Annotated in this window: 91 protein-coding genes and 1 tRNA gene (2 of these 92 running past the window's edge); 37 read left to right on the forward strand and 55 right to left on the reverse strand. The window is 46.3% G+C overall.

The window, feature by feature from the left end:
- Both ACU37H_RS06595 and ACU37H_RS06600 read left to right on the forward strand, forming a co-directional pair.
- A protein-coding gene (locus ACU37H_RS06595) for a slipin family protein (RefSeq protein WP_472702328.1) crosses the window boundary here: on the forward strand, positions 1-654 show its 3' portion. The gene continues 447 nt to the left of window position 1, outside the view; only the last 654 of its 1101 coding nucleotides appear in the window; its start codon lies beyond the left edge, outside the window; it ends in the stop codon at positions 652-654.
- A gap of 128 nt (positions 655-782) precedes the next feature.
- Positions 783-2234 (forward strand): RtcB family protein, encoded by a 1452-nt coding sequence (locus tag ACU37H_RS06600; RefSeq protein ID WP_472702327.1) that lies wholly within the window; start codon positions 783-785, stop codon positions 2232-2234.
- Positions 2235-2464: 230 nt separating this feature from the next.
- Here ACU37H_RS06600 and ACU37H_RS06605 read toward each other — a convergent pair whose 3' ends face one another.
- The 4 genes from ACU37H_RS06605 to ACU37H_RS06620 all read right to left on the reverse strand — a co-directional run bounded on the left by ACU37H_RS06605 (position 2465) and on the right by ACU37H_RS06620 (position 8770).
- A complete protein-coding gene (locus ACU37H_RS06605; protein WP_472702326.1) occupies positions 2465-3901 on the reverse strand; it encodes a TolC family protein in 1437 nt (478 codons plus the stop codon).
- On the reverse strand, positions 3891-7148 hold the full coding sequence (locus ACU37H_RS06610; RefSeq protein WP_472702325.1) for an efflux RND transporter permease subunit: 3258 nt from the start codon (positions 7146-7148) through the stop codon (positions 3891-3893). The genes ACU37H_RS06605 and ACU37H_RS06610 overlap by 11 nt, the downstream gene beginning before the upstream one ends.
- 17 nt (positions 7149-7165) lie before the next feature.
- A complete protein-coding gene (locus tag ACU37H_RS06615; protein WP_472702324.1) occupies positions 7166-8245 on the reverse strand; it encodes an efflux RND transporter periplasmic adaptor subunit in 1080 nt (359 codons plus the stop codon).
- A gap of 195 nt (positions 8246-8440) precedes the next feature.
- Positions 8441-8770 carry a hypothetical protein gene (locus ACU37H_RS06620; protein WP_472702323.1) on the reverse strand — a complete coding sequence of 110 codons (330 nt, stop codon included), beginning with the start codon at positions 8768-8770 and terminating at the stop codon, positions 8441-8443.
- Between the two features lie 390 nt (positions 8771-9160).
- Here ACU37H_RS06620 and ACU37H_RS06625 point away from each other — a divergent pair, with 390 nt between their 5' ends.
- Positions 9161-9382, forward strand: a complete 222-nt coding sequence (locus ACU37H_RS06625) for a hypothetical protein (RefSeq protein WP_472702322.1) — start codon at positions 9161-9163, stop codon at positions 9380-9382.
- 312 nt (positions 9383-9694) lie between these two features.
- Here ACU37H_RS06625 and ACU37H_RS06630 read toward each other — a convergent pair whose 3' ends face one another.
- The 8 genes from ACU37H_RS06630 to ACU37H_RS06665 all read right to left on the reverse strand — a co-directional run bounded on the left by ACU37H_RS06630 (position 9695) and on the right by ACU37H_RS06665 (position 17041).
- Complete coding sequence (locus ACU37H_RS06630) at positions 9695-9892, reverse strand: hypothetical protein (protein ID WP_494407591.1); 198 nt, start codon at positions 9890-9892, stop codon at positions 9695-9697.
- A gap of 421 nt (positions 9893-10313) precedes the next feature.
- Positions 10314-10763 carry a SufE family protein gene (locus ACU37H_RS06635; protein WP_472702320.1) on the reverse strand — a complete coding sequence of 150 codons (450 nt, stop codon included), beginning with the start codon at positions 10761-10763 and terminating at the stop codon, positions 10314-10316.
- 39 nt (positions 10764-10802) lie between these two features.
- Positions 10803-13082: a cation:proton antiporter gene (locus ACU37H_RS06640; protein ID WP_472702319.1), complete on the reverse strand. Its 2280-nt coding sequence runs from the start codon at positions 13080-13082 to the stop codon at positions 10803-10805.
- 131 nt (positions 13083-13213) lie between these two features.
- Positions 13214-13933 carry a LytR/AlgR family response regulator transcription factor gene (locus ACU37H_RS06645; protein ID WP_472702318.1) on the reverse strand — a complete coding sequence of 240 codons (720 nt, stop codon included), beginning with the start codon at positions 13931-13933 and terminating at the stop codon, positions 13214-13216.
- Complete coding sequence (locus tag ACU37H_RS06650) at positions 13896-14636, reverse strand: sensor histidine kinase (protein ID WP_472702317.1); 741 nt, start codon at positions 14634-14636, stop codon at positions 13896-13898. The genes ACU37H_RS06645 and ACU37H_RS06650 overlap by 38 nt, the downstream gene beginning before the upstream one ends.
- Before the next feature lie 672 nt (positions 14637-15308).
- Positions 15309-15379: transfer RNA gene (locus tag ACU37H_RS06655), tRNA-Cys, on the reverse strand.
- 36 nt (positions 15380-15415) lie between these two features.
- Complete coding sequence (locus ACU37H_RS06660; RefSeq protein WP_472702316.1) at positions 15416-16693, reverse strand: TSUP family transporter; 1278 nt, start codon at positions 16691-16693, stop codon at positions 15416-15418.
- A gap of 105 nt (positions 16694-16798) precedes the next feature.
- Positions 16799-17041 carry a hypothetical protein gene (locus tag ACU37H_RS06665; RefSeq protein ID WP_472702315.1) on the reverse strand — a complete coding sequence of 81 codons (243 nt, stop codon included), beginning with the start codon at positions 17039-17041 and terminating at the stop codon, positions 16799-16801.
- A 147-nt stretch (positions 17042-17188) separates the two neighbouring features.
- On the opposite strand from ACU37H_RS06665, the gene ACU37H_RS06670 reads away from it, so the two are divergent.
- The 4 genes from ACU37H_RS06670 (at position 17189) to ACU37H_RS06685 (ending at position 21287) form a co-directional block, all read left to right on the forward strand.
- The gene (locus ACU37H_RS06670) at positions 17189-17533 is read left to right on the forward strand and encodes a hypothetical protein (RefSeq protein WP_472702314.1); all 345 of its coding nucleotides are present in this window, start codon (positions 17189-17191) and stop codon (positions 17531-17533) included.
- A gap of 163 nt (positions 17534-17696) precedes the next feature.
- Positions 17697-20027 carry a TonB-dependent receptor gene (locus ACU37H_RS06675; protein ID WP_472702313.1) on the forward strand — a complete coding sequence of 777 codons (2331 nt, stop codon included), beginning with the start codon at positions 17697-17699 and terminating at the stop codon, positions 20025-20027.
- Positions 20028-20054: 27 nt separating this feature from the next.
- The gene (locus ACU37H_RS06680; protein WP_472702312.1) at positions 20055-20540 is read left to right on the forward strand and encodes a DUF4625 domain-containing protein; all 486 of its coding nucleotides are present in this window, start codon (positions 20055-20057) and stop codon (positions 20538-20540) included.
- A gap of 33 nt (positions 20541-20573) precedes the next feature.
- Complete coding sequence (locus tag ACU37H_RS06685; RefSeq protein WP_472702311.1) at positions 20574-21287, forward strand: DUF4625 domain-containing protein; 714 nt, start codon at positions 20574-20576, stop codon at positions 21285-21287.
- Positions 21288-21426: 139 nt separating this feature from the next.
- Here the strand turns inward: ACU37H_RS06685 and ACU37H_RS06690 are convergent, their stop codons facing one another.
- The gene (locus ACU37H_RS06690; protein WP_472702310.1) at positions 21427-22140 is read right to left on the reverse strand and encodes a DUF421 domain-containing protein; all 714 of its coding nucleotides are present in this window, start codon (positions 22138-22140) and stop codon (positions 21427-21429) included.
- A gap of 39 nt (positions 22141-22179) precedes the next feature.
- Positions 22180-23853, reverse strand: a complete 1674-nt coding sequence (locus ACU37H_RS06695; protein ID WP_472702309.1) for a glutamine--tRNA ligase/YqeY domain fusion protein — start codon at positions 23851-23853, stop codon at positions 22180-22182.
- 211 nt (positions 23854-24064) lie between these two features.
- Here ACU37H_RS06695 and ACU37H_RS06700 point away from each other — a divergent pair, with 211 nt between their 5' ends.
- Genes ACU37H_RS06700 through ACU37H_RS06715 form a run of 4 tightly spaced genes read left to right on the forward strand, consistent with a single transcriptional unit; the run spans position 24065 to position 25295 of the window.
- Entirely contained in the window at positions 24065-24481 is a 417-nt protein-coding gene (locus ACU37H_RS06700) for a hypothetical protein (RefSeq protein WP_472702308.1), read from the forward strand.
- 18 nt (positions 24482-24499) lie between these two features.
- A complete protein-coding gene (locus ACU37H_RS06705; RefSeq protein WP_472702307.1) occupies positions 24500-24715 on the forward strand; it encodes a hypothetical protein in 216 nt (71 codons plus the stop codon).
- On the forward strand, positions 24700-25083 hold the full coding sequence (locus ACU37H_RS06710; RefSeq protein WP_472702306.1) for a type II toxin-antitoxin system VapC family toxin: 384 nt from the start codon (positions 24700-24702) through the stop codon (positions 25081-25083). The genes ACU37H_RS06705 and ACU37H_RS06710 overlap by 16 nt, the downstream gene beginning before the upstream one ends.
- Before the next feature lie 56 nt (positions 25084-25139).
- A complete protein-coding gene (locus ACU37H_RS06715) occupies positions 25140-25295 on the forward strand; it encodes a hypothetical protein (protein WP_472702305.1) in 156 nt (51 codons plus the stop codon).
- An 11-nt stretch (positions 25296-25306) separates the two neighbouring features.
- Here the strand turns inward: ACU37H_RS06715 and ACU37H_RS06720 are convergent, their stop codons facing one another.
- Positions 25307-26344, reverse strand: a complete 1038-nt coding sequence (locus ACU37H_RS06720) for a hypothetical protein (RefSeq protein ID WP_472702304.1) — start codon at positions 26342-26344, stop codon at positions 25307-25309.
- Positions 26345-26449: 105 nt separating this feature from the next.
- Between ACU37H_RS06720 and ACU37H_RS06725 the strand changes: the two genes are divergently transcribed.
- Together ACU37H_RS06725 and ACU37H_RS06730 are read left to right on the forward strand one after the other, a co-directional pair.
- Positions 26450-27244 carry a (Fe-S)-binding protein gene (locus tag ACU37H_RS06725; protein ID WP_472702303.1) on the forward strand — a complete coding sequence of 265 codons (795 nt, stop codon included), beginning with the start codon at positions 26450-26452 and terminating at the stop codon, positions 27242-27244.
- Positions 27245-27346: 102 nt separating this feature from the next.
- Complete coding sequence (locus ACU37H_RS06730) at positions 27347-27856, forward strand: hypothetical protein (RefSeq protein ID WP_472702302.1); 510 nt, start codon at positions 27347-27349, stop codon at positions 27854-27856.
- A gap of 20 nt (positions 27857-27876) precedes the next feature.
- Here the strand turns inward: ACU37H_RS06730 and ACU37H_RS06735 are convergent, their stop codons facing one another.
- The 5 genes from ACU37H_RS06735 to ACU37H_RS06755 form a co-directional block, all read right to left on the reverse strand.
- On the reverse strand, positions 27877-30711 hold the full coding sequence (locus ACU37H_RS06735) for an NPCBM/NEW2 domain-containing protein (protein WP_472702301.1): 2835 nt from the start codon (positions 30709-30711) through the stop codon (positions 27877-27879).
- A gap of 217 nt (positions 30712-30928) precedes the next feature.
- On the reverse strand, positions 30929-32689 hold the full coding sequence (locus ACU37H_RS06740) for a RagB/SusD family nutrient uptake outer membrane protein (protein WP_472702300.1): 1761 nt from the start codon (positions 32687-32689) through the stop codon (positions 30929-30931).
- 18 nt (positions 32690-32707) lie between these two features.
- Positions 32708-36190, reverse strand: coding sequence for a SusC/RagA family TonB-linked outer membrane protein (locus tag ACU37H_RS06745; RefSeq protein ID WP_472702299.1), 3483 nt, complete (start codon positions 36188-36190; stop codon positions 32708-32710).
- Between the two features lie 156 nt (positions 36191-36346).
- Positions 36347-37420 (reverse strand): FecR family protein, encoded by a 1074-nt coding sequence (locus tag ACU37H_RS06750; RefSeq protein WP_472702298.1) that lies wholly within the window; start codon positions 37418-37420, stop codon positions 36347-36349.
- A gap of 16 nt (positions 37421-37436) precedes the next feature.
- Entirely contained in the window at positions 37437-37952 is a 516-nt protein-coding gene (locus tag ACU37H_RS06755) for an RNA polymerase sigma-70 factor (RefSeq protein WP_494407592.1), read from the reverse strand.
- Positions 37953-38271: 319 nt separating this feature from the next.
- Between ACU37H_RS06755 and ACU37H_RS06760 the strand changes: the two genes are divergently transcribed.
- From ACU37H_RS06760 to ACU37H_RS06770, 3 genes are all read left to right on the forward strand, one after another.
- Positions 38272-39471 (forward strand): bifunctional 3,4-dihydroxy-2-butanone-4-phosphate synthase/GTP cyclohydrolase II, encoded by a 1200-nt coding sequence (locus tag ACU37H_RS06760; protein ID WP_472702296.1) that lies wholly within the window; start codon positions 38272-38274, stop codon positions 39469-39471.
- An 81-nt stretch (positions 39472-39552) separates the two neighbouring features.
- Positions 39553-39924, forward strand: coding sequence for an iron chaperone (locus ACU37H_RS06765; RefSeq protein WP_472702295.1), 372 nt, complete (start codon positions 39553-39555; stop codon positions 39922-39924).
- A 221-nt stretch (positions 39925-40145) separates the two neighbouring features.
- On the forward strand, positions 40146-41003 hold the full coding sequence (locus tag ACU37H_RS06770) for an endonuclease/exonuclease/phosphatase family protein (protein ID WP_472702294.1): 858 nt from the start codon (positions 40146-40148) through the stop codon (positions 41001-41003).
- A 6-nt stretch (positions 41004-41009) separates the two neighbouring features.
- On the opposite strand, the gene ACU37H_RS06775 is transcribed toward ACU37H_RS06770, so the two are convergent.
- Positions 41010-45884: a translocation/assembly module TamB domain-containing protein gene (locus ACU37H_RS06775; RefSeq protein ID WP_472702293.1), complete on the reverse strand. Its 4875-nt coding sequence runs from the start codon at positions 45882-45884 to the stop codon at positions 41010-41012.
- A 278-nt stretch (positions 45885-46162) separates the two neighbouring features.
- Here ACU37H_RS06775 and ACU37H_RS06780 point away from each other — a divergent pair, with 278 nt between their 5' ends.
- Positions 46163-48970, forward strand: coding sequence for a TolB family protein (locus ACU37H_RS06780; protein WP_472702292.1), 2808 nt, complete (start codon positions 46163-46165; stop codon positions 48968-48970).
- A 43-nt stretch (positions 48971-49013) separates the two neighbouring features.
- On the opposite strand, the gene ACU37H_RS06785 is transcribed toward ACU37H_RS06780, so the two are convergent.
- Positions 49014-52295, reverse strand: a complete 3282-nt coding sequence (locus ACU37H_RS06785) for a valine--tRNA ligase (RefSeq protein ID WP_472702291.1) — start codon at positions 52293-52295, stop codon at positions 49014-49016.
- A gap of 504 nt (positions 52296-52799) precedes the next feature.
- Between ACU37H_RS06785 and ACU37H_RS06790 the strand changes: the two genes are divergently transcribed.
- Positions 52800-55013 (forward strand): hybrid sensor histidine kinase/response regulator, encoded by a 2214-nt coding sequence (locus tag ACU37H_RS06790; RefSeq protein WP_472702289.1) that lies wholly within the window; start codon positions 52800-52802, stop codon positions 55011-55013.
- 82 nt (positions 55014-55095) lie between these two features.
- On the opposite strand, the gene ACU37H_RS06795 is transcribed toward ACU37H_RS06790, so the two are convergent.
- The 4 genes from ACU37H_RS06795 to ACU37H_RS06810 form a co-directional block, all read right to left on the reverse strand.
- Positions 55096-55866 carry a succinate dehydrogenase/fumarate reductase iron-sulfur subunit gene (locus ACU37H_RS06795; RefSeq protein ID WP_472702288.1) on the reverse strand — a complete coding sequence of 257 codons (771 nt, stop codon included), beginning with the start codon at positions 55864-55866 and terminating at the stop codon, positions 55096-55098.
- Positions 55867-55872: 6 nt separating this feature from the next.
- On the reverse strand, positions 55873-56742 hold the full coding sequence (locus ACU37H_RS06800; RefSeq protein ID WP_472702287.1) for a glycosyltransferase family protein: 870 nt from the start codon (positions 56740-56742) through the stop codon (positions 55873-55875).
- 6 nt (positions 56743-56748) lie between these two features.
- Complete coding sequence (locus ACU37H_RS06805; protein ID WP_472702286.1) at positions 56749-58725, reverse strand: fumarate reductase/succinate dehydrogenase flavoprotein subunit; 1977 nt, start codon at positions 58723-58725, stop codon at positions 56749-56751.
- Between the two features lie 113 nt (positions 58726-58838).
- Entirely contained in the window at positions 58839-59486 is a 648-nt protein-coding gene (locus tag ACU37H_RS06810) for a succinate dehydrogenase cytochrome b subunit (RefSeq protein WP_494407593.1), read from the reverse strand.
- A gap of 418 nt (positions 59487-59904) precedes the next feature.
- Between ACU37H_RS06810 and ACU37H_RS06815 the strand changes: the two genes are divergently transcribed.
- From ACU37H_RS06815 to ACU37H_RS06830, 4 genes are all read left to right on the forward strand, one after another.
- A complete protein-coding gene (locus ACU37H_RS06815; RefSeq protein ID WP_472702284.1) occupies positions 59905-60414 on the forward strand; it encodes a hypothetical protein in 510 nt (169 codons plus the stop codon).
- Between the two features lie 74 nt (positions 60415-60488).
- Positions 60489-61112 carry an NRDE family protein gene (locus ACU37H_RS06820; RefSeq protein WP_494407594.1) on the forward strand — a complete coding sequence of 208 codons (624 nt, stop codon included), beginning with the start codon at positions 60489-60491 and terminating at the stop codon, positions 61110-61112.
- 34 nt (positions 61113-61146) lie between these two features.
- Entirely contained in the window at positions 61147-62199 is a 1053-nt protein-coding gene (locus ACU37H_RS06825; RefSeq protein ID WP_472702282.1) for an ATP-grasp domain-containing protein, read from the forward strand.
- 250 nt (positions 62200-62449) lie between these two features.
- A complete protein-coding gene (locus tag ACU37H_RS06830; RefSeq protein WP_472702281.1) occupies positions 62450-62845 on the forward strand; it encodes a DoxX family protein in 396 nt (131 codons plus the stop codon).
- Here the strand turns inward: ACU37H_RS06830 and ACU37H_RS06835 are convergent.
- The 8 genes from ACU37H_RS06835 to rhaT form a co-directional block, all read right to left on the reverse strand.
- Positions 62813-63388: a hypothetical protein gene (locus ACU37H_RS06835; RefSeq protein WP_472702280.1), complete on the reverse strand. Its 576-nt coding sequence runs from the start codon at positions 63386-63388 to the stop codon at positions 62813-62815. The genes ACU37H_RS06830 and ACU37H_RS06835 overlap by 33 nt on opposite strands.
- Positions 63389-63494: 106 nt before the next feature.
- Positions 63495-64799, reverse strand: coding sequence for a threonine synthase (thrC, locus tag ACU37H_RS06840; protein ID WP_472702279.1), 1305 nt, complete (start codon positions 64797-64799; stop codon positions 63495-63497).
- Positions 64800-64877: 78 nt separating this feature from the next.
- Positions 64878-65804 (reverse strand): homoserine kinase, encoded by a 927-nt coding sequence (locus ACU37H_RS06845; protein WP_472702278.1) that lies wholly within the window; start codon positions 65802-65804, stop codon positions 64878-64880.
- Positions 65805-65856: 52 nt separating this feature from the next.
- Positions 65857-68310, reverse strand: a complete 2454-nt coding sequence (gene thrA, locus ACU37H_RS06850) for a bifunctional aspartate kinase/homoserine dehydrogenase I (protein WP_472702277.1) — start codon at positions 68308-68310, stop codon at positions 65857-65859.
- Between the two features lie 314 nt (positions 68311-68624).
- Positions 68625-69935 (reverse strand): FGGY-family carbohydrate kinase, encoded by a 1311-nt coding sequence (locus ACU37H_RS06855; protein WP_472702276.1) that lies wholly within the window; start codon positions 69933-69935, stop codon positions 68625-68627.
- Positions 69936-70140: 205 nt separating this feature from the next.
- On the reverse strand, positions 70141-71415 hold the full coding sequence (locus tag ACU37H_RS06860) for a sugar isomerase (protein ID WP_472702275.1): 1275 nt from the start codon (positions 71413-71415) through the stop codon (positions 70141-70143).
- Positions 71416-71818: 403 nt separating this feature from the next.
- Entirely contained in the window at positions 71819-73939 is a 2121-nt protein-coding gene (locus ACU37H_RS06865) for a bifunctional aldolase/short-chain dehydrogenase (protein ID WP_472702274.1), read from the reverse strand.
- Between the two features lie 103 nt (positions 73940-74042).
- A complete protein-coding gene (gene rhaT / locus ACU37H_RS06870; RefSeq protein WP_472702273.1) occupies positions 74043-75167 on the reverse strand; it encodes an L-rhamnose/proton symporter RhaT in 1125 nt (374 codons plus the stop codon).
- Between the two features lie 195 nt (positions 75168-75362).
- Between rhaT and ACU37H_RS06875 the strand changes: the two genes are divergently transcribed.
- Positions 75363-76319 (forward strand): 1-acyl-sn-glycerol-3-phosphate acyltransferase, encoded by a 957-nt coding sequence (locus tag ACU37H_RS06875; RefSeq protein WP_472702272.1) that lies wholly within the window; start codon positions 75363-75365, stop codon positions 76317-76319.
- Positions 76320-76376: 57 nt separating this feature from the next.
- On the opposite strand, the gene ACU37H_RS06880 is transcribed toward ACU37H_RS06875, so the two are convergent.
- The 4 genes from ACU37H_RS06880 to ACU37H_RS06895 all read right to left on the reverse strand — a co-directional run bounded on the left by ACU37H_RS06880 (position 76377) and on the right by ACU37H_RS06895 (position 83810).
- Entirely contained in the window at positions 76377-78734 is a 2358-nt protein-coding gene (locus ACU37H_RS06880; protein ID WP_472702271.1) for a TonB-dependent receptor, read from the reverse strand.
- Positions 78735-78916: 182 nt separating this feature from the next.
- Positions 78917-81067, reverse strand: a complete 2151-nt coding sequence (gene fusA, locus ACU37H_RS06885; protein WP_472702270.1) for an elongation factor G — start codon at positions 81065-81067, stop codon at positions 78917-78919.
- A 357-nt stretch (positions 81068-81424) separates the two neighbouring features.
- On the reverse strand, positions 81425-82747 hold the full coding sequence (locus tag ACU37H_RS06890; RefSeq protein ID WP_472702269.1) for a mechanosensitive ion channel: 1323 nt from the start codon (positions 82745-82747) through the stop codon (positions 81425-81427).
- 301 nt (positions 82748-83048) lie between these two features.
- Positions 83049-83810 (reverse strand): META domain-containing protein, encoded by a 762-nt coding sequence (locus ACU37H_RS06895; RefSeq protein WP_472702268.1) that lies wholly within the window; start codon positions 83808-83810, stop codon positions 83049-83051.
- A 126-nt stretch (positions 83811-83936) separates the two neighbouring features.
- Here ACU37H_RS06895 and ACU37H_RS06900 point away from each other — a divergent pair, with 126 nt between their 5' ends.
- A complete protein-coding gene (locus ACU37H_RS06900; RefSeq protein ID WP_472702267.1) occupies positions 83937-84362 on the forward strand; it encodes a hypothetical protein in 426 nt (141 codons plus the stop codon).
- A gap of 58 nt (positions 84363-84420) precedes the next feature.
- On the opposite strand, the gene ACU37H_RS06905 is transcribed toward ACU37H_RS06900, so the two are convergent.
- The 7 genes from ACU37H_RS06905 to ACU37H_RS06935 form a co-directional block, all read right to left on the reverse strand.
- Positions 84421-85902: a type III PLP-dependent enzyme domain-containing protein gene (locus ACU37H_RS06905; RefSeq protein ID WP_472702266.1), complete on the reverse strand. Its 1482-nt coding sequence runs from the start codon at positions 85900-85902 to the stop codon at positions 84421-84423.
- Positions 85903-86232: 330 nt separating this feature from the next.
- Positions 86233-86973: a phage tail-like protein gene (locus ACU37H_RS06910; protein WP_472702265.1), complete on the reverse strand. Its 741-nt coding sequence runs from the start codon at positions 86971-86973 to the stop codon at positions 86233-86235.
- A 127-nt stretch (positions 86974-87100) separates the two neighbouring features.
- Positions 87101-88258 carry a hypothetical protein gene (locus tag ACU37H_RS06915; RefSeq protein WP_472702264.1) on the reverse strand — a complete coding sequence of 386 codons (1158 nt, stop codon included), beginning with the start codon at positions 88256-88258 and terminating at the stop codon, positions 87101-87103.
- 172 nt (positions 88259-88430) lie between these two features.
- Positions 88431-89180: a phage tail-like protein gene (locus ACU37H_RS06920; protein ID WP_472702263.1), complete on the reverse strand. Its 750-nt coding sequence runs from the start codon at positions 89178-89180 to the stop codon at positions 88431-88433.
- 312 nt (positions 89181-89492) lie between these two features.
- Positions 89493-89837, reverse strand: coding sequence for a 50S ribosomal protein L20 (gene rplT / locus ACU37H_RS06925; RefSeq protein WP_114792010.1), 345 nt, complete (start codon positions 89835-89837; stop codon positions 89493-89495).
- A 58-nt stretch (positions 89838-89895) separates the two neighbouring features.
- Entirely contained in the window at positions 89896-90093 is a 198-nt protein-coding gene (gene rpmI / locus ACU37H_RS06930) for a 50S ribosomal protein L35 (protein WP_472702262.1), read from the reverse strand.
- A gap of 154 nt (positions 90094-90247) precedes the next feature.
- Entirely contained in the window at positions 90248-91321 is a 1074-nt protein-coding gene (locus tag ACU37H_RS06935; RefSeq protein ID WP_472702261.1) for an acyltransferase family protein, read from the reverse strand.
- A gap of 259 nt (positions 91322-91580) precedes the next feature.
- Here ACU37H_RS06935 and ACU37H_RS06940 point away from each other — a divergent pair, with 259 nt between their 5' ends.
- From ACU37H_RS06940 to ACU37H_RS06950, 3 genes are all read left to right on the forward strand, one after another.
- Complete coding sequence (locus ACU37H_RS06940) at positions 91581-92726, forward strand: alginate lyase family protein (protein ID WP_472702260.1); 1146 nt, start codon at positions 91581-91583, stop codon at positions 92724-92726.
- A 155-nt stretch (positions 92727-92881) separates the two neighbouring features.
- Complete coding sequence (locus ACU37H_RS06945) at positions 92882-94009, forward strand: glycoside hydrolase family 88/105 protein (protein ID WP_472702259.1); 1128 nt, start codon at positions 92882-92884, stop codon at positions 94007-94009.
- A 252-nt stretch (positions 94010-94261) separates the two neighbouring features.
- Entirely contained in the window at positions 94262-96514 is a 2253-nt protein-coding gene (locus ACU37H_RS06950; RefSeq protein ID WP_472702258.1) for a cation:proton antiporter domain-containing protein, read from the forward strand.
- 53 nt (positions 96515-96567) lie between these two features.
- Here ACU37H_RS06950 and ACU37H_RS06955 read toward each other — a convergent pair whose 3' ends face one another.
- Positions 96568-97215 (reverse strand): hypothetical protein, encoded by a 648-nt coding sequence (locus ACU37H_RS06955; protein ID WP_472702257.1) that lies wholly within the window; start codon positions 97213-97215, stop codon positions 96568-96570.
- Between the two features lie 450 nt (positions 97216-97665).
- On the opposite strand from ACU37H_RS06955, the gene ACU37H_RS06960 reads away from it, so the two are divergent.
- The 4 genes from ACU37H_RS06960 (at position 97666) to ACU37H_RS06975 (ending at position 99925) form a co-directional block, all read left to right on the forward strand.
- The gene (locus ACU37H_RS06960) at positions 97666-98076 is read left to right on the forward strand and encodes a DoxX family protein (protein ID WP_472702256.1); all 411 of its coding nucleotides are present in this window, start codon (positions 97666-97668) and stop codon (positions 98074-98076) included.
- A gap of 3 nt (positions 98077-98079) precedes the next feature.
- Complete coding sequence (locus ACU37H_RS06965) at positions 98080-98505, forward strand: acyl-CoA thioesterase (RefSeq protein WP_472702255.1); 426 nt, start codon at positions 98080-98082, stop codon at positions 98503-98505.
- Complete coding sequence (locus tag ACU37H_RS06970; RefSeq protein WP_472702254.1) at positions 98486-99481, forward strand: site-2 protease family protein; 996 nt, start codon at positions 98486-98488, stop codon at positions 99479-99481. Before ACU37H_RS06965 ends, ACU37H_RS06970 begins: the two co-directional genes overlap by 20 nt.
- 66 nt (positions 99482-99547) lie before the next feature.
- On the forward strand, positions 99548-99925 hold the full coding sequence (locus tag ACU37H_RS06975; protein WP_472702253.1) for a VOC family protein: 378 nt from the start codon (positions 99548-99550) through the stop codon (positions 99923-99925).
- Between the two features lie 68 nt (positions 99926-99993).
- Here ACU37H_RS06975 and ACU37H_RS06980 read toward each other — a convergent pair whose 3' ends face one another.
- From ACU37H_RS06980 to ACU37H_RS07000, 5 genes are all read right to left on the reverse strand, one after another.
- Positions 99994-100620: an FMN-dependent NADH-azoreductase gene (locus ACU37H_RS06980; RefSeq protein ID WP_472702252.1), complete on the reverse strand. Its 627-nt coding sequence runs from the start codon at positions 100618-100620 to the stop codon at positions 99994-99996.
- Between the two features lie 63 nt (positions 100621-100683).
- Positions 100684-101271 carry a Crp/Fnr family transcriptional regulator gene (locus ACU37H_RS06985; RefSeq protein ID WP_472702251.1) on the reverse strand — a complete coding sequence of 196 codons (588 nt, stop codon included), beginning with the start codon at positions 101269-101271 and terminating at the stop codon, positions 100684-100686.
- A 60-nt stretch (positions 101272-101331) separates the two neighbouring features.
- On the reverse strand, positions 101332-101733 hold the full coding sequence (locus tag ACU37H_RS06990; protein WP_472702250.1) for a thiol-disulfide oxidoreductase DCC family protein: 402 nt from the start codon (positions 101731-101733) through the stop codon (positions 101332-101334).
- Position 101734: 1 nt separating this feature from the next.
- Positions 101735-102151: a hypothetical protein gene (locus tag ACU37H_RS06995; protein ID WP_472702249.1), complete on the reverse strand. Its 417-nt coding sequence runs from the start codon at positions 102149-102151 to the stop codon at positions 101735-101737.
- 146 nt (positions 102152-102297) lie between these two features.
- Positions 102298-103599, reverse strand: coding sequence for a Gfo/Idh/MocA family protein (locus ACU37H_RS07000; RefSeq protein WP_472702248.1), 1302 nt, complete (start codon positions 103597-103599; stop codon positions 102298-102300).
- A 270-nt stretch (positions 103600-103869) separates the two neighbouring features.
- On the opposite strand from ACU37H_RS07000, the gene ACU37H_RS07005 reads away from it, so the two are divergent.
- Together ACU37H_RS07005 and ACU37H_RS07010 are read left to right on the forward strand one after the other, a co-directional pair.
- Positions 103870-105213: a 3-keto-disaccharide hydrolase gene (locus ACU37H_RS07005; protein ID WP_472702247.1), complete on the forward strand. Its 1344-nt coding sequence runs from the start codon at positions 103870-103872 to the stop codon at positions 105211-105213.
- A 56-nt stretch (positions 105214-105269) separates the two neighbouring features.
- Positions 105270-105836, forward strand: a complete 567-nt coding sequence (locus ACU37H_RS07010; protein WP_472702246.1) for a Crp/Fnr family transcriptional regulator — start codon at positions 105270-105272, stop codon at positions 105834-105836.
- A 3-nt stretch (positions 105837-105839) separates the two neighbouring features.
- Here ACU37H_RS07010 and ACU37H_RS07015 read toward each other — a convergent pair whose 3' ends face one another.
- Positions 105840-107330, reverse strand: a complete 1491-nt coding sequence (locus tag ACU37H_RS07015; RefSeq protein ID WP_472702245.1) for a hypothetical protein — start codon at positions 107328-107330, stop codon at positions 105840-105842.
- 108 nt (positions 107331-107438) lie between these two features.
- Between ACU37H_RS07015 and ACU37H_RS07020 the strand changes: the two genes are divergently transcribed.
- The 4 genes from ACU37H_RS07020 to ACU37H_RS07035 all read left to right on the forward strand — a co-directional run bounded on the left by ACU37H_RS07020 (position 107439) and on the right by ACU37H_RS07035 (position 112744).
- Entirely contained in the window at positions 107439-108782 is a 1344-nt protein-coding gene (locus tag ACU37H_RS07020; protein WP_494407595.1) for a hypothetical protein, read from the forward strand.
- 1011 nt (positions 108783-109793) lie between these two features.
- On the forward strand, positions 109794-110123 hold the full coding sequence (locus ACU37H_RS07025) for a hypothetical protein (protein ID WP_472702243.1): 330 nt from the start codon (positions 109794-109796) through the stop codon (positions 110121-110123).
- A gap of 318 nt (positions 110124-110441) precedes the next feature.
- Positions 110442-110960 carry a hypothetical protein gene (locus ACU37H_RS07030; RefSeq protein ID WP_472702242.1) on the forward strand — a complete coding sequence of 173 codons (519 nt, stop codon included), beginning with the start codon at positions 110442-110444 and terminating at the stop codon, positions 110958-110960.
- A gap of 11 nt (positions 110961-110971) precedes the next feature.
- Positions 110972-112744: an O-antigen ligase family protein gene (locus tag ACU37H_RS07035; protein WP_472702241.1), complete on the forward strand. Its 1773-nt coding sequence runs from the start codon at positions 110972-110974 to the stop codon at positions 112742-112744.
- Positions 112745-112946: 202 nt separating this feature from the next.
- On the opposite strand, the gene ACU37H_RS07040 is transcribed toward ACU37H_RS07035, so the two are convergent.
- The 3 genes from ACU37H_RS07040 to dacB all read right to left on the reverse strand — a co-directional run.
- Positions 112947-113594: a hypothetical protein gene (locus ACU37H_RS07040; protein ID WP_472702240.1), complete on the reverse strand. Its 648-nt coding sequence runs from the start codon at positions 113592-113594 to the stop codon at positions 112947-112949.
- Positions 113595-113701: 107 nt separating this feature from the next.
- Complete coding sequence (gene mgrA / locus ACU37H_RS07045) at positions 113702-114688, reverse strand: L-glyceraldehyde 3-phosphate reductase (protein WP_472702239.1); 987 nt, start codon at positions 114686-114688, stop codon at positions 113702-113704.
- A 19-nt stretch (positions 114689-114707) separates the two neighbouring features.
- A protein-coding gene (gene dacB / locus ACU37H_RS07050) for a D-alanyl-D-alanine carboxypeptidase/D-alanyl-D-alanine endopeptidase (RefSeq protein WP_472702238.1) crosses the window boundary here: on the reverse strand, positions 114708-115343 show its 3' portion. It continues 753 nt past the right edge of the window; 636 of the gene's 1389 nt are visible here — the last part of the coding sequence; its start codon lies beyond the right edge, outside the window; the stop codon is at positions 114708-114710.

The following is a 115343-nucleotide window of genomic DNA, read 5'->3' on the forward strand; positions in this document are numbered from 1 at the left end:
AAATATCAGGGCTTGCTCAGCCCCGGTATATATCGCTGGTGGAAAAATGCGACTCCCGTTTTTATAGAAAGAGTGGATACCCGTCAACAACAGATAGAGGTCAACGGACAGGAGATCCTCACGAAGGATAAAGCAGCCTTAAGAATCAATGCCTGGGCGCAATACATGGTGACAGATATTGAAAAGGCAGTCTTGCAAAACAAAGACTATGATCAGCAATTATACACTATCATTCAGCTGGCGCTGCGCGGATATGTATCTACCTATGGCTTTGACGAGCTGCTGGAAAAAAGGGATACATTGGTGCCGCTGGTATTGACCACACTGCAGGAGCAGGCGCAGCAACTGGGCGTGAAGGTACTGCACTTTGGGATCCGGGACATTATTTTGCCGGGCGATGTGAAGGAGATCATGAACCAGGTGTTGGTAGCTGAAAAGAAAGCGCAGGCCCATACGATCACCCGCAGAGAAGAAACTGCGAGCACCCGCAGTTTGCTGAACACTGCTAAACTGATGGAGGAAAACGCCATGCTGTGGAAACTGAAGGAAATGGAATACGTTGAAAAAATTGCTGACAAGATCAACAATATCAGCGTTAACGGCAATGGCGTGTTAATTGATCAGCTGAAGCAGATCTTTATCCCGCGCCAATAGCAGGCACATCCGATGCCATCGGTGTCGGATGTTTTTTAAATCTACTGTGCAAATAAACTGCACAGTTATAACGCAATTTTGTATTTATAACGCTACAAGGACAATAACCCTTGTATCAATAAAATTTTATGAGCAAACTTACTTTAACTGGCAAAGAGCTGAGAGCGATCGGGTATCCTGAAGGGCCTGTAATCTCTGTGGCCATGAATATTGTACAAAAGGCCTGGAAACATCAGGCCAAGGAAAAAGCGCTGGATCTGTTAGAATCAATCCTGGCAGCGCCGGGAGATTATGCGGCTGATGAGACATTCGGCCCTATCGCACAGCACCTGTTGCCAAAACCAACAAATGTAGAGGGAGCTGAGATCTCGCTGAATCAACAGGGCATTCATTTCAATGTATTCGGACAAGACCATATTGAAGAGGGCGCCATGCACCAAATGTACCAGGCCGCTAAATTGCCGGTGGCAGTGGCCGGCGCTTTGATGCCGGATGCGCATAGCGGCTATGGCTTGCCGATCGGAGGCGTACTCGCCACAGATAACGCAGTGATCCCATATGGCGTGGGTGTCGATATCGGATGCCGGATGTGCCTGAGCATCTTCGACATTCAACCAAAAGAACTGACCAGCCGCGAATCTTTCTTTACGCGGGAACTGGGCGAAGCTACCTTGTTTGGAAGTGGGGCACAGTTTCACCAGGCGGCCGATCATGCCGTGATGGATCACGAATTATTTTATCAGCTTCCTTTACTGAAAGCGCTTCATGGCCGCGCCTGGAAACAATTAGGCACTTCCGGATCGGGCAATCACTTTGCAGAATTCGGGCGGGTATCCATTCCCGGGAAAGACGAAACCCTGGGTATTGAAGCCGGAGATTATATCGGTTTCCTTACGCATTCGGGATCGCGGGCACTGGGAGCGAACATTGCCAATCATTTTACCAAACTGGCCATCAGCAAACGTCGCCTCCCCCAGGAGGCCAAAAACCTGGCCTGGCTGGGGCTGGATGAAGAAGAAGGCATGGAATATTGGCTGGCAATGAACCTGGCAGGAGATTACGCCTCTGCATGCCACCATATCATTCATAAAAAAATCGCCAGGCAGCTGGGACGACAACCAGTGAAGATGGTAGAGAATCACCACAACTTTGCCTGGAAAGAAACACTGGATGGCAAAGAAGTGATCGTTCACCGGAAGGGAGCTACTCCCGCGGGCAAGAATGTGTTAGGGATCATTCCCGGCAGCATGACCGCCGATGGCTTTATCGTGAAAGGTAAAGGCGAAACCGCTGCCGTTAATTCAGCATCACATGGCGCCGGGCGGAAAATGAGCCGTACCCGTGCGATCCAGTCTGTTACTGACAAACAATTCAGGGACGAATTAAATAAATTCGGCGTAAAGCTTTTGGGTGGCGGCCTGGATGAATCGCCCTTCGCGTATAAAGACATTCACACGGTGATGCAATCTCAAACGGCCCTGGTAGACGTTGTCGGCAGCTTCACACCGAAAATCGTGAAGATGGATGGCGCCGCGCACAGGAGCTGGAAGAGAAAGAAAGATCCGTTATCGGGTGAATAATTGGTTTTTTCCCGCAAAAAACCCGCGCCTCTGTAAAAAGCAAAAACCTCACAGGTACTGAAAACCTGTGAGGTTTATTTAATAGAAACCACTTTTACAAACGTAACGCGACCTATGTAACGCGTGTTTCGAACCTTTGTATCGGGCACTCGCTGTAACCGTCGTGCCGACCTCGGCCGGGGTTTCTCTTACACTTCAAAAAGATTTACCCTGATCCTCCCCGACCCGCGTCATCTCCAACCACCTCCGAGCGCATGATAGAGATGCACAAGACTCAACATTTGCCTTTTCTTTATTTCCACTAATTCAAACTTAGACTCGAGCGCATCCCGCTGGGTCATGAGCACTTCCATATAATCAGCACGGGCGGATTTAAACAAATCATTGGAGATATCAATCGATCGCGTTAAAGCCGCCACCTGTTGACTTCTCAGGTCATAGCTCTTTTGAAGATTACTGATGCCTGACAACTGGTTCACCACTTCGGTGTAGCCATTGAGAATACTTCTTTCATAATTATACACGGCCTGCAATTGCCTGGCATTGGCGTTTCGATATTCCGCTTTGATCGCATTCCGGTTGACCAGCGGCGCCACAAGATCTCCAGCCAGAGAGTATAATAAAGATTCAGGCGTCCGGATCAGGTAAGTAGGGTCAAACGCTTCATATCCCAACGATGCAGACAACCTGACCGATGGATAGAACTGCGCCTTAGCCACTTTCACATCCAGCCTGGCCGCGGCCAATTCCTGTTCTGCCCGGCGTATATCAGGACGGTTCCCCAATAACTGCGCAGGAAGTCCGGCTGATAATTCTTTCACCACAGCACTGTTGAAAGCACCGGCCTTACGCGCAACCCGCTGCGGATAGCGGGCCAGCAGAAAATTGATCCTGTTCTCTGTTTCCGTAATCTCTTGCCGGATCTCGTATTGCAGACTTTTGGTCTTGAGCACCTCAGCCTCAAACTTCTGAACGGCCAGCTCTGTAGCACGCGTTGCTTCTTTCTGCAGCTTTACGATCTCAAGCGCATTGGTTTGAATGGATATGTTTTGCTGTACGATATCCAGTTCATTGTCCAACGCCAAAAGCTCATAATAAGCATCCGAGATTTCAGCGATCAGGTTTGTGATCACAAAGTTCTTTCCTTCTACACTGGCGAGATACCGGCTGACTGCAGCTTTCTTAGCGTTGTGCAGCTTATGCCATATATCCGCTTCCCAATCCGCATAGACACCGAGATTAAAATCCGGCACCGGATCGGGCATTTCATGTCCCGGCCTGATGTCAGTGGTCGCTTCCATCGCGCCGATATTGGTGTACCGGCCAACTTTATCAACACCTAAACCGCCTTTAACGCCAACGAAAGGCAGATACTCTCCCCTCCGTACCTGGATATCATTGCGGCTCATTTCAATTTCCTGCAATACGATATTCACCTCCTGGTTGTTCACGAGCGCTGTATCAATAAGCGCCGCGAGATAGGGATCATCAAAAAAATCACGCCAGGATATGCTGGCTACATTGGTGGTATCAGAACTACCGTTATAGGCAGCAGGAACATCCTTATGTTCCGGCCGGCCCGCCAGTTCCGGAATCTTACATCTGGTGTAAACCAGCGACAGACAAGCTATCGCCAGTATCAGTAGCATGTTATTCTTACGCATCATGTTCATTGTTTTTGTTGGTTAAGTCCTCATTGTTATCCGTATCCTGCGCTTTTTTCTTAAAAAGCTTGAACTTGCGCTTCTTTTTCTTTTGCATGAATTGCTCTGTCAGCGGCACTTCATCCTCATTCCTGATCAAATGACGGCCATCGGCCCAGGAGCCGAAAACATAGTAAAGGCCGGGTACTACGATCACTCCCAGCAAAGTACCCAGCAACATTCCGCCCGCTGAAGAAGAACCGATCGTACGGTTACCAATCGCACCCGGACCCGTCGCTACCAGCAATGGCAGCAAGCCTGCAATAAAGGCGAAGGAGGTCATCAGGATCGGCCTGAAACGCACGCGGGCACCTTCGATGGCGGCATCAAGAATAGAAGCACCTTCCTGCCGTTTTTGCACGGCAAACTCTACGATCAATACGGCATTCTTGCCCAACAACCCTACCAGCATCACCAATCCCACCTGGGCGTAGATATCATTAGCAAGGCCCATCATTTTGATTAGTAATAACCCCCCGAGTACACCAACAGGCAATGAGAGTATCACCGCCAGCGGGAGGATAAAGCTTTCATATTGCGCCGCCAGCACCATGTACACAAACACCAATACAATCAGGAAGATGTATAAAGACTCATTGCCACGACCTACTTCATCTTTAGACAGTCCCAGCCAGTCGATACCATACCCCCGCGGCAGCGTCTGATCCGCCACCTCCTGTATCGCTTTGATCGCTTCACCACTGCTGAATCCGGATGAGGGCGCACCATTGATCGCGGATGATGTATACATATTATAGCGCGTGATCTCATTAAGCCCCTGCGTTTTCCGGATCTTCATGAAAGCGGAATAGGGCACCATTTCATCGCGGTTGTTCTTGATGTATAATTTCAGCACATCCTCAGGGAGTTGCCGGTAGGCGGGGTCAGACTGCACATACACTTTGAAGAAATTTCCAAACCGGATAAAACCCTGTTCATAAGTACTTCCGATGAGGATCGACAGGTTGTCCATTGCCTTTCCGATCGACACGCCTTTTTGCATCGCGGCCTGGTTATCGATCTGAAGTTCATACTGCGGATAGTTTGCTGCAAAGAAAGTAAACAGCCCGGTCAGCTCTTTCCGTTTCTTCAACGCTGCCATGAACTCATCGTTTACTTTACCGAAGGCCTTATAATCACCGGAGTTCGTCTTGTCCAGCAGGCGCAACGAGAATCCACCGGCAGCACCATAACCGGGCACCGCAGGTGGCTGAAAGAATTCCACTACGGCACCAGGTATGTCTTTACTTTTTTCCTCCAGCTCTTCGATGATCTCTTGCGCAGAATGCTTGCGGTCAGACCATCCCTTGAGATTGATCAGGCAGGTGCCCGCGTTAGATCCACGGCCTTCCGTCAACACCTCGTAACCGGCCAGGGAGGATACAGACTGCACCCCTTCCACACGCTTTGCCAGCTTTTGCAGTTCGCGCGCGACGTCATTGGTACGCTCCAGTGTAGAGCCTGGCGGAGTTTGTATGATCGCATATACCATTCCCTGGTCTTCCGCCGGGATAAAGCCCGAAGGCAACGAGGCAGAAGTGAGCCAGATGCCCACGCAGAAAGCAATCAACAAGCCGAAGGTGATCGTGCGGCGCCCCGCGATGCGGCGTAATAAACGGGCGTAGCGCCCGGTAAGCCTTTCAAACCAATTATTGAAGCCGTCGAGCAGCCTGTCGACCGGCGTCTTTTTACGAGGCTGACCATGCGTATTTTTTAAGATCATCGCGCAAAGCACCGGTGTTAATGTCAGCGCCACGACACCGGATATAACAATGGATGTGGCCATCGTGATTGAAAACTGCCTGTAGAAAATCCCTACCGGCCCGGTCATGAACGACACGGGTATGAACACTGCGGTCATCAACAAGGTAATTGCGATGATGGCACCGCTGATTTCCTGCAACACTTTCTTGACTGCCTTGTAGGGCGACAGATGCTCTTCGGCCATTTTGGTATGAACCGCCTCCACCACAACAATCGCATTATCCACCACAATACCAATCGCAAGCACCAGGGCGAAAAGCGTGATCAGGTTGATGGTGAGTCCAAACATCTGCATGAAGATGAACGCGCCTATCAATGATACAGGAACCGCCAAAGTCGGGATCAGCGTCGATCTCCAGTCGCCCAGGAAGATGAATACGACGATCGCTACCAGGATAAAGGCTTCTGCCAGCGTATGGATCACTTTCTCGATAGAGGCATCAAGAAAGCTGGAAACGTCATAGCTGATCTGGTAATCCATACCGGCAGGAAACGAGCTTACTTTCAGTTCCTCGAGTTTTTCTTTCACCTCTTTTATTACATCACTGGCATTACTGCCGTAGGTCTGCTTCAGCGTGATGGCCGCCGATGGATGACCGTCCATATTGGAGTAGATGTCATAGAACTCACTGCCGAGCTCAATATCGGCGATATCTTTCAGGTGCAGTATCTCTCCGTCTGCACTGGCCCTGACGATCACATTTTCATATTGCTCCGGCTTGCTGAAGCGGCCTTCATAAGTGAGCACGTATTCCAGCGACTGAGAACGCTTTCCCGAACTCTGCCCAATCCGCCCCGGCGACCCGATCACACTTTGCTCAGCCAGCGCTTCCATCACTTCATCAGTAGAGACGTTATAAGCACGCATGCGGTCGGGTTTCAGCCATACGCGCATAGCGTATTGACGGCTACCGAGGATCTTCGCGCTACCGACACCTTTCAGCCTGCTGACCTCGGGTATAATATTCACACTGGCAAAATTGTAGAGGAACTTTTCGTCGGCCTTCGGGTCTTTGCTGTACAGGTTGACATACATCAGCATGTTGGGAGATGTATAGCTGATGACCAGCCCTTCGCGCTGCACCAGCTCCGGAAGCCTGCTGGTCACCTGCTCCACGCGGTTCTTAACGTTCACTACCGCCTGGTTGGGGTCGGTGCCCAGGTCAAACACCACTTGGATGGTGGCCTCACCAGCGCTCGTGGCGTCGGAGGTCATATATTTCATGCCGGGTGTTCCGTTGATCGATTTTTCAAGCGGGATCAGTACAGAGTTGACCAACACATCGGCGCTGGCACCGGGATATGCGATATTTACCACCACCATGGGCGGCGCAATGGACGGGAACTGCGAGACCGGCAAGGTCTTTACGGCCAGTGCGCCCATAAAGATGATGACCAGCGATAGCACAATGGCTAACACCGGCCTTTGAATAAATTTATTGAACATGATATTTTGTTTGGATTTTATTCAGTCGGTAATTTCAAAGAGGACAGTACAGAAAGCGGGTCTTTGTAATCGTAAGCGATCTTGTCATTTTCTTTCACTTTGCGGATCCCTTCGAGCAGGATCTTGTCCGCTTCGGACAACCCGGCCGTAACGACGAAGAGATCTTCCATTTCTGCGCCTACCGTGATCTCTTTTGAATGGATGCGGTTGTCTTTATCCAGCACGTACACGTACTTTTTATCCAGGACTTCAAAGGATGCTTTTTGCGGAATGATGATACCATTCTTTACCGGCTCACTCATCCGGATATTACCGGTCTCACCATGTCTTAATAATCGATCGGGGTTAGGAAAAGTGGCCCTGAAAGGGATGTTCCCGGTCTCGTTGTCAAAGTCAGCTTCCACCGTTTCCACCACGCCGGGGTGAGGGAAAAGCTGGTTGTTGGCCATCACCAGCCGGACCACCGCTTTATCTGATTTCTTATTGGCGCTGAAGTCGAGGTATTCTGCTTCGGGCACGTTGAAGTAGACCCACATTTTGCTGTTGTCTGACAACGTGGTCAGCAGCTCACCTTCATCCACGAGGCTGCCGGGCCTCACATGAAAACGGTCAATGATACCATCGAAGGGCGCACGGATATCGGTAAAGCCAAGATGGGTCTGGGCCAGCGACAGCTCTGCTTTGGCCTTCTCCAGCTTCGCACCAGCCAGGGCCAGCTCATTCGCAGATACTACATTTTTTTCCGCCAGCGACCTGGTATTATCGTATTCGATTTCGGTCGCTTTCACTTCGGCCTGCGCTTTTTTCACTTCCGCTTCGTAGATCCTTGGCATGATGCGGAATAGTAACTGACCTTTCCGCACATGTTGTCCTTCATCGACAAATGAGTGTTGCAGGTATCCTTTCTCCAGGGCCCTGACTTCGATATGATTGATAGAATGGATCTGGCAGACGTATTCCCGCGCCAGGGAAGTATCCGCTTTTAACGGACTGGTCACCACAAATTTGGTTTCGGCTTCTTTTTCTTCTTTATGAGCACTGCAGGCGGCAACGCACAGCAGGGCAGAAAAGCTCAGGAACGTGAGCAAATTTTTCATTCGAATATGTTTTGTTGTTACATTTTACTGCATGAAACGCCGCTAACATCATATAAAATGATGGCGTCGTTTCAGGAAAACAGGTAATAAATCGGGTGAATCGGGCTGTGGGACCGGAGCGGGCCGGTCATGCATGCAGGATAACAGCCTTAAAAGAGTTGGGTTAGGGGCACAGGAATCCCATCAAGACGGGTATCAGACCCGGAAGACATTGTGAAGAATATAGGTTTTGGAGGCATCGGGAAGATAAATCGCAAAAGGTGAGGGACGGCCGATGCTCTTTACAGGTCTTGCCAGAGAGGCAAAGAACAAAGCTGTGAAGCCGGCCGAACGCCATTGTTTTTGTACAACAGCCAGGCGATAATCGTATTCTTCTACCTCGACTGCCTTCAATTGCAGTGGATGATCATCCGGCTTTTGCGATGAAACGGTCGGACTCGCTTGTCCTTCACCGGAAGGACAGGCCAGTAACACGCCATCACCGATCAGGAGGGCGAAACAAAGCAGTGTCAAGAATCTGAACAACAGTCTCATTTGAAGTCCGCAAATCTATAAAAGTTGAATAAAACAGCTTTGTTAAATTGAAAAAATTAATTTTTCTCTAATCTGCAGTCGTCTGGGGTCCTTTCTTTTAAATGTTTTCAAGCACGGGTTTTCTTATGCTGAATGTTTTTGCTCAGTTCAAAAATGTGTTTATCGAATAAAAAAGCCCATTCATCGAAAAAAAATGGGCATTCATCGAAAATAACTTTAATATGTTCATTTATCGGCTTATCTTCATGTCGGTTTAGAGGGCTTAGAGTGGGCTACGGGACTTTTCCAAGTCATCGTTCGCCCCTCTTTCTTTTTGTAACCGATTGCTTTATCAAACCAACCTGGCAGTTGCCAAGCAGCCGCCGGGATTTATATGACTACATGAGAAAACAATTTACCTATGAGGAGGTCATTCGTCTTTTGACCCGATCGGACAATGATATTTTCATTCAACAGGTATTGACCCTGCTGACCTTTGTGCACGAAACCATTCAGGGCACTTCCTTATCTAAAAGAGATTTTGTGTTTACACAGTTTGATGAAGGGCATATCCTGATTACGGCCGTGGGTACAAGCGGGGGTGTGAAGCTGCCGGATCACTGACCTGCGACTGAACGAATACGATCTCGTTTTTGGGCTGGTGGCACTCATCACTGATGACATGGAATGTTGCCCCACGCTACTTGCCTTGGCTTTTGATAAGGTCCATTGTCTACGACAGCACTTTGTGCATGATACTACATCTTGTCTGCATTCATCACCGATGAACAACCAGGCTAATCGTTGTTACCCGGGCTGCAACGCTGGTTTGCCTACTGAATACCCATCCAATCCGGATCTGAAATACCCAATAATTTGATCGGAGAGACGGGACATAAAAAGGAAAGCCCCGTGGAAACTGGGGCTTTGCTGTTTTTAACCTGTACATGCAAAATTAAAAATATCGTGTTCCTTTATTTCGAATAAGTTGAGTCGCTGCACAATATACCTGACGCCCTCTTTAAAGCTCGCCTGCATGATGCCGTTGTGAAACGAATGAGAGATAATTGCGTCAGTTAGCTCCTCATAAGAGATCTCCGGCTTTGGCAAAATCACTTCGACGTACTTAAGCATTTTCTCCATGCTTATAGTATGTAAACACTGTGCCGAAGTCGCTAAAATTTGTTAAAAAACACTTATAAAAAGCATGGTACTTGTTAATTGAGAATGGCGTTGTTTAAACCTTTTTCATGCTGCGAAAGGGATGGAGCCGGATCATGTGTGCCAATAAGATATTTCATGCCGGTCTTTATAGCTTCAGCGGCCCCGCACTCATTGCTGGCGCTGGTTAGCGCTTTCTGATCCGATGATTGATTGGTGCTTGCGGACGGAAACGGTCAGACGGAGACCGTCAGACCGGGTTAGCTGGGATTTCTTCGGTTCGCTTTGAATGAGGATATTATTTTAAAATGTGCTGAATAATATTCAAAAGGTTAAACAACTTCAATGGCCTACCCATAGCCTTCAAGATAATACTTTTGGTATCCGGGCGATGTTATTCCGGGTCGTTGCTCAGGCTTTGAACTTTAAAGTTGACCGCTACTGATCTTATCTTCTGCACCACCGATGCGATCTCGTGACGCCTGTCCAACGAAAGATATTTATGCAGATCGATCTCATCCGTAAAGTAGATATCAGAGTTAACAATCTCGTGCGGCGTTCGGCCTGAAAAGACGCGGATGTAGAGCAACAATATACCACGCATGATGGTACTGTCGCTATCACCTGAGTAATATACTTTACCATCCCGGTATTCGGCGTCTAACCAGATCTTCGAATTAGTGAGTTGTATCAGTTTTTCATTGGTCCGCTGTATAGCAGACAGATCCGGCAGCAGGGAACCGAGCCGGGCGAAATGTCTGAAGTACCTGAATTTACTTTTAAGCTGATCCACTATCACTTCAAATTCATCAATGATCTTATCTTGTACTTTGTTTAGATGCATAATAAACAGGTTTAAGAAATAAAAGATAATTATCCGTTTTTATATAGAGCTATCGGAAATTACCAGCGTAGATGGCATATCCGATAACCAGTCGCTTTTCGACGCTACCAGTTTTTTCCAGCTATTGAGACCCGTTACCACCAGGTCGAACGCACCGGGCGTTCCGAGGTTAATGCTGACCTGCTCACTCACAGCGATGTGATTGGCCGCAGTTTGTTCGATAGCTCTTACCCGCTCCCTGATCAACTGGTTGCCGCGTATCACGCCTGCGGTATCTGACAATTCAATCTGCGCGCCTGCATGGTAGATCAGTTTCTGAATGTAATCCAGGAGAAATCCGTCTGCCTCATCCAATAAGGGCACAAACACGCGGTTGATTTCCCTGAGTTCCCTTCCGATCAATATTCCCACCGGTAGCTGCGCGCGGGAAATAATGGACCTTGTATATTCATCGAAGATGTCCACACTAAAAAAGCGCTCTTTCCCCGTCATACTTTGTATCAGCTTTTCAGGATTGATGATCTTCGTGGTGTAGCCCAGCAACCTCCCCAATAAGCTGCCTTCGAAAATAGATTCTTTCAGGCTGACCAACAGCAGGTCATAATCACCCTTTCCGGCCGCGGCCAATACTTCTTCGTCTATCTCACCTGATGCTTTGTACACGGTAGCTACTTTTCTGTTGACCCGCGCTGCTTCTTCGGTCACCGGTCTGAAGTTTTCTCTTTCTACATCTTCGGCATTGTAGTAATGAAGCTCACTGACCGGTGAGATCAGCATAGCGGTGAGCGCTGCATTACCATTCAATTTACCGGTCAGCGCATGCGCAATACGAAAAAGATTCCTGCCGCTGGCAGCCTTATCGAACGCAAAAAGTATCTTATACCTTCCCCGCTCCTTTAATGCAAAACCGGGGCACTTTCGCGACATGGACCGGAAGATCCAGTTGATAAAGCTCAGCGCCGGACTGGTCATAAAGGTCGTTGCCAAAGCCATCAGCACCATCATCGAAAATATCTGCGGCGTCAACACACCAATATCATACCCGATATTCAGCACGACCAATTCCATAAGTCCGCGCGTGTTCATCAAAGCGCCAATCGACAGGCTGTCCTTCCAGCCCTGCCCAACAAAGCGCGCGGCTAACGCACTGCCGAAGAATTTCCCGGCGATAGCGATCAATACGATCACCCCGGTGAGCTTCCATAACTCAGGATCATTCAACAATCCTATCTGCGTCCTCAACCCTGTGATCACGAAAAACAAGGGCAGCAAAATAATGAGTGCCACATCTTCAATCTTCTCGATGAACAGCTTTCTGAAGCTGAGATTGTCGGGCATGATGGCTCCGGCCATGAATGCTCCGAAAAGGGCATGTATTCCTATCACTTCGGCTATATAGGCAGCCGCTATTAAGGTAAGAAAAAAAATCGCAACAATGGGTTTTGTTAGTATTTCGCGTGAAGTGTGGATATTACCAATACGCGCGAGGAAAGGTCGAACGAGCTTGATCATGACCAGCACATAGATCAGCGCCAGCCCGATCGTATAGAGCGCACTTACAAAGGAACCGGCTTTGACAATGGCGATGACCACGCCGAGCAGGCACCAGGCGGTGATATCATCGGCGGCAGCACAAGTGATGACCAGCGCGCCTAAACGGGTTTTTGCAATCCCCCGCTCCTGCACAATACGTGCTAATACCGGAAAGGCCGTAATACTCATCGCGATGCCCATAAACAATCCGAAGGAAAGGAACTGTACTCCTGATGGCGCAAAGCTTTCGTAAATGAAATAGGCGAGGCCCATGCCCATACTGAATGGCACGATGATGCTGGCGTGGCTGATGACAATGGCGTCGTGCGTTTGATTTTTTAACACCTTCAGATCCAGCTCCATCCCTACAATGAACATGAAGAGGATCAAACCGATCTGGCTGAGGAACTGCAGGTTGCCCAGGGAAGACGCCGGGAATACGGCGGCGGAAAATTCAGGAAGATAAAGCCCGAACAATGAAGGCCCGAGGATGATACCTGCGATCATCTCTCCTACCACGGTAGGCTGGCCTATCTTATTACAGATCCATCCAAATAATTTTGCCGCCAAAATAATGAGAATGATCTGGGCCAGCAACAGGGCCAACGGATGATGTAGCTGCGCTGACAATCCGTCAACAAACTCTTTCCACTGATCTCGCATAGACGGGTGTATTACCTTTCTCCCGTCTTCGAGCTTTCGCCCCTGCACCGCAATCAGGTAAATCAGCCAGGAGAACCCTCCTATCGTCAACACATAAAATATAGTATTTCTTCTCTTCGACATGAGTGTGTATTGAAGCAAGTCTTCCTATCACCTGCCTGGTGCGAAATTGCCTTTTCCGGCGATACCAGGGAAGTTTTTAAAAAATAAAAAGGGAAAAAATGTAACGAAACCGGTAAAACCTGTAACCAAAATCAGATCGATATCTTTTGAATGAACTCTTTCCGGTAGGCTTCACTAAGCGTGAGCCGGACTGGCTGACCGTCTGTCCAAACCATTGAAGTAGTGATCTCATTTAAAGAGAAGGTCTGAACGGCTTTCAAATTGATGATCTCTTTTTTACTGATGCGCACAAAGCGGTCTGCGGGCAACAGTTCCTGCAGACGTTCGAAAGAAATATTTTTGAGTACCAGTTCGCTTTGGTCAAAAAAGTGTACTGATTTATCCCTGCTATCTGTTTCGGAAGTTCTGATATAACCTACCTGGTCAAAATACAGCAATGTCTTGCCTTTGCTGGTATTAAGCACTGTGAAGGGCTGCCCGCCCTGGCCTGTGCTCAGCCGGGATCTCACTTTATTAATAGCCTGTACCAACCGCTCTTTTTTGACAGGCTTTCTTACGTAATCCACGGCGTTAAGGTCGAAGGCTTCCGCGGCGTATTCTTTATAAGCTGTTGTAAAGATCACTGGTTTTTCCTTGAGCATACCTGCTACTTCAAGGCCGTTCATATAAGGCATCTCGATATCGAGAATACAAAAATCGAAATCAATAGTATTAATTTCCTGTATAAAAACAAGAGGATCGTTGAAAGCTCTCGCTACTTCCAGTCCCGGGATCTGCTCGCAGAGCATTTTCAGATACGTCAGTCCCGGCAACTCATCGTCTAGCAGCAAGCAAGTCAGCTTTGTGTTCAAGAAGATTAATTTTTAAATGAGCAATATGAACGTCTCCTTCTACAAACTTTTCGAGTTTGAAATGGTCTTTATAAATGATCCGCAATCGTTGCTCCAGCGTCATCAACCCAATCCCGCTTTTTTCCTTTACCAATGGTTTGCGCGACGAGATTTTGTTGCAAACGGTCAGCAAAAAGTTGTCGCCGTAACATTCAAAGGTGATCGAAATAAAAGCGTCGGGACTTTGCAGGTCGGCATGTTTGAATGCGTTCTCGATCAGATCGATGGTGATTAAAGGCGCTAAAAGATATTGTTTGTAAAGCGGCTCGTCTTCGTTGATCTTCGCTTTTACCTTCAGCTGGAAAAGCGGGCTGATCTTTATTTTATTGATCTCTATCAGGCTTTGGGCAAACGCCACTTCCTCCTTGGGCGTTACGAACTTCTTCCTGCTTTCATACAGGATATAGTCCAATACATGCCCTAATTTATCCAGCGCAAAGTACGTTTGATACGCATGGGATTGGATCGAGTTGAGAATATTCTTAAATAAGTGGGGATTCAGGCGGGACTCCAGGGTTTGCAATTCAAGCGTGTCAAATCGTTCTTCTATTTGCTGAAGCCGCTCCTGGATATCCTTTTTTCCTGCTTCGGATTTTTTCAGGCGCAGGATCACGTATACCAACGATCCTGCTAACAGCACTATTATGGCTGATAAGAATAACAAAAGGTTTAGAGAAAGGATCAAAAGCATAAAATAGCCGCTGCTCAAAGATACCTGTTTCGACGTAATTCGAAATAGGAGGGAGATCAGCATCAGACCGAGCGCCAACAGGTATTAATTTTCGTTCATCCCAAAAATACACACCCCCGGTACAAAGCGCATAGTCGGGCATGCTGTGTTGACCACGTCAACCCAAAGCGGCACTGAGACTTTCATTGAAATTATCTGAAGCGACAGGGTGGGCGCCAAGAGGGCCGATGCACTCTTCCTATATACATGTTTAAACAACATTTTTTTAAGATCCTATCATTTAGTCGCCCCTGTAACGGATTAGGGCATGAAAATTGAGCGTATTCGTTAAAAACTACCTCCCGTAGAAACAGGAGGTATTAGCCCTCCCCCAGCAATGGCTGGGGTTTTTTGTGTTAACCCTCTAACACGAGTTTAAAATATTTCAAAAAAAATAACGTTGGATTACAAATTACACTTCGAGCAGTTCATGAGCTTTTTCCGGTTTGAGGCTCTAGCTTGCCAGTTGTGATGTGCTAGACGTTGTGTAATATTTAATAATAAAATATCGCGCCATGATTGACGTAATTTGTTAATATATTATAAAATAGCACAACAAAAAGAGGTCTGAAGACCTCGGATCTGAATGGAAATGATGACTTTGAGACGCCACGGAAGGATTCGAACCTTCGTATCAGGTTTTGCAGACCATAGCCTCTCCACTCGGCCACGCGGCTATACACTTTTTTCGCAGCAGTATTTTTTGGTAACGATTATAACAGCTTTACCAGCAGGCGTACGCTCCATACGATCACCAATACACCCACCAGCACAAACGATGTTTTACGGGGCAAACGTCCCGCCAGCTTCGCGGCTAAAGGCGCAGCAGCCAATCCTCCAACGATAAGCCCCAGGATCGTTTGCCAATGACTTACCCCGAGCAGGATAAAAAAAGTGAACGCGCTGGAGAGCGTTACAAAAAACTCAGTGAGACTTACCGAGCCAATGACATAGCGCGGGCTGCGGCCTTTGGTGATCAACGTTGTGGTGACAATAGGTCCCCAGCCACCACCGCCAAAAGAATCGAAGAAACCACCGGCGCCGGCAAGCACGCGATAATGCCTGAACTTTTTTTTCTGAATCTGCTTCTGAAAAGCATTATAAATAATCTTCAAACCCAGGAATAGCGTATAGAAGGCGAGTATAGGACGCACCATGTCGCTGTATTTTTCTCCCAGGTACACCAACAAAATCGCCCCGGCAATGGCGCCGGCAACTCCGGGGATCAGGAGTCTTTTAAAAAGTTTTTTATTGACATTCCCGAACTTGTAATGACTGTACCCTGAAGCACCGCTGGCGAACATTTCAGCTGTATGGATACTACCGCTGATGGCGGCTGGGTTGACGCCGGCGGATAACAGGATCGTAGCGCTGGTCACTCCGTAACCCATACCCAAAGCACCATCTACCAGCTGCGCCACAAAACCCGCTGCCAGCATGATGAGGAAAGACTGATCCAGCGACTGAAACAGGTTTCCTGCCTGCTCCCTGATCGTCTCGAAAGGCCAGTACGAAAATATCAGGTGGCCGATCAACATGAAAGCAAAGGCCGCAAGCGCATAAGTAGCCATCCGCCTGCTCGAAATTCCGGCACCGATACGGGCTTTACCGTTGGTTTCGCCGGGCTTGCTGAACACCTGCATGTCCGGATCTCCGGAAATGCCCGTCAGGCCTGCATCCCGCGCATCTGTAGCGATGCGGCTTATGGCGTCACCGTCCCGAACAGCGATAAACACTACGTCAGCAGCTTTCAGATCCTCTGGTGTATAAGACCGTTCTTCCACAACCAGGTGTTTTGAAGAAGCGGACCAATGGCGGATCTCCGGTTGTAACTTTTCAGTTACAAATGTGATCCTGGCGGCGGGTGCGGCGTCCCGGATATCCTGTAAATATTTTAATGAAGCGGCTGCACCAATGATCAGAATCCTTTGGTGGGATAAGGGTAAAAAAGGCCTCTGCGTCGCTTTCCCGTCGTCAACTACATTACTCATAACTTATCAAAACCCGGTTTATATTAGTCTACTATTTTAGTAGACAAAAGTAAGGTAAATTTCTTTAACGGAAAAAGCTGTTCTTGTTAAATGTGACTGCTGTTTTTACTGACTGTCGTCAGACTTGAAATACACAACTGCTTTCAGACAGTTAGCCTCCAGGGCTTCGCTTTCTTCAAACCTGATATCCTGTATTGAAAGATGGGGATCTTCAACCAAACGCTGTTCTACAGCCGTCCTCAGCGGCGCAAAAACCGGAAGATCTATCAGCTTCTGATCTTTGCCCAATTCTGTAATGCTCTTCTGAAGATCGGATCGATCCAGGTGAATAGAAACAGCGTTTAACATAGCAATTATTTAAAACAGTTTAAAAGGCAGTGGCGAAACAACTGATCAAATTTAACATTAATAAACATGTGGTCCAAACCAACTTTGCAGGCCGTTTTCACATTTTCTTTGGAAAATCAAATAAATATATGCAACTTTGTTGCAAGTTTGAGACAACCTCCTTTCAATATAACGAATGGGCTCAGGAAAGCTGCTGCGGTGGTTTTCCTGCTGCTGTTTACCTTCTTGTTATATGCTCAGGCTTTTCATCATCATCACCAGGTAGATCCCGGAGCAAAGGCAGGCTGGAACAAGTCGGCGATTGCGGATAGCAGTTGCCCGGTGTGTGACCACCTTGCTCAGCAAAGCACGGGTGACACACCGCAGGTCATCTCCTGCGAGCTCACACCGCCCGCTTTTGTACCTGCAAGCCATCACTCAGCAGGTGCGTTTGCCATGTGCAGCATGCCTCTGGACGCTTTTAGTAATAAGGGCCCGCCCCACCATAGCTAATCTCGCCTCTTTACCCGGCAATCTCTGCCATTCTCATCATTTCAATCTGTGTTATCTCCGTTTGTTTATCACGAGGTAGCCAGCGTACATTTTTATGAAACTTTTCCCTGTGCTCTGTTGCATATTATTATGCAGTAGTGTCCAAGCTCAATCTCATGATATCATGGTGACAGTTTCGGACGATCATCATATCCCGGTCAGCGGCGTTAACGTCAGCATTCAGCACCATCCGCACGGTGTCACCGACACGCAGGGGCGTTATATCTTCCGCGATGTTGAACGTGGAAAATATGTAGTTACGATATCCTCTGCAGGCTATAAGACCGTAACAAAGCCGGTGGAGGTTAAGGATCACGACCTCTCGCTTATCGTGAGATTGCACCCTGAAAGTCACATGCTGAAAGAAGTGTATGTACAAAACCGTTCGTTGGCGACCAGGAAACAGGAAGCCGCTCTGAACCTGGAAATTGTCAAAAGCTCTTTCATTCAGAAGAACCTGGGCGGAAGCCTCATGCAGAGCCTGCAAAGACTTCCGGGCGTAAAAACAATCGGCATCGGATCGGGACAATCGAAACCCCTCATCCGCGGTCTAGGTTTTAACCGGGTAGTGGTTGTAGATAAAGGTATCAAGCATGAGGGGCAACAATGGGGAGCAGATCACGGATTGGAGATCGATCAATTTTCTGTGGAAGAGGTGGAAATACTCAAAGGTCCTGCTTCTTTTACGCTCGGATCGGATGCCATTGCAGGCGCCATCAACATCAAGAGGCCTCTACCCCCTGCCCCGCGCAGCTTTGGCGGCGAGCTGGATCTGGTCGGAAAAAGCAACAACGCACAAGCCGGCACTTCACTTCACCTGTACGGAAGAACAGATAAATGGTTTGCCACCGGCCGCTTTACCTACCAGGATTACGGAGATTACAAAGTGCCGACGGACCGACTGTATGTTTATGATTTCGCCGTGGACCTTCACAACAGGCAGCTCCGCAATACCGCCGGCAAAGAAATGGGATTGCATCTTCATACCGGATACATCGGAGACCGTCTGAAGTCTGTCTTCTACCTGAGCAATATTCATTCGAAAAGCGGCTTCTTTGCTAATGCTCACGGGCTGGAGCCGCGACGCGTAGACGCAGCCATGCACGACAGAAGCAGCCGGGATATCCTGAAACCTTACCAGGATGTCAATCACTTTAAAATACTGAATCATAGTGAGCTCTACCTATCGAATCACCGGCTCGAGCTGGAAGCGGGATTTCAGCACAATACACGCCGGGAGTATAACGACTACGTTAACCATGGTTACATGCCAGCGATATACCCTGACTCGTTATCCATCCCGAGGGACCTGGAGCGATCCTTTGACAAAAAAGTATACGCTCTTAACCTGAAAGATGAGGTGCAGCTAAACAGGCATACGCTGCAACTGGGTGTAAACAGTGAGATCCAAAACAACACGATCACCGGCTGGAGCTTCCTGGTACCCGCCTTTGATCAGCGAAGCTGGGGCGCCTATGCTTATGACCAGATGCGGCTCAACGACCGCTTGTTGCTTCATGGTGCGCTGCGATGGGACAGGGTCAACCTGGACATTTACAGCTACACTGATTGGTTCCCTTCGCAGGACAATGGCGTGGACCAGTATGCAGTGAGGTCTGCCAATATCGGCCGCAACTTCAATAGCCTTACCGGTTCTGTCGGTTTGAACTATAACCTTGCTCCATGGGAGCTGAAAGTGAATGTAGGCAAGAGTTTCAGAGCACCTATTGCAAAGGAGCTAAGTGCCAACGGTGTTAACTATCATTATTTCAGTTATGAAAAAGGGAATCCGAATCTGAGCCCGGAGGAATCGTACCAGGCCGATCTGGGCGTCGTGCTTAACAGCAAGCCCTGGCGCATTCAGCTCAACCCGTTTTTTAATTACTTCCCTAATTATATCTACCTCAACCCTACGGCTCAGCATGATTACTTCTACGGTGCGGGCAACCAGGTGTTTGAATATGCACAATCGCGCGTGGTGCGATATGGCGGAGAGGTGCAGGTAAAATTTCAACCCCGGGAAAATTTCAGCACTGAGTTGCTGGGCGAATACCTGTACGCAAAGCAGCTATCGGGCGCCAAAGCGGGATACACGTTGCCTTTCTCGCCCCCGGCCTCGGCCTTGTTCAATGCGACTTACTCACCCGTACATACCGGCCCGCTACACGGCACTTATTTCTCGATAGACTATCGGCTTACAGCGGCCCAGAATAATATCGTTCCACCCGAAAAAAAGACGGCAGGCTATTCCCTCGTGAATCTGCAGGCCGGGACCAGGATCCCGTTTGCAAACAAAGAGATCGCGGTAAGCGTGCAGGTACAGAACCTGTTCGACACCCGCTACCTGAACCATACCAGTTTTTACCGGCTTATCGGGCTTCCGGAACAGGGAAGAAATGTAGTGCTGTTTATCAAAATACCTTTTGGTTTTTCCAGAAGCCTTGACAGCAAATGAACCTGTTTATAAATAAAACAAATATACATGACACAACAACAAAGAATCCGGAGTGCAATATGGATCGCATGTTTACTGGCAGGCATCGTTTCCTGTTCGAAAAAAGACAAAGAAATCGCTGACACCGATTATCCTACGATCGACGTCACTACCGCTATGGCATTTCCCAAGCAGTGCAGCGAACTGCAGCGTGGACAAAAGTTCACCGCTGTCATCCCTATTGCTGACAACAAGGAACTGGGATCGTTGAGCGTGGACGTTCATCACAACTTTGACCATCACTCGCACAGCACAGAGGTGCAGGACTGCGGACTTGATCCAAAGAAAACCCCGGTGAACGCATGGACACTCATCAGGAACATCCCCATCCCGCCGGGACAAACAGGGTATACCGCGCGGCAGGAGATTGAAGTTCCCGCTAATATCGAAGCGGGCGATTATCATTTCCTTATACGGGTGACGGATCAATCCGGCTGGCAGACCATTAAAGGACTAAGCATAAAAATCAAGTAACCATTTAACCTCATCATTATTAAAAAAACAAGTATGATTACAAAACAAACATTGAACAAATTTTTACTTGCTGCCGCGCTTTTTGCGGGAGTGACTTCCTGTAACAAAAAAGACGCTATCGTGGTAAAGCCATCTGTTACTGATCTGGAGATCGGAACAAACAACAGCAAAACTGCTTATGCGGGTGCTGACCTGCATATTGAAGGAGCCATTATAGCGCCCGGAACCATTGCTTCTGTCAAACTGGAAATTCATCCGGAGTCAGGCTCGGGATGGAAATTTGAAAAGACCTACACGGACAAGTATGCGGGAAGTAAGAACGCCGAGTTTCATGAACATATCGACATTCCTGCAGATGCGGCTACAGGTGATTATCACCTGCACCTGAGCATCGTTGATCAGGCCGGTAACACCACCGATGTAGAATCGGAATTAAAGATTACCGCAGATCCCACTCTACCTTCTATCACTAATTATGAAGTAGCTTTTGACAGCCAGGACGCTGATTTACACGTCGAGGGTGATATTGCAGCGCCGAATAAGATCGCTACGATATCCCTGGAAATCCATGGCGGTAGTGTAGAAAAAGAATATGCCGTTACCGGTGACTATACAGGCAAAACAAGCTTTCACCTTCACCAGCATTTTTCTCTGAGCGATCTGCCTGCAGGACATTACCATGTTCATTTGTTGGTTAAAGACCAGGCAGGAAAAGAAAGAGAATTTGAAGAGCACTTTGATAAATAAGGTGCGGCGCCTGAAACGCTGATCCCATCAGTCATTCAGGCTTTCTATCTGACATCACAAGAGGTAATCAATAGCGTTGATGTATCCGGCGGTTTTCATAATGCCCGCCGGATTTTTTTTATCCGGCAAGCGAACAACATTATACCCACTCCGCGTCGCTGCCTTCTGACCATTTGATCTTTCCGCAGTTGGCACAGCTTACTACATCACCCTTCTGCATGGGTGCGGTATAACCACAGCAGACACAGGCATATAAACCGTCTTTGGGAAAAAATTGCGTGTAAAAGGTTTTGATCTTATCAGGCAATATGTGCAGCCCGGGCTTTATCAGCTCTTTGGGATTTTTGAATACGCTGACATCTCCGTTCACTTCCAGTATAGCCAGCCTTACCTGTCCTAAATGCTCAACGCCGGACAGGCGCAGCTCCATAAAGAACTCGTCGAACGAGATGTTTTCATTTTTCACCATCGCTTCGGTGTACCGGCCATTTTCGATGATGGTGACCGGCTCGCCCTCTACCAGCTTTTCAAACTTTTCGGATTTGATCAACAAATAGGTCACCAACCGGTAAAAAATAATGATACTGACAATGGTGAGCACCGCCGGAAGTATGCCTACATCTTTATAAAAACCCATATCGCCGGCGGCGGAACCCAATGTTAAAATGATAACAAGCTCAAAAACGGTTAATTGGCGAACACCCTTTTTGCCGGTAAGCCGCAAGGCCATTAAAACAACGAGAAATGATATCAGGCAACGAACCACCACCTCCAGCAGGAACAACCACCCATCTTTGCCCAGGAAAAATTCCTGCACATCGATAAAATTGAGGTGGTTTAAAGTGATGGCCATTTTTCTTAACCAGCTAATGAATCAAATCTTTGACCGAAATTATTTTCCCTGTTTTGCCCAGCTATCTTTCAAAGTCACGGTGCGATTAAACACCAGTTTATCTTTCGGGCTTTCTTTGTCTAACACAAAATAACCCTTGCGCAAAAACTGAAACCGCTCATTCAGCGTCGCATCTGCCAACGCCGGTTCTGCGAAAGCTTCTGAAACAACCGTCAGCGACTGAGGGTTGATATATGACTGGAAGGCACCTTCTTCATTAGCCGGGTCTTCCGTGGTAAACAACCGGTCGTACTCATTGACCTGGATTGTGATATGATCTTTTGCGTTGACCCAGTGAAGCGTGCCTTTGACGTTGATACCCGACGTGTCCGCGCCACTCTTGCTTTCAGGGAAATACGTACAGCGAAGTTCAGTCACATGACCTGCCTCATCTTTTATTACCTCATCACATTGGATAATATAGGCATGTTTCAGGCGCACTTTCTGGCCGGGAGCCAGCCTGAAATATTTCTTTGGCGGGTTTTCCATGAAATCATCGCGCTCAATAAGCACCTCATTGCTAAAGGAGATCTGATGACTTCCTGACGTACTATCTTCCGGGTTATTTTCGGCGATCAGTGTCTCGCTGTCCTTATCATAATTGGTGATGACCACTTTCACCGGATCGAACACGACCATCCTGCGGGACGCGATTTTATTGAGATGTTCCCGCGCGCAAAATTCCAGCAATCCTACATCAACCATATTGTCCCGCTTCCCCACGCCGATCCGCTCACAAAAATCACGGATGCTTTCGGGCGTGTACCCGCGACGCCGGTAACCGGCGATGGTCGGCATACGGGGATCGTCCCAGCCGGTCACATATTTCTCATTGACCAGTTGCAGCAATTTACGTTTACTGGTAACCGTATGGCTGAGATTTCTCCTGGCAAACTCATACTGCCTGGAGGGGAATATTTCCAGTTGATTGATAAGCCAGTCATACACCTCGCGGTGAGGTACAAACTCCATGGTACAAATGGAATGCGTAATGCCTTCCAGTGAATCGCTTTGTCCATGCGCAAAATCGTACATCGGATAGATACACCAGGCATCGCCGGTGCGATGATGATGGGCATGTTTGATCCGGTATAACAGCGGATCGCGCATCAGCATATTGGGCGAAGCCATGTCTATTTTCGCACGGAGCACCTTCTCTCCGTCCTTATATTTTCCCGCTCGCATATCTGCAAACAGTTGCAGGTTCTCCGCTACGCTGCGCTCTGCATACTGGTTTCGGCGGCCGGCTTGTGTAGGTGTTCCCTTTTGTTCGGCAATTTCTTCGCTGCTGCTGTCATCTACATAAGCGAGGCCCTTTTCGATCAGTTTTACGGCAAATTCGTATAAGGTCTCGAAATAGTCTGATGCGTACAGCTCATTGGCCCACTCGAAACCCAGCCATTTAATATCTTCTTTGATACTGTCCACGTATTCCGTGTCTTCCGTCACCGGGTTGGTATCATCGAAGCGGAGGTTGGTACCGCCGCCATATTTCTGGGTGAGGCCAAAATTGAGGCATATGCTACTGGCGTGGCCGATATGTAAATATCCGTTGGGTTCAGGCGGAAAACGCGTCATAATTGACTGGTATTTCCCGGCTGAAAGATCATTTTCCACTATTTCTTCTAAAAAATTGAGGCTTTTTTCTTCCTCCACATGCTTATCTGCGCTCATATGATATTTTCTTGGGTAACAGCAAACTTACATCAATTTTTTCATCCCGTGATACCGTGAAACGGAGAATTAAGGTCAGCTCTGTGAACCCGGTATCTTCCGGAAAATTGGGTTCCGGACGAAACCACAGCGACTTCCGGGTCAGATTTCGCCGCTTTCGTGCAGACAGCCTTAGATTTGCAAGATGGTGCTTTTCAAACCCCTGCATAATATGTTGCTTTTGCTCTCAGCGATCTTTTTTATCGCCGCCTTTTTGACGCTCCGCAAGACGTTGGATATTCATCTCAATAACACGACCCTGGTGATCGGCTTTGCGCGTATTTTTATGTTTGCGGCTATTTATCTGTCGGTAGTATGGCTGCTTTATACGTTTACATTAAAACGGATGTGGTCTGAAAAGCTGTATAAAGTGCATATTATCATGACGGCGACCCTCGTGGTCATTGTCATGGTGGCAGCGCTCTGGAGCAACCAGCTGTTAGACGCTTATACCAGCAACCCGCTTAATAAGGCCGTCCTTTCGGGAGAAGTCGGAAATGCCATAGTGGGTGTTCTGGCAACATTAACAACCATTCAATTGCTTTATCCGTTAAATTTGATCATCGGATTGTTTAAAAAGAATGTGTAGGCACTTAAAATAGTCGTCATGGATCATACAATGTTAATACAGGTAACGAATCAAAAAGCCATCGGGCTTTTGCATGAGTTGGAGACGTTGAATCTGATCAAAGTTTTGAAAGAACATTCCGTTCCCGAGAACACCAAACTTTCTGATAAATACAGAGGAGTTATTAGCAAAGAAAAAGGTGAAGACCTTAACGAACACATTAAACAAATGAGGAGTGAATGGAACAATACCTGATTGACACCAATGCTGCGTCTGATTACTTATCCGCATCTTTTCCCTTAGGTGGAATGGCGTTTATGGATACGATCATAAATAATGTCCCTAATATCTCTGTAATTACTCAAATAGAATTGCTGTGCTGGTCTACTGACGAAGGAACAGCCAGAAACATAAAGGAATTTGTCAAGGACAGCTCTGTTTTAAACATCTCGACAGACATCATTGCACATTGTGTTTTTATACGGAAAGCTAAAAAGGTAAAGACACCTGATGCCATTATTGCCTCAACCGCATTAGCCTATGGTTATACGCTGGTCACGAACAATGAAAAGGACTTTAACGGCATCCAAGGACTTAAGCTATTGAACCCGCATCGAGCTTAAATTAACTTTTGTTAAATTTGATCATCGGATTGTTTAAAAAGAAAAAATTGTAAGTCATGTCATTATTGAATCAGAACAATAAAAAAGGAAAGAAGGACGCTAAAGCAAAAACCGGTAACAAACAGGGTGGAAATTCCAAATTCATTCAAAAGCCTCAATCGGCATCGTTTGTAAGCAAGCAGCAAAACACCGGCTCCCAGCGGGGCAGCTAACTATCGTCTTTTTATTCAAATTTTCCTAACGTATTAAAGTGCCTCCGGGCTGCCTTCAAATATGCCCGGCCCTTTTTATAAGGCCAGCGGGCGGTTTGGGGGGCATTATATTTACTGATCTTATACAGCGCGTGCCAATGTTCCAGGATAGTTCTGTATGCCTGCAGCATGGGCATATTACAATCATAGATATGATTGGGTTCCGCACCTGCGCCGTTGTACTCCAGGATCATAAAATGCCTGCCCGCCTTGAGCTCTTTGATGGACGCGGCTTTGATGTCGTACCGTCCATAATAAAACCCAGCCTGCTGGCTAATACGGTCAAAGACGCGAACCAGGTCGGCATCAATCTCATTTTGTAAGTTGGTAAACTTAGCGCCGCGGTTATGATTTCCTGCAAAGGACAGGTAAAACGTTTCCCCGGCCGGTATCACCCGGTCAAACCGGTGACTGTGCATGGCCTCCATTTCTGCCAGGCGATGGCGGGCGCGGGGATGCCCCATGATCAGCTCTTGCAGCGTGCTGTGGCCATCCCCTTTTACCTGCAACAACTCTTTATGGATGAAGCCGGATACCCGGCCCTGCTGTTCCCAGGGATACCGGTAATAGAAGACACTTAATTCAAGGGGCAGATCGATCTTTTCCTGGACGATATACTCCACAGGCATACGCTCGTGGTAGCGCTTCAGTTGTGCTTCGTCCTCGATGATCCTGAACAGGATGCCTTTCATGCCGATCTCCGGTTTTACCACAAATGGATAAGCAAAACGGGACGAGACAATGTTTTGCCGTACTTCTTCAAAGGGAGTGCCCGGATTGATATAAATAGTTCGGGGAACGATATCGGGCGGTAAGAGCGCATACATTTCTTTTTTCCCTTCTCCTTCAAAGCCGCCAAAAGTAATGGTCGGATTAGAAGCGGTAAAAAACCACGCTGAGCGGCCCCTGAGGCAATACCATAACCAAACCGGCACAATCGGGGCGTAAAACACATAAAAATTCCATAACTCCCAATTGAAAAGCCTCTCAAAAATTTTCCTGATGCGCATGAATTATCGGCAAATATACCAGCCGGTGCGTTAAAATAGATTAATTTTATCCGGTATAAACGGGCATCATTCTAATTAATTGTATGCCAGAAAAATAAAGATCGTATGCATGTACCTACAATGGCCGAAATGTCTGCCAGTGGCGAAGCTCCCGAGATATTATTCTGGGTGGGATGTGCGGGCAGTTTTGACCAGCGCGCACAAAAAATAACCCGTTCCTTTGCGAGCATCCTGGACGCTGTGAACGTAAAGTATGCTATCCTGGGAAAAGAAGAAGCTTGCACCGGCGACCCCGCACGGCGCGCAGGCAACGAGTTTATGTTTCAGATGATGGCCTACCAGAATATCCAGGTATTGAATAACTACAACATCAGGAAAATCGTGACAGCCTGTCCTCATTGTTTTAATACCTTAAAAAATGAGTATCCTGAGCTGGGCGGCCATTATGAGGTGATCCACCATACGACCTTCCTTCAGCAGCTGATCGACGAAGGGAAAATTCGACTTAAGGAGGGCGGCAGCTTTAAAGGAAAGAAGATTACGTATCACGACAGTTGCTATCTCGGACGCGCAAATGATATTTACGAAGCACCCCGCAAAGTATTGGAAGCGCTGGACATGGAGCTGGTGGAAATGAAACGCTGCCGCAGCAAGGGCTTGTGTTGTGGCGCCGGTGGCGCGCAGATGTTTAAGGAAGAAGAGAAAGGTGATAAGCGCGTGAATATCGAAAGGTCAGAAGAGGCGCTGGCCACCCAGGCTTCCTATATTGCTTCGGCCTGCCCGTTTTGCAATACCATGATCACTGATGGCGTCAAGAATGCAGAACAGGAGGGCGATGTAAAAGTCCTCGATATCGCTGAAATCATTGCAGAAAGCCTGGAACGCCCTTCTGAGCGTTAATTACCAGGTTTACAAGCGGATAAGTGTTGCGAAGATGATCCCTGGTTAACTTTTCAACCTGTCAACTTTTCAACTACCCCCATCATTGCCTAATTTTGTATCATGAATCTGGAGTATAAAGAATTGTTACCCGCCGATTTTAGCCCGGCTTCGCGCGTTTGGGTATACCAGGCGAGCCGGTTACTGACGATGGGCGAGGCGCTGGATGCAGAAGGTAGGATCAATGATTTCACAGAGCAGTGGCAAAGCCACGGTGCAGATGTGAAGGCGGCGGGATTCCTGTTTTTCGGGCAGTTTGTGATATTATTAGCGGACGAAACCTACGCAGGCGTGAGCGGTTGCAGCACCGACAGTTCCGTACGGTTTATCAAATCGCTTGAGCAGGCATATGGAGTAAGCTTCTTTGACCGCACCAACCTGGCTTTTGTTATCAAAGACCGGGTCCAGCTGTTGCCTTATGCGCAACTGCAATATGCGCTGGATAACGGCTTCATCACACGAGACACGCTCTATTTTAATAACCTTGTGGCTAATAAGTCCGAGCTCGAAGCGCAGTGGCTGGTACCTTTAAAAGATAGCTGGTTGAAGGATCGGGTAACGATGCCTGTTTGATGCCCTTCAGAACCCATTCATTATTTCGCCTGTTCCAAAATCAACCAGGTGTTTCCCTGTGCCGGTATGGTTACTGAGATCGTGATCTTTTGCTCCCGATCGATCCGGTACGTTTTCGGCGGAGCCCCATCCACACTGACTTTTGCCGCTCCTTTGATGCCTGTGTAATACACCGGCAACTGAATGGTGGTAGTGACATCTTCATTCAGCGGATTATACAGCATCGCAAAACCTTTTTGTTCCAGCTCCGGATCGGCATGTAAAATACCATCCCAATCGCGCCCGGTGGGGCGGCGGAGGTGAATGATATCTGCGTTCAGGATATCCCGGTATTTTTTGTAGTGCGCTATTTCATGCTGCACCAGCTTTTTCGTTGCTTCCGTATCGTAGAGCCTGCTGCCTCTGTAACAGGCTTGTACTCCGCTACCGTAGTTTTGCTGCATATGGGCAGCATATTCTTTCAGGTGTTCGGACAATGGCTCCAATGTTGCCGCAGCGCCGCCGCCCTGGTATTCTACCAGTGGCACAAAGGTCCAGCCCATCGAAGGGGTGCGCGCCCAGGTTCCATCATAAATATTTTGACGGCCCAAAATAATTTGCTCCGCTCGGGGCAACGACCAGTTCCATTCCCGGTAACCAATGCCGGTTTTATTAGAACCGCTTAGCATATAAAAATCAGGCGTGTTCATATAAACACCCTTGGCCCGCAACCATTGATATAAGTCGACCGATTGTTTCCACTGCTTCCACTGGGAATCGTAGTAATTTTTATGACCAGGATGGGCTGTTGACGCACAAAAATCACCGGGATAAGGACCATCGTGCTCCAGCAAATCAAACCCTGTATATTCGAAGAAGTGTTTAATTTTTTTGAGATAACTGATGCCCCATTCACTGCCCAGGCAGGGGGCGTTGATAAAAGTAGCTCCTCCCGGTTGACCGGTTTTTATATCGATCACGTCTGTTTCGGGTCCGATCTTGCGACTGGAAAAAAGAGAATAACCGCCGATTTCTATGCCTTTGCTATGCGCATAGTCGGCCATTGCTTTAAATTTCTTCAGATTACTTTCAGACTGATCTTCCATATTTAACCCGCTTCCGAAGCTCAGGATGATCATCTCATAACCGGTAGCAACGCATTGCGCGACGGCTGTTTTTACTACGTCGACGTCAGTAGACCTCAGATGCATGAAGATCGGGTTTTCGGTAACCCAGGGTGCGACCGTCCGATACATTTTTCGCTGCGACAAGGTGTTTCTTTCGCGATCTGTTCCGTCCAACGCCAGGACATAAGTGGTGAAGCTACTCCAGGCCTGCCCATTGGCCACGGTTTGTGCGGGACCTATCGCAGGCTGGCTTTTTACAATGCATGGTGTCTGTAAGGCATAATTTACCTGGGAAGTATAAGCCGGATCGGTTTCCCAGCTGAGCGCCTGATTACTTTCTTCATAGCTCATGCCTTTAAACGCATAATCGTTTTCTATATAAAAGTTGGGCCTGCTCCAGATGGCAGACGGGCTGGTGCCCACATAATTTTCTTTTTCGGGATAAGCAATAATTTCTCCTGTAAAATGACTAACAACGAGCGCTTTTCCGCTGTTGTTTTCAACGGATATACTTTTCGATAGTAACGGCAAATTGTCATAGATCGCGTAATGTATTTTTACAACGACCCCTTCTTTTGCAGGATGCGTAAAGGACAGGATCAATTCTTTTCCGGATCGTTTCCATTGGGTTGCCGGTCTCCATCTTCTGGTGTCCCAGCGTATCGAAGGCTGCAATTCTTTGACCTCAAAATGGCTTAAGCTGAAAGAACCGGGCACACTATACATTTGCCTGATCCAATTGTCTAATAAATATCCCCTGTTGATCTGGCCAGCCAGTCCGCCCACATTATAAGATTCCTGATCTATTTTGATAATCGCCTCGGGCTCGACGGCGCGGATATACTCCTCTCCCGTTACCAGGTTTTTCAAGCTGGTAGTGGCGGCATTGGGAATCACAGTAATGGTACGGCTTACGAGTCCGTTGCTTAAAACGAGTTGATCATGAGCCGTTCTGCTCACCGACGCTTTGATTTGCGGTTTTTGGAGCAACCAGTCATGGGTTGCCTTTTCATTTTTATACAAGGGGTACTTACGGACTGCCTGGATCATGGCTTTTGCGGCACGGGCATCAGGCTGGCTCAAAGCTGCCCGATCTGCTTCACCGATAAATTGCACGACCGAGGGATCGGACGTTGTGATTCGAAGTGATCCGAGATCGGCTACGTCGCCGCTGATATCGTCACCTCCGTCGGTTACTTTTAGCTGCAACAGGTTAACACCGGAAATATCAACGGAAAACGGCTTCGCCTGATCAGTTCCTCTTATCAACCCGCTGCTCCACAATGGCTTTCCGTCGCCATAAATTCTTAGTTCAATACTGCCGGCACTGATGTGCCTTAACCCTAAACCCACGCCCAGCAAGCTTTTCGCCCCGGTGGCATTATCGGTGACAAAGAAAATCTTATGTCCATCTGTTCGCGTTACAGAGTCAGGCGCTCCCTGTTCCGATAATAGCTTCGGGCCATCATCCACACCTACCATACCAGTGAATTTCGTCGCCTTTTTACCAACATACACCGTCGCAGAAAAAGGCGCGTGCACACTGATACCCTCGTCAAAGGTCCGGTTGGCCACAAGCATTCTACCCCCGGTCATTGCGCGGTTTACGACAGGGTTGAATATTTCCTGCGTATGCCCTTTCAGAGGCAGATCGGCGAGGTTAACAGTCTTTTCCTGCGCATGAGCCACCCATCCGATAGCAAGGACCAGACCCAATGAACAACCTAATTTTTTAAGAATTTCGAACATGACGAAGCGTTTAGTTGATTTTGGCTTTAAATATAATCGTTTCTGCGTTGTTACCTATCATGGCACCGTCTTGCAAGCACCACCTGACTTCCTCTCAGACCTGTTGTCACTATTGGGCGGACATCGAATACCCCCAAACACGCATTGTCCGGATAGCTTGATTCGGGCGTTATGCGCGTTTGAGGTATTGTTGATTTGATACGTTCTGACAGCACGCTTACTCTAAAGTAGGATTGAACTTGCCTCCCCAGTCTACGCTCTGCTCGAGTTTCGGATTTTTCTGAATCTGCGCCAGGGATATGGGCGCGAAATAAAATTTTTCAGGAATGCTGAACGTAACCGCGTCTACAGTGGCTTTCAGGATCGGATCAAAGGCGTAGCTGAAGTCCTCCGGGAGATAGCCGTAGGCGTCTTTCTTTGCTCCGACTACAGGGAGATTGGCTGCTTTTAAGGTTGCAGCTACCCCTCTTTCTATTTTCGCATCCAGTGTAGTGAGCGTTCGGGAACGAACCAGATCCCAATAGCGCTGACCTTCGAATACAAATTCTATGAGCCGCTCCTGGTAAACCAGCGCTCTCACATCGGCCCGGCTGGTGGCGGCGATCCCGTAATTTCCTGACCCCGCTTCTATGCCGGCTCTTTTTCTGATCGTTTTAACCAGCTCGATAGCTTCAGCGGTTTTGCCGGTTTCGTTCGCTGCTTCAGCCAGGTTGAGCAACACTTCTGCATAACGGATTTCAATCCAGTCAACCTCACTTTGCGTAGCTTCTGTACGCGGCAAATCCAACTGGCTGCCTTTCCTGGTGTATAAGCCTGTTCTTCCACCGGCTAACGGATCTACACTGTATTCATCGTCCTTGGCAGCGAGCTTATCGTCGGTATATTGACGGCGGCCGGCAAGGCCTCCCACTTCGTAAATGACACCATTGTACACGATCGTTGCATCAAAACGGGGATCACGATTCTTCCAGAAAGTCTGCTCATTGTAGGTATAGTTTGGGCTGCTTCCCGGTGCATATCCGTCCTTCATGGTATAAGCCTGTACCAATGACCACACCGGATTATCGGCCCCTGTGGCGCCGGTCACCTGAGACAGCGGCCGGATACCCCTTTCGTTCCTGCCATCGGTCTTTGTGGGTGCAGTGAACTTCACAGTCAACAGGGCTTCGCGATTGCCTTCATTATTGATTGACCATATACCGGAATAAGTGTTGTTTAGCCCGAAGCCAGCTGCATCTAAGTAGTTTTTAGCGGCAAGATTCGCGTCATACGCCGCGGTCCAGTAATTGTTCCCATAAGGATTGGACGGATTAAAAAGCGGGCTGGCCTTATACAGCGCTACACGCCCCTTGAATGCGGCAATAGCAGCGGCGCCTATCCGGCCTTTATCATTACCCGCGAAGGCCTTCCCGCTTAACAACGTAGCGGCTTTATCTAAGTCAGAATTAATCGCGTCGAACACTTCAGCGGTGGAATTGCGAAGCACCTGCAAGTCATCCGTTAAGTCCTGAGGCTTTAAAATAATAGGCACACCGCCATAGACCCGCACCAGCAAAAAATAACTGTAGGCTCTTAAAAACAAAGCCTGTCCTACAATTTCATTTTTGGTACTCGTCTCCAGTGTTCCTGTTTCAATTTCCTGAAGCAGGATATTGATCTGCCGGATATCTACATACTGATCTTCAAAGCTTGAAGCCCACGGGTGGCTGGAGATCTGTATCGTGTTGCTATTGATCACACCGCGCGACTCATCTGTCGCCAGCCCTCCAAAAACGGCACCGCTAACGGTTGGCCAACCCGCAGGCATTACGCGTTTGTATAAATTCGCCAGGTAAGCATTGGCCAATGCGGGGTCCGTCCATGTCAGCTTTGGCTCAACAGCATTCAGGTTTTCTACATTCAGCACGTTTTTATTACAGGAAAAGGTCAGTAAAGACAGTAGCAGTATTCCTGTAATTCTGTATATTTTTATTTGCATTGACATAAGATTTTGGTATTACAATGATAGATTAAGCCCAAAAGAATAGGTTCTGAACAGTGGGTAAGAATCCAGTGATGACTGTTCCGGATCATGCTCTTTAAAGCCACTTAGCGTGAAAAGGTTCGTTGCGTTAAAATTGAATTGCAATCCTTTCAGGCCGGCCTTATTAATAATCCTGGCCGGAACGGAATAAGAAAGATTGACATTTTTGACTCTCACATAAGCACCGTTCCTGATCCAGAAGGTGGTGGCCACTCCATTGCGATCGGGATCCATCCAGGCTCCATTGGCGCTGGGGTATTTTCCGCCGGGATTCAACTCAGGGTCGTAAGCGTCCGTCCACAACTCGAAATAAGGTCGCGCAGTCAATTGGAAGACGCCACCTGAACCACGGCCATCTTCAATGCTGGTATTGAGCGTTTGTACAAACTTGTCGTACTTTCCAACCCCCTGTAAAAAAATATTCAATCCCAGGTTCTTCCAGCGCAGGTCGATGGGGGCGCCGAAATTCAGACGGGGTACGGCGTTTTCAGAAATAACAGTACGGTCATTTTCATCCACTTTGCCATCCGCACCTGGCTTAAAGGCGTCGCCGTTAATGTCTTCGATCAGCACATATCCTAACTGGACTTTCCTGTTGAACTGGGTGTATCCGGCAGGAAGCGCATCAATGACAGATTGATCTTTGACTATTCCTTTAGATATATAGCCGTAGACAACGCCAGAGGTGGGGCGGCCAATGACGTTTTGATAAGCGGGAAGATTGGCGGCCTGCGGCCAGCTTACGTATTCGTCGATAGAGTATCCCATATTAAAGCCTACAGCATAACTGAAATCACCTTTTGATTTAGCATAGCTGGCAGTCAATTCAAATCCCCTGGCTTTTTGCTCTCCTATATTTAAAGCAGGCAGCGCCGTTCCGAATGTGCCGGGAATCGCCTCTGTTGTGGGAACCAATATCCGGGAGCGCCTGGTGGTGAAGTAATCAAAAGAAAAACTTAAGGCGTCCTGGAAGAAGCCCATATCAATACCGGCATTAATTGTTTTATTAAGCGCCCAGGTGATGTCAGGGTTGGGCACTACGTTTTGAGGAGCGAGCCCCGTGAGATTGGAGTTGGCAAATACATAGCCGCCATTCCCGTTTCCAACAAAATTGTTTTGGATATTATAGTTGTTTTGAAACTGAAACGGAGCGATCGCCGTGGTGAGCCCATTCACGCCATCAAACCCTGTTGTTCCGTAAGAACCCCTTATTTTGAGCGTACTTACAGGTTTAAGATTGAAGAAATTTTCTTTGCTCACTACCCAGGCGGCAGATGCAGAGGGAAAGAAGCCAAATTGCTTGCCCTGGGCAAAAATGTAAGATCCGTCCTGTCGGAAAGAGAACTCTGCGATATACTTATTGTTATAAGTGTATTTTGCCCGTCCAAAATAGGAAAGACGCGCCTGGTTCAGTTCGGATCCGCTAAAGTCCCTCCTCTCTCTCGCCGGGTTGGCCGCCAGTATTTGGTCTATGTTAGGCGTAAGCAGATCTTCCGCCGTGCCGGTCATTGCTTTCCTCATAAACTGGTATTGCTCCACCCCAACAAAGGAGGTGATATCGTGATGACCGAAAGAACGGGAATAGTCTATAAACCCATTGGTTTGATAACGTTCGTCCAGGTAAGTACTTTGGTCAATGGAAGTGTAAGACTCCCGAAGATTATTGGTTACTGTGTTATTGGCATCAAATTTTAATGGCGCCAGCTTTAGCAGATCCACGCCGGAAGTGCCTACGGTTTGCACCCTGTAACTTTTATTAAACTCTCCGATGAAATTTTTTATAAGGAAAGCGTCCTGCCTGTAATCGCCCAATACCCTGATGGAAAGCCCTTTTACCTGCGGTATTTTCAGCTCTGCTGTTACAATGGCATTAAAGGTGTTGTAAAGGATGTGCCTGTAATTGACAGAATTCACAATTTGAGCCGGATTAAATCCCCATCCGGGTTGAATGGTGGGAAAACCATCAGGATCATCGGCCGTGGTGGGCGTTCCATCCGCTTTTGCGTAGAAGGGATACAACCTTGACAGATTGAATGTAGGCCGGTAAAAGTCAGCCACCGTGAAGCCTTCACCGTTGTCACCGTCGTAAGGCCAGTAGAAACGGTCGGTGTAGCGCCTGTTGTAACTCAGATTGGAGCCGATCGTTAGATTTTCGGAGATCTTTGCGTCTACCTTCGACCTTAAAGTATATTTATCAAAGCTGGTATTTTCATAGCTTCCTTTGTTCTTGCTGTAATTGCCGGAGAAAAAGTAGGTTACATTGTCGCTGCCGCCGGATACATCGAGGCTGTGTTGTTGTGCAAAAGGATTTCTCCAAAGAATATCGTTGACACTTTGTGGCTGGATCGTTTTGGCATAATCCAACGCTTCCTGATTGAAGGGTACCTGGAAGTTGGGATCAGGCGTCGCACTGGCAATATTGTTGTTTTTGGCCACGGCATTCCTGAATATCAGCTCCTCTACAGGTGTCCAGTCCTGTAGCGGCTTTGTCGTGCGGCTGGTGGATAAAATGCCCCGGTAATTTACCAGAACTTTTCCTTTTTTACCAGACCGTGTTTTTACTACCACTACCCCACCGGCAGCCCGGGCTCCGTAAATGGCCGCTGCCGCCGCATCTTTTAGTATACTTACCGACTCCACCTCGCCCGGATCCAGTACATCGAACTGGGACTTGTCGGTGACTATATTATCAATTACATAAAGCGGGGGCGTTTTTGAGCCGCGAATAGATATGGAGGCTCCCCCTCCTACAAACCCGGAGTTCTGAACGATCTGCGCACCGGGCAGCCGTCCAGCCAGACTGGTTGACAGCTGCGCTGTAGGGATGTTCGCTATTTCAGATGCTTTAATGCTGGATACGGCAGAAGTTTGTGTCTGCCTTGATTCGGATCCGTAGGCTACAACGACAACTTCATCCATTGGTGTTTCCTGGACTTCCAGCAAAATGTCAAAAGCGTTATCATTGCCAACCGCTATTTCTTTGGCGATGTATCCGACTGCCGAGACGATCAGGACAGACCCGTCGGGCACATCCAGTGCGAACTGACCTTTAGCGTCCGTTATCGTCCCTAGTTTGCTGTTTTTCACTTGCACGGACACTCCGGCCAAAGGCTCCCCTTTTGCATTCGTGACCTGTCCTGTAATAGGCCTTGCTTTCGGTGCAGCTTCTGTAATACCCACCAGCCTGTCATTTAATAAGGAATAAGCATAGCCTGAATTTCGAAACACCATTTCTAAAACGGAATGCACTGAAGCATTGGAAACCTTCAGATTGATACCGCCTTTTTTCAGCTTCACTTTGTCATGATACACAAACCGGTAATCGGTTTGTTTCCGGATGAGGTCTAATACATCGATGATGCTTGCGTCTCTCACCGAAACCGTGACCGTTTCCTGCGAGTGGCCGGTTGCAGCAGCCTGCATACAAATAACTAACAATACAGTTACCAGCTTCATAACTAATAAAAATTTTCGGACAGGCCGCAGCCATAAACAGTCCGTTTCAGGTTTGATTTTTTGCATAACTTGCACTGGTTTTTAAAGTGAGTAATAGTAGATATCTGATCTGCCTGTTACCGCAATCGGAGGTGTTCCCGCACCTCCTTTTTGTGGCTATTTACTGATAACAAAGCTGTTCTTCCTGGTCTCTTCAAAGTGAAATGGAAAGGTGAATTGCAAAGCAGTTAAAGCTTCCGTGACTGTTTCGTTTTCAAACACACCACTGAATTTTTCATTGGCCAGATCGCCGTCTTTAACGGTGATAGTGACATCATACCACTTCTCCATCCTTTCGGCGACGAGCCTGAGAGGTTCACTATTGAACACTAACTTATTTTCGATCCACGCTGTTTCGGGGATAATGCCACTCCTGGCTTCTGCCTGAAGCGTTTCCATCTTATAGGGAAAGTCTATCGCCAGGCCTGATGCTTCCTCGTCATCAGCTGATTGTACAGGAATGGATATTTTCTCATTAGGCTTCAGCAATAACTTTACCTCCTGTTGATTTTTATCGGTCACCTCAAGCCGACCTTTGATCAAAGAAGTCTGAACTTCCTGCTCATCTGCATAAGCCCTGATGTTGAACGTGGTACCTAGTACTTTGATTCTTACTGATCTTGCCTGTACTGTAAAAGGCAGGGTGGCATCATGCGCCACATCGAAGAACGCTTCTCCGTCCAAAACAACGGCCCTGTTATCGATGCCAAAACCTTTGCTCAAGGAGATATGGCTGTTTTCATTTAAGATCACTTTGGATCCGTCCGGCAACAGGACGTCGCGCCTGGCAGTCGCGCTTGTTTCAGAAGCCCTGTCAGCAAACTTTTGCTCCGCTTTGTGTGGTGGCCGGAGAAAAAGATATCCTATCAATGAAAGACATACGAGCACACTGGCAGCAAGCGTGATTTTTTTCCAGGGCCGATTGGCTGATGTGTTTGTGAGGAAAGCGGTTGAAATAAACTCTTCCGGAAAATGGCGTTGTAATTTTTCAAGCTGACGCTGCCACGCCGCTTCTGTCTCAGCATCTTTAAGATCCGCCGGCCGGTTCATAAAAAACTGGTGATGCAATTCCAACTGAGATGTCAATTCCGGATATTGCCTTAACAATTGCTCATATTCCTCCAATTCTTCCAGGGTAATATCCTGCGTCAATCTCCTCGAGGCCAATTGCCATAATCTTGATTGGGACATGATTTCTATTTGATAGTTAAAGAGCCTTGTATTTATAGCGTACAGACTGCGTTATCCTTTTTACCGCTATAGCGAGCTGCGCGTCAATCGTTTTAATAGATATGTTGAGGATAGCCGCTATTTCCTTATACCGGAGCCCTTCCTGCTTCGCCAGCCGGTAGATGGTGCGGCATCTGGCCGGAAGACTTTGTATCGCATCTTCATACCGGCTGGCCAGCTCTTTATTAAGGAGGATCTGCTCCGGCGTGTGGCTGTACTCCTGCGGGGCGATTTCGATCTCCTCGATCGGGTGTTTCGGCGCTTTTTGCAGGACGGTGCTATAGCGGACCGCAATATTCCTGGTGGAAACGTAGAGATAACTATTCAGGTTTTCTATCTCAATCAAACGCGTTCTGTTGCTCCACAGGTTGATAAAAACATCGGACACGACCTCTTCCGACGCCTGTTCGTCCTTTACTATTGACCGTGCAAACCTCATCAGCTTTTTATAATATAGATGGAACAGGGTTTCGAATGAACCTTTGTCATTCAATACAGCTATTTGTTCTACAAGTATTTGTATTTTAATCTCGTGTTGTAGCAAGTCGTACCCGGTTAAATCAGACGAAAGAAGTCCTTATATATTAGTGGATACACGCGGATGGAAAATCCCCTAAAAATACATATATCATTTTTTTCATCAATCCGCCCCTGAAGAATGGCAGTCTGAACAGTTTTCAAAAGCGGCGGAGAACAAAAATATCGGCTGCTTGTTATTACTACCAGTATTTATACAACAAGCATAAGCCGGACCGGCTGCATGGTGTCGGCCGCTTAGCTTTCAATTGTTTAACTTTGCGAAAATTAATTACATGCTTGATTCGATAGAAAGTGCGATTGAAGCGATTCGCCAGGGGAAAATGGTGATTGCGGTAGATGATGAAGACAGGGAAAATGAAGGAGACTTCATTGCGGCTGCCGGAGCTATTACACCGGAAATGGTGAATTTCATGGCCACCCATGGCCGCGGCCTCATTTGCGCTCCCCTGCCGGAAGACCGTTGTGATGAGTTGGGGCTGGAGCTGATGGTGACCAATAACACCGCGCTGCATGAAACAGCCTTTACCGTTTCTGTCGACCTGCTGGGTCATGGCTGTACCACCGGTATTTCGGCTCACGACCGGGCCAAAACGATCGAAGCACTGAACAATCCTTTTACCAACCCCGCAGACCTCGGTCGCCCGGGACACGTTTTTCCGCTACGCTCTAAAAAAGGCGGTGTATTGCGCCGTGTAGGCCATACCGAAGCCGCTACAGACCTGGCGCGGCTTGCCGGGTTTCCTTATCCTTATGGAAGTGTATTGGTAGAAGTGATGAACGAAGATGGCAGCATGGCGCGGCTTCCGGACCTGCTGAAAGTGGCTAAAAAATTTGACCTTAAGATCATATCCATACAGGAGCTGATCGAATACCGCCTGAAACGAGACTCATTGATAGAGGAAGTGGTGCGCGTGCAAATGCCCACTAATTATGGCGACTTTACCTTAGTGGCTTTTAGAGATAAGAACAGCAATAACGAACACCTGGCCCTGATCAAAGGCGAATGGAGCAAGGATGAACCGGTATTGACCAGGGTGCATTCGTCCTGCTTTACGGGGGATATCTTAGGCAGCCTGCGCTGCGATTGCGGCGATCAACTGCATACCGCAATGAGAATGGTGCAGCAGGAAGGCAAAGGCATCATCTTATACATGAACCAGGAAGGCCGCGGCATCGGGCTGATGAATAAATTGAAGGCCTACAAGCTGCAGGAAGAAGGAATGGATACCGTGGAAGCCAACCTCCACCTGGGCTTTCAGATGGATGAACGGGATTACGGCGTTGGCGCACAGATCCTGCGCCACCTGAACGCGACGAAGCTAAGACTGATGAGCAATAACCCCAGGAAACGCGTCGGCCTGGTGGGTTACGGGTTGGAGATAGTAGAAAACGTTCCGATTGTCATCTCTCCGAATGAACATAATGCCAGGTACCTGAGTACGAAAAGGGAAAAGCTGGGGCATGAGTTTTAGTTGACAGATGACAGTGAGGTTGATGACAGCCGGCCCTAAGCTCCCGCATTATCATTTGCGCACTCAAAAACTCAACCGCCAATGGCAACTACCACACTCAACGACTACCTGGCTTCCATCCCGGAAGAGGCGCGCGACGCCGTGAATCAAATTCGTTCTGCCATCAGGAAAGCGGCTCCGCAAGCTGAAGAAGGCATCAGCTATGGTATCGGCGGATTTAAGCAAAATGGGAAATTTTTTATTTATTATTCGGGATATAAGAAACACACCAGCCTCTATCCTGCGCCCCGCGGGCACAAAGACTTTGAAGAAGAATTAAAGCAGTATAAGGGTGGCAAAGGCACTGTCCAGTTTCCTTTACATCAACCCTTACCCATCCGCCTGATTCAACGGATCGTCACTTTCCGCCTGAAAGAAAACGAGGAAAAAGCAGCTGCAAAGAAAAAATCCTGACCAGCAGCTATGTAGTCGTGCGCGTTCCGGCAGTCTTTACTACACCTTTTCAGATCCCTACCTTCCCCCCCCCAACTTCCCGACCTCCAACTTCGAACTTCGACTTCTGACCTCCGACCTCCGTCTTTCCTCCTCATTAAGTATAAGTTATTATCTTCGGTCCCATTTCCGGGAGACCCGCCCTTTTACCTGTAGTCACCCGCTATCTTAAAATTTTTTCTATGCATTTAAAAAGAGGATTTCTGATCACATTAGTTGGCAGCTTTGTTTTTCTAGCGGCCCTGAGCACGAGCGCACAAACCTACACGGTGGCGTCGTACAATCTGCGATTCGATAATAAGAATGATATCGGCAATTTGTGGCAGGACCGCAAGGCGGTGGTTGCCAACCTGATCCGCTTTCATGATTTTGATTTGTTTGGCACACAGGAAGCGCTGCCGCATCAATTGGAAGATCTTGTTAAAGCCTTACCTGGCTATGCGCGTTATGGAAAGGGACGGGACGATGGCAGCGATAAAGGAGAACATTCAGCTGTTTTCTATAAAAAAGACCGCTTTCAATTACTCGCTTCCGGTGACTTCTGGTTGTCTGAAACGCCTGACAAACCTGGACTGGGCTGGGACGCTACCTGCTGTAACCGCATTTGTTCCTGGGTATATCTCCAGGATAAAAAGTCCAAAGCCAAATTCTACTTTTTCAATGTGCACTTCGATCACCAGGGAAAAGTGGCGCGGCAAGAGAGCAGTAAACTAATGCTGCAAAAGATCAGTGAGATCTCGAAAGGCGCTCCGGCAATCCTGACCGGCGATTTTAATGCCGATAGAAAATCGGAGCCTTATCAATTACTGGCCAGGTCTTCGATTATCAGGGATAGCTATCACGATGTGAAATATCCTTACGAAAACAACAGCTCTTTCAACGGTTATAAAAAGGAATTTACGACCACTGAAGTGATCGATCATATCTTCTTAACCAAACAATGGAAAGCTTCAAAGTGGGGCATCCTGACGGATACTTATTTTGGAAAATTCCCGTCCGATCATTTTCCGGTGGTAGCGGCGGTCACGCTGAAAAAATAACCGCAGTTAATTTTCTATATCGGGGATAGTCTTAGGAATAAGGCTATCCTCTTTTTTTTCGGTGGTTACCGGTGCAACAGAATGAGTCGAGTCCACCGGCGCCGGCAGGTTTCTTTGAGATTCTCTTTCGGCACGTTTTCTAACATTGGAAAACAATTCACGCAATGTGTTGAACTCGCGCTTAAATGAAATACCGCCCCCGGTTCGCTTTAGCTTGGCAGCCCCGGTGCTGGACGTGGTAAGGTAATCAAGGTTTTCTCTGTAAAACAGATTCAACCGGATCGTACCGCTGGCATTCAGCAGCCATTCTGCCGTCACATCCGGCAGGAACTGTACCGTTTGTTGCAGCGTAGACTGAAGTGGTACTTCGAGCGAGCTACCTAACGAGATCACAAACCGATCCTGGAACAACGGTACCAGCAAAGCGCCGCTGACATTGGCCTGGTTGATATTGAAATTATTGGAAGCCGCGCCGAATATATTCCGGTTATATACCGACCCACTAAAGCTTAACCGGACATCATGCCCTAACAGGGATGCCAGTGCAGAATTCAGCTTTTTATTCACCTCATTGAAAAGCAGTCCCGACAAACTGGAAATCGTATTGTAGGTCAACTCGTTTACCGCAGCCCCGATACCGATATTGGACACACCGGTTTGCGGAGGTGCGAAGCTGTTGAATACGATCAGGTAAGTCACCTGCCGCGTCACTTCGGTCTGGCTTCGTTCGATTTGCTGCAACGCATTGGTCACGTTGAAGTCATTGTTGTAGCGGCTGTTCGGATCTAACTGCAGCTCAAACTTAAATTCCGGCTGAAACAGTTGTCCCGTCAACGTTGCATACACATACACATTCTCCCGCGTATTAGCATAACTCTGATCGATATTTACACCTGCCAGCGGTGCGAAGCTCACCCGTTCGGCCTTATACCTTGCCTGGATATTGATATTGGCTTTCAGCGGATCGCCTGTCCAGGAAATATAATTTTCAGTGCCTTTGATGATCTCGAATGGTTTAGGGAAGAACGATTTAAAAGTGTAGTTATATGTTCCTTCTTCAATATCAAACCTTCCTTTGATGGCCAATGGTTCGGTAGTACCCGACCGGATATTGAGGGTGCCTGAGCCGCGGCCAAAGATCTGGTCACCTGTGAGATCGTCCATCACGAATTTCATCAACACTTTCGGATTGGCGGTCACGTCGAGCTCATAGGTCATGTTCGATTGGCCTGCATTGGCATTCACCAGGCTGTCGGTCACTTCTTCGCCATATTTTCTTTCGACCAGCCATTCAGGCATTTTGCCGGCATAGCTGTCGGCAGAGGCGATTGTAAAAGAACTCTCCTCATCGTCTGAAGCAATGGCATCGATCTTCATATAACTGTTATTCTCCGGACCTACCAATACAAAGGAACCGGTTGCTTTTACATTACCATAAAAAACCTTGTTATCCCCGAAAGTGGTGTTAAGCACCTGTACAGGAAGGTTGTTGCGCGCGTCGCGGGTGCCTGGTTTCCGGGTGGATACCGTAATATCGAAGAACATATCCTTGAACGCGTTGTGCAGAATACCGCCCCGCAAATACACTGGATTACCGGTGATCGTGTCTTTCAGCACGATACCATTCAAATTAATTTCGTTCTCCGTTAATTCAATGTCCCTGTCTTCTACCTTATAATAACATTGCGTAAACTTCACCATCAACCCTGCATTGTGTAGTCGCCCTTTCCCGACGACGGTCAGCGCATCTAATGGCCCCTTTACCTGGAAGTCGCCCGTAATGTCCCCGCTCAGGTTGGAAAACAGGGAGTTCAGGAAGCGATCTACATATTTGAGGTCAAAGTGATTGGGCTTCAGAGAAATAACGTTATTAGCCTGCGTTTCCTGGTCCTGCAGGAACAGATGCACGTCATAAGCCAGGCTCTTATCTTCAGATCCTAAAGTCTTTCCATTCACCATCAATTCCCGGGTGAGCATATCAAAAATAATGGTGGCACCCAGATCGCCAATGGAATCATTATCCAGCCGGATGCCGCGTCCTACAAAATCGCGCGAGCTGATCTTCATGGTCTTGCCGGGATTCTCGATCAATACATGTGCATCTACCAGGCCTTCCAGGCGATTGCGCGGCATCAGGTAGGGACCGATATCGCCCAGGTTGATGTTCTTCAACGTGATCGCCGCGTCGTTCCAGCTGCCAACATCAGAAGGCATCGTTTCGATCCGTATCTCCTGTGTGCTTTCGCGCAATACGAGCAAACCATGCGTCGGCGCATTCTTCCTGAATTCCAGCACGCCCTTGTCATCAATGCTCCAGGTTTTACCATTGATCATAAAGCTGGAAGGATTGAACTGGATGCCGACGCCATTACTGTAGGTTGTAACAATAGCATTTAACCGGGCCTGATCGACGGTCTGGCTGCTGCCGGTACCGGTGAAAATGCTTACTTCAGACACGTCGTTATGCGCACGGATATTAAAGGTTGCGAGAGGTATCTGCAAACTATCCGTTATACCTATGTTGGATACGCTGCCGTAAAGGGTAAGACTATCGTAAGTGCCTGCCGCGTCAATATCAGTATTCGAGAAGCTGAATTGCTTGTATTGAAAAAACGGCACATTGACATCCAGCGATAAAGTATTGAGATTGGAGTTGATGCTGCCTGAAATGCGGCTGTTGTCGAATCCTTGCAAACTACTGTCTATAATCGTTGCAAACTCATTGAAGCTGTTCGTCCGGATGTCGAACGTGAATGACTGCTTGGGAACGTTTTGCTGCGGCGTCTTGATATAGGCAGGATAATAGCGGCTGAGAAAAGCTGTTACTGAGTTAGGCAGGTCCCTTATATTGAACAGACCGTCTATGTCTACGCTGAATTCATTGGAGGCGATGTTCAAATGCTTGTTGCCCGTACTGTCAGACAAGGTAGAGCTGATGGCCAGCGAATCGAAAGACAAGGGATACCCGTTACGCGTCAGCGAGGCTTGCATAATATTGGCGGAACCCAGGAAGTCATCGATCGTATTGCCCGCAAACTCGGCATTGACCCTGCCGCTGAACCCGATATCCTCCCTGAAAAGTTTGGTATTAAACAGATTGAGCGTGTCAATATTCGCCAAAAAGTTGAATTCAGGGATCTTCTGGCCAAAGTTGACCATCCCATTGAGGTTTAACCTAGCGTTCGGATCATTGATAATCGCAGATCCGTCAAAGATCCTTTTGTTCAACTCGCCGTCCAGCGTAATGTTCTGGTACCGGTACTTTTTGTAGTCGATATACCGGATCCTCGCATCCAGCGCAATGGTCCCACTGTTCGGTCTGAATCCGGCACCTTTGAGCGTAGCATTCATACTGACATAGCCCAGGTCTTGGTTTCTCAACAACGGCCCGAGATTAAGTCCCTGCGTCGACACCGTTCCGGAATAGACCGGATAGGCGGCGTTTTGAAGTTTCAGATTGATATCTGCCTTTACCGTGCCCAGGCCGGTTTGAATGGTACCATAAGTCACAAAGTCTTTGATAAATCCTGCGAAGTTGCCGGTAAATACTACATAGCCCAGCTTGCTGAGATCCGGCGTTGTAATCCGCTTCAGCGGCGGGATAAAGGCAATGGCATCCGCATACACGGTTTTGAATTCGTTGGCCTTGATATCAAGATAGGTACTGTTGATCTCTGGCAGGCCGGTAATGTTGGCATCGCCCAGGAAATAAGTATTGGCTCCTGCCCTGATGTCCAGGTTCTTGCCGATCAGCGAGGCCACCGGGCCTTTGACCAGTCCACTGATCCTGATCCGCTTCTTCCAGGTTTTCAGGTCGGGTGCGAAATAAGCTATATCGTCGCTGTTGATTTCGGTGTTATCAAAATGCCCTTCCATCCTCACTTTTTCTTCAAAATCGCTCATGTCGCTAAACCGGTCAAAGCGCATACTGAAGTAATTGGACAGATGGCTGTCATTGGTCCGGATGTCGAGGTTATCGAAGGTCATCTCCTGTGGCGTAAACTTCGCATCCGCGATGAGGTGCTTCACTTCAAAACCACTTCGCTCTTTTGTGCTCAATTTTATAGAGGCAGACACGGTGTCCATCTCCCACTTAACATTCCTGAAGTCGCCATAAATACTTGAAAACTCGATATGCTTTCCATCAAACGCCGAGGTGTCTAACGGACGGGAATCATTGTCATTCTTGAATGTGCCGTTTCTAAGCTTCAGGTGGGTGACCATGATTTTCCACTTGTTATCGTTCACATCAATATTGCTCGTATCAGTCACGATCGGCTTCGGAACAGCCGTGTCTACCCGGGGTGGCCGCCGTCCATCGTAATTGCGCAATGCAAAGTAGGGCTGATTGACATTGAGTGAATTGACTTCTATCACCCGTTTCTTAAAATCGACATTCCTTGAAACCGTGTTCAGCGATGCCAGCGAAATGGTCATATCCTGCCCGATCCAGCCGTCCTGCTGTTTGACGAAAACATTTTTCAGATCGATCTCGCGCAAGGCCAGGTTGATGGTACTCTTTTTCTTTTTAGGACTGGCCGGGGTAGAAAAGTAATCGAGTATAAACTGGTGGCGCCACACAGAATCGCTTCGCTGCAAATGCACATACGCATCGCGGAGACCAATATATTTGAGTTCGATATCTTTCTTGAAAAAGAACCAGTCTGTTACATTCACGGTGATCTCTCCGGCGCTCAGGATGGTGTCTTGCCGCTGGTCCTGGACGAGCACCCCTTGCAGGTTCATCTTGTCAAACAGGGAAAAATCCACATGCCTGATGTCTATTTTTGCGCGGAGATCTTTAGACAGGCGGGAGGTCACTTTGTCGATCAGCCAGTTTTGCACCGGCGGCATTTGAATAAGCAGCCAAAGGGTCGTCACCAACAGGATGATTGACGCTACGACAATGAGTGATATTTTTCGAAATTTCTTCAGGAAAAGGCTGTTCTAAAATATTTGTAAAAGTAATTTATTAGCGTTCGATGGGCAAATTTCGGACATATCTAACTGTTAATTTTATATTTTTATCCGGTGCTCAGAGAAATTAATGTGCAGGGCCGGACCTTTTAATCGTATTCCTGGCCAATGCAGGGAGTGGCTTTCAGCAGAAAGAACATCTTCCTACCACTTGCTTATCAATTTATAATCAGAACCCTTTCATGAATAGGCTGCGCTTTTTAATCGCTATCATCATCTTTCTCAACCTGTTCGAAAAAGCAGAGGCGCAACAGTTTGGAGGGAACCGCTTTTCAACGCGCTGGCGGCAGATCGATTCCGACACAGCCAGGGTGATCTTCCCGGAAGGGTTGGATTCCGTGGCCGGACAGGTAGCCGGCATCGTAAAAAATCTTTCGCTCCACAACAGGCTCAGCCTCGGCAACAAAATCAATAAGATCAACATCGTTTTACAAAATCAGCCCGTCACGACCAACGGTTATGTATCGCTCGGTCCATTCCGAAGCGAATTCTACATCACGCCCTCTGCTGATAATTTTGACCCAAGCAGCCTGTCCTGGCCTTCTCAATTGACGGTGCATGAATACCGGCATGTGCAGCAATTCAATAACCTGGATCACGGCCTGAGCGCTGTCATGAAAAGACTGTTTGGCCAGGAAGGTTATGCGCTGGCCATCAATTCGGCCGTACCCAACTGGTTTTTTGAGGGTGATGCGGTGTACAGCGAAACCTTATTTTCTCCGCACGGCCGTGGCACTTTACCCTTTTTCCTGAAGGCTTACCCTTCGCTATGGAGCGCCGGAAAAAATTACCGGTGGATGAAGCTGCGCAACGGATCATTGCGTGATTATGTACCGAACCATTATGACCTCGGCTACCTGATGGTCCATTATGGAAGTGAAAAATATGGTTATGATTTTTGGCGGAAAGTAACGAGAGACGCCAGTGCGTACAAAGGCCTTTTTTATCCCTGGCAACGGGCCATCAAAAGACATGCGGGCATTACGTACCCTGCGTTTCGCGACAATGCCTTTAACTACTACAAGGATCTGTTCGGAATCGAAAACAAGAAAGCTCCGGCGGACAGTAACAGCGTGTATCCCCTGAACACCCAAACAGTAACGAATTATTATTTTCCTTACCAGGTGTCGCCTGACGAACTCGTTTACCAAAAGTCTTCTTATAAAAAGCGACCTGCCTTTTACATAAAAAAAGGCAATGAGGAACAATTGATCAGAATCCGGGACATCAGCATTGACGAGCAATATGGCTATCGCAACGGAAAAATTGTATATGCCGCCTATGAATCGCATCCGCGATGGAGATGGAAAAGCTACAGCGTGATCAAAGTGCTGGATGTCGCCACCGGCGCGCAACGCAGGTTGACTTCCCGCACACGTATGTTTTCGCCTGATATTTCGGCAGACGGCAAATGGGTAGTGGCCAATAAAGTGGCTGAAGACGGGACTTCCAGTCTTGTTGTATTGGACGCTCAGAATAGCCAAACGGTCAAAGAGATAGGGGACAAGCAGGTAACTTATTTTTCAAACCCGAAAATGATCGGGCCGCATGAGGTAATCTGTGTGCTCAGGAATAAAAATGCAACCACTTCCATTGCACGTATTGATCTGAACAGCGGGCAGATCGTCAATATCACACCTCCCTCTCCGATGATCATCGGCACCATTGATCCCACGGAGGACGCCATTTATTTCACCGCATCGCGCGGGTTAAAAGATGAACTTTTTTATTATAACCGTAACACCGGGCAACTTTTTACTACGCCCACACCCGGCGTGGGCAGCTACCAGGCAAACAGCGGATTTGGAAAGCTTTCCTGGAGCGAGTTTACAGCCGATGGCTATCAGCTGAAACAAGCGGATACCGCAAACATCCGATGGCAGCCGGTCTCAGAAGATCTTTTCACAGCTTCAGGATCAGGAATGATGTCTGATACGTTTCAAGTTGCACCGGTGACAGGCACCGCGGAAGAGCTGCCGCCATCGAAGCGCTACCCGAAATTGACGCGGCCTGTCAATTTCCACAGCTGGCGACCCAACTATAACGATCCTGAATTCAGCTTCACGGTTTACGGCAACAACATTTTGAACACGACACAAACCGAGCTTTATTATCTATACAACGAAAGTGATAAGACGCATACGGCCGGAGGCTCGTTTACCTATTCAGGGTTGTTTCCCTATCTTACGATCGGGTCGGCCTACACCTTTGACCGTCGGGGCACCGTATCGGGCAAGCTGAGGAGATGGAACGAGTGGAACAATTATGTAGGCGTCAATATCCCGCTGAGCTGGGCGGGCAACCGGACCTACAAAGCTTTTAATATCGGGAGCAATTATTATTATCGCAGTGACTTTAACCGGGGCAACGATCCGCAAGCGTTTCGTGAGTTGAAGTTCAGCTACCTGGCCCATGGCATCAGTTGGTCTCAACAGGTGCAAGCAACGGTGCAGGACATTTTTCCGCGATGGGGATACAGCACGAACTGGCAATTCAGGCACGCGTTAAACCTTTATAATAGCTGGCAGGGTTACGCTGGCATGAACGTTTATTTGCCAGGTATCCAACGGGCACAAAGCCTGGTATTAAATGGAGCGGTTCAATATTCGGGAAGTGATCAAAGGGTATTTGGCAATCGCATTGCTTATGCCAGGGGCTATGCCGGGCGTGACTCAGCCGGCGCTTACACCGCACGCGCCAATTATCATTTTTCATTGGTATACCCTGACTGGGGCTTTGCCAATATCTTTTACCTGCAACGCGTGAGAGCGAACCTGTTTTATGACTATAGCCAGGTATTTAATCGAATGGGCAAACAGCGAAATACACTTCAAAGCACCGGCGTTGAGATCTACCTGGATACAAAATGGTGGAATCAGCATCCGTTGACATTCGGATTCCGGACCGGTACGCTGCTGAACCCGCTTCCACAAAGTAACCGGAGATTATTCTTTGAATTCGTCTTACCGGGCAGCCTGATACCGAGGTAAACCCAACCTCACAGGTTTGCGAACCCGTGAGGTTGGGGGAATATTACAATGCAGCCATAGCCTCTTTCAACGCTTTGATCTTTTCTTCGGCGTCTGCTTTTTTCTTTCTTTCGATGTCTACCACTTCTGGTTTGGCATTTTGAACAAACCGCTCATTGCCCAACTTTTTTTCTACCGACGCCAGGAACCCTTCCAGGTAATCAAGGTCTTTCTGCAACTGTTCTTTCTGTGCAGATGTGTCTAACTCCGTTTGTGTTTCAATGTAAAGCTTATCTTTTTCGACCAGTACATTGACGCATTTTTCAACCGGGTTATTGGTGAACGAAATATGTTCGGCGTTGATCTGGCGCTGTAAAATATCGAACAATGGTCGATAATCTTCCTGCTGGTCAGTTTGTATATGAAGCTTGATGGATTCTTTGTTCTTGATGCCATTTTTTACCCGTGCGTCGCGCACAGCGCTGATGGTCTTCTTCAGGATTTCACCCTGCGCAATAACGGTCGCATCCACGGTTCCGGCAGCTTTAAACTGTTTAACAGATAGATCGTCCTCCTGCTGGCGCAGCTGATGATAGATCTCTTCCGTAATAAACGGCATGTAGGGATGCAGCATCTGCAAAAGCTCTTCGAAGAAACCGATGGTGGCTTTCAACTTCGCATTCACTGTGGCCACACCCATTGGCGGCTTTTGCCATTCCAGGTACCAGCTACAGAAATCATCCCAGATCAATGAGTAAATGGTTTTAAGTGCTTCGCTTAATTTAAATTCATCAAACAGCTTATTGACTTCGATTTTGACTTCATCGATCCTGTTGCGCATCCATTGTGCAGCAAAGCCCGTTGCGGCGAAATCATTTTCATCAGATGCGTCAACGCCATTCGGATTCTCTTCCCACATTTTCACCAGCTTCAGCGCATTCCAGATTTTGTTATTAAAGTTGCGGCCTTGCTCTAAAGAAGCTTCATCAAATAACAAATCGTTGCCCGCGGGCGCCGCAATCATAATACCAAAGCGTACCGCATCTGCTCCATACTTGTCTATAAGCTCCAATAAGTCGGGAGAGTTGCCTAAAGATTTAGACATTTTGCGGCCGAGCTTGTCGCGTACCATCCCGGTAAAATATACGTCTTTGAAGGGGATTTCCTTTTCGTACTCCAAACCAGCCATCACCATTCGGGCCACCCAGAAAAAGATAATGTCCTGCCCGGTCACCAATACCGACGTGGGGTAATAATATTTCAATTCTTCGTTGCCCGGATCTGTAATACCCTTAAACACTTGCGAGGGCCAAAGCCATGACGAAAACCAGGTATCGAGCACATCGTGATCCTGTGTAAGATCGTCCATTGTCCATTTTCCTTGATCGGTAGGCAACTGCTTAAACGCTTCTTCTTTTGTCGCGCCTACCAGGCAGGTACCATCAGGCGTGTACCAGGCCGGTATCTGCTGCCCCCACCAAAGCTGACGGCTGATGCACCAGTCTTTTACATTTTCCAGCCAGTGTTTGTACGTAGCCAAGAAACGGTCTCCGGGGTGAATCTTAATGTCACCATCCACCACCGCTTTTAGTGCGGGCGCTGCCAGTTCCTGCATTTTCAGGAACCATTGCGTAGAGATCTTGGGTTCTACTACCGCATTGCTTCTTTGGGAGAAACCGTTCTTATTGGTGATATCTTCCGTCTTCACCAGGTTTCCGGAAGCCTGCAGATCCGTAGCTATTTTTTTGCGCACGTCGAACCTGTCTTCACCAACATATAACTGGGCTGCTTCGCTCAATGTACCATCATCGTTTAAAGTATCGATGACTTCAAGATTGTATTTTAACCCGATGTTATAATCATTGATATCATGGGCAGGCGTGATTTTCAGCGCCCCTGTACCGAACTCCGTATCCACGTATTCATCAAAAATGATGGGGATCCGGCGGTTGATCAGCGGCACGAAAGCATACGCCCCTTTCAGGTGCTGGTAACGCTCATCGTTCGGATTCACGCAAATAGCCGTATCGCCTAAAATCGTTTCGGGGCGCGTGGTAGCGATCGTTATGTAATCTGTTGTTGCTGTATCATTGCCATCGGCCAGAATACTGAAATCGATAATTTTTGGTAATTTTGCATCAGCAGGAGTCGTTTCGGACGTGTGAGAGAAGGATTCTGCTTCGGCGGAAGGCATAGCTCGCCTGCTTGTAAGGGAAGATTCTAAACCAGTCTTCCCTTTCATTTTTCTCATCGTTTGCAACATCAGCTCCTTTCTCCCCGTTCTTATCTCTTCGAGATAAATTATAACCCCGTCGTCAAATTTTTTGCTGTAAGTGATCGTTTCTTTTTGTTGGTTATTCAAACCTGATGCAATGATCTCGTCCGGCTGATTTAAGACGTCTACTATTAACTGGAAGTCCTTTTCTGTAATGGCTATTTGTTCTCTCTTCTCCTCAATATCATCATTCCCATGATTGTTGATCACATGGTTAAAACTGCTGCGGTCTATAGCATGCACATATTGCTCTGTGATTTCAGTGCCGGTGAGTTCTGACAAAAAAGCGGCGCCCTCAGGCGTTACATTTCCTAACACCGTTTTTTCGATACTATTGGAATTGTCCGACTTAATTTTCTGAAGGAAATCGCTGATCACTTTTTTGGCCGCCGCTGTCAATTCTTTTAAACTCCAATACTTCACCGCCGGCTCTTCCAAAGAAGATAAGGATGTTTTATCCAATGCGTATTGCACATAGTACAGCTTGCTCTGCACCTCGCGATACTCCACTTCTTCATCGCTTAACGCGGTCTTAGCCACCGGATCCCAATTGATCATGCGCGCGCCGCGATAGATCAGTCCCTTTTTGTGAAGGTCCACAAACACTTTGATCACCGCTTCGTAGTAATGATCATCCATGGTAAACGTAACCCGGCTCCAGTCTACACTACAGCCTAAACGTTCGATCTGGTTGTAGATAATGCCGCCATACTTATCCTTCCACTCAAAAGCATATTTTAAGAACGCTTCGCGTGTCAGCGTATTCTTGTCAATGCCCTGGTTGCGCAGCATTTCCACCACTTTAGCTTCGGTAGCGATCGACGCATGGTCACTGCCAGGCACCCAACAGGCATTATAGCCTGACATACGCGCACGGCGTACCAGGATATCCTGAACGGTTTCGTTGAGCGTATGGCCCATATGCAACACGCCCGTAACATTTGGCGGCGGAATGACCACTGTATAAGCCGGCCGGTTGTCCGGTTTGCTTTCAAAATATTTTTTCTCTTTCCAGCGATCGCTCCAAAACTGCTCAATTGACGCGGGTTCAAAATTTTTCGATAATTGCATAGGGGCGCAAATTTACATGAAATTTCGATGATGGAGATGGGCCGGCGAACCGTTCTGTTTTATAATCTTCATGTCCCTCCTTCGATGCTGCCGCAGAAAATTGGCTATGAATAAAAGAAAAAATACCTTATCTTAGAAAAAATTTGCATGTTTGTGCATTCTTTTGACCCTAAACACCAGATCATGCCGAAACCAATATTGACATCCGGTCTAGTCACAGCGCTGCGTAAAAGCCTATTTATACCACTTCAAGGAAAACAGGTAAGGCCTGCTTTACATGCCCTGATGCTATTGAGGTTGCGCAGGGGCCATAGACGCCATAATAAAAGCCTCACTTTAAAAGGCATTCATAAGCGATGACCCTGTAAGGTTCAACGGTTAAGACTTAAAATTAACTCACATAAGTGAACCTGCCTTTTTTATCAAATGCCACCAGGCGTTGCGCAGCTCCTATTCGAATGACTCAATTTATAACATATACCAAACTACAATCCCAATTGCTAAATGAACGTTTTAAAAATTCTTCACTACAGGGCGATTGCCCTATTTATTTTTCTGATGCCGGGCCTACACACCAGAGCGCAGCAGTCGCCGGTATCTGAAAGCATCCAGACCCTTTTAGACTCAGCCCATCAAAATATCGGACGATATCATAATAATCCGCGTGCAGCCTTCAAAGCGCTTGCGAAGGCAGAAAAGCTCGCGAATGACTCGGGATCAACTAAAGACTTGCTAAAGGTGTACAGACTTAAAGTACACTTTTATAATATAAATAAGGACGAGGAACATATCAAACTGTATGTTTCGAAAATAAAAGATATCTCCACGCGCGTTGACGATCCAATCGAGCTGGCCCGTAACTATCATTTGTTTTGTTATCTGGAGCCCGTTCCGAGCAAAAAGGGTCATGACTATCTCCTAAAAGCCTACCAACTTTTTCAAAAATATGGAACGACGGACGACAAGATTGAAATCAACTACGACCTCGCCTATTATGCCAGCAGAACGGGTACATGGAGCGATGTGATCTTGTATGCGGATGTGGCAATTGACCTGATCAAAAAAAGCCGGCAGAAAAATGTGAGAGAAAAATACCTGCACCTGTTTAAGTTGGAGGCTTACACGGCTCTTGAAGCGTACCATAAGGCGCAGGAAGTATTAGAAATCGCAGATTCTGTGCTGGCCATTGAGAAAAGTAAAAAAGTAGCTTCCACTTTCGAATATGCTTACTACAGGGCCGTCCTGCCCTTTTTCCAAAAAACGAATCAACATAAAAAAATAGCCGGCTTAAGCACTTCCCTGCTTAGCACGATGGATTCTCTCCGATCCAGGGAAGTAGAACGGCAAAACAGTGCTTCAAGATTGCAATCAGGGTTAGACTTAAAGGAGGAGGCTTTGAAGCGGATAGTTGTTGAAAATAAGCTCAAGGTGGCTCAGATCAAGGCGGGTCAGATCTTTATTGCATTCATATGCGCACTGGTCGTCTTCCTGCTTTTCACTATATTCCATGTAAAGAAAAACGCTAAAAAAATCAACCTGATCAACAGGGAGCTCGAACATAAAAATAACGAGCTCGAAGTGGCTGCCTCCCAACGTGAAGAAGCCCTCACCGCCAAGACCGATTTTCTGAATGTGATGACGCATGAACTTTTTACGCCTATCAATGGAATTGCGGTGATTGCCCATAACCTGAAAACAGAAACGGATAAAGAGTGTTTCCAGCAAAACCTGGAACTGCTGGAATTTTCAAGCAATTACCTGTACCGGCTGCTTAAAAACATTACCGATACGCGGACCATAGACAAAGAGGATCTTACTTTGAACCGGGATGCGATGCAGCTTAAAACGTTCATCAAAAAAATTGCACAGACAGCGCAAATATTCCTGAAGACATCGACTAACACCTTTCGCTGTTCGGTAGACCCGAAAATCCCCGATCCGTTGCAGATCGATTCCGTCAAAATTTCCCAGATATTAATTAACCTGTTGAATAATGCGGATAAGTACACTTCGAAAGGAACCATCTCGCTGGAAGTCCATTTAGCAAAGGAAACGATTGAAGGTGCACTGGTAGGCTTTACCATAACCGACACGGGCATCGGCATTGATCCGGAATTTTTTGACATCATCTTTGAGAAGTTTGTGCACGGACCTGATAATATGAGAGAGAAATACGGCGGGAGCGGCATTGGCCTTTATGTGGTTAAACATTTCCTCTCTCTGCACGGCAGTGAAATAAAGGTCAAGAGCGAAAAAGGGAAAGGCACTTCCTTCCTGTTTTCGATCTGGTTTGAGAAAGTGTACAAAGTCCCTCCTATGCCCGCCAATGGCGACATGCAGCATGCTGGTGACGTTCTTTTGGTGGATGATAACAAAGTGAACCTGCTCGTTACCAAGAAATTGCTGGAGTCTAAAAAATACCATTGCGAAACGGTGGAGAACGGATTTGATGCGCTCGAAAGGCTGAAGCAAAAAACCTTTGACGTTATACTGATGGATATTATGATGCCGGGTATGAACGGCTTTGAGACCACACGAAAAATAAGAGAACTTCAGATAGAAACCCCGGTTATCGCCTTGACCGCGGTGGACGTAACGCGCAACCGGCAGGAGTTTGACAAAGCTGATTTCGCTGCGATCATACCCAAGCCTTTTGAAACGGAAGTGTTCTTCAGGGCTATTGGCGACGCGATGCCGAACAAGCAAGAGGTGGGTTAAAAAATAACCGATCGTCTCCATTTGCCACATAAAAAAAACCGCCATTCGAATGGCGGTTTTTAAATATAATATACGTTACGAATTATTCTTTCACATCAGCAGCGAGACCAGCCGCGGTGTAGTCGCGGTTCAGGCGTGCGATATTGGTGATTTCGATTTCTTTCGGGCAAACAGCTTCGCAAGCTCCTGTATTGGTACAGCTACCAAAACCTTCTTTGTCCATTTGCGCTACCATAGCCAGCGCACGCTTGTTCCGTTCTGTTTGTCCCTGAGGCAGCAGCGCCAGGTGTGAGGTCTTAGCCGATAAGAACAGCAAGGCAGAAGCATTTTTACAAGCAGCAACGCAGGCCCCGCAACCAATGCATGCCGCCGCCGCAAAAGCTTTGTCCGCATTGTCTTTATTAATAGGTACAGCGTTACCATCAACAGTGACACCTGTGTTAACAGAAATATATCCGCCTGCCTGGATGATCCGGTCAAAAGCGGAGCGGTCTGTTACCAGATCTTTCACCACCGGGAAAGCATTGGCGCGCCATGGTTCAACTACGATCGTATCGCCGTCTTTGAAGGCCCGCATGTGTAACTGGCAGGTCGTGGTACCATGCCATGGGCCGTGTGGACGGCCGTTGATATACATAGAACACATGCCACAGATCCCCTCGCGGCAATCATGATCGAAGGCAATAGGCTCTTTGCCCTCATGGATCAATTGCTCGTTCAACACATCAAACATTTCGAGAAAAGACATTTCGGAAGAAATGTTATTCACTTTATATGTTTCAAAGCTGCCTTTGCTTTTTGCGTCTTTTTGTTTCCACACCTTTAAGGTGAGGTTCATATTGTAATGTTCCATATTGTATTAATGAATCAATTTATAATTTTTATAAGAAAACGGCCTCCAGCCAAATTTCTTATCTAAAAAGTAATAGAGCCTGTGCTTGAAATTCTTAAAGTTCTTTTTAGACACGTCTCTTCCTATATCCCAGTTCTCCAGGGCGACCGTATCGTGCATGACTGCAGGATGAGTGCCTTCAAATGCTACCAAAGAGTCTATTTTGCTGTAGTCAAACCGTACTGCTTCCGTCTCTTTTCCCGACTCATCGCCGTATAAGCGTCCGAAAGCGCTTTGTTTCCGGTGCATCAACACCGGATTGCGTGCCCATCCGTAATGATAGATGTAAGCATTGATCAGCCTGACGCTCAGTTTCCGGCCATCATCCCATCTGAATCCTTGTGCATCTTTATAAGACCGGATGCGCTTGTCATTGCGGATAATCCTGATCTCAAACGGATACCATCTTCTGCCATCACCTAAAAACCGGTAGCTGCCATAAAAATGATAATAACGAAACAACAGACCATCCACCCTTTTATCATTTTTGTATTTAAGCATCTGGCGGCGTATTTCGTCATAATCCTTTTCGTGGATCACCTCATCGCCCTGTATGTAAAAGAGCCAATCTGCATCGTCCGGCGCCTGATCGAGCGCTTTATTTGTTTCTTCGGCGAGAACCCTCCCGCCTGTTTTTAACGAATCATCCCAGACGCTGTAGATCTTTTTTATTTTTTCCTGGGGCAAACCGTCGATCACCTGGTTTGTCCCGTCTTCGCTATTTCCAAGGTTGATAATAAAGATATCGACCAGGGGCAATACCGATAATATCGACTGTTGAAACGGGTAACCGTACTTCACGCCATTTCTTACGAAGGAGAATCCGGCTACCTTCATGGGCTGTTATTTATAATTTCGTTGAGTGGGTTGGATCATCTCATAATTCAACGGCTCTTTCTGCAGCTCCCAATCACTATCGCCTTTATACTGCCAAGCAGATACGTACATAAACTCCTCATCGTTCCTCAACGCCTCACCCTCTTCTGTCTGGCTCTCTTCGCGGAAATGCCCGCCACAGCTCTCTCTGCGCTCCAGCGCGTCTTTACACATCAATTCTCCCAACTCAATAAAATCCGCCACGCGGTTGGCTTTATCCAATTCAGGGTTCATCTCGTGTATGCCACCGGGTATCCGCACGTTTTTCCAAAACTCTCTTTTCAACTCCTGTATCTCGGCGATCGCTTCCTTCAATCCTTGCTCGTTACGCGCCATGCCGCACTTCTCCCACATGATTTTACCCAGGCGCTTGTGAAAGCTTTCCACTGATTGCGTGCCCTTGATATTCATCAACTGGTTGATGCGCGCATGAACCGCTGCTTCCGCTTCCACGAATGCCTTATCAGTCGTAGGTATGGGTTTTACTGCGATTTCATCGGCCAGGTAATTACCAATGGTGTAAGGAATCACAAAGTATCCGTCAGCCAGACCCTGCATCAGTGCTGATGCTCCCAGGCGATTGGCCCCGTGGTCACTGAAGTTACATTCACCCAGCGCATAAAGTCCTTTTACAGACGTCATCAATTCATAATCCACCCAGATACCACCCATGGTATAATGCACCGCCGGATAAATCCGCATCGGCACTTCGTAAGGATTTTCACCTGTAATCTTTTCATACATGTCGAAAAGATTACCATATTCTTCTTTCACCACTTCCTTACCCAGCCGTACTAATGTCTCGGTATCGGGGTTTTCGATACCCTGCTTGCTGGCTTCAGCACGACCATATTTATTAATGAGATTGTATTTGAAATCAAGATAAACCGCTTGCTTGGTCGTTCCTACCCCGTAGCCGGCATCGCAACGCTCTTTCGCGGCCCGGCTGGCCACGTCGCGTGGTACGAGGTTACCGAAAGCAGGATATCTCCTTTCCAGGTAATAATCCCTTTCATCTTCAGGGATATCATTCGCTTTACGGTTATCGTCCTTTTTCTTTGGCACCCAGATCCGGCCATCATTTCTCAATGATTCAGACATCAGGGTTAATTTACTTTGGTGATCGCCGGAAACCGGGATACAAGTAGGGTGAATCTGTGTGAAGCATGGGTTCGCAAAATGAGCGCCTTTCTTGTGCGCCTTCCAGGCGGCCGTTACGTTGCTTCCCATAGCATTGGTGGACAGGTAAAATACGTTTCCGTAACCACCGGTTGCCAGTATCACAGCGTGTCCGAAATATCTTTCTAACTGACCGGTGATCAGGTTGCGGGCAATGATACCACGTGCCTTGCCGTCGATCATAACGATATCCAGCATCTCATGGCGCGTGTATTGCTGCACGTTGCCCAGGGCTACCTGACGTTCGAGGGCCTGGTAAGCACCGATCAACAGCTGCTGACCGGTTTGGCCCGCAGCATAGAAAGTTCTTTTCACCTGCGTACCCCCAAAAGAACGGTTGTTCAGCAGACCACCATATTCACGGGCGAAAGGAACGCCTTGCGCCACACACTGGTCGATGATGTTAACACTGACTTCCGCCAGGCGATGCACGTTGGCTTCGCGCGCACGATAGTCACCCCCTTTTATGGTATCATAAAAAAGACGGAAAACAGAATCCCCGTCATTTTGATAATTCTTAGCTGCATTAATACCTCCCTGCGCGGCGATGGAATGCGCACGACGGGGAGAATCCTGAAAGCAAAAGGCTTTTACCCGGTATCCCAATTCCCCGAGAGAAGCCGCCGCAGAAGCGCCCGCTAATCCGGTTCCCACCACAATTACTTCCAGCTTTCTTTTATTAGCAGGATTGACCAGTTTACAATGGCCTTTATAATCGTTCCATTTTTCTTCGAGTTTCCCTGCGGGTATTTTTGAATCAAGCATAATTCGATTTCAGATTTGATATTTAATATTTGAGATGTATCGTCTCAAATGCCTCTTTGTATTGATGTTTAAGACCTACGGATATTGTCCTGCCGACACAGCGCTGGCGCTGCCTACGACAGCCAACCCGCTAAAAAGCTAATCGGCATCATGATGAATGCCAGGCATACGATCAATGAAAACGCCCAGCCCAGGCCCGTCATTAAACGGATGTACCTGTGATTGGTCAGGCCCAAGGTACGGAACGCACTTTGAAAGCCGTGCACTAAATGCCAGAACAACGAAAGTACACCGAACACGTAGATCGCTACAATTACGTAACGGTATTCGTATTCCGCAAACTTATATTTCATTTCGGCATACAGGTTATGATAAGGTTTACCATCGATGATGGTTTCTGTCAAACCACCGAAACGCGATGGGATCCAGAAATCGATGATATGTATCACCAGGAAAATTAAGATCAGTGACCCCAAAATACCCATGGAGCGGCTGTACCATTTGCTGCCGGTTTCGCCCATTTTTACAGCATACCTTACTTTTCTTTTGCTCAGGTTTTGAATTTCCAGCACCAGCCCCTGGATAATGTGCAGCAGGAAAAACACAAACAACCCGATCTCTAATACACGTGGCACCCAATTCGCTCCCATAAAATGAGCGGCCTTGTTAAACATTACACCGCCATCATTTGCCCAAATACAAGCATTTAAGCCGACGTGCACCACCAAAAAGGCGATCAGGAAGAGCCCTGTAAGCGCCATTATAACCTTCTTTCCAATCGACGAAGTAAAAAACTGGGACCAATTCATATAAGCTTTTTCTAAATTGTGAATTGCACAAAAGTAACGCAGAAATGTGAATTACATGACAAAAAAATGACGTTATCTACGAAACTTTGCAGCGGTTTAACGCAAACGATTGCATTCGGCCTCGTTTTTGCCGGATGGATCACTGACATTAATTTATACACCTTTTAAACATATTTTAAAAAATAATGTTTTAGATGCGTAAACCCCGGTAAATCCAGGACTAAATGCGCATTTTTTGATATAACGTTCTTCTGCAACTTCAACGCGGTATCGAAAAAAATAAAAGACCAGAAATAATACAACCGATTTATTGTTCCTATATTGAGAATAAATAAATGGGTTTCACTGTTTTAATTTTAGCTATTATCAAATGAAATTGAATCCGACATTGCAACATATATGCGGAGCCGCTACGGAGCAGCTCAGAAAATTACAATCCGCTATTCAGACACTGGACGATAACACGTACACCCAACGGATAGCTATTATGTACGACGCCACAGTAGGCATGCATGCACGGCATATCATAGAGATGTATTTGTGTTTGCTCAAAGCCATTCAAACCGGCACCCCGGTGGATTATGATGCGAGAGAGCGAAACCTGCAAATTGAAACGGATGCGGCTTTCGCCTGCTCCCAGATCGACCAGATCTGTTCCGATATAGAAACCGTCACTTACGATCGCCCTCTTCGCGTAGCCTGCCACAGCATGCTGGTGGACTCTAATTACCCGCGGGAGTTGCTTTATCAGATTGAACACTCCATACATCATATGGCATTAATCAAAACAGGCCTCCGCTCGATTGATATTATTATCGAAGATGAACATTTTGGCGTTGCGCCCAGCACCATCAGTTATAAGAATACATGTGCACAGTAACCTACATTAAGAGAGGCAACGATATATTTTTTACGTCGAACAGGGATGAATCTTTAAAACGGCCACCTGCTGAAATGCCGCGTTGGCATAACGTGCAGCAGCATAAAATATTGTTCCCGAAAGATGCCACGGCTGGCGGCACCTGGCTGGGCATTCACGAGAATGGTAACATCTGCATTCTGCTCAATGGCGCGAAAGTCGCACACTCCGTTACCCCTCCCTATCGTCGTAGTCGCGGCCTGGTTATGCTGGACATTATGAATGCCGGACCATCCATGCCAGACAACTTTAATGCTATAGACTTATCAGGAATCGAGCCCTTCACACTGATTATTCTCGACCATCAACGAAAGCTTTTTCAATGCCGGTGGGACGGCCAGGACAAGGAGATTATTTTGAAAGATGCGGATGAAGATCATATCTGGTCTTCCTGCACCCTTTACAACGCCGAGCAAACGAACACCCGACAGGAGTGGTTTAGCAGCTGGCTGCGACAGACTGAAATGCCGAAAGAGCAGGATATTCTGAGGTTTCATCAAAGCGGCGGCACAGCCGACCCGACCATAGCGATCAACATGAGCCGCCCTGAACAAAAAATGCAAACGGTAAGCATTAGTCATATTGCATTGACAGGTTCGGGAAACCAGCTACACTATTTCGATTTGATAAACAAAGAAGACCAGGTATTGTCCTTCTAAAGCACCTTGATTGATTAAAAGTGAACCCACACCCATGCATACACGGCTACAAATTTTTCTACACAAATTGCTGAATAAGGAATATTGGCCGTCCTTTATCATTTATATACCCCTGGTTCCGGCGTGGATCTATTACAGCATTCGGTCGCGGTCACTTTTGTTTTTATCGGCCGCTAATCCGGGCATTGAATACAGCGGGATCTTTTTGGAACGAAAGAGTAAGATCCAGGAAATCTTACCCCCCTTTTGCACACCCCGCGTCGTGTTAATACAACCGGGCAAAATGAGCCTGGAAGAAGTTGTTTCATTAATGGAGCAGCACAACATCCAATATCCTTTTTTTGCCAAGCCGGATATTGGCGAGAAAGGTACCGGAGTAAAAAAAATACATAACCTGCCAGACCTTGCCACGTATCATTCCCTGAGGACCGTTCCCTACCTGATCCAGGAACTGATTCCTTATGAAAATGAAGCCGGTGTCTTTTTTATAAGGATGCCTGACGAGCCAAAGGGCATTGTGAGCGGCATTGTTTACAAGGAATTGCCCTTCGTGACGGGTGACGGACGTCTCAGCGTCAGGGAGCTGGCCTACAGCAATATCCGGTACGCGATGCAAAAAGAAAGTATCGAAAAACTATCACCCGAACTACTTCGGAAAGTACCGGCAGTGGGCGAAAAGATTGACTTGCTTAGTTACGGCAACCATGCAAGAGGCGCGAAATTTTATGACTATACTTTTAAGAATTCTCCTGAACTGGAACGCCTGATGAATGAGATCTGTTGCGCTATTCCCGGCTTTTACTACGGCAGGCTTGACATCAAATTCGATACCTGGGAAGATTTCGCACAAGGCAGGAATTTCGCGATTGTGGAGCTCAACGGAAGCGGCGCAGATCCCACGCATATTTACGATCCGGGTATGCCTCTGCTGAAAGTCTGGAAGGTGATTCTCCGTCATTGGAATGCACTTTCCCGTGTGGCTTCTTATCTGCATCGAAATGAGCAAATACCTTACATGACCCTCAGTGAATATTTCAAGCTGCGTAAAAAATATAAGGATTACCTGAAAACTATTCAGGTTAATTAATAACATCCATGACGATCCGACCTGGGAACGAAAAGAATTTCAGGAAAGACAGCCAGGAACATCTCTTCGGGATCTGACGATTTCCAACAATAGTTAGTTATTTAAAAAAATTTACTTATATTACCGGTATAGTCAAGCCTCAAGGTCGCAGCCAAAACGCGCCATCTTGTCCTGGCGTTTATCAGACGACTTATACCGGGCTTACTGCTACTTGATTCACCGAAACAATTGTAACATAAAAACGAGTACCATGAAAATAATTATCTGGCTGCTGCGTATTGCGGTAGCATTTATACTAGTCAATACTGTGATCATGCATAAATTCCGTGGCACAGAAGAAACGATGTACATTTTTGAAACCATCGGACTGGAACCTTACGGACGGTACGCCACAGGAGTTGTTGAATTAATAGCCGCCGTGCTGTTGCTGATACCGCGCACGTCGGTATTTGGGGCACTGCTGGGACTGGGCGTCTTGTCGGGAGCGATCTATTTTCACCTGACTGACCTGGGTATCGAAGTGTTGGGAGATGGCGGCATGCTTTTCTACATGGCAATCGGTGTCTGGCTGGCTTGCCTGATCCTGGTGATCCTGCAACGGAGACAATTGTTCTCAACTTTTAGGAAAGTCGAGCCGGGCGGCTAACTGGTCGTCGATCTTTTTGAATAAGTGATAGGGCTTATAAACACGCCAGTTTATAAGTTCCATGAGCTCAACAAACTGGTTGAGCTTAGCTTGTTTAAATTCATATTGCGTTTGCTCTGGCATATTTAAACAAACGATCCATCCGTCCTGATCGGAAAGTTCTTCGTGCAGCTCCTCGTAGTAATCTTTGTCACCGCTGTGAAAATTCAGGACGTTCTCTCCTATCAAGACGAACTTGTAAATACCCTCCGTCATAAATGCTTCGAGCACATCGCGCTTGAGCGTCATGATGTCATTTTCCACAGCATCATTCCACTCCCCGATCATTTCAATAATGGCATACCCTTCGTCATAATCTGCCATCAATACTTTTAAGTAAACGGTCTTGCTTCCAAAAAAATCCCACTGCGGGTGGATATAGTAATTGTAGATCGTGTCGGTGTATTCAAATTGCGAATGCTCCGCCCCATAGAAAGGAGACCGATCGTCTTCTTCACTCACATAAATGTGCTGCCAATTATAAAATGGTTCCAATTCGTGCATGAGGGCGACAAGGTAAATTTATTTACCTTAATTGCAAAGATCAAATCATGTACCACAAGCAAGCTTTAACAGTCTGTTTACGAAGCCCATCCATTTCACAACGGTATTATCGTTCCATCAGGAAAGACTTCAAGGCCTCAAAATCCGGAGGAATGAGGATTGAATGCTTTTCGCGATTCATCATTTCCTCCAACACGTCTGGCACAGACACCTGTTGCCCGGTGGCAGTTTCCACTGCGTCCGGAAATTTTACCGGATGTGCTGTTTCGAGGATAAAGCCACCTGGGTTGCTGCCGGCTGCAGCATCCAGGTAACGCTCCAGGGCGGTGTAAGCCACAGCACCATGCGGGTCCAGTGTATACTGAAACTTTTCGAATACCTTTTGAATGGTGGCTACGGTTTGCTCATCCGTAACGGTATCTGCAGAGAGGTTTTTTTTCAATTCAGGAAACTGTTTCCTGAACAACTCGATGATCCGCACAAAGTTGCTGGGGTTTCCGACATCCATTGCGTTGGATAAAGTCGCTACCGCCTCTCTGGGCGTCAGTTCCTGGGTTTGCAGATAGTCTGATACAATATCATTTACATTACAGGCAGCAATGAAATGACCCAACGGCAACCCCGTTACTTTTGCTAAAATGCCGGCACAAATATTCCCGAAATTACCGCTCGGCACTGCTACCACAGGCTTCACATTCTTATTCTTCCATTGCTTGTAGGCCAGGAAATAATAGATCTGCTGGGGCAACCAACGTGCGACGTTGATAGAATTTGCCGAGGTTAAAAATTGCTGACCGTTGATTTCCTTATCTGCAAACGCCTGTTTCACTAAGCGCTGACAATCGTCGAAACTTCCTTCTACCTCCAAAGCAGTGATATTCTTTCCCAGTGTAGTTAATTGTTTTTCCTGCACAGGACTTACGCGACCCTTAGGATACAGTATCACCACATCCACATGCTCCACACCGTAAAAGCCATTGGCTACTGCGCCGCCGGTATCGCCTGAAGTAGCCACCAATACCGTCACCTTCCTATCTTCCCCTTTTAGAAAATGGCCCAGGCAACGACTCATGAACCTCGCGCCTACGTCTTTAAAAGCAAGGGTCGGACCATGAAAAAGTTCGAGTGATTGGATACTTTCAGAAATGGGTTGAAGCGGAACAGAAAAGCTGATGGTTTCCTTTACGATCTGGTATAACTCTTGATCAGTCAATGACCCGGCCACATAAGGCTTCATCACCTGGAATGCTATGTCCACGTCGGAGATCGATTCAATGTTCGCAATCAGCGATGGCGCCACCTGCGGCAGCCGTTCCGGGTAATACAGTCCCTTATCCGGCGCCTGGCCTAAAATAGTGGCTTCTTTAAAAGACACCACCGGCGATTGTTGATTAAGGCTATAATAATTCATTTGAGAGGTTGAATGTTGTGAAAGGTTGAAGATTGTTGAAAGTTGAACAGGGTTGAAAGTTGTAGTATTGTCCACGCACTATCGGCTATCAGCTATCTCCTCCACTCCGCTCTTATTAATAGTAGTTACATACACATAATTGTCGATACCTATTCCATCATATATGCTTTTCATGATGGCGCCTACATTCTCAGCTACGGCTGCCGTTTCGCTGAGCATAAAAATAGAAGGGCCTGAACCGGAGATACCACCGCCGAGCGCTCCGGCTTCCCTGCATCTGTGCTTCACTTCGTCGAATGCAGGAATCAAAATACTGCGCACGGGCTCAATAATGACATCTTCCAGCGACCGGCTGATCAATGCACGATCATTACTCATGAATCCGGCTACCAGGCCTGCAATGTTTCCCCATTGCTTGATGGCATCTTTCAAATACACCTGTTTCCGCAAGATCTGTCGTGCGTCCGCAGTCCGTACTTCAATTTGAGGATGTACGACGGTCACGAAAAGGTCGGGACTGGCAATGGGTACAATATCCAGCGGGTGTATGGAGCGGATCAATGTAATGCCACCCAATATGCAAGGAGTGATATTGTCCGCATGCTTGACCCCTGTTGCCAACTTCTCACCAATCATGGCAAGCTGTACAAGATCGTCAGTAGAAAAAATATCACCGAGCAGTTTATTAGCGCCTACCGCCGCGCCGGCTGCACTCGCTGCACTGGAACCCAGCCCGCTACCAGGTTTTATGTGTTTCTCGATGGTCACCTTGATCCCTTTATTGATCCCCGCTTTGTCCAGGGCCGCCAGCAACACCACGCCGGCAACATTCTTTTCCGGCTCGGTAGGCAAATTGAATGCGTCCCGGTTTTCAATCACGACACCAGGCTGATCGATCAGCTCAAATTCCATAATGTCGTACGGTTCCTTTAGGGCCAGTCCCAGTATATCAAACCCGCAAACCAGGTTGGCAACTGTTCCGGGCGATTTTATTTTTATTTTCATTTTAATTTGATTTGACGTCTACAGACCACAGTCGATGGACCATAGACAGTTTTTATACCGCTGCTCTTACGATATCTGCAAAAACGCCGCTTGCTGTTACATCTGCGCCCGCGCCCGCACCTTTGATCACCAATGGTTGCTCCGGATAACGGGAAGTGTAAAACAGCACCACATTGTCTTTTCCGTACAAATGATACAGATCGTTTTCAGGACTGATATGTTGCAAACCCACGGAAGCCTTCCCTTCATTGAAAGTGGCCACAAATTTTAACTTGCAGTGATCCCCGTTGGCCGCATCGAGTATCTCCTTAAAATGATCTTCGTGACGCAACATACAATCATAAAAAGCCGGCACATCTCCCTGCATACATTCCTCTGGTAAGAATCCATGATTCTCTATATCTTCCATATCCATCTCGTAGCCAGCCTCCCTTGCCAGGATCAATATTTTTCGCATCACGTCAGTACCACTGAGGTCGAGACGCGGATCGGGTTCTGTATACCCTTCTTCCTGCGCCTGCCTTACCACTTCTGAAAATGGCCTGCTGCCGTCATAATGATTGAAAACAAAATTCAGCGTGCCGCTTAACACGGCCTCTATCTTTTTCACCTCATCACCACTGTGAACCAGGTCGTTTAAAGTACCGATCACCGGCAAACCTGCACCGACGTTGGTTTCAAATAAGAAGCGGCAATTATATTCACCGGCCAGATTTTTCAGCTGGCGGTAATGCTGGTATTCTGATGACGCAGCGATCTTGTTACAGGCCACGACGGATACACTTTTTTGCAGCAGCTGCTCATATACGGCCGCCACCTCTGCATTAGCAGTAATGTCAACGAAAATAGAATTGCGCAAGTTTCTTTCTACTACATTACTGACAAATTCTGACAGGGATGCTTTTTCACCGTTTTTCAAAGCTTCTTCCCAGTTGTGCAAGTCGATACCCTTCTCGTTAAAAAGCATCTGACGACTATTGCTCAGACCCACTACATTTATTTTGATTTTCAGGTGTCGCTGCAAGGAGTTCAATTGTTTTTGAATTTGCTGCAGGAGCTTGGAGCCTACATTTCCCACCCCTGTAATAAACAGATGCACCTGCTTGAAAGTCGTCTCGAAGAAATCCTCGTGCAACACATTGATCGCTTTACGCACATCGGCGGTAGCCACAACAGCACTGATATTTTTTTCTGAGGAACCTTGAGCGATAGCCCTTACATTGATCCCATTCCGTCCTAATGCACTGAACATACGGCCGCTGACACCGGGATGGCTTTTCATCTGCTCGCCCACCAGCGCTACGATAGAGAGATCGGCTTCCACCTTTAATGGCTCTACCTTCTGAAGTGCCAGTTCGCCGGCAAAAGCATTGTCTATGGCGCTTTTCGCAGCACCTGCCCTGGCAGCGTCCACGGCCACGCAAATAGAATGTTCCGATGAACTTTGCGTAATCAGGATGACATTGATCTGCTCATTGCTCAATGCTTCGAACAATCTTTTGGAAAAGCCGGGAATACCGATCATTCCACTTCCTTCCAGGCTAAGCAAAGCCAGATTATTAATACTGGAAATACCGCGGATAAAATTTTTCTCGCTGGCTTTGTGTGACTGATTATGATTGACCACGAGTGTACCCTCATCCTCCGGAGCAAAAGTGTTCTTGATCCACACAGGGATATTCCTGTTCATTACCGGCTGCAGCGTCGGCGGGTAAATCACTTTGGCGCCGAAGTGAGACAACTCCATGGCTTCTCCATATGAAATCTGCGGAATTACTTTTGCATTGGCCGCCAGCCGCGGATCGGCGGTCATCATCCCGCTAACGTCGGTCCATATTTCCAGTACAGAAGCATTGACAGCGGCCGCGATAATGGCGGCAGTGTAGTCGGAGCCACCTCGCCCAAGAGTCGTCGTGATGCCTTCACGGCTGCTCGCTATAAAGCCAGGAATTACAAAGAGCTGCCCGGACGTCGTGTCGATAAAGTTGTTGATGAGATGATGGGTATTCTCAAAATCAACTTGCGCCTGGGTATAGTTATTGTCGGTCCTGATCAGTTCGCGCGCATCTTTCCATTGAGCCTCTGCACCGTCAAGCTTCAGCTTTCCGGCGATGATCTGTGAAGACAGCATTTCGCCATAGCTGGCCAATCGGTCTTTGGTGCGGGGGGTGATCTCACTCAATAAAAAGATACCGCTGCACAAATCCTCAATTTCATTGATCGAAGTTTTTACCAGGCTCAACAGCTGGCTCTGATGTGCCACCGGGATGAGGCTTTTCACCACATCAAAATGCCTTTTTTCGATTTGGACAATGATATTGCGATAGGCTTCATTACCGGTAGCCGCCTCACCGGCCGCTTGTAACAACATATCCGTTATGCCGCCTAAAGCCGAAACTACTACAACGGTGCGCCCTTTTCCGGCTGCGTTCTTTATGATTGAGACTACTTTTTGGATATTTTCGGCGTCAGAGACAGAGCTGCCGCCAAATTTCAAAACCTGCATGGTTTATTTATATTATAATGAACAAAAATGTTGATGAAAACGGCCCGGGGCCCAAGGTGGTGATATGACAAAGTACAACCCTTAACGGGTTGTGATAATGGTTGTAGTGGTGGTAGTGGAAACTACACCAAAGGATGCATTCGTATATGTACTGTTGTTAACCATGAACCGGCACAAGATAAGGCAGGATTAAAATAAAATCAAATATTTTTTTTGAGGGGATCGATTTGTAGAAAGTAAATGTATAAGGTTAAACTGCTGGCATTAACATTCCAGCAACACAATACCTATAAACCGTCTTTCCATGCTTCCCCTCAATACCTCCTCATACTAATAACATTATCCGGCAACTCCAGATGGTTCCATTCTTTGTGGATGGCCATGGCAGCACCGAGGGAGGTGGCCTGTGATACAGAAGCAGCGTAGACTTCCGCTTGCGGATAGGCTTCGGCGAGCAATTGCATGTAGGTCTCGTTCTTCGCGAAGCCCCCATCCACAAAGATCTTTTTGGCGTTGTTGTAGACCAGATTAGTGGATCGTTTTTGGGCGATAACAACCTGCTTTATGAAGTTGGTATAAGCCTCTTCATAGCTATGATAATTGGTGACGTCGAAATCCAGGAGATCTTTGAGCGCGGCTTCGTCCTTGAGCAGACTTTTATCATAGGCAATTTTCTCGAAATAATCAGGCACCTCTACAAAATGCTGTGATAGCTTTTTGATGATTTGTTCATGCGCATAGCCGGCAAATAATCTCGAAGACTTCACAGTGCCGCCTTCAAAGGTCATGTAACAAAGGCAGTCTTTTTCTAACTCTTCCCTGGTAAGCGGCGAGTCGTTGAAGGCGTTCATGCTGATGCACCAGGTTCCCGTTGAAATGAGCACGAAGCCTTCCTTTACATTTTGAATGTAGGGGATAAAAGCCGCGGAACTGTCATGCAAACCAATGCCGCATTTTAGTTGCTTGCCGCCATAGAAAATATTAAGCGCTTCATCCGAAGCATGAATCGGCGGAAGCTTTTGATCAATCCCTTCTTTTATTACCCATTCATGATAATCACATTTTGAGAAATCCCATAACGCAGTATGACAACCAATGCTGGTTATGTCTGAATATTTTTTTCCACTGATCAATGAACTTAAAAATTGCGGAAAGTGGATCGACGTTGCCACCTTTTCGAAAAGACGCGGCTTGTTGTATTTTAATGCGTACAGTTGTAAACCCGAATTAAGATTGCCCAATGCAGGCGAAGCCGTACGTAAGGCAACTTCTTCTTTGGTGCCGTAGGTCGAATAAAAACGCTCCTCCACCGCGGCGGGATATGGCTTCAAATAATTGTATAAAGGCGCCACCACATGATCATGCGCATCGAGGTGTACAAAACTTGCTCCGTAAGCAGAGAAGTTGACAGCTTTGATGTCATAGGTGTTACTAAGAATGTATTTATCCAAAGTATCCAATACCCACCGTTTCAGAGCATGGATGTCTTCGCACGCGAAACCGTCTTCATCTTCTATCTCTTCAAAGTTGACAGAGACCTCTTCAACAATTTTATAGTCTTCGTTAAAAAGAAAAAACTTTTTATTGGTCTTTCCAATATCAAATATGGCTATTACAGGAACCAATCGAATTTTAGATTTATGATTTGAGGTTTATAATTCATCGTCGCTTCAGACCGAAGTTTTTTTTCAAGCAAAACGGGTGCCCACCCGTGGCAGAACCGATGAAGAGGAACCTATAGCACCACATTAAGATCGCTATTTGTTGAAGCAGATTCACCTCCGACGGGAGCTACACTCCGTTTCGTTCTTAATGACAATCAGCTAAAGTTTATAACCCGGTTGCTATGTTATTAGTTCCTCTTTGATCGACCAGCTGCTGCCTGATCTTTTCTTCCCGGAATAACTGCAGTGGCTGCAAAGCCGCGCCAGATCTTAATCTTGCTTCCGCCAACAGCGGCCTTACATCAGTGCGATATGCGTTTTGCAAGACCTCTTGCGCGCCGGCTACGTCATTATTCAATTGGGCTTCAGTCAATGCTTGATGATCGACTAGTAACGCCTGCGCATAGGCCAGCATAATCGCTTCCACACTTTGCAGCAGATCTTCTAACGGATCTTTCACATTATGACTGGCATCGATCATCCATCCCAGACCGGTTGCATGATTCATGCCGCGCGCATCCATACCTTCCACAAGTTCTTTGAAGATGAGGAACAACTGGTATGGCTTAACGCTTCCCACAGTCAAATCATCATCGCCATACTTGCTGTCATTAAAATGAAATCCACCCAGCTTCTGTTCGTTGAGCAGCAGCGCAACAATCTGCTCGATGTTGGCATTGGGCAGATGGTGGCCCAGATCAACCAATGTATATGCCCTCTCGCCCAGCTTATTCGCATACAAAAGAGACTGTCCCCAATCGCCCACCGTGGTAGAATAAAAATTAGGCTCAAACGCTTTGTATTCTACAAAGACCTTCCAGTCTTCGGGCAACGCGGCATATACCGCCTGTAAACTTTCTAATGTGTTATTAAAGGCATTCCTGAAGTTTAATTGCCCGGGGAAGGAGGATCCATCCGCCAACCAGACGGTCAACGATGTAGAACCCAGCTCCTGTCCGTATTTGATCACTTCAATATTATGATCAACCGCTTGCTGCCGAACCGCTTTGTCTACATGCTGCATAGAGCCGAACTTGTAGCTCAGCTGCTGCCCTTTCTGATCCTGGAAGGTATTGGAGTTCATGGCGTCGAACTTCAGGTCAAAATCTGCAGCAAGATTTTTGATGGCTTTCGCATCTTTGGGGATATCCCAGGGAATATGCAGGGAAATCGCACCACTGCTGCGATTCAGCTGATGCAGCAAACCAATGTCTTCGATTTTTTCTTCTAAAGTCGCCGGCTCTCCGCCGCCGCTGAAACGTCCGAACCGCGTGCCTCCGCTGCCCAGGGCCCAGGATGGAATGGCTACCTGGAAATCGATCAGTTTTTTAATGATCGCTTCCGCTGAAGGCAATTCGCCGGAAACAAAATCAAAAGCTTTTTGATGCCGTGCTAAACCTTTTTCGTTATGTGTGTCGATCTGCGATTTATGTAAGATCATCAATCAGGATTTAATACAATTTATTAATAATTTTTAATTCACACCTGTAGAACGTGGCTTATCAAATTTGCGACGCCGATCCGATCTTTCGTGCCGGAATCCTTTCGTTCTGTCTATATTTAATCATGCAGTCTCCTGCATTCTTGTGTCAGACGGAGACCGTCAGACCGGGTTCCTCGTTTGTGTCAGAACAGAGGCCGTCAGACTCAGTTCTTTTGTCAGACCGGGACACAAGCCTGTACGTTCCGGTCAGGGTCAGACAAAATGCATTTGAAAATCAAAAAAACGGGTCGGCCGATTGGAAAACCACCAACCCTTGTTGCTTTGCTATATGAAGACTATTTAATCGATTTTCAATTAAGACCTGTTAGGTTTTTAAAACCTTGCAGGCTTTTTACCTTTGCTATCTCACGAACGCCTGCGCTACACCACCATCTACATTTAATATATTACCTGTTGATTTATTGAGCAAGCCACTTACAAATACAAAACATGCATTGGCGATATCGTCCGGCAAAATGATCTCATTCATCAAGGTGCGCTTCGCGTAATAAGCCGGCAACTCTTCTACAGTAATACCGTAAGCTTTGGCACGACCTTCGGCCCAGCCACCTGCCCAGATATTCGAATCAGAGATCACCGCATCAGGGTTTACCGCATTGACCCTGATCTTGTCGCCGCCCAGTTCGGCTGATAAGAGCCTGGAAAGGTGTGCTTGCGCTGCCTTTGCGGATCCATAGCCTGCATTGTTCGGACCCGCGACAATGGAATTTTTGGAAACGATGTTAATAATGTCACCACCAATATCTTGTTTACGCATGATCTTAACAGCCTCCTTAGAAACCATAAACTGGCCTTTGACTAAAATATCATACAACCGGTCCCACTCTTCGATCGAGTGTTCGGCGATGCTTTTGGAGATACTGATGCCGGCGTTATTGATCACCATATCAACACCACCAAATGCCAGTGCTGTGTATTCGAGTGCGGCAGCAATTGATGCTGCGTCGGTCACATTCAATGTCACGGATGCAGTAGCATCTTTACCAAAAGACTTTTGAAACTCCGCGGTTGTGGCATTAATCCGTTCTTCGTTAATATCGTTAACGATCACACAAGCGCCTTCTTCCAAAAACTTTTTAGCAATAGCCTTGCCGATTCCGCCACCACTACCGGTGATCAAAGCCACGCGGCCACTTAAAGGTTTGGGCTTAGGCATGCGTTGCAATTTGGCTTCCTCCAGCAACCAGTATTCGATATTGAAAGCTTCCTGCCTTGGCAGCGAAGTATATTCTGAAATGGCTTCTGCGCCACGCATCACATTGATGGCGTTCGTATAAAATTCAGCGGCTACTCTTGCCGTTTGTTTATCCTTGGCGAAAGCAAACATACCTACACCCGGATAAATAATGATTACCGGGTTCGCATCTCGGATCGCAGGACTATTGGGATGTTTGCAGGTGTTGTAATACTGCTCATACATCTGACGGTAATCCTCAAACAACGGAGCGATCTTCTCTTTGATAGCCGCGACATCATCCAGATTTTCATCCGGAGAGAGATTCAACACCAGCGGACTGATCTTGGTACGTAAAAAGTGGTCGGGGCATGATGTGCCTAAAGGCGCTAATCTTTCCAGGTCGTTGGAATTGATATATTGCAGCACGCGGTCATCATCTGTAAAATGACCGATCATTTTTACTTTTGAAGAACAAAACCCTCTGAGTATGGGCGCCAACGCGGCCGCCTTCTTCAGGCGATCTTCTTTTGCTACGGCTGCTATCTTCTCGCCTCCGAAAACGGGACCTTTTTTTCCCAGACGCTGCTCAATGTATTCCGCACATTTTTCGATTACTTCAAGCGTATTAATATAGCTTTCATAAGCCGTGGTCCCCCAGGTGAATAAACCATGCGAGCCTAACATGATACCCCGTATGCCCGGGTTTTCATCTAAACATCTTTTGAGCATAAGGCCTAATTCGAAGCCGGGCTTCTGCCAGGGCACCCAACCAATTGTACCACCGAATAATTCTTCTGTGATCTTTTGTCCATCCTTCGCTGCGGCTATGGCAATAGCTGCATCCGGATGCAAGTGATCAATATGCCTGAAAGGCAAAAATCCGTGTAAAGGCGTATCAATGGATGGCGCTTTGGAGTTCAGATCATAAATACAATGATTGAATAATTCGACCATCTCATCTTCATATTCCAACCCGCGGTATACATTTTTCAAGCTGCGCAGCTTGTCTACGTATAAGGCCGCAAGGCCGCTTTTGGTAAGGGTTCCCAAATCTCCGCCGCTGCCTTTTACCCACATAACTTCGGTTTCATCCCCCGTCAGTGGATCTTTAGCCATCACTTTACAAGAGGTATTCCCCCCGCCATAATTTGTTAAGCGCAAATCGGCGCCTAATAGGTTGGAACGATAAATGAGCAATGCGACCTCATCGCCCGCCATTTCAGCGGCTTTCGCTTCGTCCCATAAATAACTTACATGCTTAAAATTCTTCGTCTCTGTTGCCATATTTTGTATTTGACCGCATCTTCACTTCGCCTCGTTAGGAGACGGGAGAAGATGTTACTATTAAAATGTTTTTTATTGTGCGCTGCCCCTATTCCGATGAGCACTATTTCAGCGAGTTGCCCCAGCCAACCAATAACACGGATAATAAAATAACGACAATACCGGCGATCACAGTAAACATCGTTTTTTTACTTACCCCCTTCCATTCTTTTAATATCAGGCCCCACACATTGGCAATTAAAATGATAAAGGCCATGTGTAATATCCACGAACTTGGGCCGTTGCCCATCTTGCTTTCTCCCATGCCGTAAAAGAAGAATTGCAAAAACCAGGTAGTGCCCGCCAATGCACAAAAAATGATATTGGAAAGAATGGGTGTCTTTTTATTCGTATAATCTTTGAACGTTTTATTGCGGGCATTTAATATCAGGCACCAGATTAGGTTGGTGGTGAGACCGCCCCACAAAATGATGATATAGGAAACATTGTTCTGAAATAAAAACTCGCCCTGGCCAGGATGCGCCGCCTTCCAAAGTTCGTTGGCCGTATCAGCCATCGGCTTGGCCGCTTCGATACCAAAATTGAAGCAAGCGCTCAACACGCCGGAGACAATCGCCACGATAATTCCCAACCCGAATTTATACTCATCCTTACCGGAAAGATGCGCTTCGGAATCAGCATTTCCTACTGCATGCGGATCAGCAGTGACGCTACTGCTGCCAGCCAGTTCTTTTTCTTTCATCATGCCGGCCTTACCGCAAATAATAATACCGATCACACATACCAGTAAACCACCCAGCACGGTTTGCCCCCAATTGGTTCCGGTCAGCAAACCAATTGTATCCTTACCCTCGGCAGGTGTGAACTGGTAATAAATGGCCGGTATCAGTGCGCCGAAAACCATGCACAGACCGAGAATGATGCTGCTACCCAGCGACACGCCGAGATACCGTACACCCAAACCGTAGGTAAGTCCGCCAATGCCCCAGAGCAAGCCGAACAGGAATGCAAATCCCAGTGTCGTGCCACTTGCCTGGCTGATGATCTCTGCAAAGTTGGGGATCGTGAGCCATGCGGCTACCGGAGGAACGATCAGCCAGGAAAACAATCCGCCTACGAGCCAATAAGTTTCCCAGGCCCAGCCTTTTACTTTCTTGTAGGGAATGTAAAAACTCCCCGAAGCAAAGCCACCGATAAAATGAAAGATAACACCCAGTAAAGCGTTCATGACTTTTTAAATTTTCTATATAGAAGCAACTCTTTAGAATTCGAAAATAAAACATCGGTCAGGCCCAACTGTCATGCACTGTCATGATTATTGTCATTTTTAAGAAAACGAAAAGTTTGCCGAAAACCAGGTGGAGGTTTTTATTTCTTTCTAATCAATCCATATTTGATAAATTGCTCCATAAACAGCCAGGCATTGCTTTATCAAATACTTAAAATATACGTTCGTGCAGTCGCTCCTCTTTTTTTTCATGCGATTAAGGTGGATAAAAAAGGGTTGCTGCAAACGGAGGGACCTTTGCTGATCGCGGCCAACCATCCCAACTCTTTCATGGACGCCATGATCTTTGATATATTATTTGACGTGCCGATCACTTCTCTGGCGCGGGGCGATGCCTTTAAAAACAAACGGATATTTAAACTGCTGCGCGCATTAAAGATGCTGCCGGTCTACCGGGTAAGGGAAGGCGCTGAAAACCTGAATATCAATTATGAGACCTTCGAAGCAAGTGTACAATTATTCAAGGAGCAGGAAGCCGTATTGATATTCAGCGAAGGCCTGTGTGTGAACGAGTGGCATCTGCGACCGCTTAAAAAAGGCACCGCAAGGCTGGCCTTCAAAGCCTGGCATGGCGGTATCCCTCTGAAGGTGTTACCTGCCGGGATCAATTACAGCTCTTTCGATAAAGCGGGCAGCAAGATTGAGATCCAGCTGGGAGATTTCATAACAGCCGGGTCATTTGAAACAAACAAGGCCGATGGTCTTAATTATACGCAGTTCAATGAAACGCTGAAAAAACAATTGCGACAGCTGGTTTATGAAATCGAACCTCCGGAGAAAAAATTGCTGCTACAAAAATTTGGAACAACTTCATCACTGCAAAAATTATTGCTGGCGCCTTTTGCTTTGAGCGGTGCGGCGCTACACGCGCCTTTGTATTGGACCATCAAATGTGTGGCCCTGTTATTCTTTAGGAAAACGGATCACCTGAACTCTATCGTATTTGGTTTATTGCTATTGGCCTATCCGCTTTATGTGGCCATCTTTACAATCCTCTCCTACAGCATTATCGCAGGATGGGGATGGCTCGCGATCGGTGTGTTGCCGTTGACTGCTTTGTGCTTTGCAAAGTATGATGTGCGGAAAGGATAAAACAAAAGAGGCTGTCTTCAATATGAAAACAGCCCCTTGATTATTCAATGCATTATTTTATAGCTTCACGTTGAGCGTAAGCCGGTAAGCTGCTCCACGTCCTTTTATATAATTATTATCCCTGGTATCCCATTGCGAGCGAACCGTATAATAATCTTTGTTAAACATATTTTCAACACCAAGACTTATCGAAGTGCCTTGAGACAGCTGATAGTTAATAGAAGAACTGAACAAATTGTAGGGGCTTATCGGCCCCTCAGAATAATCGTAAGAGCCTTTGCTGTTTTTTTCGAAGCGGTCTCTTTTCATAATACCGGTATATTGAACCAATAGATTCAGTTTGCCTGGCATAATTCTATACTCGATGTTTCCGGTAAGCATAGGCGGCGCAATACGCGGACCAGGCAGGTACTCATCTGCTTCGCCGTTGTACCGTCCATCGTCATCAGCATCCAACTTTCCCTCTACATAGCTATAGTTTAAGCCTGCGTTCAGGTTGCGGGTAATTTGCACATCAGCCGTTACCTCAATGCCATAAATGCGTTCGGGCGTACGAACCACTACAAATTCTCCTTCTTTAAAAACACTATTGGCACCTAAACTTGATTTACTGATATACCCTGTCGCTTCCAATCGAAAATTTTTCAACTTACTTACGAAGCCCGTTTCGTAGCTGTTTACGATGACAGCTTCTGTATTGATCTTAGCAATTTCATTAACCTTTGCAGAACGTAACACCCTGCCTATATCTGATACGCTAAATCCCTGCGAAAAGCTTAGGTAAGGGGAAAAGTAATCGGATAGATTGTAGCGCAGGCCTGCATTAAATACCAGTGGGTTGTAATTCAGTTGGCCTCCTTGTACATTTATTGGTTCAGTAACAACGCCAGTTGTTGTATTTTTTGAAGGTAGCGTCTGGTAATCATCAATCCGAATGTTTGCGCTTTCATATCTAAGCCCGCCTTTGAGTATCAATTTGTCAAAAAACGTAAACTTCGTTTGTAAAAAGGGGGCAATATTGTTCATATCCATTTCGGGTACCCATATTCGTCCATCCACCAAAGGTTGAGAGGTGATGTCCCGTTGCACATCCAGGCCGTAGGTGAAAATGGCATCTAAGTTTGAAACATTAAGCGGTGTATTAAGTACTAACCGCGCACCTTGCTTTTTAGACAATATGCGGGATATGCCTCCATCGACAAAGGATTCTGAATAGAAAAAAACGTTATCGACGTTTTGATAATATACATCGGCATTGTAACGGGTGTTGGCTAGCCCTGTTTCACCTGAGAAAATAAGGTGCAAATTATGATTGCCTTTTACCCCCTGCGGCACGCCATTGAATTCACCTTGTGTCGCAGTCGCCTTCTTCCCTGCCGCATAATCGCCTGCAACAGTATTGTAATTGGTAGTTTGTCTGCTGGAGTAAAAATTATAGGTAGCCTGAACTTTGTGCTGATCGCTGATATCGTAACCAATTTTTGCAAAGGCATTGTAAGAATCGGTTTTACCTAAGCCATATACAGGCGGTAATATATCTCCCTTCGCATCTTTTAATTCGCCCGTTTGCTCATAGATGCCGCTTACTACATAATTCCATTTTCCTTTGTCGCCAAAAAGCATCTGACTTACGCGTGCGCCGGCGCTGTTGGCCTTTTTCACGAGCGACCCTGTGGTACCGAGCGAAGTATGACTGTTTGCAACCTTGCCTGTTTTCTCCGTTCTTGTGATATAATTGATCAAACCACCCGCTGCACCGTTGCCATAAATGGCGGTAGCGCCTTTTACCACTTCCACCCTTTCAATGACGGCAGGGTCTAAAGCGCGCAGATCCATCGAACCGTTACGAAGCGGTGTGGACTGCGGCACCCCATCTACCATGATCAGCAGGCTGCGCCCGCGAAGTGTTTGTCCGGAATTACTGCTCAACCCGGAGCTGGGCGCAAGGCCGGGTACCCGGTTTTCCAGTATGGTCCCAATATTAGTGCTAATATTTAAATTGTCCTGCAGCGTCTTCAACCCGACTACGGTTACGGATGATGGGATCTGATCAATGGTCTCCCGCGTTCTACCTGCAGATACAACCACTTCTTCCAGTTGATGTTGATGTTCTGTCAAGATAAAATTCACTGTAAGGCTTTGACCTTTATCAATGGTCACTTCGCGCTGTTGTGTTTCAAATCCTGACATACTCGCTGTTAAAGTGTGGTGCCCTTCAGAGATTTCGTTGATAATATATTGGCCGGTCTTATCTGTAACGGAACCCGTTCCGGTTCCGTCCAGCTGGATGCTGGCGTGCGCCAATGGTTCTCCATCCGATGTAGTCACTGTTCCTTTGATCATGCCTGTTTGGGCATTTGCGACCGCAATAAAAAATAAAAAAATAGTGGTGAGTAAAATTTGGTTTCTACACATTTTGCCTTGGTTTTAAATGAGGCGCGAAAGTAGCAGTGCCGTGACATGGATATTTACGAAATCGGGAAAAAGATCATCTTCAAAACACTCGTTTTACTCAACGATGACACAGGACATTGATAAAACAAAAACCCCGGCGAAATGCCGGGGCTTTACATCTATTTGAAACTGCTTATATGCAATTAAGCAGTTACTTTACCTTTTGCTTTTGCGATCACCTCTTCTGCAATGTTGTTAGGCGCAGGAGCGTAGTGAGAAAACTCCATGGTGCTGGATGCACGGCCAGAGCTTAAAGAACGCAGTTGTGTTACATAACCAAACATCTCGCTCAATGGAACTTTGGCTTTGATCACCTGAACACCCGCACGGGTATCCATACCTTCCATCAATCCACGACGACGGTTCAAGTCACCTGTTACATCACCCATGTATTGCTCCGGAGTCAATACCTCTACTTTCATGATCGGCTCCAGCAGGATAGGCTTCGCTTTTCTACCAGCTTCACGGAAACCTTGTTTTGCACAAAGCTCGAAAGACATAGCATCGGAATCCACCGGGTGGAAGCTACCATCAAATACACGGATCTTCATGTTGTCTACCGGATAGTTGGCCAATACACCACTTGTCATAGCAGACTCGAAGCCTTTCTGGATCGCTGGCACAAACTCACGAGGAATAGAACCACCGAAAATATCATTTACAAACTGGTAATGTTTGTCAGGGTTTTCTTTTTGCCACTCTTCATCTACAGGACCCAGGCTAAACTGGATGTCGGCGAATTTACCACGACCACCGGTTTGTTTTTTCAACGTTTCGCGGTGTTCGATCGTGGTGTTGAATGCTTCTTTGTAAGCTACCTGAGGGGCACCCTGGTTTACTTCTACTTTGAACTCACGACGCATACGGTCAACGATGATCTCTAAGTGAAGCTCACCCATACCGCTTAAGATGGTCTGACCTGTATCTTCGTCTGTTTTTACACGAAGTGTAGGATCTTCCTCAACCAGTTTGGCGATGGCCATACCCATTTTATCAACGTCGGCCTGAGTTTTAGGCTCAACTGCTACGGAGATTACAGGCTCAGGGATGAACATGTTCTCCAAAGTGATCGGGTGGTTTTCATCGCAAAGGGTATCCCCTGTTTTGATCTCTTTAAAACCTACTGCTGCACCAATATCACCTGCCTCGATAAAATCAACAGGGTTTTGTTTGTTGGCGAACATTTTCATGATACGGCTGATACGCTCTTTCTTACCACTGCGCACGTTTAATACATAAGAACCTGCATCTAGGTGACCGCTGTAGCAACGGAAGAACGCCAGACGACCTACAAACGGGTCAGTCATAATCTTGAAAGCCAACGCTGCAAATGGTTCTTTTGCATCGGGCTTACGTACTAATTTCTTTTCTGTATCGTTAGGATCTGTTCCTTCGATCGCTTCTACGTCAACCGGAGAAGGCAGGTAGCGGCAAACCGCATCCAGCGCTGTTTGTACCCCTTTGTTTTTGAAAGAAGAACCGCACATCATTGGTACGATGCTCAGGTCGATAGTAGCTTTGCGGATCGCTGTATGGATCTCATCTTCAGAGATCGTGTTAGGATCATCGAAGAATTTCTCCATTAACTGGTCGTCATATTCAGCAACTGCTTCAACTAATTGTGCTCTCCACTCATTTGCTTCTTCTACCATGTCGGCAGGAATGTCGATCTCGTCGAAAGTCATTCCTTCCGTTTCCATATGCCAGATGATTCCTTTCATTTTGATCAGATCCACCACTCCTTTGAAGTCATCTTCTGCACCAATTGGTAATTGCAAAGGAACCGCTTTGGAACCCAGCATTTCCCGAACTTGTTTTACCACGTTCAGAAAGTCAGCGCCCTGACGGTCCATTTTATTGACGAAACCGATACGGGGAACTCTATAACGGTTAGCCTGACGCCATACAGTCTCAGATTGAGGCTCCACACCGTCAACCGCCGAGAACAAAGCGATCAGACCATCCAGTACACGCATAGAACGCTCTACCTCTACGGTAAAATCCACGTGACCCGGAGTATCAATGATATTGAAAGAATATTCTTTTGTAGAACCTGGAACAGCTTTTCCTTTTTCGGTAGGAAACTGCCATTTACAGCTTACTGCAGCAGAGGTAATGGTAATACCGCGCTCTTTTTCCTGCTCCATCCAGTCGGTGGTCGCAGCGCCATCGTGTACCTCACCAATACGGTGAATCATACCGGTGTATCGTAAAATACGTTCGGTTGTGGTGGTTTTACCGGCATCAATGTGGGCGGCAATACCAAAGTTCCTTTGAAATTTTAAATCTGCCATGATTATTCTTAGTTGAATGATAAACTTTTAATTCTTAAACAGCTGGTTGCCAATACCATGTATCACAGGCACGACGAGCCCCTAATTTAAGGCTGCAAAGGTAAGGAAATAAGCCAAAATAGTAATTTGAAATTTTTGTGACCAGCGACCATGCCAGTGGCTGGAGCCATTACACCACCCCGGCCCTTTCCCGAAACGGAGGACGACCTGGTTAAGGCCTAATAAATAATACATTAGAATTTGCGCAAAGGTAGTTGTTAAAGCAAAGGCTTCACAGAGGTGGTCTCTGTGAAGCCTTTTATCGGATCTGTGCAGCATTTCATCTGTCTGGAGATGACAGCTGAGGCGTCCGGTTTTCTATTCTTTATTTTTAAGCCTGGAAAAGAAGTTTTTTACCTCTTCCCCTGCAGCATCGCGGCCACCAAGGCCAAACGACAATGCAAAAGCTACTGCGATCGCACCGAGGCTCAGGCCAAAGGCCAGTTCGATAATATTGTCAGCAATGCCCATCGCGTGCAAGCCCATGGCTAAAAAGATAATAATGATCGCACCGCGTATAATGGCTGCAGTCAGGGTGTTGGTATTTTTATTCCTGAGGAAAAGGCCGGTGGCAAATCTGGCTACTACATTTCCCAACGCCAGGATCAGCAAACCAAACACGATTTTACCGGCTACTGCTAATACCTTGTCTAAAATGTCCACCACTTCCAGAAGCTGCAATTGTTTGCAGGCCTCGATGATACCGATATACACAATAAACAGATACGCTACACTGGTAATGACTTTCACGAGACTGATATTGCCCAGCACATTGTTGAGCCGCAATTTTTCACTAAGCTTATCTGTTCCGAGGCTGGTGAGCAACTCTCTTAAAAGACCTGTAAGGAATTTGCCCCCGATGGCAGCTGCAAGTAAGATGATCACAGCATACACGATCGACGGTATGGCGTTAATAAAGGTATCTAGCATGTTGGTCGCAGGCTGGGTGATCACCTGCATATTTAGTTTTTCTAAGGCAATGATCAGAATGGGCACAAAAACGAAAATAAAAGCGATGTTCTTTAAGATACGCACGATATCAATCTGTGCCGCATCCGCTTTGATTTGCTTAACATCCTGTGTGACCTCGTTCAGGCTGTTGTCCAACTGGTTGTTGTCTTTCACCCGGGAAAGGCGAGGCATCCACGCGCGGATCTTATCACCGGAGGCTTCGATTAACTCTGCTACGATCTTGGCCAGGAAATAGCCCACATAGGCGATAATGCCGGCTGCAAGAATATTAGGTATGGCTCCAAAGAATTTGCTGGTCATCTGGTTGAGCGGCTGCAACACGTCGCCGCTAACGCCCATGAAACTAAGCGTAGCCATCAGCACGATGATCATCAACAGATAATAGATCAGCTTTCCGCCAAACTGGGAGATAGATATTTTGCCCTTGGTCTTACTGTCAATGCCCGATCTGCTGAGCAGGTTTTTGACCAGCCGGCCGACAAACTTGGCGATGATGTATCCAAGCACGAGCAACAGAAGGCCTCCCAGGATGTTCAATGCATACCCGGTCAGCCCCAGCCATTCGCCAAACTCGGCCACCCGGCTCGCTACGTCGTCGGATGTGCTTTGGAAAACATTGGAGTCTGAGGGATACGTCTGCAATAAAAATTGCGTTAATAATTTCGCCATGTATTAAGTTTTAGTTTAAAAAAAATATACTTCAAAAAGTAGCAGTTAAACAGAAGCAGCAGTTGTGATGCTAATCGTATGCAAAATGTGCGCGGTGAAAGACAGGGATTATAATGTTTAGCGCAGCCCCTGTTGTATCTGTGTCCTTACAAATATAAAAGAAAACAAATAAAAAAAGAAATGAATATAATATTAAAAGCCGTTTTTACCTGTATGAAAGGGTAAATTATAGACCAACTCCATGACTTTAAGAGCCAACTTGAATGAAATGAGGTGCCAGATCCTGTAGAGATCCCGTTAATTATAATGGTTCGATAGCTTCGATAAGCAAAGTGTTGTTCTTATCGAACAGTTTTAGCTGGTTGCCAATGACCTGGTACTTACTTACCAATGGCAAAGCTTTGACCAGCACCGCCTCGTTAACGGCGGCATCATTGCAAAACATTCTGGTACCTGCTGCAGGTCCGAAACTGATATGATAGGTATTGTCCGCGGTGATCTTAAAAGAAAATTGATTGCAGCCCACAGTTGCAGCGCCCCGATCTGTGTCTGTCAGATCGATAAAGGCTTTCTTTTCGCGCAACAATTCATCGTCGGCGTTGATCATGGTTTGGATCAGCCATTTGCGGGCAAAGCTGCCGCGCTCATCGTCTGCCGCCAGCGTCCCGGTAAATAAGATCCTGCCTCCTTTGTCAGAAAGCCGGAGCTTGTTTTCCGTAACAGCGAAGTGGTAGACAGCCGCCAGATCGGACCTTACCTGATCTGAATTGAGCTCACTTGTACAGTTGATCGAGCGGTTCGTGATATCATCGAGCTTGATGCGCCGGTGCCGGTCAAACTTAGGAGTAAAGGTAAACACATGACAGCCCGATGACCAATGAGACTGGTACACATCGCGCAGATCAAGATACACATCAGCACCATTGTTTGCCTTCTGGTCGATTTTCCACTTGTGATGCAATCCTTCGGTATGCATAGAACTCACCAGTGGCGCATGACTGCGGCTACAGGCATTCAATAAAAGGATCAAACAGGCAGCTATGGTAGTGGCGGAATATTTCATTCGATTGTTTTAATGATTGTCACTCTTAACGCAAAGATTATTCCCAAAGTTATATGATAATCATTTTTATTTCATTGTGTTGCTAAAAGTCGCATTGCTACGTTTAAGGCTTTAAAACCAAAAGTCATGAAAAAAGCTACCTTCTTGTCACTCACGATTGTTGTTTTTTCTTTTTGCTCCTGTAAAAAAGACGCTTTGCAATCAACCCTTAACGATTATTATGGCACCTGGGAACTTAGAAAAACAAACTGTACTTTTTGCCCCGGATCTACGCAGCCAGAAGATTTCGCCGCAGGAAACGGCACGATTATCGTTCTCGAAAAAAATGGCACCTATGAAAGAAAAGAGGATAACAAGAGTGTATTTAAAGGATATTACGAAATATCCCTTAAGCCCGATTGCGGAGACGAAAAAAATAAAGTGCTTTTATTTACCTCAAGTGAATCTGATCGCGGCTTCCACATTGAAATCAATTCAAAAGGGCAGTTGGTGATTGGCCTTCCCGACTGCATAGCAGACGGAATGATATGGTATTATAGCAGGATTGATTAGAAGCACACGCTGCTCAGGCCGTGCCTCTGATTATATTCGAACCAGTCATCGTTAAAAACTATCTCAGGTATCCCAATATCTTCAGCATGCTCTGAGCGGACTGCTCTTTGGCGTATACCCATTCCTCCAGGTTGCCGTTTTTGTCGTACTCGATGATAACATGCTTGGGTGAAGGAATGAGGCAATGCTTGATACCGCCGTATCCGCTGATCTGGTCCTGGTAAGCGCCGGTGTGGAAAAAGCCGACATACAAGGGCTCCACATCCTGATCCCGCTCTTTCTTCTCCAGGTCCACGGCGTCAACGGGCCTTACCGGAGAGTTACCCACCCCATAATCGTTCTTGATCTTTGGCAGGAATACCTCGTTGATATGTTCTTCACTGTCGTAATAGTCATGGCCATCGCAGGTAATGCCACCCAGTACGACACGCTGGTATTCACTATCCCATTTATTAATAGGCAACATCAGGAAGCGTTCACCAATGCCCCATGTATCCGGCAGCGTAGTAATGAAAGACGAATCGATCATATACCAGGTCTCACGATCATTTTGACGCTTCTCTCCTATCACACTGTAAATATGGGCCATGCTTTCACCTACGGTGTAGCTGCCAAACTCCGTATAAATATTAGGAACAGGGACTTTTGCTTTTTTGCAGGCGGACTTGATATTGCTGACGATCTCGTTGATCATGAACTGGTAATCATACTCAAAAGCCAGGCTATGCTTGATCGGGAAACCGCCGCCGATATTGAGCGAATCCAGCTCGGGACAGATTTTTTTTAACTGGCAATACAGGTTAATACTTTTACGAAGCTCACTCCAGTAATAGATATCATCCTTAATACCTTTATTTAAAAAGATGTGCAGCATCTTTAGCTGGAACTTGTCCTCATTGCCTTCAATCTCGTCGACATAAAACTCCAGTACATCTTTGGCCCGGATGCCCAGTCGGGAAGTGTAGAAAGGAAAGGTAGGCTCTTCTTCCGCAGCGATGCGGATGCCTATTTTAAACGGCTCTTTGCTTTTGACGCTGCGTTTGTACATGTTGAGCTCATCCTTATTGTCCAACACAGGTATAACGTTTTTGAACCCGTTATTGATCAGCTTCGCGATGCGCGAGGTATAATTCTTTTGCTTGAAACCGTTGCAGACAATATTGATATCCTTGGTGATCTTGCGCCGCTTATACAGCTGGTTGATGATATCGATGTCGTAGGCAAATGATGTTTCGAGGTGGATATTGTGCTTCAACGCCTCTCCCACTACAAACGAAAAATGAGAGCTCTTGGTACAATAAGTATAAAAGTATTTACCATCATACTTATATTTTTTCATCGCATTGGCGAAGTATTGCTTTGCCTTATTAATATTGATGCCGATCTTGGGAAGATAGCTCACCTTGAGCGGTGTGCCGTATTTCTTTACCAGGGCTTTGTAATCGATGCCGTTAAAAATGAGGTCGCCTTTCTTTACTTCGATTCCTTCCTGCGGAAAATTAAAGGTCTGCTCAACCAATCCTAAGTATGAATTATTCATTTGCCATAACACCGGCTGCTCCGGCACTTATTGGTTTAAAATTGCCCGCTAAATTAGGGAATAAATATGATTGTGTGCGGCAGCATTTTTACCTCCCTTATTAGCGACAGCTTTCGCATTGAGCCGCTTTTACCAGGGGCAAACTCCCGGCCCGTGCCGGCCTTCAGGCCTAAGAGCGGATGCTTCTCCAATCGCCGGTAGATTACGCTTCCCCCGGTTGCAGCAGCAGCATGGCATCCACCGGACACGGGATAGAAAAAGGGCGATACTTGGTATCGCCCCCTTAAATTGGTTTCAACGAAAGTCTTTTTTAGTCACTCTCAAACCTTCCTACAACCGGACCGCCTCGAAAAAGGATGCGCCGGTGTTGGCTACCTGGTAACTCAGTCCGCTTGCATCAGTAGCAAATGCCCTGAAAGTGCAACGGAACTCATGGGAGCCCGGAGCCAACGCCAATGCCCTGGAACCCGAAAGTGTGTAGAAGCCCGTCGCATAGCCATCTGTAGTGGAAAACGGTTGTGCATCTATATAGACGCTGGTGAACGCCCCGCCATCAATCCGGTGATGTACTTCTACAGAATATACCTTTGCCGGCTCCCCTTCGCCGCCGCTGAAAAAGGTATTATCGGATTTCTTGAAGTCGTCCAGCAATGCAGAAAAATTGAGCGATACCGTAGCGCTGTCGGCAAGAACGACCGGCCCGCTGGTATAGGATTGATCGGTACCCGAAGAGCTGATCCGGGATGATCCGATCGCCGAAAAGAAAGGATTGTTATCGCTCAACAACACCTTCGAAGGTACGGAGCAGCTCGAGACCCATGACGTCGCATTCCTGGTAAACAGGCAGCCCTCGTCAGTATTATATACAACAGCGCCTGGCGTCGTGATCGCGTTCATTTGTTCTGTCGTCATACGGGGAGGCAAAAAGGCCTTATTAGTACTTTCCAGTTCTAATACTGCCTGCGGATTAATGGTTGAAGGATTATCGCCCATTTTTACCTGAGAGCTGGCTTTCAGAGACATTAATAACAGGGTCATTATTAATGTTGGCTGCGCTAGCTTTTTGATCATGATTCAATTGATTTTTTGATTAAAGAATATTATTGTTTGTAAAAGTGACACTGACCGGACGTTCCGGCTGTCAATGATAGAAAACAAAAGCGCTGCCCCGAACTGCTAAGCAACGCTTTACTCGTTGCTATTCGGCAACAACTTTGATTACTTTGGTGTAGCGAACTCCGCCATCAAAGTCGTATTGAGCGACCCTGATGAACTTAACCCCAGCGTTCTGCAATCCGGACACATCGTCAAACTTTTTGTTGCAGGCAGCAAAAAACAGCACGATAGCTATACCGCAGAAGCAGAAGGCTTTTTTCCTGGAAGCCCGGGCCGGGAATAACAACAGCGCCAATAATCCAGCGGCCATGACTGCCGGGAAACCACCTCCTTTGAATTCGTAGTCGATCGGTACGTCAGAGTTACCGTCTTTGGCACTGGAAGCCACGGTTCCCAGCTCTTTCCATTCCGATCCGTTCCACGAACCTTCGACGACGTATCTCTCACAATTTTCTTCGCTCAGTGTCTGCCATTTTACCAGCAAGAGGCCGCCTTTGTAGATCGCGCTCAGGGGTCCGAAAACAGCGGGTAAGGCAGTGGACGTGGAGCCCATGCCGATCGCACTGATCCCGCTGATCATTGTGCCGCTCAAAGTGCTGTTCTCGGTATTGCCGCTGGCGGTTGAATCTCCGCTCAGATCCACCCAGGCAGTGCCATTCCAACCAACCAGCCGTAAGTTATTCTTGCGTGCAAAATCGGTTTGATCCGGGATGCTTACCGTTATTTGCTTTCCGTTGGCATCGCCGCTCAGGTCTTGCCAGTCCCACTGTCCTGCATCGCTGACGGACACGATGGGAGGCGCTACGCTGCTGCGATTGTGCGCTCCGCCCGAAGCGCCGGTCGATGTAGGGTCTGAATCGCTGGAAGGATCATCGGCTATCCAGGCCGTGGCGTATATACCTGTTGCGGAGGGCGCATCGATCCTGAGTGTTCTCAGGTCAGTGGTTTGGCCCACCGGGAAAATAAAAGAGTCGGCGGGGCTATTGCCGCCGTAGTATTTTACATATCCATCTACATAGTCTGTGCCGTCGGCAGCACCATTATAAGTAGCGCCGCCTATCGCGCTGAAATAACCTGGTGTAGCCGACCGGTCGGTCTGCCAGCTTTCGCCATTGGCAGCTGTGAAATTGACAACGCCAAAATTTGTGGCTTCTGCACCGGAAAATATCCGATTCCCGGTCTGTGCTGTGGCAGCGATCACGCATGAAACACCACATACAATCAATATTATTTTTTTCATTCTTTTTAGCTTTTATTAAAACGAATAGAGCGTAGCTCCGTTCTTCCAACGGGTCATTGGAAACGGGTACGTTGATGTATTACATAGCAAGCCACCACCGCGAAATGGCAGTCATACATATATAATGAATGGTATACAGTAAAGTCTTTTGAGTCCGGGCCTTACTGGTTTATCAGGAAGCCGGCACAGGAAGCACCGTAGCAGTGATACGCGTTTTCATGCTTTCCGAGTCATTGTCATATCCTGTATAGTTAGATGGGACCATATTCACCAAGGCGGTATCAGACCAGGACTTATAGCTTATTGTAAATACATAAGTTCCTGCGGACAATGTTACGGTTCGCTGAAAAGTAACCGGTACCGGAATATTGCTCAAATCTCCTCCGGCAACAAAAGACGCGTAAGCAGAAGATATCTTCGTTCCGTCTTGCAGCAGGCTAAACGTGCCCTGACCGGCTTGCCCCTCCGCCTCCGTCGTCGATGCATAATTTCCAATGGCATACCCGGTGACGGTTATCAGAGCCAGACGTGTTTGACCAGAAGGTACCGTGATGTTAAGCTGGGCGCCGGGCACTGTTGCTGAACCACCCTCCTGGACAGTCACGGCATCCGTACCAATGGCCTGAAACACCTGGGGTGTGTACGCGGTACAAAGACTTTCCCACGACGATCCGTTATATTGGAACAGGCAGGAACGGGAAGTATTGTATATAACAGCGCCTCTTAAAGGAGTGCTGATGGCATTCATTTGCTCAGTGGTCATGCGTGGCGGTACAAGGGTCCTGGAGGTACTCTCGATTTCAAGTGCTGAAGAGGTTGAAATAGAGGTAGGATTATCACCCATCTTTACCTGGGACTGAGCATATTTTCCCAATAATAGTGTCAGGATGATTGCGAACATCCGGATGGAATTCTTTTTCATGAGCGAGTTACATTTACAGTTTACAAAAGGGTTTGGATTAGGTGATGCCATCGGACATGTGGTCTTGAGGAATCACTGGATTTCGCGGCGAATGTAGGTATATATATTCAAAATTTAAATAATATAAATAATGTCGTAATTACAATTAAATAGTAAACATTTAATAATCAAATACTTGATCAAGTAAAAAAAAGATTATGTTTTTGACGGGTTACGACTGCTCGATGAGCTTCTGTACAAGTCTTTACAAAGGGGCATAAAAAAAGCACCGGCCAAAGCCGATGCTCTTTAGAATCAATTGGTAACAGGATCTTATTTCACTGAAGCTACCAGAGCTTTGAAAGACTCCGGATTGTTCATAGCCAGATCGGCCAATACTTTCCTGTCCAGCTCAATACCTTTTGTTTGCAATTTGTTGATGAACTGAGAATAAGTCAATCCTTCTTCACGCACCGCAGCGTTGATACGCGCGATCCACAAAGTGCGGTATTCTCTTTTCTTTAATTTGCGACCTACATACATGTAAGTCATCCCTTTTTCTACAACGTTTTTAGCAACGGTATATACGTTTTTACGTTTGCCGTAAAAACCTTTGGCTTGTTTTAATATTTTTTTTCTGCGGGCTTTAGAAGCAACTGCATTTACTGAACGTGGCATGTTTGAAAGAGTTTAAATGTTTACGAGTTTAAAAGCTGACAATGAGTTGAGACAACTTTTATTTCAATCTTAATAAGCGTTTTACAAAATCTACGTTTGGTTTGGCTACAACACCATCAATACGCATGTGGCGTTTGCGCTTAGTAGATTTTTTGGTTAAGATGTGACGCTTGAAACTCTTTTGGTGAGTGATCTTGCCGGTTGCTGTTACTTTGAAACGCTTCTTTGCGCTCGAGTTTGTTTTTACCTTAGGCATGGTAAATTTTAATTTAATTGTTACACCTTTGAGGCGTTTCACCACGGGGTGAATCCTTGTCGGGCCTCTTCAGGAAATATCCGTTCCGATAACATCGGATTTTTAAACGGAGCGCAAAGATACGCGGAATCTTTGATTTATGACTTAAGGATTATTATTTTTTACCCTTCGCTTTCATTGTCAGCCATTTACGCACCGGCTCATCGAAATATTTCAGGGCCGCCCAGGCTAATATCAGTGACAGAATAAGGATCGCTCCTGAGAACAGATACAACTTTTGCCGGCCCGGATCGGTAGCCGCATAGTTCCCCAATATCCAGATCATCCAGTAATGGACCATGTACAATGGATAAGAGATCGCGCCCAGAAATATACAGCACTGGCGCAACCAGCCCGACACCTGTGTACCCGCCCCGCCCGAAACGATCAATGGAAATAAACCTATCACGAAAAGCATTTCCGTGATCCAGTCATTCTCCCGATGCGGAAAAAGAAACACCCCCACGAGCACCGCGCCGTACCAGAGGAAATGGATCTTATTTTTCAGGATCCAGTTAAAGCGGTAGACGGTGAGCCCTGCCAGAAATGAGAATAACACCCGGGCATAGCCATCCCCATAATTCGGCGCGCCCCAACCTCCGGAAATGCCTCCATGCAGGTAAGTGACCGTTATGACAAAGATCGCGGCCGCTGCAAGAAAAGCCAACAGCACCTTTTTAGAAAGATGTACCAACACAAAGGCATACACCAGGTTGATAAAATATTCCATCGACAAGGACCAGGCTGGCGCATTCAGGGGGAACACATTTTCATAACGGCCGAGAATAGGCGCTGGCAGCAACAGCAGCGAACAGAGTGTGGCTAACAGGATCCTGCCCCAGCCAAATTCCTGCACCGGCGACACAGTGAGAAACGGATCAAAGAAAAAGCCTGACAAGCCCAGCAGGGTTCCCAACACTACCAGGGGCTGTAACCTGATCAGCCGGTTGACGAGAAACTTTTTTACGCCGATGGTGCGAATACGGTTATCGTACGCGTACGCTACCACAAAACCGGAGAGACAGAAGAAAAAGTCCACGGCCAGATAGCCATGTGCGATCGGGTTTTTCGTCAATTCCGGCGTCAGTATTTCATAACAATGGAAGATAACAACGGCTATGGCGGCTATGCCACGCAGGCCGTCGAGAACCTGGTAATGGGGCTTTGCAGGTGAGATCGTGTTGTGCATCAATAATTAAAAATGGTGGGTAAATATAAGCTGGGCCCGACAAATACCAGACGCTTTGCACGCATAACAATTTTCTCTTATTTTTGAACACTTGCTTTGTACGCCTGACCGGTCTGTAAAATTGCTATACATCCGCCAAAGTGAACTTTTGATTGTGTTGGTCCTGGCGATTCGCTGCGGTTGTGAATGACAAACGGATCTGTCGCTTGTCACAGCAGCGTTTACATATATGCCAATACTCACAATAAAATCAAGCTAAATGCTCAGAAAGTTATCTCTTATTACCCTGTCGGTCGCCTGTGTCGCCGGCGTTATCAGTGGCTGTGCCACGTCGAAAAAACAAAGCCAGCTGGCCTTATCCCCCAATGAGTCATCCGTGAACATGGGATACCCGGGCATGCACCCCGCGTCTCAGATCAGTACGGCGAAGCAACTTATAAAAGTAAAAGACAAAGCTACCCTCGCTGCCTTGGAACAGGTGACAGCCAGTGCGGAAGCCGCTTTAAAAATGCCCCATCACGCCGTGGCCGAATTTAGCGTGCCGGGCTATTATCAGGACTCTGCCGGTCATCGCAGCATCTCGCTCTCTATTCAGAAGGACGGCTTTGCCGCTTATTCATGCGCTCTTGCGTGGAAACTAACGGGAGAAGAACGATTTCTTAAGAGAGCACTGTACTTTTTAGATGCCTGGTCGGAAATCAATAAAAAGTATGCTGAAAATGATGGCTCCCTGGTGATGGTCTATTCGGGAAGCTCCTTTGTTATGGCCGCTCAACTGCTGCAACCATCGAAGCAGTGGAAAGCCGATAGCCGGAAAAGCTTTGATCATTGGCTGAACAATGTTTATCTCCATGCTTCTGACAAAATCAAAAACGGCTACAATAATTGGGGAGACTGGGGCTGCTTTGGTGCGCTGCTGGCCACTTCCTTTTTAAATGACAGTACGCGTTTCCGGGAAAATGTTCAATTACTGAAGAAAGGCATCGCTGAAAAGATCTCGGAGGACGGACATATGCCGGCAGAAACCAAGCGGGGCGCCAATAGTGTTTGGTATACTTATTTTTCCCTGGCGCCGATTACCGCTTCCTGCTGGGTGGTATATAGCAACACCGGGGAAAACCTGTTCGCGAAAGAGCAGTCCATCAAAAAAGCATTGGATTACCTGCTCTATTATCACGAACATCCTGAAGAATGGCCATGGGCAAAAAATCCGGTGACACAGGTAGACAATCACCGGTTAGGTCCGGTGGGCGTTTGGCCATATAATTTATTTGAAGCGATGTCTGGCATTTACCAGGATCCGAAGTTCAGGCAATTCGCTGCTAAAAAGGCGCCGATCATTTATCCGTTTCATCATTATGCCTGGGTGTTCCCTTCGCTGCTGCCTCCGGTTGTCCGCCAATAAAGGCTCCACCTGGAATAAGCAGCTGTTCCCTCGAATAAAAAGCTTTTTCTAAAACACAAAAATCTCTTCTTGATATAAAACTTCCCGATAACGGATCGTCATCGAAAGGTAAAGAACGATTATTTGCAAACATTATCCATTTTAAATTCAAACTAATGATATCTCTCAACATTCAAAAACCCCTATTCCTCCTTGTCCTGTTGTTGGCTACCGCTGTTGCGGATGCCCAGATCGAAAAGCAGTCCAAAAAAGAAATTTACGCCAGCCTGGAAAAAGTCGCCGACTGGCAAATTGAACATATGTGGATCAAAGGCCACGGCAGAAACGTGTACCACCCTACCAACTGGACCAATGGCACCTTGTTCGCAGGCATGATGAAATGGGCCAATCTATCTAATGACACTACCTACGTGAACTTCCTGAAAAGAGTGGGCGAAAGCGTAGACTGGAAGCTCGGCGAGCACCTGAGCCTTTACCATGCCGACGATCATGCAATCGGTCAGACCTATTTAGAAATGTACCGGAAGTTCAATGATAAAAAAATGATAGAACCTACCCTCAAACGGCTGGACTATATTCTATACCACCCTGCAAAGAGCAGCCTGAATTGGCATACCCCTTTTTGCCAGGACCGCTGGAACTGGAGCGACGCCTTGTTCATGTCGCCTCCTGTTTGGGCAAAAGCCTATCGCATCACCGGTGACAGGAAGTACCTGGACTTTATGTTCTCAGAATTTAAAGCCACTACTGACTATCTGTTTGACGACAAAGCCGGCCTGTACTACAGAGACGATAATTATATAGGCAAGCTGGATCAGGGTACCAAGATCTTCTGGAGCCGCGGAAACGGTTGGGTGTTTGCCGGCCTTACCGATATCATCAGAGAGCTGGATAAAGGTTCAAAGGAATACAAATACTTTGTGAAGCTCTATAAAACAATGGCCAGAAGCCTGAAGAAGCTGCAGACACCGGACGGTTATTGGGCCATGAGCCTGCAAGGCGCCCACTTGTACCCTACACCTGAAACCAGCGGCACCGGATTTTTTACTTATGGTTTGGCCTGGGGTATTAATAATGGATTGCTGGACCCGCAAGAATACGAAGCCACCGCCTGGAAGGGCTGGAATGCGCTACAGCGCTGCGTCACCAGCGATGGCATGCTGGGTTATGTACAGCCTATAGGCGCCGCGCCGGGTTCGGCCTGGCCGGATAAAACCGAAGTGTATGGCGTTGGCGCTTACCTGAGCGCGGGAACGGCTATGTATCAACTGGCTGACAAATAACCGGTATTCCTATCGGCCTTTGAATATACAACCGACGGGGTTGCGCCCAGCCGGACATAGATTTTTATACCCATTTGAAAAATGGTGAACACCTTCGGCTTACATTAAGGAAAACTAAAACAGTGGAAGATGGTAGCGTAAAAGGGTTGCGCAGACGTTGTCCTTTAAAAGGCGCCCCTTTTCTTTAGCTATTTTTCGCTATTTTCGGCCGAAACCAACGACTTTCAGCAGTTTTTCGAATGACGTTTTTTTATGAATCATTTACCGCATTTAATAACAGACCTGGCCTTAATATTAGGTGTGGCGTCGGTCATAACGCTTATTTTCAAACGTCTTCAGCTTCCGTTAATACTGGGATACCTGGTAGCGGGGATCATCATTAGTCCCAACTTCAAGATCTTTCCTCCGAAAGTGTACGAGTTGAGCGACGTACAAATATGGGGAGAGATCGGTGTGATCTTCCTGCTGTTCAGCCTCGGATTAGAATTTAGCTTTAAAAAGCTCGCTAAAATGGGGGGGTCGGCCACCACGGCAGCAGGATTTGAAGCAGTAGGCATGGCCGTAATCGGCTTTGGTCTCGGCAAGTTGCTGGACTGGCCCTTGATGGACTGTATCTTTTTAGGCGCTTGTTTAACCATATCCTCCTCATCTGTAATCGTGAAAAGCTTTGCAGATCTGGGTTTGAAGCAACGCAACTTTGCGCAACTGGTATATGGCATACTGGTAGTGGAGGATCTGATCGCTGTGGTCCTGCTCGTATTGCTGGGCACATTTGTTACCAGCCAGACCTTTGATGCAGGCCAGCTGGGCATGTCCATCCTGAAGCTGTTATTTTTCCTGATCGTTTGGTTTGTCGGGGGCATTCTCTTTATTCCTTCCCTGCTCAAAAAAGCGAAACAATTTCTAACCGATGAGATCCTGCTGATCGTAGCCATCGCTATGTGTTTCCTGATGGTGTATCTGTCAGCACAGGCAGGATTTTCCGCAGCATTGGGGGCTTTTATCATGGGCTCTCTTTTAGCTGAAACCACGAAAGCCGAACGCATTGAGCACCTGGTTATTCCCGTCAGAGACCTGTTTGGTGCGATCTTCTTTGTGTCGGTGGGAATGCTGATCGATCTCAACGTGATCAAAGATCATTGGCTGCCGATCTTACTGATCACTGCCGCCGTGATCGTCGGCAAAAGTTTTGTCATAAGCCTGGGCGCCTTCATTTCAGGAAACAGCCTGAGAACCTCACTACAAACGGGCATGAGCCTGGCTCTGATCGGCGAGTTTTCGTTTATCATTGCCTCCATGGGTGTTTCGCAGAAGGTCATCAGCGAAGAGCTGTATCCGATTATCATCACCGTTTCTGCGCTGACTATTTTCATTGCTCCGTCCTTAACGCTTTCCAGCACCCGTTTTTATTACTGGATCAACAGAAAGCTCTCTACCAAGTGGGAAGCGCGTCTTAACAGGTATAGTGCGGAAGCAACTGCCATCAGAACGGTTAGCGACTGGAACCATGTGTTGAAATTTTTCATCATCAATACGATCGTGTTTTCGGCTGTTGTAGTGGCGCTCATTGCATTGACCAACAGTATCCTGCTGCCCTGGTTGCAGGGATTTGGCTACAACTTCGGAAGGATCACGTCGGCCGTCCTTGGCCTGGCTGCGATCGGTCCTTTTTTATGGGCCCTGATCGTTCGCAACGAAAAGACGGAACCCTTTGCCCGTCTGTATACCCAACAAAAATATCACGGTCCGATCTGGATCATGCGCATCCTGAAAGTGGCGCTGGCATTGTTTCTCATCATCGTATTGCTACGCAATGTATACTCCCTGGACCTGGCCTTATACGTCGGCATTATATTATTGGTGCTGATCCTCATCTTCCGGAAACGGCTGCAGCAAGCTTATGATAAAGTGGAAGACCGGTTTATTAAAAATCTGAACAACCGGGAGATCGAACAACAGCGGATCCTGGCCGAGATCGATGCACAAAGGCGCAACCAGAGCCTGGCGCCCTGGGATGCGCATCTGACCACGTTTGAAGTAACCGCTGAAGCGATCAACGTTATCGGGAAAACACTTGAAGAACTGGAATGGCGCGAACGCGTTGGCGTCAATGTTGCCATGATCAAGCGTGGAGCCATCACTATCATTCCTCCTGAACGACATGACCGTATCTACCCCGGTGATAAATTATATATTATCTGTACCGATAGCCAGGAACGCCGGATGAACGCGCTGCTGAGGCCGGATAAAAAACTGTCAGGCAAGACGGCGGATATAGAAATGAAGCTCGAACAACTGCTGATCGAGGCAGACTCTCCCTTTATACATCTGTCCATTCGCGAAAGTGAAATACGCGATAAGGCCCATGGCCTGGTGGTAGGTATTGAACGGGATGGAAAAAGGTTTTTAAATCCTGATTCTAACTGGATCTTTGAAGAAGGCGACCTGGTATGGATCGTGGGCGAAAAGAAGCTGATCAATATCATTACCGACAAGGAGGAATGACAACTGACCCGTTGGCCGCAGTTGCCAATCACTTATTACTTTAATGATATCGATCAACGAAGCTGATAGGTCTCGCCGGGTTGGGTGCTTTGTACCTTCTGACGGTTGCCCGTTGCGGTTTTGTTACATCCATTCTGAGAAAAATAGACGATAGCGGCAATAGCTGCTACGGCTAAAACAATCCACATAATGGTTCCCGATCTTTTCCTTTCTTCGGGATACGCCAGCTGTTCCCGCATTTCGGCAGTAGTGGTTTCGCGGTTGCCGACGATCGTCGTGTGGCTGGTGTTATCGCGGATGACCTTTTGTGCAGTGACATCCGTAAACGGAGATAAAGCCGCGGCGGCAGGAGTAAACACCACGCTCTCATCGGCCCGCGCCAGCACACCCAGCCCCGGCCATTCCACCTGCTCACCCTGGTTTAATCGTTGTTGAATATCCCCACAAAAATTTTTGAATGCAGCTTCTGCTTCTTCCCGCGAGATACTCTGGCTGGTAGCCAGCCAGCTGTATAGAGCATCGTGCGTGCTATCGCCTGTTACCACCGCGTCATCAGTAAAGTTGACGCTCCAGCCGGGAGCGGCGATGGTATGTGCCGAAAGATCGCTGCTGGCCTCTTTCTCGGTGATGTCGAACCTGCCGATCCCAGGTAATGCCAGGCGCTTGAATTCATATAAATATTTGGCAAGGATATCAAACATAATCTCAGAATATTTAAACGAATATAGCAATTCGGCAGCTCATCACCATAAGTAGCAACAGCAGGCGCGGGCGAAGTATAAAATCAGAAAATGAACGCCACGGATTCACGAATGATGAATCCATATGACCTTCACAGATCACGCAAACACGAAAAAATACTGCATTTGTCGAATTAAGGCTCTATGTCCGCGTCAGACGGTCCCGGTCTGACGCATATTCAGTTATTTACGAGAGGCAATAGTCCCTTTAAATCTATTGCTTTCTAATCTGGTATGACACGCGTAGTTTGAATTTCGACCCAAAAGCATTTGTGGCCATAACTATTAACTTCTCTTTCAGGTTGGCCGCGTCTTCGTTTGCATTGCATTTTCTTTTGATTATTTCGCTAAGTTTGTCCGTATATAAATTAATAACCAGCGGCTAAGCTGCAGCACAAAAAAATTGTATTCATGAAATTGATGACCTCCAAATATTCCGAACCTTCTGTAAGTATCGCCCTGTTGTTGCTCCGCGTCATCGCAGGTTCTTCTATGCTGATGAATCACGGCATGAAAAAAATCAGCAATTTCAATGCGATCCTCAGCAAGGGCTTTGCCGATCCGTTTCATATCGGCACGAAGGCTTCATTGGGTCTCACAATATTTGCTGAAGTATTTTGCGCAGGTCTGCTCATTCTCGGGTTGCTAACACGGCTGGCCAGCTTACCCCTTATCATTGCGATGGTCGTGGCGTTATTTTTTGCGCACGGAGGTGAACTGTTTGGCGAGGGCGAAGCAGCGGGATTATTCCTGACGATGTTTATCGTTATTTTCTTAATGGGTCCTGGTAAATTCAGTGTGGACAAAAAGATCGGGAAATAATATATGTACAGCTCAGAGACACAAGTGAGGGTTCGCTATGCCGAAACCGATCAGATGGGCGTGGTGTATCATAGCCACTATTTTCAATATTTTGAAGTAGCGCGCGCCGAATGCATCCGGCAATTAGGCTTTACCTATGCTGATATGGAAAAAGCCGGCATCATTATGCCGGTCGTGGAGGTCAATTGCAAGTACCTGCGCCCCGCTTTGTACGATGACCTGCTGACTATTAGAACCACGCTTCAACAACTTCCTTCTGATCATAAGATCCTGTTTCACCAGGAAGTGTACAACGAAAAAAAGGAGCTGCTCGCCTCGGGACACGTATTACTGTACTTTATGAATGCAGCTACGAAGCAGCGAGCGACCATGCCCGAAGCACTTTACGAAAAAATCAAACCGCTCTTTAATGACAATCCCGGAGCCTGATCCACATGGGCCTGAACAGCCACCGGCTCATCCCGATTATCCACCCAAATATATTCCGGAGCGAACCGACAATAAGCAATTGCTGATAAAAGGATTGTACAGCGTCGTCATTTACCTGGGCCTGGGATATTTGCTGCTACAAAGATGGGATCTGCTATTGGTGCTCTTTGCTATAGCGCTCTTCCATGAAATGGGGCATTTTGTAGCGATGAAATACTACCGCTATGCGGATGTAGGCGTATTGTTCCTGCCCTTTATCGGGGCGTTTGTAAAGGGCAGTAAAAAAGAGATCAGCCAGAAACAGAGCGCCGTCATCCTGCTGGCAGGGCCGTTGCCGGGTATTCTGGTGGGTGTTGTGATCCATGCCTTAACAGCCGGTAATAATACCGCTTATATTGGCGATATCCCCTGGCCGTTAGTGGCGCAGTTGCTGATATGGGCCAACCTGCTCAACCTGTTACCGTTATATCCACTCGATGGCGGCCAGTTGCTCAACCGTGTGTTCCTTAACGAAGAAGGCTGGTCAAGCAATCTGTTTATCGCCTTATCAGCTGCTGCAGTGGCGGCCGTCGCTTTGATCAGCCATTTCTATTTCCTGCTCGTGTTTCCTGCACTTCTGATCTACCGGCTGGTCAGCTCCCTGAGCGTAAATAAAGTGGAACGGGAGATGGAGCGCTCCGGATTGAATATCGATCAACACTATGAAGATCTTTCGGATGAAGATTACTGGAAGATACGTGCCGTTGTAGTGAAGCATACACCTGCCTTTCAGCAGGTGCCGGCAGGACCTCCTTTTGTTTACGACGTTAAGGAAGACAAGATCGCTTTGGAAGTGGACCATTCCTTGCAGCGAAACCTGCTGATGGATATCACGCAATCACAAAAGTTCTTGCTCCTCATAGTATGGGCTTTGATCATTGCCCTTCCCTGGCTGTTACAGATTGATTTCCTGCTGATCAGGTATTTCGCGCGGTAAGGTCTACCTTTAGCGCGACGCCGCCCCATCGGCGAGCCAGTAATCGTTCATACAAAAAATCTGAAAATGAAAATACCTGCCGGCCACCAGCCTTTAATGCCTTACCTGATCCTCAAAAATGCGGACAGCTTTATAGCGTTTACCAAGATCGTGTTCGGAGCGAAAGAAATCTTTAAGAGTTACCGCGACAACGATAACAAGATCATCATGCATGCCGAGGTACAGATCAATGGCTGCAATATTATGTTTGCTGACAAGAACGAGTTTTATGACGTAGCGAACGCTAACCTGTTTATCTACGTGGAAGATGCAGATCAGACGGTTCAAATCGCTTTGGAAAATGGCTCCAAGATCATCAATGAACTGACCGACCAGGACTATGGCCGAAGTGGCGGCATCGAAGATCCTTTTGGAAATGTGTGGTGGGTGACAAGTATGAAGTGAGTGATGAGTGATGGTCAGTGAGTATGACGCACATAAATCCGTGGTCCGTGATAAGAAAACTGACTTATTCAGTCAATTGAATCGATTGCCTCATAAGCGGCTGCCTTGGAATTTTCAAATAATATCCCGCCGAACTCTTCATTATCCAAAGAAATTACAGTTATATCTTTGACGCCCATCATACCAAAAATGAATTTAAGATAGGACGTTTGAAAGTTCATATGCTCATTCTTTTCTCCCTCGCCATATCCGGTGTCTCCGCGGCTGGAAAGAATAAATAGCTTTTTATTTTTTAAAAGCCCTACATATACTCCATCAGGAAAACCCGAGCGGAATTTCCAGGTTTCGTTAATGCGCATTACCTGATCAATATAGGCTTTCAATCCGCTCGGAATAGACCAGTTATACATCGGCGTGCCAATAACATACACATCATGTTCCTTCAGCTCGTTCACCAATTCGTCACTCAGTGCCAGCGCCTCTCTGCTGCTTGCTGTGCTTTTGGATACATCGGTAAAGGCGCCGCTAATCCAGCATTCGTCAATAGCCGGTACCGGATCAGTGCCCACTTCCCTGAAAGTAAATACATCCAGCGGATGTTTGGATTGGCGATTCGCCACAAAACGATTGGTCAATGCCCGGCTGTGTGACCGTTTATCCCTGACGCTTGCATTAATGATCAGTATTTTTTTCATCTGTCTTGCTTTAATTAATAAAGCAAAAATCCCGATAGCCGACCGAAAGGAAATTGACCTGGTTCAAGATATTTTATTTTTCTTTCGTATACGACTGATCAATTCTGCGGAAATACCCAGATAGGATGCAATCAAATACTGTGGCACTTTAGCAGCAATCGCCGGATAATTTTTCAAGAAATCATCATACCGCTGCCGGGCGTCAAAAACATGGTGATGGATCACCCGCTTCTGTAGCGTCCCGACGTATCCTTCCAATATGATTCTGAAATATTTTTCAAGCGCCGGAACCTGCTGCAACAATTTTTGAAAAGAATAGTAGTCTATTTGCAGGACAACAGTTTTTTCCAAGGCCTGTATATCATAAATAGAAGGCTTTTGTTTTGAAAAACTGTCGATATCAGTTGCCCACCAATTCTCAGCGGCGAAATAGAGAATTTCTTCCCTGCCATTTTCTGAGTTGATGTAAAAAGCTTTGAGTATTCCTGAAATGACATAACTATCATGACGACAGATCTCGCCATTCCTCAAAAGAAAATCACCTTTATTCAACGTCCTTTCTCTCCAAAGGGCTTCACACAAAGCGATTTCATCAGGATTTAACCTGACTTTCTGCAATATATCATTGATCAGGGGATTATTGTGATGCATAGTCGCAACTTGATGTGATTGTTCTTGCTTGATGTTCCGCTATAGAAGCAGTATGCGCCCCTACAAAAACCGGTCTTTCAGTTCCGGGGAAGGTAACATACATTCGTCCCTTTTACCAAAAAGAGCGTACCGCCGACGGGCGATGGCGTTGTAAACAAAATCCCTGATAAAGCGGGGAACGATCAGGAACACGGACAGCAGATTGACAGGAAAAGATAAACGCCGGGCCACGCGCAACGAGGCGTCTGAACGGGTATAAGCTTTCTTTCCGTCGATATAAACAAAGGATTTTAGATGATCCTCGGGCAATCCAACGTTCATCAACAGTTTGCGGCCGGCCTCGGATTGCAATGAAGCGAATCGGAATAAGCGTTGCCTGTCCCGCCTGATAACAAACTGAACAGCACCATTGCATAAATTGCAAACCCCGTCGAACAAAATGATATGGTCACCCGCTTTCATATTATCCGGGTTGACTGACGCTGATATGCACCTTTGTCTCGCTCTTCTCCAATGTTTTGGTGGGATCCGGTGTAATGCTATCGAGCCTGAACAAATACTTGTGCTGGTCGATCGTCAGCGGATAGACATCATTTAAACCGCGGCCGCTGCAATCGGCGCCTGTGCACAGCTGGATATTCCTTTCGTTGCTGCCATTGACCACCACGTTCAGCAATGCCACAGCTTCGCCCGCTCTGATACATCGGGCATTCATCGGGCAACGGCTTTCCGCCACCTGTTGCAGCGTAATAACAGCTCCTTCGTAGGTGATCTTTTCGTTCAGCTTCAAAGCGATCGTATGCCTGGGCGCTGCTACATGCCTTGGCCCTGACCCACAAGACAAAAAGAGAAAAAATCCTATAACCAATAAATATTTCATAAGCTGTAAAAATTATAATCAACGCGTCAGACCGGGACGGTCAGACGCGTATTTAGATCTCATTCTTTTGTTCAGGGTGCAAGCCACCTAGAGTACATTCGATCTAAAGGCATTGGTGGCATGAACAAAAACGTAGTACAATTACCTTAGACCACAGGCAGCTTCCAACCGTTGTGATATGTCGGCTTTACCAGTTGGGTAGCCTTGTCCACATTGAATTTATTCTTAGCCGCATCCCAATAGATCTTTTCCCCCGCGCGCAGGGCAACATTTCCAAAATGGCTGGCGATGGCAACTTTTGCCCCGGCTTCAATAGGACAATGCAAAGCTTCTTTCTGTCTTGATTTCACCACATCAATGAAATTAACGGCATGCAGGTCCAGTCCGCGGTCTACAGATTTCGCCCAGGGAATCGACTCCATTTTATTTTTTTCGCCTTTCACTTCCCATCCCTGGCGGTTGAGCAGCAACGTACCGTTTTCACCGATGAAAGCGATGCCGTGCTGCATGCCATATAGTCCCACACCAGTTGCCATGTTGTGTTCCCAGCTCATCTGGAAATCACCGAAGTCGTACAAAGCCGTTTGGATATCGGGCGTCTCGCGTGCATCATCCGGAAAAACATATTTACCACCGGTAGCCATCACAGATTGCGGCATGCCTGCTTTCATACCCATCAATACCATGTCGATCAGGTGTACACCCCAGTCCGTCATCAGGCCGCCTGCGTAGTCCCAGAACCAGCGAAATTCGTAGTGGAAACGATTTTTATTGAACGCTCGTTTTTGAGAAGGACCGAGCCACATGTCGTAGTTGACACCGGCAGGTACAGTTGAGTTGGGAACAACAGGCAGCGGCGTAGTACCACCCCTGTACATCCACGCTTTGGTAGACGACACTTTACCCAGCTTTCCCGAATGCACAAAAGCAATAGCGTCGCGAAAATGCTGCTGACTGCGCTGCCACTGCCCCACCTGTACTACACGATTGTAACGATGCACCGCTTTCTCCATCAACTGGGCCTCATAAATCGAATTAGAAATAGGCTTTTCACAATATACATCTTTACCAGCGGCACAAGCGTCGATCATTTGCAGACAATGCCAATGATCCGGCGTACCGACAATGACCACGTCCACATCTTTATCAGCAAGCAGCTTGCGGTAATCTCCGTATATCTTTGGGCGCATGTTCAGTTTTTCCAGATCTCCCTTCCGCTGACTGATCACCTGTTCATCAATATCACATAAGGCCACACAGGTTACTTCGGGTACTTTCAACAACGCAGTGAGATCGCTCCAGCCCATTCCTTTGCAACCAATCACTCCAACTCCAATTTTATCATTGGCCGAAACGCGTCCTTTAATAGCGGCCAATAGATCAAAAGGCAGCAGGGCCCCGGCTCCGATGATAGCTGAATTTCTAATAAAATCGCGACGATGGTTCATTCGTTATATTTTTTGTTAATACTTAATGATCAGATGTTTTATGATATGATTTATATTTGACGACTTGCCAACCTTTTCTGTTGTATGGCAGGCAGCATGAATTCGAGAGATACACTCGCCTACGCATGATATCTGGCAGCAAAAAAATAAATATACACAACAATTGAGTATGGTTGTTAATCGAACCTGTAATTTTTTGATAACGAGGTGGTTCATCGCTTTCTTTAAAGACCGTCGGGGTATTAACGCTAAATACATAATTTTAGATACATGAAAAAGATCCTTTTACTGAGCGTCCTTATCGCGTTGCATGGCTTTGCTTTTGCCCAATGGCAGCAACTGTTTAATGGGAAAGACCTGAACGGCTGGAAGCAGTTAAATGGGAAAGCAACATATCATGTCGAAGACGGTGCTATTGTGGGCACGACTGTTGCAGGTGAACCCAACTCATTTTTAGTTACCGAAAAAGATTACGGAGATTTTGTGCTGGAGCTCGAATTCAAAGTAGACAGTACGATGAATTCAGGGATACAATTCAGAAGCCTTAGCAAACCTGAATATAACAAGGGACGTGTCCATGGCTATCAATTCGAGATAGATCCTTCTCCGCGTGCGTGGACGGGCGGCATTTACGAGGAGGCCAAAAGAGGCTGGCTTTATGCCCTAAATTTGAACCCCGAAGCACAGAAAGCTTTTCGCCAGGGTCAATGGAATAAAGCCCGCGTAGAATGTATCGGCAACTCCATTCGTACCTGGATCAACGATATTCCTGCGGCCCACCTGATCGACGATGCCACCGCCAAAGGCTTCATCGCCTTGCAGGTGCATGCTATCGGCAAAAACGATGTTGCCGGCAAACAGATCAGCTGGAGAAATATCAGGATTAAAACCAAAAAGATTAAACCCAGTCCGCTGCAAGGCGTGTTTGTGATCAATACGATTTCCAACAACCTGTCCGAAGCCGAGAAAAAAATCGGTGTAAAGCTTTTATTTGACGGAGCTACAACTAAGGGGTGGCGGGGCGCCTATAAAACAACCTTCCCTCAAAAAGGCTGGGTGGTTAAGGAGGGGACGCTTGAAGTGTTACCTGCCGACGGCGGCGAATCTGCCAATGGTGGTGATATTGTAACAGAAAAAGAATACAGCGCCTTTGTGCTCCAGTTTGAATTTAAGCTGACCGAAGGCGCTAACAGCGGTGTGAAATATTTTGTGACGGAAAGCGAAAAAAACAAAGGGTCTGCTATCGGTCTCGAATACCAGATACTGGACGACGCTAAACACCCCGATGCTAAAATGGGCCGCGACGGCAATCGCACGCTGGCATCATTATATGATCTGATCACATCCGATCGAAACCCTCGCGCCCGCGTTAAGATCGGAGAATGGAACCGGGGCATTATAAAAGTGTTCCCGGACAACCGGGTTGAACATTGGCTCAATGGATGGAAGGTACTTGAGTACCGGCGCGGATCTCAGGAGTTTCTCAACCTGGTTGCGAAAAGTAAATATGCCAAATGGCCCGACTTCGGCATGGCACCCAAAGGGCATATCCTGCTACAGGATCATGGCAACCGTGTTTACTTTAGAAGCTTGAAGATACAGGAGTTAAAATAGATCAAAGAACAGTGCAATATTCGTGAAAGTTACACTGTCAATTAAAACCACAACCAATGTTTACTAACCTGTTTGCCTTGTTAAATGCAGTCAATCCTTTGTCCTCTCCGTTAAAAGCGCATTTGAAATCAATTTTGATTGCAAAAGAAATACTTAAAAAAGATGTTTTACTATCAGCGGGCGAAGTATGTGAGTATATCTACTTTATAGAAAAGGGTATATTTTGCTGTTGCTATGAAAAGAACGGAGTACAGAATACATCGTGGTTCATGAGAGAGAATGATATAATTATTGCTGTAAAAAGTTTTTATACTCAAACGCCCAGTGAAGAAAGTATTGTTGCCTTAGAAAACTCTACTGTGTATGGAATAAGTTTTACAGACTTACAAAACATTTATGATCAGTTCCCGGAATTTAATATTGTTGGTAGAATCCTGACAATAAAATACTATATGTTGAGCGAAGAACGACTTCACGCCCTTCGCAAGGAGAGAGCAAAAGACCGATACTTATTTTTGTTGGATACTCAGCCTGAACTTATTGGAAGAGTACCCTTAAAATACATCGCTTCATACCTTGGAATGAACCTGGAAACTTTGAGTCGCGTTAGATCAAGTCTTTAGCGTTTAATACCATACCTGTTGGCGATCTTTGTAGGCAAATATTCTTTCAAAAATCTTAGAGCCGTTATTTTTTACCAGACGATATAAACTACCAGAGGGAACATGGTTGAACTCTATTACCGAGTCCTTAGTGCAAGGCTTTTGCAAAACTACATCCCAATTATTTTTTGCATTGAGCACATAAAGCGTATACGATTCACTTTTTGAAACCCACATTTCGCTTCCGGTATTCATTTTTGTAAGTCTCATTTTTTGTCTGTTTTGATAAGCGGGTTGGAAAAATTTTACCTTCCCTGTTGAGTCGAGCAGGAATATTTTACCGATAAAATCATATCCTTCAAAAGATGGCAATGCAACGCGATACAGGATATTGCGACCCATATTTTTAAAAAGGCCTTTACCTTTGGAAATACGTCCCCAAAAAACCGGCACCCATTGTCCATAATTGTAAACACATAAGTAAGCAAATGGCGGCGTGTTTATGTCCATTTTAATGGGAATGCTTATATCGCTTGTTGCTACATGTTCATTTGTCACATCTACCCAGTAATCATTTCTGAGGTAGTTTAGCAAAAAATCGCTCTCAACAACGTATGGTTTAATGTCTTTGTTCCAACTATTATGATTTTTAAAGGTCAATCGGAATACCTTAGCTGCTCTCCTGATACTTCTGCCAGGCCCCGCAACCATTTTATTTTCCTCACTATTCCAATATACATCCGCTGCGTGAGACCCGTTTTTACTTCCCCAATACGGGATGATGTCAACCGTAGCAGGGATACCTGCACTCCTCAATACATAAGCATTAAAAAAAGCCTCCTTCTTACATCCGCCACCCTTTAATGTAAGCATCTCTGAAAAAGACGGGTCATCAGTTATATTAATTGTATCTGCTCCATATGTAAACCACTTCGAAGCCGTGTTTACAATTAAATCGTAATAAAACTCCTTACTACTTGAGTAAACAGGGTTCGCTCGGGCTTGCATAAATTGCTGTTGCCATCTTTTTAAAAGCGTATCTGTTTGTGCCTTTAGCATGCGCCGCCATTCATCGGGGTATTCTTTATGTATTTTATATGGCAGCAGGTACTCCAAAAAGATATGTTTCGGCACATTTTTATTCCAGGGATATTTGTTCCATAAACCAACCGACCACTCTATCTCTTTTTTAATTCGTTTTGCTTCTACTAACTCCGCATCGGGTATGAATTCACCAGTGAACATCAAATTTCGTCTCTTTAAAAAAGAAGTCAAGGCTTTTGCGCTTTCAAAAGAACCCAGGCAAATGTTCGCCATACTGTCATTATTTCGAAATACGGGCTTTTCAGAAACTTGTAGTGTTATTTCTTTAATTAAAAAATGAGCCGCTTCAAGTTTTATTGAATCAGATTCATTGCTGCCTAACTGCTGTATTAGATTACTATATTCATCAGAGCTTAACGACGTGCAGGAAAATAACCAAAGCAGGAAAACAAGTAATAAAGGGTTTCTCATAGCTGAATGTTTAACTCAATACTACTGTTTTATTACAAATAAATGTTTGATAAATATCAAATATTTTAATATATATCTATGTCTATTTTCGTTTCAAATATTAAAACCATGAAAAAAATAACAATGCTTTCGTTACTGGCAGTACTATTGCTAACCTATTTTTCCTGTCGCAAAACGGACACCCAAACGGTAACCTTTAAAGACTCCTTTGCGAAACAGGCTGCCGAATTTATAAAAACACAAATTTCCGAATCAGAATACGCATCCCTGGACCTGGCTAATTACAGCCTGATGAAAAAAAGCGAAACGGAACCCATCGGCGCGCGCTTTAATGTAAAAGGCTCCAACGGAAAAAAGTTTGTGGTAGTAGGAAAAACAGATAAGGGGTTGATTGGAAACTGGGTGGATGTAACAGACATGAAGCAAGGACCGGCTATAACAGCGGGAGTATTAAAAACAAGTAATTTCTCCCGTGATAAGATATCAGAAATTTCTGTTTCAAACAACAGGGTTGTTAAAATTATGGTGACACAAAACAATAAAACTGTTGTACGAAGTGTTCAATATACGCCAAATGGTGATCAAATAAGAATTGCCAGAGGAGCGGGAATTTCCAGCCCTGATATGCCGGAAGAAGATTGGCAGTGGTTGCCGGAAGTTGTTGTATATGGATATAAAAACAATTATTCGAGTCCTACATTTTATAGTCTTTATTATTATTTTGATCGGTCTCCCAGTTACCAATACACTTACACTACTACAGATCCATATAGTCAGGGGTGCAGCAATTGTTCCACAGGTGGATATACGATTGAAGTACCTCCTGTTAATACAGATATTAACAATAATAAGCAAACAGTTGATTTGAACAAGCTTTTTAAATGTTTTAACTCAATTCCTAATAATGGAGCAAGTTACTCAATTACTGTTTATGCAGACTTGCCTGATAACTCCAACCCCGATGCATTGACGAAAAATATTGAACCTGGACATGCCTTTGTAGGATTAACAAAAACTAATGGGAGTCAATCGGTAACTAGATCGTTCGGCTTTTATCCCGTTTCTGAGAAAAGAAAAACATCAGTACTCGGTATGCCTGTAGGAAGTAGAACAGTTGATGATGGCGGGCATGAATATGACGCAGCATATACAATAACTATTGATGGATTACGATTTATGCAAGCGCAAAACCTTGCGAAAGATTATGCTAATAACAAAAAGTATGATTTAAACGACTTTAACTGCACTGATTTTGCCATCGGTATATTTAACATGGCCAGCAGTGAGTTTTTTTATATTCCTCAAACTACAATAGGGGAAGTCATTTCCCTTCGCTATGGCACTACTCCCAATGGATTGTATAAGTTTATAAAAAGCAAAAAAGAGAACGGAGATTCAAAGTCTTTAATTGGCACAAGAAATGCTGCGGGAGCAAGGGGCGAATGTCAATAACAATAGCACAGACAATACTTTCTAATTTCTACACTCTAATATAAAATAACATTGTTGTCCGACTAAAATATTAAAAATATAAGCGAAATCCTTTACAGCATTGGCTTTCAGCGATTTCCGCACATAGGGGGTTCTCCCCCCATTTTTAAGCAATAGAAAAAACGCTGAAGCGCTTGTCTATACTGAATCACAGCCATTTTAATCAAAATTTAGTCGGACAATAATGATAAAATAATATTTTATGACGAATATATCATGGAGCTTATTTTTAAAATTTTTTATAGTAAACATATGTATAATGCTGGCATATACATTTGTCATTAACTATTTATTTATAAATGCTGATAAATTTAATCCTTTAGCTGTTGGACTTAGGTTTTGGTTCTGTGCAATTTTGCACCTGTTATTCATTATTGTGACTGGGGGGATTCTCCGTATTTTTCAGCGCAAAAAATTCATTTTCTTTTTTAAATACTCAATACTAAGTTTTCTATGCAGTATTGTACTATTTTTAATCTTAGATTATTTGTTGATAGCAAATTGGACAGAATCTATAAAGGGTAATAAATGAACCTATTACCAATCATGGCTTCAAATATTCAAATCGGTACACGTAATGCAACTAAAAGCAGTAGACAAAGCAATTAAACATTATTACGTTACATGGCAATACGAGTTCTTGAACATTTTCTTTTTCACTTTGCTATAAGCTGCGTTTATAGCTCAATTATTTATTGGCGATTTTTAAATAAAGATTTTGCCACCCTTACATTTTTAGGCTACCAGCAGCTTATATATTTTGCGTTACATTTTTTTATACTTTTCGCATGCACCGGAAATCTATACAATGGCAATAAATATAAGTGGAGCTTTAAATATAATTGCATAGGCTTCCTACTTGCCTGCCTTGTTCAGTTTTTTTTGTTTGGGGATATTATTGAATATGTTGTACAAGCAATTGCCCATTAAGATAAAAGTTCTGGAATAGTATGGCACTAACCAATTTTTAGTATGCCAAAAAGAAAAATTCTTCCACGTTTAGCTATCCACCTTCTTATAGGCATTAGTTATCGATTTTTTGTGTCTGTACAGTTCCTAAAAAACGAACAAATTCAACCTATTGGCAGCGCATTTCAATTTGCTTTCTGGGCATTACGACATGCAATCGGGACATTGCTATATTGTATTGTGAGGAAAGTTTTGAATAAAGATTTTGAATTTTCAAAAGAACTTCAATATCAATTTATAGCTTACTTTATTGTATTGATATTGAATTTATATATCGCACAATTAACATCAGGATGGTTGGAAAGTATTTGGATTGCGCGACACCCTAAGTGATAGAAACATAGCAACATGAAAATCCTAATGTACATTTTAATAAACATATTATTGATCCTTTTTTACAGTATTATAAGCGATCTTCAATATAGTAAATATTATAGTCCTATCGGAGCTGGATTAAGGTTCTGGTTTTTTGCCTTCGTCCACTTAATCGGCATTTTTGTATATGGATTCGTAAAACTCATTCGTGCAAAGCGAGTGAGTTTTATTATCACAAATGTTATTATTTGGGCAGGAATTATATTTATCTCTGTAAAGTATCAGGCATTTTTTGATCAATTGTTTTGAATATTTTTTAGTAACCATACCAAAATCATGAAACAACTTTTAGGAATTATGCTAATCTTGAGTTTTTTGAACTGCAAACCACAAATTCAATTTAACGACGTCGATTCGGGCTCGAAAAAAACAATCTTGAGTTTATACAACCATCTATTAGAGCAGCCAACAGATACGGCACAGCTACGAGACACCGTGGGCTTGCAGTTTAAATTTTATGACAATGTCGTAAATACATATTTCAACAAAGAAGAAATGAGAAAAAAATATGAGCAATTCAGATACAACGGCTACCTGCAATATGAAGTACTTCGCGGGATGGATATACAAATTGATTCTATCCAACCAGGTTCCATTTTTGTAATGAGTGGTAAATATTACCTGGAACATCACAAAAAAGAAATAGGTCAAAACCAAAGCGCGCCAAACCGTTTCATAGCAGGTGTCATAAAAGCGAAGAAGCCATACCCGATGCTGGATATTGAGCTAAACAATCAAGGCAAGTTTATTTATGCAGCACCTATTCTTCATTTCGGCAGCGATACAGAGAACTAAAAATGTCTCGGTTGAGTATAAAGTATTTAATTTACAAGGTAGGTTTAGGAGCTTTAACAGGTGTGTTTGTATGGTGTTTGTATTATACACTATACAAATACACTTACTCCTTTAATTATCTACAGATTTTAGAATATGGACATTATTTAATGCTTCCGGTTGTTTGCGGTTTGCTGTCTGCCACAACAATCATTGCAGCACTTTTTAAAAGAAAATTACGATATACCTTTTTTGATCTTGCAGTGTTAGGCACATTGTTAATTTGCTGCATACCGTTGCTGATAAAATCTGAAAACTATCATTTTCAAAATGAAACGTTTTGCAATACAGTCATTTTTCTCTGTTTCTTCATCCTTCTTAGGATCGTTGGTAATAAATTTATACGCACAATCATACTGCCCATCGTACTACTTTTTTTCTCGCTCGAGCTTATTGAGGGATATATAGCTCTTGTTCAATATATGCATCATGAAGATTTACCTCTTTTAATAAAGGGCCATTTACAGAACTCCGGAATATATTCCATTTACTTAGTTATCCATTTACCGATATTAAATTACTATCTTAGCTGTCTTCACAAGAGTAAAAAACTAAGAGAAAGTTTATTGGTTCTGGTGTATAGTGCTGTCATTATTTTATTGTGCTTCACTCAATCAAGAGCCGCGATATTAGGAGCAGTTTTTTATTTAATACTGCTCTTTGTACCAAAAATAAAATTAGCCTCTAAAAAACCCTACATTATCTGTTTGTTACTTTTAGGATTAACGCTGTCCCTTTTTAGCTTAGTCTATCTTAAGCCCGCTTCTGCATTAGGCCGCTTAAATATTTGGAAAATTTCTCTGAAACATTTTCCTGAAAACATTTGGACTGGTATAGGTTACGGCCAGTTTCCCAGGCATTATCCCCAATGGCAGATCGATCACTTCGCCTCTCTACCGTTGGCAAAACTTTCCGAAACGTTAAATGCAGATGAAGTTTACGTGGCATATAACGAACCGCTTCAATTATTGTTAGAGGTCGGGCTGGTCGGATTTTTATGCTTGGCGGTACTCTTATTTATGCTGCTTTTTAGAAAGCTTAAGCAGTCTGAGCTGCTGTCGAGGCACATTCGATGCGTCATTTTAGTTCTCCTAATAACAAGTCTTTTCTCGTATGCTCTACATGTAAATGCTGTGTTGCTAATACTCGCTATTTGTGTTGCTTATTTAACGCCCAATGTTTTTTATACAATCACAATCCCTTATCAACCCGTATTTAAAATAGTTGTCTGTAGCTTTTTATCACTGCTAACATATAAATCTATAAAAGTACTTACCAATGTAAGAAAATGGGAAAAACTTCAAAATAGCCTACAGTTAACAGAAACAGCCCGGCTATCAAACTATCAAATACTTTATCCTGAGCTTTTAGATGATCACAAATTTTTACTTGATTATGGCATTGTATTATATACTGCTCAAAACCCTTCTGCTATTAGAATATTAGAAAAGAGCAACAAAAAATTACATACTGTGGCCTGCTTAAAAATGTTAGCAGAGGCTTACGAAGCTAAAAATAATATTGAAAGCGCTATTTCAATACAGCAGGATTTAAGCAATTTTATTCCATACAAATTCGCTTATAAGGATAAATTGCTTGATCTGTATCTCAAAAAAAAAGACTTTCACAATGCGTTAAAAGAAGCAAGACTCATCACTTATCTGCCACCTAAAAAAGACAATACTATTGTTCAAAATATCAAAAACAAGGCTCATCGAGTTCTGCAGCAGAAGTATCTAAGATAGATCAAAAGTTGATAAATTAAGAAGCGGGTGCAAGCCGTATTAATATATCAGCTTTCGTATAATTCTTTTATTGATACGGTCAGACGGAGACCGTCAGATCGTGTTATCAATACGTCAGACGGTGACCATCAGACGGCGTCCTCAAATTCAGGTTGTCCGCCTGCTATCTCACATTTGCGCAATGATCACTCATTCTCCCTCCTTACTTCATCCGCTCCCACACTTCATAGATGGGATCGCCTTTAGAGCTTTTGCCTGAATGGATCCACCTGCCATCTTCAAGCTTGCCATCAAATGATAATGACATGCCCACCCGGGAGCTGTCTCTTGAAAAGAATTCAATGGTTTCGGTATACTTACCGTTTTCAAAAGTGTAGGTACCGCCACCTGTTCCTGAAAACTCTCCGGTCTCGATATTGATCGCCGCCCATTGAAAACGGATAGCGGTCAGCAGTTTCAATGTTCGCCTGGATCGCAACGGGATATCGGCCATCTTGCCGTCCTGCTTTCTTTGGGTGATGCGCCAGTTACCTGCCAGGTTTTTATCTCCCTTATCCACCCGTTTCCATTTCAGCTCAAAACCTTCCACAGTAGTCGTCAGCTCATTATCAGCCAGACGGTAGGCATACGATTGTTCCTGTCCCACATCCGACTTATTAGCGCTATTGAATTGCGTCTTGATCCTGATAGAACCATCACTAATCGTATAAGGACCTCCCGAAGTCACCATGAATTTCTTTTGCGCCAGGTTATAATGTGTGAACATGCAATAACCGTCCTGCAATAACAATGCGAAATCGTCCCCTCCGTAGCTCAGCGTCCATGCGCCTTCCAGAGATTCCTGTTGCATTGCAGGGGACTTCTGTTTCATGGCTATAAAAGCACAGCAGCTAAGCAATAGCCAAACGGGCCAACTTTTTTTGAATGTCATATTTCTGCATTTAGAGGTGAGGCAATTTATGATCTTAATATGTTATCAATGGCGTTCAATTCTACTTTGTCGAAAGACTTGTTGGAAAGGCATTTTAAAGAATCGAGGAGTTGGGCTGCACTGCTGGCGCCTACCAGCACCGAGGTCACGCGTTGATCTTTCAGCAACCAGGCCAGGGCCATCTGCGCCAGGCTTTGTCCGCGATCACCGGCAATTTCGTTCAATTTTTTCAATTGGTCGATTCTTTCTTCGGTAATGGCTTCTTTTTGCAGGAACCCGTGTGCCTTGGCGGCCCGTGAGCTTTTGGGAATGCCTTTCAGGTACTTATTCGTGAGTAGTCCCTGTGCCAGCGGTGAGAACGGAATACACCCCACGCCCGCTTTTTCGAGCACGTCCAGCAACCCGTCTTCTACCCAGCGCTCATACATGGAATATTTGGGTTGATGAATGAGACAGGGTGTTCCCAGTTTTTTCAACAGCTGGATCGCCTTTTTGGCCTCATGTGCTTTGTAATTGGATATCCCGACATACAAGGCCTTCCCCTGCCTGACGATCAGGTCAAGCGCGCCCATCGTCTCTTCCAGCGGTGTGTTCGGATCCGGCCGGTGGTGATAAAAAATGTCTACATAATCGAGCTTCATCCGCTGCAGGCTCTGATCGAGGCTGCTTACCAAATATTTTTTGCTGCCCCAGTCGCCATAGGGTCCATCCCACATCGTATAGCCCGCTTTCGTAGAAATGATCAACTCATCACGATATCCTTTAAAATCTGTGTGCAATAACTTCCCGAAGTTCGCCTCAGCGCTTCCCGGAGGGGGCCCATAGTTATTGGCCAGATCGAAATGAGTAATGCCGTGATCAAAGGCCGTGTGGAGTGTTTTGCGATACACTTTCACGTCATCCACATCTCCGAAGTTGTGCCACAGACCGAGAGAGATGGCAGGGAGCAGCAGACCTGAGTCGCCGCAACGGCGGTATTCCATGTCAGCATAACGTTTTTCTGAAAATTTCATCCGTATATAGTTTTTTAGTTTAACGTGCCTTTAATATATCCAGCACTTTATACATTTTTCTGATCAGCGAATACTGGCTTCCATTGTAGTTGTTGACTATGATTGAAAAAACATATTCTCTTCCGCTGGTGGATTTTTGATAGCCCGTAAATCCTTTTACGCGGTTGATGGTTCCGCTTTTCATTTTCATCTCATTATATAAAGGTAGCGCCTCGTAAAAATCCGGGAACCAGGGCTGTGACTTCGCATACCGCAGGGCCATCACTTCTGCATGAGGTGTGATCCGGTTTTGAGGCGATAAGCCCGAACCATCGTATAAATGCAGCTCTTCAGGATCGATGCCTTTATTTTTCCAGAATTCCTGAACAGCCTCTACACCCTTTTCGGTTGTCGCCGTCCCCTTCAGCTTCAGCGCTACCGTGCGCAGCAAAGCTTCACCATACAGATTGACGCTTTTTCTCAAAAACCAGTACACGATTTTCGACAGCGACGGCGAAGTATGCGTATATACCCAGTCTACCTGGCTGTTGGCTGTTGATGTAATACTGATACGCTCTTTTATCTTTACCTTACCTTTTAATGCACCGATAAGCGTCTTCGCAAATTGCCGCGCGGGATCATACATAGAGCCCGACACTACAAAGGCACTTTGTCC

This window comes from Niabella sp. ZPM-14 (genome assembly GCF_055693045.2).

Coding starts and splice junctions, on each gene's coding strand:
- ACU37H_RS06730 (WP_472702302.1), top strand. CDS start 27,347: ATGAATCTGGAGTATAAAGAATTGTTACCCGCCGATTTTAGCCCGGCT.
- ACU37H_RS06935 (WP_472702261.1), bottom strand. CDS start 91,321: ATGCACAACACGATCTCACCTGCAAAGCCCCATTACCAGGTTCTCGAC.
- ACU37H_RS06920 (WP_472702263.1), bottom strand. CDS start 89,180: ATGAAAAAGAATTCCATCCGGATGTTCGCAATCATCCTGACACTATTA.
- ACU37H_RS06970 (WP_472702254.1), top strand. CDS start 98,486: ATGACAATCCCGGAGCCTGATCCACATGGGCCTGAACAGCCACCGGCT.
- ACU37H_RS06995 (WP_472702249.1), bottom strand. CDS start 102,151: ATGAAATATTTATTGGTTATAGGATTTTTTCTCTTTTTGTCTTGTGGG.
- rhaT (WP_472702273.1), bottom strand. CDS start 75,167: ATGAACGCTTTACTGGGTGTTATCTTTCATTTTATCGGTGGCTTTGCT.
- ACU37H_RS06745 (WP_472702299.1), bottom strand. CDS start 36,190: ATGAAGCTGGTAACTGTATTGTTAGTTATTTGTATGCAGGCTGCTGCA.
- ACU37H_RS07030 (WP_472702242.1), top strand. CDS start 110,442: ATGAAACAACTTTTAGGAATTATGCTAATCTTGAGTTTTTTGAACTGC.
- rplT (WP_114792010.1), bottom strand. CDS start 89,837: ATGCCACGTTCAGTAAATGCAGTTGCTTCTAAAGCCCGCAGAAAAAAA.
- ACU37H_RS06610 (WP_472702325.1), bottom strand. CDS start 7,148: ATGTTCAATAAATTTATTCAAAGGCCGGTGTTAGCCATTGTGCTATCG.
- ACU37H_RS06640 (WP_472702319.1), bottom strand. CDS start 13,082: ATGTCGAAGAGAAGAAATACTATATTTTATGTGTTGACGATAGGAGGG.
- ACU37H_RS06890 (WP_472702269.1), bottom strand. CDS start 82,747: ATGGCGAAATTATTAACGCAATTTTTATTGCAGACGTATCCCTCAGAC.
- ACU37H_RS06675 (WP_472702313.1), top strand. CDS start 17,697: ATGGTGACAGTTTCGGACGATCATCATATCCCGGTCAGCGGCGTTAAC.
- ACU37H_RS06605 (WP_472702326.1), bottom strand. CDS start 3,901: ATGATGCGTAAGAATAACATGCTACTGATACTGGCGATAGCTTGTCTG.
- ACU37H_RS06665 (WP_472702315.1), bottom strand. CDS start 17,041: ATGTTAAACGCTGTTTCTATTCACCTGGATCGATCCGATCTTCAGAAG.
- ACU37H_RS06815 (WP_472702284.1), top strand. CDS start 59,905: ATGAAATTGAATCCGACATTGCAACATATATGCGGAGCCGCTACGGAG.
- ACU37H_RS07010 (WP_472702246.1), top strand. CDS start 105,270: ATGTTTACTAACCTGTTTGCCTTGTTAAATGCAGTCAATCCTTTGTCC.
- ACU37H_RS06690 (WP_472702310.1), bottom strand. CDS start 22,140: ATGGCCATCACTTTAAACCACCTCAATTTTATCGATGTGCAGGAATTT.
- thrA (WP_472702277.1), bottom strand. CDS start 68,310: ATGCAGGTTTTGAAATTTGGCGGCAGCTCTGTCTCTGACGCCGAAAAT.
- ACU37H_RS06630 (WP_494407591.1), bottom strand. CDS start 9,892: ATGCTTAAGTACGTCGAAGTGATTTTGCCAAAGCCGGAGATCTCTTAT.
- ACU37H_RS06865 (WP_472702274.1), bottom strand. CDS start 73,939: ATGGCAACAGAGACGAAGAATTTTAAGCATGTAAGTTATTTATGGGAC.
- ACU37H_RS06835 (WP_472702280.1), bottom strand. CDS start 63,388: ATGCACGAATTGGAACCATTTTATAATTGGCAGCACATTTATGTGAGT.
- ACU37H_RS06965 (WP_472702255.1), top strand. CDS start 98,080: ATGTACAGCTCAGAGACACAAGTGAGGGTTCGCTATGCCGAAACCGAT.
- ACU37H_RS06780 (WP_472702292.1), top strand. CDS start 46,163: ATGAATAGGCTGCGCTTTTTAATCGCTATCATCATCTTTCTCAACCTG.
- ACU37H_RS06900 (WP_472702267.1), top strand. CDS start 83,937: ATGAAAAAAGCTACCTTCTTGTCACTCACGATTGTTGTTTTTTCTTTT.
- ACU37H_RS06825 (WP_472702282.1), top strand. CDS start 61,147: ATGCATACACGGCTACAAATTTTTCTACACAAATTGCTGAATAAGGAA.
- ACU37H_RS07005 (WP_472702247.1), top strand. CDS start 103,870: ATGAAAAAGATCCTTTTACTGAGCGTCCTTATCGCGTTGCATGGCTTT.
- ACU37H_RS06765 (WP_472702295.1), top strand. CDS start 39,553: ATGGCAACTACCACACTCAACGACTACCTGGCTTCCATCCCGGAAGAG.
- ACU37H_RS07025 (WP_472702243.1), top strand. CDS start 109,794: ATGCCAAAAAGAAAAATTCTTCCACGTTTAGCTATCCACCTTCTTATA.
- ACU37H_RS06615 (WP_472702324.1), bottom strand. CDS start 8,245: ATGAAAAATTTGCTCACGTTCCTGAGCTTTTCTGCCCTGCTGTGCGTT.
- ACU37H_RS06960 (WP_472702256.1), top strand. CDS start 97,666: ATGAAATTGATGACCTCCAAATATTCCGAACCTTCTGTAAGTATCGCC.
- rpmI (WP_472702262.1), bottom strand. CDS start 90,093: ATGCCTAAGGTAAAAACAAACTCGAGCGCAAAGAAGCGTTTCAAAGTA.
- ACU37H_RS06800 (WP_472702287.1), bottom strand. CDS start 56,742: ATGAAGGTAGCCGGATTCTCCTTCGTAAGAAATGGCGTGAAGTACGGT.
- ACU37H_RS06880 (WP_472702271.1), bottom strand. CDS start 78,734: ATGTGTAGAAACCAAATTTTACTCACCACTATTTTTTTATTTTTTATT.
- ACU37H_RS06945 (WP_472702259.1), top strand. CDS start 92,882: ATGATATCTCTCAACATTCAAAAACCCCTATTCCTCCTTGTCCTGTTG.
- thrC (WP_472702279.1), bottom strand. CDS start 64,799: ATGAATTATTATAGCCTTAATCAACAATCGCCGGTGGTGTCTTTTAAA.
- mgrA (WP_472702239.1), bottom strand. CDS start 114,688: ATGAAATTTTCAGAAAAACGTTATGCTGACATGGAATACCGCCGTTGC.
- ACU37H_RS06680 (WP_472702312.1), top strand. CDS start 20,055: ATGACACAACAACAAAGAATCCGGAGTGCAATATGGATCGCATGTTTA.
- ACU37H_RS06985 (WP_472702251.1), bottom strand. CDS start 101,271: ATGCATCACAATAATCCCCTGATCAATGATATATTGCAGAAAGTCAGG.
- ACU37H_RS06915 (WP_472702264.1), bottom strand. CDS start 88,258: ATGAAAAAAATAATATTGATTGTATGTGGTGTTTCATGCGTGATCGCT.
- ACU37H_RS07020 (WP_494407595.1), top strand. CDS start 107,439: ATGAAAAAAATAACAATGCTTTCGTTACTGGCAGTACTATTGCTAACC.
- ACU37H_RS06750 (WP_472702298.1), bottom strand. CDS start 37,420: ATGTCCCAATCAAGATTATGGCAATTGGCCTCGAGGAGATTGACGCAG.
- ACU37H_RS06695 (WP_472702309.1), bottom strand. CDS start 23,853: ATGAGCGCAGATAAGCATGTGGAGGAAGAAAAAAGCCTCAATTTTTTA.
- ACU37H_RS06660 (WP_472702316.1), bottom strand. CDS start 16,693: ATGAGTAATGTAGTTGACGACGGGAAAGCGACGCAGAGGCCTTTTTTA.
- ACU37H_RS06710 (WP_472702306.1), top strand. CDS start 24,700: ATGGAACAATACCTGATTGACACCAATGCTGCGTCTGATTACTTATCC.
- ACU37H_RS06600 (WP_472702327.1), top strand. CDS start 783: ATGAGCAAACTTACTTTAACTGGCAAAGAGCTGAGAGCGATCGGGTAT.
- ACU37H_RS06910 (WP_472702265.1), bottom strand. CDS start 86,973: ATGATCAAAAAGCTAGCGCAGCCAACATTAATAATGACCCTGTTATTA.
- ACU37H_RS06950 (WP_472702258.1), top strand. CDS start 94,262: ATGAATCATTTACCGCATTTAATAACAGACCTGGCCTTAATATTAGGT.
- ACU37H_RS06810 (WP_494407593.1), bottom strand. CDS start 59,486: ATGGCGCTTACAGGGCTCTTCCTGATCGCCTTTTTGGTGGTGCACGTC.
- ACU37H_RS06720 (WP_472702304.1), bottom strand. CDS start 26,344: ATGCGCATCAGGAAAATTTTTGAGAGGCTTTTCAATTGGGAGTTATGG.
- ACU37H_RS06735 (WP_472702301.1), bottom strand. CDS start 30,711: ATGTTCGAAATTCTTAAAAAATTAGGTTGTTCATTGGGTCTGGTCCTT.
- ACU37H_RS06625 (WP_472702322.1), top strand. CDS start 9,161: ATGAGAAAACAATTTACCTATGAGGAGGTCATTCGTCTTTTGACCCGA.
- ACU37H_RS06770 (WP_472702294.1), top strand. CDS start 40,146: ATGCATTTAAAAAGAGGATTTCTGATCACATTAGTTGGCAGCTTTGTT.
- ACU37H_RS06940 (WP_472702260.1), top strand. CDS start 91,581: ATGCTCAGAAAGTTATCTCTTATTACCCTGTCGGTCGCCTGTGTCGCC.
- ACU37H_RS06905 (WP_472702266.1), bottom strand. CDS start 85,902: ATGAATAATTCATACTTAGGATTGGTTGAGCAGACCTTTAATTTTCCG.
- ACU37H_RS06895 (WP_472702268.1), bottom strand. CDS start 83,810: ATGAAATATTCCGCCACTACCATAGCTGCCTGTTTGATCCTTTTATTG.
- ACU37H_RS06830 (WP_472702281.1), top strand. CDS start 62,450: ATGAAAATAATTATCTGGCTGCTGCGTATTGCGGTAGCATTTATACTA.
- ACU37H_RS06795 (WP_472702288.1), bottom strand. CDS start 55,866: ATGGAACATTACAATATGAACCTCACCTTAAAGGTGTGGAAACAAAAA.
- fusA (WP_472702270.1), bottom strand. CDS start 81,067: ATGGCAGATTTAAAATTTCAAAGGAACTTTGGTATTGCCGCCCACATT.
- ACU37H_RS06845 (WP_472702278.1), bottom strand. CDS start 65,804: ATGAAAATAAAAATAAAATCGCCCGGAACAGTTGCCAACCTGGTTTGC.
- ACU37H_RS07040 (WP_472702240.1), bottom strand. CDS start 113,594: ATGCAACAGGAATCTCTGGAAGGCGCATGGACGCTGAGCTACGGAGGG.
- ACU37H_RS06705 (WP_472702307.1), top strand. CDS start 24,500: ATGGATCATACAATGTTAATACAGGTAACGAATCAAAAAGCCATCGGG.
- ACU37H_RS06785 (WP_472702291.1), bottom strand. CDS start 52,295: ATGCAATTATCGAAAAATTTTGAACCCGCGTCAATTGAGCAGTTTTGG.
- ACU37H_RS06700 (WP_472702308.1), top strand. CDS start 24,065: ATGTTGCTTTTGCTCTCAGCGATCTTTTTTATCGCCGCCTTTTTGACG.
- ACU37H_RS06715 (WP_472702305.1), top strand. CDS start 25,140: ATGTCATTATTGAATCAGAACAATAAAAAAGGAAAGAAGGACGCTAAA.
- ACU37H_RS06955 (WP_472702257.1), bottom strand. CDS start 97,215: ATGTTTGATATCCTTGCCAAATATTTATATGAATTCAAGCGCCTGGCA.
- ACU37H_RS06820 (WP_494407594.1), top strand. CDS start 60,489: ATGCCGCGTTGGCATAACGTGCAGCAGCATAAAATATTGTTCCCGAAA.
- ACU37H_RS06790 (WP_472702289.1), top strand. CDS start 52,800: ATGAACGTTTTAAAAATTCTTCACTACAGGGCGATTGCCCTATTTATT.
- ACU37H_RS06990 (WP_472702250.1), bottom strand. CDS start 101,733: ATGAAAGCGGGTGACCATATCATTTTGTTCGACGGGGTTTGCAATTTA.
- ACU37H_RS06975 (WP_472702253.1), top strand. CDS start 99,548: ATGAAAATACCTGCCGGCCACCAGCCTTTAATGCCTTACCTGATCCTC.
- ACU37H_RS07015 (WP_472702245.1), bottom strand. CDS start 107,330: ATGAGAAACCCTTTATTACTTGTTTTCCTGCTTTGGTTATTTTCCTGC.
- ACU37H_RS06740 (WP_472702300.1), bottom strand. CDS start 32,689: ATGCAAATAAAAATATACAGAATTACAGGAATACTGCTACTGTCTTTA.
- ACU37H_RS06725 (WP_472702303.1), top strand. CDS start 26,450: ATGCATGTACCTACAATGGCCGAAATGTCTGCCAGTGGCGAAGCTCCC.
- ACU37H_RS06685 (WP_472702311.1), top strand. CDS start 20,574: ATGATTACAAAACAAACATTGAACAAATTTTTACTTGCTGCCGCGCTT.
- ACU37H_RS06760 (WP_472702296.1), top strand. CDS start 38,272: ATGCTTGATTCGATAGAAAGTGCGATTGAAGCGATTCGCCAGGGGAAA.
- ACU37H_RS06980 (WP_472702252.1), bottom strand. CDS start 100,620: ATGAAAAAAATACTGATCATTAATGCAAGCGTCAGGGATAAACGGTCA.
- ACU37H_RS07000 (WP_472702248.1), bottom strand. CDS start 103,599: ATGAACCATCGTCGCGATTTTATTAGAAATTCAGCTATCATCGGAGCC.
- ACU37H_RS06805 (WP_472702286.1), bottom strand. CDS start 58,725: ATGCTTGATTCAAAAATACCCGCAGGGAAACTCGAAGAAAAATGGAAC.
- ACU37H_RS06860 (WP_472702275.1), bottom strand. CDS start 71,415: ATGATCTTACATAAATCGCAGATCGACACACATAACGAAAAAGGTTTA.
- ACU37H_RS06635 (WP_472702320.1), bottom strand. CDS start 10,763: ATGCATCTAAACAAAGTACAAGATAAGATCATTGATGAATTTGAAGTG.